Genomic DNA, 112,684 nt, shown 5'->3' with positions numbered 1-112,684 from the left:
AGGAGGCTCCGTGGGCGGAGTACCGCAACACCGGCCTGACCCCGCGCTACCTGGGGATCCTCCTGAAGGACTTCGGCATCCAGGCGGCCGTCCTCCGCTTCGAGGGCGGACGGCAGGCCCGGGGATTCACCCGCACGCAGTTCACCGACGCCTGGGTCCGCTACTGCCCTGAGGAGCAGCCTCCCGACGGCAGCGGTGAGACCACCCGTCACGAGTCGGCTGTACTCCCGTAAACACCCGTCGCACACGTCGCACCGCAGGTCAGCCCCGTGACGGGTCCGGTGCCTGTGACGGGTCCTCCCGTATCACGCCAGGCTCCCGTACCTGCCCTGACCAGGCATGCGACGGGTGTGACGAGTCCGCCCCCTCCCCACCGGCAGCCCTGCCCTGTGGCTATGGCAGCCGTCTCTCCCTGGAGTACCACGCTTGCCTTCACGCACCACCCAAGCTCCCGTGGCGGCGCTGACTGCCGCGATCCGCCTCGGGGTCGCCCTGGTCGGCGCGATCGGCTTCGCCCTGTCCTATGACGCCCTGCGGCAGATGGCCGTCGCCATCCACGTCCGCGGAGTCCTCACATACGCGTTCCCGCTGGTGATCGACGGGTTCATCGCCATCGGCGTCGCCGCCCTGCTCATCCTGCGCACCGCACCCTGGCGCTCACGCCTGTACGTCTGGGCACGCGTCGGGCTCGCCACGGTCACGAGCATCTGGGCCAACGCCCTGCACGCCATCCGCCTCAACCAGCAGGCACGCACCGCCGGACTGCACCTGGACGACATCACCGTCGGCGCCCTGTCCGCCATCGCCCCTCTCGCGCTCGCCGGCGCGGTCCACCTCGACCTCGTCATCCGCCGCCACCCCACACCCCGCGCCCATGAGGCTGCCGCCACAACGACCCAAACGGTCGGCGACAGCCACAACGGCAGACACAGTGCCGAGCCGCCTGCCCGTTCGGCCGATGAGACCTCCCTGCCGAAGAAGGTGCGGTGCTCGCCCGATGTGGCCGAGCGCGCGAACGTAGCGGAGGCAGCAGTCAAGGTGCCCCAGGCCCCGAAGCCGCTCGCCAAAGAAGGCGGCCACGAACGCGACGCCACCTTCGACGAGCTGCTCGCTATCGCCCGCACCGCACCACTGGGACGCGGGGACCGCGCTTCACGCCGCAACATCGAGGCGGCCATCCGCGCCGCTGGGTACCGCATCGGCAAGGACCGCCTGACCCAGATCAAGGACCACGTGCAGGCCGAACTCGACCAGGCCGCCCGCCGGCGGCAGCCCGAGCCCGACAAGGAACCCGTCGGCGCCCACTGAGTCCGCAGGCACGTCCGTCCCCCTCGCGCTCGACTCCTCCCGCTCGTCCCCGCACAGCCCGCCGCGGGACGAGCGGTCTTGGAGCCATGACCTCTTTCTCACCACGCACGGAGAATCGCCCGATGCACGACCCGCACCACGAAGTGCCAAGCCTGCCGCAGCAGATGACCACTACCGCCACCAGCGCAGCAAGGTATGACGTTGGACCGTCCAAGGGCCGGTCCAACGCGGACACCTCCGCCCCGGGCGTGGCGGAGGACCTCGGGCACCGGGGGGTGCCCGAGGAGGAAACGCCCGCCGGCGCGGCCGAGCAGTCCCCCGCCGCGCTCGCCGACGAAGTCACCCTGCGTCGTATCGCTGGCCGGCGTACCCGCGAGAGCGTCCAGCGCAAAAAGCGTGTCGACGTCCGCTACAGCATCGACGAGAAGACCCGGATCCTCACCCGTGCCCGCAAGATGGGCATCGCCGGCGCCCACCTCGTCGGCGCCGTCATCATGGCCTATCTCGACGGCGATCTCACCGTGGGCCTGGCCGGACAGCGCACCCAGCTCGACGACTGCCTCGACAAGCTCGACGCCCTGCGGGCCCAGGTCGCCAGCATCGGCAACAACGTCAACCAGATCGCCCACCGCCTCAACGCCGGAGGCGATCCGCACCCTGTGGACACCGCTATCCTCGCCCAGACCGAGCGCACCCTGGACGCCGTCCGCGCCGCCATCGGCGACATCGCGCAGACCATGAACCACGCCGTCTCCGCGAAGGCGGCCCGGTGATCGCCAAGATCGGCAGCGGCAAGAGCACCGCCGGCCTGATCCGGTACCTGTTCAACACGAAGAAGGCCAAGGACCACACCGACCCGCACCTGGTCGCCTCCTGGGACGGCTTCGCGCCCGATCCCGGCCGCGCCGACGACTTCGACGCCACAAAGATGCGGCTCGTGGCCGACCTCGACCTGCGGGTCAAGCAAGCCCGCCGACTGGGCAGGGCGCGAGCGGCACGTGTGGCACTGCTCGGTACGTGCGGCGCCCGGCGACCGGTACCTCACCGACGCCGAGTGGGCCGACATCGCCCACCGGATTGTGGCGGCCACCGGCATCGCGCCACAAGGCGATCCCGATGGGTGCCGGTGGGTCGCCGTACGCCACGCAGACGACCACATCCACATCGCCGCCACCAAGGTCCGAGGCGACCTGCGCACCGCCCGCCACTGGAACGACTACCTCACCGCGGACAAGGAACTCGCGGCCATCGAGAAGGAATACGGCCTGAAGCGGGTGGTGCGCGGCGACCGCACCGCCGCCCAGCGCCCCACCCGCGCCGAGACGGAGAAGGCCCGCCGCGCCGGCAAGACCAAGACCTCCCGCGAACGCCTGCGCACCACCGCCCGCCAACTGGTCTCCATCGCCACCAGCCCCGAAGACTTCCTCCACCTGCTCGACGGCGTCGAGGACATCCTCGTCAACGTCCAGCACTTCCCCTCCGGCGACGTGCGCGGCTACAAGGTCGCCGCGGAAGGCGACACCAACACCGCCGGCGAGCCGATCTGGTTCTCCGGCGCCAAACTCGCCCCCGACCTGTCCTTCCCCAAGATCGCGGAACGCCTCACCGCCGTCGAGGCCCCGTCCGTCTCGCAGGCGGGCAGCCGGCGCAGGCCCAACCCCTGGCACCAGGCCGCCGCCGCAACCGAGCGCATCCGCCACCACCTCGACCACGGCGACGACGCAGCCGCCCAGGCCCACATCGCGGCCTTCGGCGAAGCCATAGACGTCCTGCCGCTGCTCGCCCCCAGCCACCTGCGGCCACACCTGCAGCAGGCCGCCATCGTCTTCGAACGCGCCACCCGCTCCCGCATCCGCGCTCAGCAGGACCAGGCCCGCGCCCTGCGGAGCGCAGTCCGCGCCCTGCGCACCGCACCGGTCACCGGCGACGGCTCCGGGCTGGCCATGTTCCTCGACATCGCCGTCCTCGTCGTCATCGCCACAGCCCGCTGGCACCAAGGCCGCCGGCACGACCAGCAGGTCGCCGCCGCCCACCACGCCCTGGTCCATCTCCAAGCCGCCTACCAACAGGCTGCTGCCGAGCCGCTGGCCGCCCTGGCCCAGCGCCAGCCACCCGCCCGCACCATGGAACGCCACGCCCAGCGCATCATCGCGATCCTGCCCGACCACGCCCAACAGGTCCTCGACGACCCCGCCTGGCCCGCACTGGCCACCGCCCTGACCGAAGCCGAGACCACCGGCCACCACCCCGAACAGCTCCTCCAGCACGCCGCACGGCAGCGCACCCTGGACGACGCCCGGTCCACCGCCAGAACCCTCACCTGGCGCATCCAACGCCTCGCTGCCCGGCAGGCCCCCAGCGATCGAGCACGAGCCGCCCAAGCTCGTACGTGGGCGACACCACGACCGGCACACTCCGGCCAAACGCGGCCGAGCCCGTCACAGCCTGGGCCTGCGGCCCCCACGCGACACCGGTAATTCCGGCACTAACGGCCTCGCGTCTCGAGGCCGTCAGCCATCGGGATACACCTTCTTGCCAAGTGACGGACGGAGTCACCGCGCCGTGCTGACCATAGGCTCCAGCAAGTCCAGTGCTTCCTCCCAGCTAAAGCGCTCCGCCGCGCCGCCGGCCCTCGGCCGGTGCGGTTCGCAGGAACCGATCAGGACACCCATCGCCCGCAGCCGGTCCAGGCTCTGCTGGTAGGCGGGGTGGGCGGCCTGGGCGGAGTTCAGGTAGGGCAAAGCCACGGTCGGGATCCGCATCCCGTACGCCTCGCACAGAATGCCCAGGGCGAGGGTGTCGGAGATCCCGGCGGCCCACTTGTTGATCGTGTTGAACGTGGCGGGAGCCACGGCGATCGCGTCCGCCGGGGGCAGGGGGCGCGGGTCTCCCGGTGAACGCCAGGCGGAGCGGATCGGGTAACCGGTCTGTGCCTCGATCGCCGTGGCGTCGATGAAGCCAAATCCCTGCGGTGTGGCGATGACGCCGACATCCCAGTTCGCCTCCTGGGCGGCTGTGATCAGCTTGCCGACGTCACGGGCCACGCCCGCCGCGCACACGACGACGTACAGGAAGGGCTTCTTGTCCGGGGCGGTCGGTTCGGTCACGCGGGGACTCCCAGTTGGCGGCTGAAGCGGTGCAGTTCCGGCAGGGTACGTCGGCGGTCGCGGGCGGCCATGTCGGCGACCAGGTTGCGGACGTCGGGGCGGCGGATGTCCTGGGCGGCGCAGGTCTCGGCGATCCTCAGGGCTTGGTAGCCGTCGGCGAGGCGGCCCTGCTGGCTGTAGGCGCGGGCCGCTTCGACCCACAGTGCGGCCCGGCGTTCGGGGACCGGGATGTGCCGGCGCATGAGGGGCCGGGCCGCCTGGAGGGCGAGGCCGGCGTCGCCGAAGGCCACCAGAGCGCTCAGCTCGTGGAGGGCGACGTTGGTCGGGCTGAAGGTGGCCCAGACGTCGGGCCGGTCAAGAGTGACGTACCGCGAGACTTCTTTCGCCTCGGTGAGGAAGTCCTTCGTGGCCGCGCGATCACCACGACTGCTGGCCGCGGTCACACCGCGCAGGAGCAGCAGTCCGACGGCGGCGAGGTACTTCGGTGAACGCCGGTCGTAGGAGCCGGTGAGCTGGTCCGCGGTGTGCCGGACCAGGGTGACGGCCTCTGTGGCGTGCTTCTCGCGGACCAGGACGTGGGCTTGGACACGGACGCTGGAGGCGAGAACGACCGGGTCGCCTGAGCGTTCGGCTTCTGCCATCGCCCGGCCGACGGCGAGCCATGCGTTGCCCTGGTCGTGCTGCTTGAGCAGCAGGCTCGTCGCCGTCTGGTACGCCGTGGCCAGGAGCCGGGACACGGTATCCCTGTCCGTCGCATCACCGGCCCCCAGTCGCAGGTCGGCGATCAGGCTCGGGAGGGTGCGTTCCAGCTCTGTGTAGTGGCAGGTGTGGAAAAGCCTGAGTGCTGATCCGACGCGTTCGTACAGGACGACCGTGTCCTGGGGGCTACCGGTGCCTGCAGGGCCGGGACCGGGCAGGAGGGCATGGACGAGGGGGGTGTGCGAGGCCGAAGAGCCGGCCGGGGCCGCGAGCGCTGCGATGCTCGCGGCGAGGAAGGTGCGACGGTGCATGTCGTCAGCTTCTTGATCAGCGGCGGAGACGTCCTGAGATGGGGCGAGGCCCAACTCATGAGATGGGATGTTCAGTTCCTGCGCGATGGCGCGTAGTACGCGGATGTCCTCCGTGCCGCGGCCGCTCTCCAGACGGCTCACCTTGGACTGGTGATACCCGAGCGCTGCGGCCACGTCGTGCTGTGAACGCCGCTGTAACACCCGTGCCCGACGGATCCGTTCTCCGATCCGTCTCGCTTCCCCATGTGCATCGGACATCTGCCACGGCTCCCTCCGCCGTCGCTGATCCTGCCTGCTCAATCGAGCATAGATCAGCCGTAGTTGGCGGTGATGCAGCTCATGCATAAGTCATGCAGCGCCAGCGTCAGGGCTCACCACTCACGGCGACGGGCTGGTTGCTTGGTGTGGCCGCACCTACACCGGGAGGCCGCTCATGGAAGCGCACCAGCTCGCTCTCTCCCTACCCGCGACGCCCGCCACAGCAAGCGAGGCCCGGCACCAGGCCGTGGACGCAATAGCGGGCTGGGGCTCGGGACTGGGCACCGAGGTGGTGCACACAGCCGAACTGCTGGTCAGCGAGCTCGTCACCAACGCGGTCCAGTACGCCGGCACCGGTTCCGTCTCGCTCGTGGTCTGTCTCGACGAGGCCGTCCTGCGGATCGAGATCTGCGACACGAGCCCGGTGCTGCCGCAGCCGGCTCCGCCCGACGCGGACAGCGAGGGCGGCCGGGGCCTGTTCCTCGTCACCGCTCTCGCCGACCGGTACCACGCCGAACCGACCGAGACCGGCAAGCGCTGCTGGGCCGAAATCGACCTGCCCAGCAAACCCAGCCAGGAAATCGCCTGTTTCCTTCCCTTCCAGAGGAGTTGATGATGACGACCACCCACGCCCCCGGCGTGGCCGCCGAGGTGATCGCCGTACGCCCAGGGCCGCCCCTCGCCGGCACCGTGAGCGTCGACGGGTCCAAGAACGCCGCTCTGCCACTCCTGGCCACCGCGGCAGCCCTCGGTCGCCCGGTCCGGCTGAGCAACGTCCCGGACAGCACCGACGTCCAGATCATGCTCACTCTGCTGCAACGGGCAGGGTGGCATGTCGCGCAGCCCGTCGGAGAACTGACCACCTATGTGATCCTGCCGACGGAGTCATCTCGGGGACTGCCCGATCTGGCGCAGGCAGCCCACATCCGAGCCTCGTACTACCTCGTCCCCGCCCTGCTCGCGCGTTACGGACAGGCGCGGCTGCCCTGGCCGGGCGGCTGCCGGATCGGTGCGCGCGGGATGGATCTGCACTTCAAGGTGTACGAGGCGTTCGGCGACCGCAGCCGGCAGAACAGCTCCGGTTACGGCATCGAGGCACTCACCTCTCACACCGGCACCGTCTCCATCACACTGCCGTTCCGCTCTCGCGGTGCGACCGTGGCCGCGACACTGCGCGCCCTCACAACCGGCCGCCCCTTACGGCTGGGCCAGCCCAACCTCTCGCCCGAAGTCCTGAGCGTGCTCGACGCCCTGAGTTCCGTGGGCTGGGAGACGCGCGCCAGCGAGCATGTACTCACTCTCTCACCGCCCTCCTCGTCGCCGACTGCTCCCGCTGCCTGGACAGTGCCCGGAGACAAGATCGAGGCAGCCACGCTGGCCTGCGCGATCGCCGCGACGCGCGGTACTGCCCGTATCAATGGCGTGCAGGGCAAGGACGTAGGCCCGTTCATGGCTGCCCTTCATCAGCTCGGCATCCCCGTGGACGCGGAGCCGGACCGCCTTACCGTCCGCGCCCAGGAGGCAGTCCCCACTGGTCGTCCCCTGCGGGCCATCGCCTCCCTGAGCCCGGCCGGCTTGGACGCCGACTTCGAACCACCGCTCATGGCACTCGCCCTCGGACTGCCCGGTACACATCTGTTCGCCGACGCCATCAATCCCGGCCGCCACGGCAACCTGCTGCCACAGCTGACCCGTCTGGGCGCCGAGATCGAGGAGATCTCCCCCACCGAATGCCGCCTGACGGGGCCCCAACTACTCACGGGCGCGGGCGTTGAAGCCACCGACATCCGCACCGGGTCCGCCCTCATGGTCGTCGGCCTCACGGCCCGAGGCGTCACCACCATCGGCGGCCTCGACCAGTTGCGCCGCGGCCACGCCGACTTGTCCGGCAAGCTGCGCGCCCTGGGTGCCGACATCTGCGAGGTCACCCCATGACCACCGACGGCCGGAACTTGCGCCAGATCGTTGCCACGACGGACGTCCACTCCGCCTTCGGCAACGCCGCACCGTTTCTAACCCACCTCCACGCGCTGCGCCCGACCTCGCTCATCGTGGACTGCGGCGACTTCTTCGAAGGCAGCGGGTATTACCGCCTCGCTCGCGGCACGATCGAGCGGGAGATCCTGCTCGGGCTGTACGACGTGCTGGCCCCTGGCAACCACGGCTGGCCCCACCACTTCGAACCCGACCTTCACCGGCGCACTGTCTGCGCCAACGCCGTCGATGCCAACACCGGCGACGCTCTGTTCCGCCGCCTGTACATCGCCGACATCGATGGACGGCGCGTCGGCGTAACCGCTGTGATCGGTCGGCAAGCCTTCCACTCGATCCCGGCCGCCGAGCGAACCGGCCACTGCGTCACCGATCCCCTCCAGGCCCTGCGCGAGGTGATTCTCGCCCACCACCACGAGGTGGACAGCTGGGTCCTGCTCAGCCACTCCGGCTTCGAAGAGGACCGGGAACTCGCGGCGGCCTGTCCCTTCCTCGACGTGGTCTTCGCAGGGCACTGCCACAGCGATCAGTACGGGCCGGTCCGAGTCGACGGCACCCTGGTCGTCAAGGGCCAGGAACTCGCCGGCGGCTATGCGATCGCCATGCCCGTGGGTACGGGATGGGGTGCGGGCACCACATCCTTCCCCGATCGGGCCCCGAGCATCATTCCGACGGAGCTTGCGGATCTGCGCTCCCGCATCGAAGACGTCAAGCAGCAGCTGGCCGACGTCCTCGGCCCGATCAGTCCGGCCTACCGCCACCAGGCCCTCGATCGGCGCAGCCTGCTCCTGGACCTCACCGCCCGGCTGCGTACGGGGCTCGGCGCAGACGCGGTCATCCTCAACGAGACGGCGCTACGCGCCGTACCCCTCGGCGGCAACCTCACCCAGGGCGACCTGCTCTCCATCGAGCCGTTCGGTAACCAGCTGGTGCACGCCCACGTGCCGGATCCGGCCCGTGGGGACCTCCCCGGCCTGATTTCAGCTCTGACCCCCCAGACCGGCCCGCTCGTCACCGCACCCGATCCCTTGCCGGACGCCGTCACCACCGTGCTGACCACCGACTACCTCGCCGACACCTACCTCGGCGAGCGCACGCACGAGGCCGGCCTGCGTCTGGACCAGGCCGTCCAACACGTCCTCACCGCTCCCGACACCGCCGAAGGAGGTAGGTAATGATCCTCACCGGCCCGGAGATCACCGCTGCCGCTCACGACGGCCGCCTCCACATCACCCCGTTCGCCGCCGATCAGGTCAACCCCAACAGCTACAACGTGCGTCTGGGGCCCACCCTGATCACCTACACAGGCCCCGTCTTGGACGCCCACCGGCCCAACCCCACCCGCGAAACCACCATCGGCCCGGACGGGCACATCCTCCAGCCGGGCGAGCTCTACCTCGGCCACACCCTCGAAGAGGTCGGCTCCGACACCTTCGTGCCGCTGCTGTTCGGCCGCTCCTCCGTCGGACGTCTCGGCCTGTTCGTCGAGATCACCGCCCCCATCGGCGACATCGGCTTCCACGGCCAGTGGACGCTCATGCTCACCCCGATCCGACCTCTGCGCGTGTACGCCGGCATGAAGATCGGGCAGATCATGTTCTTCGTATCCACCGGCGCCGTGGACCTCTACCGCGGCAAATACCAAGCCGCCACAGGACCGCAGCCCTCCGCCTACTGGCGAGACCTCGCCCGACTCCAGGTGGTGGCATCGTGATCCTCACCGGTCCCGCCATCGCCGCCGCCGTCCAGGCCGGCGAGATCACCATCGAGCCGTACGAGCCCAGCCGCGTCTCCCCCAACGCCTACGACTGGCGGCTGGGCGCCACCATCCGCGTCTGCGACGGCGACCTCGACGCCGCAACGCCAGAACGGCCACACCGTCACCGCGGAACTCTTCACCGACACCCGACCGGGAGCCCACCCGTGCTGATGGACAAGCCCGCCCGCGGCTACTGGTGCGAGTGCTGGACGGAACGCCTCGGGGAGACGACAGAGGGGCCGGCCCTTCACGCCTCCTTCGACGCATACTCGGCACCCCAGGCAGACAGATGGGTAGTGGTCGCCCTCCGCACGATCTCACCGGCACTCGACTCCGACGCCTCGGACGAAGCATGGGCATGGCTCCACGACGGCCGCACCGAAACGAGGCGTGCCCTACTGCGTCAGGAGCCCTGCACGGTGTCCATCACCCACGCCGACACCCGCATCACCTGGACCATCCGGCCAGTGCTCTTCCTACCGCTCGCTCACCGTCGGGGCGTCGAACTCCCAGCTTGTGCGCACGACTTCAAGCCCCACGCCACAGACTGAGTTACAACTTTCTCTACTGGTTCAAGGCCCGCGCACGGCGCGGGCGCGCGCCGCCTCTGCGGCGCGGCCTGCCTCCTGTCTTCGCCCCGGCTGGCCGCGCCCGGCGGCGCGCTGCGTGCAAGCGGGCAAGCGCGGGACGTCATCCGCAGGCACAAGATGATGCCTCCGGCGGGGGATCGGCCGGCACCGGGATGGAGGGGGCGCCGTTCCCGACTGCGGGCCCATCGTGGCGTGTGTGAGGGGCTCCCATCCCGTCCACCGTCGACCCAGGCAGAGCCGAGCAGACGCGGTCCATGGCATCCAGGTCGTTCGTACAGTGGCGCGCTCCACCTGGACGCCATGAACCACGCCCGCTCCACGGTGTGTGGGTCGACGGCAGACGGGATGGAGCTGGGGTGAGTGGTGGGTTGGGGGCGGGAGGTATGGGGCAAGTCAGTGCAGGTCAGCGGCAGGCGCAGTCAGGGCGGCATCCGCACGCGTCCGATGACGGATCGACCTGTGTCATCCTCGCGGGCGGCGTTGCACAACAGCCCTTGCCCTGCCAGGCGTCGCGGCCTTCCTTGACGGCGACGGCGGCGATGACAAGGGCGGCGATGGGGTCCGCCCAAGACCAGCCGAGGGTGGCGCTCAGGACCAGGCCGACCAGGAGCACGGCCAAAAGATAGGTGCACAACAAGGTCTGCTTGGAGTCGGCGACGGCGGAGGCCGAGCCGAGCGCGCGTCCGGCCTTGCGCTGGGCCGCGGAAAGGAACGGCATGATCGCCAGGGATAGGGCCGCGAGCACGACGATCGCGTCCATCTTGATCTGGGTCCGGTGCTGAGCAGGTCGCTGGACCCTGACCTTCGGATCGTCAGTTGCTGAGTGCCAGCCTGATACCGAAGATGCCGATGACGGTGCCGGTGATCCGGTCGAGCAGACGGCGAGCCTGGGGCTTGCGGAGCCACCCCTGCAGGACACGAGCGAAGCCGATGAGGACGGCAGACCAGAGCAGACCGATCAGGATATGCACCATGGTGAGCAGGAGCCCCATGGTGAAGTGGCCAGTGCCTGGAGGGATGAACTGAGGCAGGACGGCGACGTAGAAGGCGCCCATCTTCGGGTTCAGGAGGTTGGTGAGCGTCCCCTGCCGCCAGCCGCCGCTGACCGAGTCCGCGCTGGCGGCCAGAACAGAGTCGTCTGTGTCTGCCGCAGGCAGCCCCCGGAAGGTGTCCCGGAGCATGCGGAACCCCATCCAGATCAGGTAAGCGGCGCCGATCCAGCGCAACGCGGTGTAAGCGAGATGAGAGGCCGTGAGAAGCGCGGTCACTCCGATGGAGGTGAACGCACCCCACACCAGGGTGCCGGTCTGGATTCCGAGGACGACACCCCAGGCTCTCCTGCGCCGGCCAAGGGCCGACGTGCGCAAGATCAGCGCCGTATCGAGTCCGGGAGTCAGAGTGAGAAGCCCTACAACTAGGGCGAAGGACCACAGAGCGGAGCTTATTGCCATGGAATGCCAGCTTACCCCGCCGGATCGTCTGCTTCGCCAGCAGGTCCGGCGGATCTTCCAGAGAGATAGGCCCAGGCCGTGTACCGCAAATGAACCTTGAGCGTTAGGTGATCGCGGTTCATGGCGCGGGGAGATCTCACGGATGAACAACGGGCGGTACTGGAGCCGTTGTTGCCGAAGGGGACGAGGGCGGGACGGCCACCCGTCTGGCCCCGGCGGCAACTGGTCGACGGCATACAGATCGTCGGCACTCCTGACTTTGCTTCAAGGCCCCGCCGAGCGACCAAACGACTAGGAGACGCGTATCCGACTGTCGCCGAGGACGTCCGCAGCCGCTACGCGGAGACCTTTCACCGCCTGGTACAGCAGGTGCTCCCGCTCAGCGGCGAGTGCGGAGTCCGCGGCCTTGCGGGATGTGTCACCCGCATGGGCATCACGCACCATTCGCCGCATGACCTCGGCCAGGGCGTCGGCCGCATGCACCGCGCGATAGAGCGCCTCCACCACGGACTGCGGACCTTCGAGGATGACGAACTCGGCAGCCCGGTGAACGCCGCGGACCTGGGCGTAGAAACGCTCCATCTTCTCGTCAACTTCCCGCATGTCCGGTCGGTCTGCCCGCAGGGCGTCGCGCACCACATCCAGGGCGACATCGCGGTCGTACACCGCGGCCAGGTAGTTCGCGTAGGCGTCCCGGCGGTGCTGCCGGCGCCATTGAGCGAACTGCGAGCGCGCAGCCGCGCGCCCGGTGACCATCGCGGAGCCGAGGGTGGCGAGTGAGCCCACGGCGGCGCCGAGCAGTGCAGCCAGTCCAGCGTCCATGGTCCCATTCTGCCGATGGCCAGGCCCTGGTTGGCAGGCAGCTTCAGCGGCTGTCGTATCAGGCTGACATCCACGGATGACATCAACGACGCGGGACACCAGCACACTTGCGTGCCCCTGGGCGGACTACGCCACCGCAGAACTCTGCGGGCGGAGCGAACGCGGATCGAACTCCTAAAGCGGGTGTCGCAGGTTCGAATCTTGCCGGGGGCACAACGCGTTACCGCTCTGACCTGCATCGGAGCATCAGAAAGGCCCCTCGGGAGTAATCTCCGGGGGGCCTTTTGACCTGCATGGGAACGCGCCGTCGGGCAGCGTCCTCCGTGGGGACGTCGCCGCCGTCTTCCGTGGGAACGCCAGGCGTCTCCCCCGGTTTCGTCCCCCTCCCTCACGGCCACCGCTGGCACACCCCCGTCCACATCGGCGCCCTCGAACCCGACAAGGACACCGGCGTCGTCCTCTATAACGCCAACAGCGACCGCCTGCTACCCGTCTTCGACACCAAGCCCCTCTCCGTCGGCCACCGGCCGTGGGAAGAGACCTTCGACAGCGCACTGTCCGAGGTGATGGCCGAGTCGACGCCGGCGACAGGCAACCCACTGCCGACTGCGGCCCGGAAGCGCACACCCAGCCGCAGGACACCGGTGAGGACAGGGAACACACGGCCTGTACCGAGCCTGCGCACGTCCCCGAGACCACGCCCGAACCCGAGCCGCAGGCCCCGGCCGAGCCCACCGCCAAGGCCGACCCCCCCGGCCGCCGACGACGAGCCCAAGCCGCGCCCGGCCCGTAAGCGCAGCGCCGCCGAGCCCGCCACCTCCTGACCCACCAAACCAGCCCCATGTATCTGGTGACCTACGGGCTCGGCGCCCTCGTCGTCGCGCCAGAGTGCGCCGCTGACCTCGACGACGAGACCCGAGCCCTCAGCGAGACCGTCTCAATGGCTAGGCCGCCACCGTTGGACCGTGGAGCGTACGGTGGCATGGCTGTCCGGGTGCCGCCGCCTGCACCGCCGCTACGAGCGCAAAGCCGATCATTTCCTGGCCTTCGCCGACATCCCTGCAGCCCTCATCTGCTACCGCCGATTCGCTCACCAGCGAACATACTCGTCAAAAGAGAGCCCGACCTGATCGTGCGACACCACGGGCCGGGCGATGAGTTTCGCGGATGTCGGAAGTCCATACACATGGGTTGCAGCTATTCGGCCGCCCCTTGCTGGGGGCTACGTCCCTGGGGATGCGAGAGGAGGGAAGAGCAGCATGTCGGTGATCGTTGCCGGTAAGTTGTATGTGGATCCCAAGGACAGGGACCGCTTCGTCGAGGGGCACCGCCCCATCGTGGAGGCGGCCCGCAGTCACCCAGGCTGCCTCGACTTGTCCATCTCGCCCGACCCGATGGAGCCGGGCCGCGTGAACAACTTCGAGCACTGGGAGTCGCAGGAGGCCCTCGACGCCTTCCGGGCGGTGGCACCGCGTCCCTCGGTATCCGTCGACATCAAGGACGCCCAGGTACTCAAGCACGAGATCTCGCGTACCGGGCCGCCCTTCGACTGATGGATTCCGCCGGAGACGTCACCCTCGCCCGTAGTGCAATCGTCTGGCGAGGGCGTTGCGGTGATCCGAAAGGATGCTCTGGTCGCGCGCGACGCGGCCAAATGAGATCGGCTCTTGTCCGCCACTCCTCGGCCACACCTCGGGCCCACCGCCATGCCACTCGATGAGGGGCGACTCGACCACATCCAACTCGTCCCAGCCCTCCAACCCGGCCAGCTGAAGGAGCATCGCCAGATCGTGCAGGCTGTACGCCATGCCCAGGATCTCGCCGTCGGCCCGGACCCGCCGACCGCCGGTCTCGGAGGGCGGGGACACGATCACACGAGGCTCTGCCATGCCCCCAGCCTCACTCGAGGCTTCCAGGCCCGCATCCCACGGTCCCCCGGGCGGACCTGCCGCCACCTTCACCGGGGCCGCGGGCGTCGCCCGAGCCGTCCCGGACGTCGTGGGACACGTAGCTGCCAGGGTTCACCCAACGCCGCTGCGCCGCCGACGACCCGACCGCTTCCCGCGAGTCCCTGCGCGCCCCGGACGAGCGGTTCGCCCAGGCCGCCGAGGTCCTCCACCTCTGGGACCTTGAGGATCTCGACGCACGGTCATCGTTCCCATGCTCACGACGGTCGCGACACCGCCGTCCCCCCTCCCATTACATGATCGATCTATCACGTGCACCCCTGGCGAGTAAGCCGGAGACCCCGACACGCCCATCGCGCGGATCGGGACAGACGAGGCGAATCGAATACAGCTCCGTCACGCTGCGTGGATATCCGGTCTGACCTCCACGATGATGTCCGCGTCCGTCTCGTCGCCCTCCTCGTCGCGCCAGAGGAAGACCCGGACGTGCTTCGCCCGCGGAAAGCCGCGCATCTTCCACTCGGTCATCAGGTCGGCGACGACGAGGGCGACGGCAAACTGGGCGCCCTCGCTCGAATCGGCAGCTGTGATCGCGCCCCGCCACCGTTCGAAGTCGCTGCCTTAGGGGCGCCATCCCTTTGAGCCGTGCGGCTCGAATACCCGGTACACCCAGAGTATGAGAACTCATGTGAGCCAGGACGTCGGCTGGCAGGGTCCGCGATATGACGCGTGGCAGAGGGGCGCTGACGGGCCTGCATCTCTTCTTGTCTCTCCTTGCGATATGCGGCGCTACCGACGTGGTGCGAAGGCGGCGCTGCCGGAAGGCTGCTGCCCGCCGCCGAGCGGCTCGGCGAACTCCTGGGCGCCCCCGTGGCGTTCGCCCAGGACACCGTCGGCCCGGCCGCCCACGACGCCGCGACCACAAGAGGTGTCAGCTGAAGGTACGGCGGTAGGTGTTCGGGCTGACGCCGGTCATGCGTTTGAAGCGGTCACGGAAGGCGGTGGGCGACCCGAAGCCGACCTGGTCGGCGATGCGCTCGACGGAGTGGCTCGTGGTCTCCAGGAGGTGCTGGGCCTGGCGGATACGGGCGCGGTGCAGCCACTGGAGCGGGGTGGTGCCGGTCTGCTCGCGGAAGCGGCGGATCAGGGTCCGGGTGCTCATTCCGGCATGGGCCGCGATGTCGGCAAGGCTGAGGTCGCGGCCCAGGTTGTCCTGCAGCCAGGTCAGCAGGGGTTCGAGGGTGGAGCCCTGTGGCGTGGGCACGTAGTCGTGGACGATGAACTGCGCCTGCCCACCCTCGCGTTCGAGAGGCATGACGGAGAGGCGCGCCGCGTGGGCGGCCACGGCCGATCCGTAGTCGCTGCGGATCATGTGCAGGCACAGGTCCAAGCCCGCGGCGGCGCCGGCAGAGGTGAGGATCTGCCCATTGTCGACGTACAGGACGTCCGGGTCCACCGTGACGGCCGGGTAGGCGTTGGCCAGGGGGCTGGCCGCGATCCAGTGGGTGGTGGCCCGCAGGCCGTCGAGGAGCCCGGTGGCAGCCAGGGGAAAGGTGCCCGAGCAGATGGAGGCGATCCGCGTGCCCTCCGCGGCCGCCGCGCGCAACGCGTCCTGGACAGCAGGCGTGAGCGGGGCAGCGGGGGCCGCCGTACCGGGCACGATGACCGTGTCCGCGCCCTTGAGCCCCTCAAGACCCCACGGCGCGCGCAGGGTGAAGGCGCCCGCGTCGATCTCCGGCCGTTCGGCGCAGACGCGGATCTGATAGCCCGGGCGCCCGTCCGGGAGGCGGGTGCGGGTGAAGACCTCGATCGGGGTGGACAGGTCGAACGGGATCACCTGGTCCAGGGCGAGAACAGCGACGGTGTGCATGGCGAGAACATATCTGTCCGCCGAATGGGAGAACCCGGTTCTGGTCCCTGATATGTGTCGTCCGTCCAAGCTCAGAGGCCCTCGTGGGGGCCTTGGCAGTATCCCGTTGAAGAGTGTCACTCATGCCACTGGGGGACGGGAAGGCGACCACATACCTTCGGAGGCGTCCCCGGCACCGGACCGGTTTGCCCTCACGCGAAGGAACTCTCCATGCACGCCCAGATGGTCCTGTTCGACGGTTTCGATCCGCTCGACGTCGTCGCCCCCTACGAAGTGCTGTACGCCGGCGGTACCGCATCCGCGGGCGCGGTGAGCGTGGAACTGGTCTCCGCGGAAGGGGCGCGCGAGGTGGTCAGCGGAACCGGGGGCCTGACGCTGCGCGCCACGGCCACTCTCGACCCCTCGCGCGCGGGCCTTGCCGTGGTCGATCTCCAGCGGGAGGCCGGGGTCCTGACCGGCGTCGCCCACAGGACGGGCGAGGAGGTCCCGCTCGGCGATGTCGTCCTCCACGGCGACCGGCTGACATGGAATCAGGCCATCACCAAGCCCCTGCGGCTGAACCTGGCCTTCGACATGACGGTCGAGGGCGACACCTTGAAGGGGACCTCCAAGGCCGGGTGCCTTCCGGCCTCGAAGGTCACCGACGAGCGGCGCACGGTTCGAACGGCGACGGAACGCTGACCGTGGCGAAGTTCTTCCTCTCCCTGCACGTCCTGGCCGCCGTGGTGGCCATCGGCCCGGTGACCGTCGCCGCCAGCATGTTCCCCAAGGCGCTGCGCCGCGCGCAGAGCGAACCGGGTGCCCCGGAGCCGCTCACGACCCTGCGGATGCTGCACCGCATCTGCCGCGTCTACGCGGTCTTCGGCCTCGCGGTGCCCGTCTTCGGGTTCGCCACCGCAAGCAGCCTCGGCGTCCTCGGCAGTGCGTGGCTCATCACCTCGATCACCCTGACCGCTGTGGCCGCCGCCGTTCTGGCACTGCTGATCCTGCCGACCCAGGAAGATGCCCTGGCCACAGCGGAGGCGTCCGGCACCGACTCCCCGGTACAGAGCGACGGCTTCCCCATACGGGACGCCGGCTCCCCCGAACCGGGCTCCGGCGCCGGCTCCCGCATACCGGGCCGCCTGGCCATGCTCACCGGCATCTTCAACCTGCTGTGGGCCACGGTCACCGTCCTGATGATCATCCGCCCCGGCTCCACCACAGGAGTATGACCGTGCACCTGCGGCCCCTGCGCATCGCGGCACACATAGAGCTCATCTCACTGGTCATCATGCTGGCCAACATCGCCACCGCCCACCTCAAACCCATCTCCTCCCTGATGGGCCCCACCCACGGCTGCGCCTACCTGTTCGTCGTGATCGCGACCTGGCGCCTCAAGCAGGCCACGACCACCGCCAAGGCCGTCGCCGTCATCCCCGGCGTCGGCGGTCTCCTCACCCTGCGACTGCTCGACCGCTCCAGCCCCACCCGTCCGGATCTCGAAAAGGCCACCCAGTCATGATTTACGTCATGCCGATCCTGATCGGCCTCCTGTACGCACTGCTGATGTCACTGATCCGCGAACCACACCGACGCCGCTTCAACGCGATCATGGTGGCAGGAGCGGGCGCCGCCTACCTCAGCGGCGGCGGCTTCGGCGGCTGGGAGTTCCTCTTCACCGCCGTCGCCACGTATGTCGCCTACCGTGGGCTGGAGTCCTGGACGTTCATCGGCATCGCCTGGCTGATGCACACCGCCTGGGACCTGCTCCACCACCTCAAGGGCAACCCGATCGTGCCCTTCGCCCACACCTCCTCCCTCGGCTGCGCGATCTGCGATCCCGTCATCGCCCTGTGGTGTCTGCGGGGCGGGCCCTCGCTGATCGACCTCATCCACGGCTGGTTCACACGCTCCCGCACCGCGGAGGGCCCGCCGCCCGAGCAGACGGTGGAAGTGTCCGCGTCCGACCAACCGCACGGCGACACCGCGGAGCCCGTGGTCAGCGGCGGAACCCGCCCTCGGAGTCAACGACCTGACCGGTGATCCACTCGTTCCCGTCGGTCGCCAGCCAGGCGGCTGCCGCACCTCACCCTGGCCGACCGCGCGATCGCCCTGCGCCAGACCAACCTGATGGGCCTGCTGATCTCGGCAGACTCCCCCACCCTCGTTCCCACAGGCTCGTCGGAGCCCTCATGGCAACGTCATGGGAACGGAAGGCCGTGTAAAGGCGGGGAACGATCAGACAGGAAAGGAAGACTGCACCTCGCTGACCAGCAGGAACGGTGAACCTAGGGGAAGATCACGACAGGCGGGGAAGGCTGTAGGGCCTCTCCTAAAGCGGGTGTCGCAGGTTCGAATCCTGCCGGGGGCACAATGCATTATGCCACTGACCTGGGGTTTCTCCCCCAGGGAGACGCCCTATTCGGCCTCGGACTCCTCGTCCGGGGCCGTTTGCGTGAGCGGTGCGTGAGCGGACGGAGAGTTGATCTCCGAAGCCTTCCTGCGCTCACTGATCGCCCGCGGCCTGTCCGGCGTCCAGCTGGTCGTCTCCGACGCCCACGCCGGCCTGGTCGACGCCATCCGCGCGGTGCTGCCCGGCGCCTCCTGGCAGCGCTGCCGCACCCACGCCAGGTGCCGAAATCGGCCCAGCCGTGGGTGGCCACCCTGCTGCGGACCGTCTTCGAACAGCCCGACACCGACGCGGTGAAGGCCCAGATGCGGCATGTCCTGGACGCACTGGAGGCCAAGTTCCCCAAAGCCGCCGTCCACTTGGACGCCGCCCAGCATGACCTGCTGGCCTTCACCGCCTTCCCCCGCGAGATCTGGCGGCAGATCTGGTCGAACAATCCGCAGGAGCGGCTGAACAAGGAGATCCGGCGTCGCACCGACGTGGTCGGTATCTTCCCCGATCGCACCGCCGTGATCCGGCTCGTCGGCGCGGTCCTGGCCGAGCAGAACGACGTGTGGACCGAAGCCCGCCGCTACATGGGCCGCGAACTCCTCGCCAAAGCCCGCCTCCACCCGATCGAGTCAGAAACCGACGAGACCGTCCTGTCCACCGAACTCACCGCATAGCCTCAAAGACGAGATCACCGAGTGGCCGTCGATACACCACTCCAGCGGACGTGACCGCCGCCGCGGTACCTGCTACCGGCGACTGTGGACGGCAGCGAGTGTCGGGCCGTGCTCCAGCTTGCGTCCCCCGAGTCGAATTCGCCCCGCCTCATCAGGGTTTCCACGGTTTCCGGGTTGGCAAGGAGATGTCGTTGGCCAGAGCCGGGGCTGATGCGGGCCGACGACGGTGACCGGACGGCTGTGGTCGCCCTGCGCGGCCAGACGCCGCTCATGGGCGAGAGTGGCCAGCCATCCGCAGGGCTGGACCGAGGTGGTTCTGATGGCTCCGGACCTGGTCGAGTTGGCCGCGGACCTGACGAGTGGCGTGGCGGCGGCCAGAGATGTGGGCGCTGACGCGGTGCTCACGATGCGACTTGGCCTACTTGCCGATCCCTCGCCCGTACGCCGTCGCGGCGCCGTCCGCGGCCTGCCCCGCCCGGCCTGGGTGGGCTGCGCCGCTTGCGGGAGCGGGGCGCGGATGATGGCGCACTGGCTGGCATCCGGGATCAGGCCGTCCCGAGGGCGGCTTCCATCTCGGCAGCAGGTCCGTTCGTTGTCTGTTTGTGCTTGACCCATCGTCAGATGGCGCTGGACGCTTAGCAGACCCCTCCACATCTTCCCATTCGCATCTCGAAGGTTGACCTGCCCCATGCGTACTCTCATCCGCGCCGGCGCGCTGACCGCCGGCGTTACGGCCGTGCTGCTCCTCGCACCGGCCGCTCACGCCACCGCTCCCGGTGACAACGGGACGGTGAAGATCCACGACGCCAGGACAGGCGAGGAGCTGCGCCGCAACGAGCCGCACGTCTGCACGTTCTACCTCGACGCCTTCGGCTTCGACGCGGTCCAGCAGGCCGACTGGCACATCGAGGCCTGGGCCCCGACCGCCGCCACCAAGGGCGAGACCGTGAAGTCCGGGGCCATCACCCTGGATGCCGAGGGCCACGGTCGTACGGCGGACCTGTCCCTGCCCGACGGGCACTACAAGCTGTTCTGGAACTTCGACGGCGAGAACGGGGCCGCCAAGCACAAGGTGTTCTGGACAGACTGCAAGGGCTCCGAAGGTGGTGGTGGCGGTACGGCACCCTCCGCCTCGGTGCCGCCCTCCTCGTCGGAGTCGTCCTCGCCTTCGGCCCCGGCCAGTACGACGGAAGCGCCGAGCTCCTCCTCTCCTTCGGGCCCCGCCGGTGCGACCGCGGCGCCGAGTGCCTCCTCCGGCGAGGGCGGGGCGGCCCCGTCGACTGCCGCCTCCCCGTCCGCGCAGGGCGGCGGCGATCTGGCCGAGACCGGTAGCAGCGCCCCGGTGGGCCTGCTGTCGGGCGTCGCGGCGGCGCTGGTGGCCGCAGGCGGTTACCTGGTGCTGCGGCGTCGCAGGGCCTCCCGGAGCTGACTTCCGCCGTGCACGAAGGGTGCCCCCGCACTCGTCCGGGTGACGAGTACGGGGGCACCGTCGTGTGCGGGGAGGCGTCAGCCGGTGTTGCGCAGGCCAGCGGCCACGCCGTTCACCGTGGACAAGTGCGCGGGACAGCAAGGAACCGTCTCTGCGTAGAGAGCAGCACGGTCGGTGCTGCTGGTTTGTCAGCCGAGTGCGGAGAGCTGGTTCAGCAGCTGCATGACCTGGGAATCGCCGCTCCATTCCCCCTGCTGCTGGGCGTCGATAAGGTGCTTGCCGAGGTCGCGGGCCTTGTCTGCGGCCTGATCGGTCTCGCCCTTCTCGACCTTTTTGTTGATCTTTTGTCTGCCTTCTTCTGGGCCTCGTGGTACAGGCCCGGCTTCATGGAGCCGGACCGGGCGGCGAGCACGGCAGAGAGCTGGCGGGCGAGGGTAGTCGGGTCCTGGGCGACCGCCTGTTGCACGCTCGGGGTAGGCGTCGGGCTCGGGCCGCGGGTGGGGACCGACGACGGGCTGGGGGAGGCCGACTCACTGCTGGTCGGAGGATCGGAGGAGACGGGCGGCAGCGAGAAGACCTGCGCCAGCGGCGACCAGGGCGCTGCGGCACCCGGTGGGCCCGGCCGCCGAGCGCGCCTACGAGTTCGACCCCACCACCGGCGACCCGATCGCCGGCAGCGGACGCCCCTACCCGCGCCCCGTCCTCCCACGAGAGATCGCCGCCCTCGCTCCATGCCGGGGACTGCACGCCCCGCGAAGTGACCCCGAGTGCTGCGGCAGGAGCGGTCCGACGTCCCTTCCGCTGTCTGCGCGGCAAAGACCACGATGGGTCCCGGATCAGGTGATCCGGGACCCATCGGTAGCTGGACGCCGCCCGTCAGTGAGCGGCGGTGTGGACGGCCGCGTCCGCCGCAACGCCCTCGGGGGTGGCGATGACCAGGTGGCCGGAGGCGACGTCCGCGATCGGAGTCTCGGCGTAGAGACCGCCGCCGACCGCGAGGCCGCCGGAGATGTTGTCCAGGTCAGCGTCGGAGATCTCGGCTGTCGCAACCTGGGGGGCGGGGTTCATCACGCGTGGTTCCCTTCGAATGAGCACTTCTGAATGGCAGCATTCGCTCGCTCGGCTCCCGGAACCGGAATGCGTTCTCGCGAGGTGGCGCTACCCGAAGGATCAAAGCAGGCCGACCAGGGGGCGGCCAGTCGCCCGAGCCCCGGACGGAACACAGATCGACATGTGCCTTCACCAGTGTGACCACGCAATGACCGAACACGCCGACTCCTTCACATGGCCTGCTGAGCAGGTGCAGACGTGACGGTTGCCACCGGCACCCAGAGCGGTGACTCCCGTGCCGAAGCGGGCGGCTCCTGACTTATTCATGACGGGTGCTCAGGTTCGGTATGACCTGGCGGTGAACGGTGTGAGGGTTTATCGGATTTTCGGCATCCCATCGAGTACGCGAGAGCCCGGCCCTCTGTAAAGAACGCCTCTGCCGACGTCGCTGCCAAGACACGAAGCGTGCATGCCCCAAGCGACGCGACCTGCCGACGATGGCTGCCAGGTCGCCCTCCCGAAGGATGCGCACCGGGCGTGGCGGTTCGCCGAGGCCGGCCGTGTGCTCAGGCAACCGGGGGGTGCGAGCTGTGGATGATGGTGCAGGCGCAGGTGCTCATCGTTCCTCATCCCGGCGGTGGCGCGGCCGTGCGGTTTCCCTCACGGGGCCCTCGTCGCGCGCCTGCTGGAAGGCATCGGAGATGGCCTCCGCAGCGCCGGACAGCGCCCCCTTCGTCTTGGCTCGACTGCCGGAACCGGTGAGCTGGCCGCCGACGATCTCCGGCAGTCCGACCGGCTTGCGCGGCCCTGCCTCCAGGTCCAGGCGGTTGCAAGCCTCGGCGAACCGCAGGTAGGTGTCCACGCTCGCCACAACGACCCGCACATCGATCTTCAGGATCTCGATTCCGACCAGGGAGACCCGCACGAACGCGTCGATCACCAACCCTCGGTCGAGAACCAGCTCCAGCACGTCGTACAGGCCACTGGAACCTCCCCCGCCCCCGCCTTGCGCTGCCACCACACTCACCCTGACCAGCTCCCTCGCCTATCCCTTGGCCCATCGCCCCAGCCCGGCGGCCGCATCCGCATGAGATCCACGGACGCGACTGCCATCAGCCGACACCACCGAGTGACCCCACCCGTCTGGATCAAACAAATGTGCGGTAATGAGAGCGCAGCGTTGGCCGACGGGGCGGCCGTGGCCGCGTTCGTCCGCGACCACGTCGAGCGCCCGGCCCCAGAGCCGGAGCCCCGCCGCATCTGCACCACCCGCGAGGAAAGGCCGTGTAGAGGCGAGGAACGATCAGACAGGGACGGAAGACCGCACCTCGCTGACCAGCAGGAACTGTAGACCTAGAGGAAGATCACCACAGGCAGGACGCGACCGTGAGCACCCGTCGCCCGGGCACGTCGTAACGGTCCGCGCCCCTTGATGCGGCATGGGTTGCGCCGGATCAGCGCGTCGTCCGCGGCCGTGTTCACCAGGGCACGCGGTGGTAGCCCTGCCATGTACGCAGGTGGCCGACTCGGGCACCTCAGCAGGGTTGTAAGGCGCCCTGCTCAGCCGGCTCACCAGACGCCTTCGCTTGCGGTGAGTGGAGGTCGTCAGCCAGTCGCCTTGGCGATGACGCGTTCCATCTCCTCTCGGCCGAAGGCCCGCAGAGTCGTGGAACGGATGTTGCCCACCCCGCCGAGATGCAGGAGTGCTGCGGTGACAGTTTCGTCGTCGGGTGCCTCGACGACGGCCACGAGGTCGTATGGACCGACGGTCCAGTAGGTGTTCAGGACCTTCGCCCCGATCTTCTGTGCCGCTGCTCCGAAGGTCTCGGCGCGCTTCGCGGTGTCCTTGTAGTTTCGGATCCCCTGATCGGTCCAGTTCAGCAGCGTGATGTACGTCGGCATGTTCTCCCACCTTCACGAGGAAACACATCGCGAGGCCAATCCTGGACATCGGTACTGAAACCTGCACGAGATACGCACCCGAACGAGCGATACGGGCACCCACAGGCGGTTGATCACGGTGGCCGGATCCAGGAGAGGCGCTCGCACAACAGCCATGCCGACCTGCGGTGTGACACTTGGCTGCTCAGACCCGAGCAGCCCAGGGTCCGGTTGGGGACTACTCGTTGACCAGCACCGGAATGGAGACGACCGCTGCGGCCGGAGTGCCGGCGAGGTGCTTGGCGGGGAGGGTGAAGTCGATGCCGTCACCGGCGGCACGCGGGCCGTCGTGGTGCTCGTTGCCCTGCGCGTCCTCACCTTCCTCCTGGTACTCGAAGGTGCCGGTGCCCAGCAGGCGGCCGCGGGAGTCGTAGTAGGCGGCGCGCAGTTCCAGCGCGAGGACATCACTGACGTCGGAGGTGATGGTCACGTGCCCGGTGACCGCGGGCTTGTTCGTGAGCGTCAGATCCGTGAGGCGTACCCGGTCGGTGAACGGCCCGTCCTCGATGCGGACTTCGCCCTTGTCCGGGGCCGGGGAGAGCGTGGGTGCCGGGGCCGGCGCGGAGCGCGGGGCGGGCAGGGCGGCCGCGGCGGCGGAGGCACGCGGCTTCGGGTCGCCCGGGTGGTCGGCCCCCGAGTGGCCGCTGCAGCCGGTGAGCGCCGCCAGGGCGGGGACGAGGAGGCCGAGTACAGCGGCCGTGGTGCGGGTGAGCGGTCTCATCGGGCGTACTCCCGGGGCATCTGGAACGGTCGGTACAGTCGCGGGGCCGAGGCGCGGAACGCGCACCCGGCCCCGTGGGGGGTCAGCTGGTGCGCGGAGCCGTACCGAACAGGGAGCGGTACATCTTGCCGTACAGCTCGGTGTTGTTCTGGCTGGTGGCGAACCGCTTGCCGTCGGGCCCGTACGCGTAGATCGGCACGTCGGCACCGGTGTGGTTGCCGGAGAGGTAGGACAGCCACAGGCTGGCCTCCGGGCTGCCGTCCTTGACGCCTGCCGGGTCGTCGGGCGTACGGAACGTGGCGGGGCCGAAGTTCTTCGGGTCGCCCGCGCCGGAGCCGTTGACGATGCCCGAGGAGCGGGCCGGGTCCTTGACGTTGGCCGAGGACGAGCGCGACGGCGTGGAGTCGTTGGCCCGGTTGCCCGCGTCGGTGTTGGCCGGCGGGGCGGCCGCCTCGGCGTTGGTGAAGGTGCCCTTCTCGATGATGTTGAAGCCGGCGCACTCGTGGTCCGCCGTCACGACCACCAGGGTGTGGCCGTCCTTCTTGGCGAAGTCGACCGCGGCCTTCACGGCGTCGTCGAACGCCTTGATCTCGGCGAGCGTCTGCGCGGCGTCGTTGGCGTGCGAGCGCTTGTCGATCTGGGCGCCCTCCACCTGGAGCAGGAAGCCCTTCTTGGAGCGGCCGTCGAGCAGGGAGATCGACTTCTTGGTCATCTCCGCCAGAGTCGGCTCCTGCTTCTGCGGGGCGTCGGCAGGCAGCTGGGCCTTGGCCTGCTCGACGGTCAGGTTGCCGCGGTTGAACAGGCCGACGACCTTGCCGCTCTTGACGTCCTCCAGGTCCGCCTTGGTGGCGGCCTTCTGGCTCGCGGCGGTCTGCGCGGGCAGCGCCGGGTCGCCGAAGCTGCCGAGCACCTGGTAGCCCTGCGCCTGCAGCGCCTTCTGGTCGTCCGGCTCGAAGCGGGACAGGCCGCCGCCGAGGATCACGTCGGCGGTGCCGTTGCGGGCGATCTGCTCGGCGATCGGCGTGATCAGGGTCTGGTCGGCGGGCTTGTTCTCGTAGGTCCCGTCGGCCTTCTTGGGCAGGCAGGAGGCATCCGAGTAGACCGGTCCCTGGCAGCCACGCAGCAGCGCGTGGCTGAACATGGCGGCCGGGGTCGCGTCGGTGATCTCTGCGGTGGAGACGTTGCCGGTGGCGAAGCCTGCCTCGTGGGCCTGCTCCATCAGTGTCGCCACCTTCTTCTCGTAGGCGTCGACACCGATGGCGGCGTTGTACGTCTTCACGCCCGACGACCAGGCGGTGGCCGAGCTGGCGGAGTCGGTCACCAGCGCCGGCTGGTCGCTGCCCATCTCGGCGGCGTACGTGGCGACAGCGCCGTAGTTCGGCAGCTGCTCCATGTTCAACTTGCCGCTTGCCCCGTAGTAACGCTCCCGGGCTGCGGTGACGTGGGTGCGGCCCATGCCGTCGCCGACCAGGTAGATGACGTTGCGTATCTTGTTGTCTTGACTCCCCTGCTGGGGCGTCGAGTTGGCCGCCACGGCCGTACCGGCGGCGAGCGCGCCGGTCGTGGCGACGACCGTCAGGATTCTGACGGATCTGCGCATGCGGATGCTCCTAGGACGCTGGGCGCTGCGACCCGACCCCTCCTGGGTGGCGGCCGCGAGCGCGCCCGGACGGAGCCGGGCGGCAGCGACGGTAAGAGCGGGGTATGAACACTCCGTGATGCCGAGGTGTGGCCGAGGAGAACACATCGGCGCTCAGCAGGACGCACCGGGCCGACCACACAGCGTGAGATGAGGTTGTCGGCAGAGCCAAGCCGGGGGTCGGCGGACCGGGCGCGGATCACGCGCCGATGAAGCGCTGCAGGGAGCAGAAGCTACAGACACCCTCCGGGTACTCGACGACAACGGCGTGCGCCACAAGCGCACCAGGTGGAGCCGGGAGCGCCAGGGAATCACGGTGAAGGCCGCCGCGGCCGCCGAGCCCACGGCGAAGGGGAGTGCGCCTTCACCCAATTGGGCGACAGGGTCCTTCGGTCCGCTCGAAGATCGCGGTGTGGGCAATGGCCCGGCTCGGCCGGGGACGAGTGCCGAACAGCTCCACTCAGGCGCCTTCATGTGTTGCCAACTCAGCGGGAACCAATGGACAGTTGGGACAGAACGAAATGTGCTGCACCTGGAGGGGGAAGAGATGAGAGTCACGCTGGCCGTTGACGCCGGGAACGCAGAAGCGGCCGGAGCCTCGGACGACCTGTATCAGTGGCTGCGCCAAGACCCCGATCTGCGTGGGTTCGTCCGCAGGGAGACTCCCGCCGCTCCGACGGACGGCGCCATGGGCGCGCTGGGGGAGCTGATCGCCCTGCTGCTGGCTCCCGGTGGTCCGACGACCGCACTGGGCGCGGCCGTCGTGATGTGGCTGCAGAACCGCCGGGGCAATCAGACCGTCACCATCACCCGGCCGGACGGTACGCAGGTCGTGGTCTCCTCGGAGAAGGTGCGCGGCCTGACCGCCGAGGGCACCAGTGAGCTGGCCGAGCGGGTCGCCGCAGCGCTTGGGCAGGAGCGCAACCCACAGGGGATACGGGATACAGCGGAGGACGGCGGTCGGGTCGGTCCGTCGCGGGAGGCGGGCTGACCATGCCGTCGCGGCGGGCGCGGGATCCGCGGGCGGGAGCGGATCTGACCGGAGCCGGTTGCCACGCGCTGGTGGTCGGGACGGCCATCCACCCAGGGCACCAGTTGCCCGGTCTGCCATCCGCTCTGCGGTCGGCGCAGGACGTGGCCGAGGCGCTGAGCACGGTGTGCGGTATGGGAGACCGGGTCAGGCTGCTCACCGACCCGACGTCACCGAGTGATGTCCTGGAGGCGCTGGCGGAGGCCATCGGCCGGGCCGAGCCCACGGAGGAGCGGTACGAGCGAGGAACCGTCCTCTTCTACTTCGTCGGGCACGGGTTGCGCGGACCCGGTCAGCAGCTGTACCTGGCCACGGCGACGACCAAGTCCCAGGCGGACACGGCACACTCCATCCCCTACACGGAGATCGAGCGCTACTTGAGCGATGCCGCCGCCGACCCGGTCGTGATCCTCGACTGCTGCTTCGCGGGGAACGCCCGGGAGCCGGGTCGGCCGACCGCCATGGACCCGTTCGCCGGTGCGCGGCCCGCCGGCAGTTACCTGCTCGCGTCCGCGATGCGCAACGCCTTGGCGTATGCCCCGCCGGACGCGGAGCACACCCTCTTCAGCGGTCAGTTGCTGAGCCTGCTGCGGGAGGGCGACGCGGGCGGCCCGAAGTGGCTGACGCTGGGCGAGGTCTACCGGCTGCTCGACCAGCGGCTCCAGGGCAGCGCTTCCCGCCCGTACGGCGGTGGCACCGCGCGCATGGGGGAGCTGTCCCTCGCCGTCAACCGCCGGTACGAGGCGCGGCCGTGCCCGGACACCGGGCTGCCGATGGTCGACGTCCCGGATCCGAACGCAGTCTGTCCCTACCCCGGCATCCTCCCCTTCCTCCCCGAGCAGCACCGTCTCTTCTTCGGCCGGGAGGAGCTGACCCGGGAGCTGCTGCGGCGCGTCGAGCGGGCGGCGCCCGGTGAGCCGGTGGTCCTGGTGGGGCCGTCGGGAGTCGGCAAGTCCTCCCTGCTGCGGGCAGGGCTGAGCGTGGCCGCGGAGCAGGCGGGGCTCAACCCTGTGTGGATGGTGTCCGCTCCGGGTCAGCGGCCTTTCCAAACGCTTGCCGAGGGGTGGGCGAGGGCGGTGGGCAGGGAGCCCTCCGAGGTCGTACGGGATCTGGAGCGGGGGCGCTTCAGCCGCCCCGCGGCCACGGGAACCACGGCCGGCCGGGCACCACGTGTCCTCGTCATCGACCAGCTCGAGGAGTACTTCACGCTCTGCTCGGACGCGGCCGAACGTGAGCGGTTCGCCGCCGCCCTCACCGCGGGAGCGGACGAAGAGCGGGGCGGGAACGGGGACGAGGGCGGCCCGCGTCTCGTCCTGGCTCTGCGCGCCGACTACTACGGCGACGCCCTGAGCGACCCCCGCCTGGCGCCCGTCGTACGGGCGGGCCACTTCGCCGTGCCCGCGCTGGGCGACGAGGAGGTCGAGGCGGCGGTCGTGGGCCCGGCGGAGTACGCGGGCCTGCGGTGGGAGGAGGGCGTACCGCAGCTCCTGGTGCGCGACGTGAACGAGGAGCGGCACACCGCGGGAGACGCCGCAGCACTGCCCTTCCTGGCCTACGCCCTGCCGGAGATCTGGCTGCGGCGGCAGGGGACGACGCTCACGTACGCCGGGTACGTCGGCGCCGGGGGTATTCGGGGCGCGGTGGCCAGGGCCGCCGACAGGATCTACGACACTCTCGACGACACCGGCCGCGCGGCTCTGCGGAGCCTTCTGCTGGCCATGGTCCATGTGGTCGACGGCGAGGGGCGGTTGGTACGCCGCAGGGTACGGCGGGAGGAACTGGCCGGCAGCGAGGACCTGCTGCGCCGGCTCGCGGACGCCCGCCTGGTCGTCGTGGACGAGGAGGGCGGGGCCCAGCTCGGCCACGACTCGCTGCTGCACGCGTGGGGGAGGCTGAGCGGCTGGATCGACGAGGTGCGGGACGACCTGCTGAGACTGCGGCGGCTGACCGCGGCGGCGGAGGGCTGGGCCGAGGCGGGACGGAAGCCGAGCGGCCTCTACCAGGGCGATGCCCTGGAGGAGGCGAAGAAGCTCACGGCGGACGATGCCCACGCGGTCCAGGGAGCCCGGCCGGTGGCCGCAGCCGACTCGCCCGTCGCAGCGGCATCGGCAGTCGTCCGCCTCCCCGTCCGCCAGGTGGTACGGGACTTCGTCGCCGCGAGCGGTCACGCGCAACAGCGCAGACGCCTCGTCACCCGTGCCTGGATCGCGGGCCTTTCGGCCCTGTCCCTGGTGGCCGCCTCACTCTTCGGTTGGGCGTTCTACGAGAACCGGCAGGCGGCCAGCCGGGAGGAGAGTCTGATCGCCAGGGAACTGGCCACCCAGGCCGACGCCATACGTGAAGGCGACCCGCAGACCGCGCTCCGCCTCAGCCTGGCCGCGTACCGCACCGCGGTGACCCCTGAGACCCGCTCCAGCCTGTACACGGCGGCGACGACCGTCACGCCGACCCGCCTCGTCCCGAAGGAGCCGTACCGCAAGCCGGTGCTCAACGTCGCCTACAGCCCGGACGGCAAGGTCCTGGCCGCGAGTCACCGGGGCGGCCGGATCCAGTTGTGGGACCTGTCCGAGCCCGCCGTGCCGGTGGAGGCGGGCCGTTTCACGCTGAGGAGCGGTGCGGCCATCGCCTACCACCCACGTTCGCGGCTCCTGGCCGCGCAGTCGGCGGACGAACTGACGCTGTGGGACACCAGGGACCCGGCGAAGCCACGGCGGCTCTCCCTGGTTCGGATCGACCACGGTGTGACGTACACGCTGGCGTTCAGCGCGGACGGCCGAACTGTCGCGGCGGGCAGTCAGAAGGGACAGCTGCGGCTGTGGGACGTGAGCGACCCCGCCCACCCCGCACTGCGTACCCAGCGGACGGTCGCCAAGGCGGAGTTGATCTCCCTGGCGTTCACCCGCGACCGACACCACTTGATCACGGGCAACGGCAGCGGAGAAGCGGGGAGCGGACAGCCCGCACAGGTGCGGCTGTGGGACGTGAGCGATCCGGACCGGCCCGTGCTGCGGGACACGGAGCGGGCCGACACGGTCATGGCGGTCGCGGCCGATCCCCAGCGCGACCTGGTGGTCGCCACCGGTGCGGCGGGGAAGATCGCCTGGTGGGAGGTGGCGGACGGACGGGACCTGCGGCGCGTGAAGGCGAAGAAGTACCTCGACTACTGGGGCTACAACCGGCACGGCATGCCGTCGCTCGCGTTCAGCGGGGACGGCGCGTACCTTGCGGGAGCGAACGGCGGGAGCGGCGTTGAGCGGGCCGATGTGAACAGGAAGGTATCGGATCTCGTGGACGGCATGCACGAGGTCACCCTGCCGACGGGCGAGCCGGCCCAGTCGGTCGCCTACAGCCCGGACAGCCGGTATCTGGCGGCCGGTGAGTGGGGTGGGGAAGTGCGGCTGTGGCCCGCCCGGCCCTGGGCGCCCGCGCTCGAGGGCAGCATCTACGCCATGCCCCAGGCGGGGACCAGCCCGTTCAGTCCCGACGGCGAGTTCGTCATCGCCTCGCAGGGGAACGCGGACTACACGACCACGACAAGGGTGTGGGACGTCGGCGCTCCTGGCACACCGAAGGTCCGGTACACCCTGCCGAGGGGATGGGAGGCGAAGTACTTCCTGACCCGGCACAAGACGCCCGTGTTCCTGGTGCATCACTGGACCAAGGGGCTGGACCACACCTTCCAGTTGTGGCAGTTCGACTCCGGCGGAGCCCTGAAGAAGGGCCGTGGCATCCGGCTCACCGCCGACTCGCCGAGCGTCGCCGTGAGTGCCGACAACCGTCTCCTCGCGGTGGGTTCGCAGGAGGAGCCCGACATCGCGGTGTGGGACATCGGGGATCCCGCGAAGCCCGTGCGCAGGGGCACGATCGAGGCGCGGGCGGGTGGGGGCCTCGGGGCCACGGGGAACCTGTGGTTCGCCGGGGCGCGGTCCCTGGCGACGGTGGAGAAAGGACGGCACATCAGGTTCTGGGACGTCTCCGACCCTGCCCGGCCTCGAAAGGGCGGGCGCATCGACGACGCGGCGACGGGGGAGGGCGCGATGTACGTCCCCTCGTCCCAGCTTCTCGTCACCGAGGACGTGGGAGACAATATTCGGCTCTGGGACCTCTCCCGGCCCGCGCACCCCGCCAGGGGCAGCCTGGTTCCGGCAGCCGCGGGAAACTACTTCCCCACGCACAAGGGGGAGTTGGCGGCGACACTCCACGATGGAACCGTCGAGTTCTGGGACGTCACCGATCCCGCTCGTCCCCGGAAGAAGCGCGACGACCTCTTGCTCGACCGCGAGGTCACGTCGATCACTATGACCCCGGACGACCGGTACGCGGTGACGAGCGAGCCCTATCGCATCTGGTCCCTCGGGAAGGACGGGCGGTGGAGCACGCCCGCGCTCGTCACGCTGAAGACCGCTGATGAGGTACACGTTCCCCCGGCAACCTCGCCGCAGGGCCCTCGTTGGCTCGCTGTCACCGACTTGGGCAGCTCCGGCCTGACAGACGCGAGGACCTACGTGCTCGACTTCGACACCGACCGCCTCTACGAAGCCCTGTGCAGGTCCCATCCCCTCAGCGTCCCCGAAGACCAGTGGGAACAACTGTTCCCGCACCTGACCTACCGCACGTCCTGCGACTGACGCCAAGCGGTGTTGGTCGGCTCAACTCCTGGTCGGCTGCGGCCAAGCGGGCACGAGCGGCGAGTGTGCCTGGCTCACTGAGCCGAGGGCGGGCGGCGCGTCTTCCAGACGACGCACGCGGTCACCTCTGCGCCGCCCACCGGTACGGCCCGGTGGAGTCGGGGGGCCGTACCGGTTCGGCCGGGGGACGGGGTCAGTTCGTGAAGGTGAAGTACTTCCAGGCGCCGTGGTTCGTGGAGTTGACGGTGTCGCCGGAGGCGCCGTTGATGTACGACGCGCGGGCCGGCCCTTCTCCACGTGACCGGGACTTTCGAGTGCATCGCCGCCGTCACCGGCCGGACACGGCGCCCGTCTCGGCCGCCCGCCGGCCATGACCGAGGAACAGGTGCGTCACGCCCGGGACCCGCTCACCTTCCCGGGGAACACCGTCACGTCGGTTGGGCGGTGTCGTTCGCGGTTGTTCCGGGTTTGGTGTGGAGGACCTCGCGGGCCTGTTCGGCGGCGCGGGTGATGCTTTCGCTGATGAAGTCGAGGAAGCGGGCGATGTTCTCCAGGCGGGTGGCGGCGGGGGTGTAGGGGCCGAGGACGGTGACGCCTTGGCGTGCGGTTTCGACGAGCCGGTCGTTGGATCGGGCGCTGGCGATCGTCGCCTGGTAGAAGAGTTCGTCGTCGACGACGTAGCGGTCGCGGCGGCGTTCGCCGCGTTCTCGGCGGACGAGGCTCTGACTCTCCAGGAAGGCGATCGCTTTGGAGACGGACGCCGGGCTGACCTGGAGGCGCTGGGCGAGCTCGGACGCGGTGAGGCTGCCCGCGTCGGTGGTGAAAAGGCAGGTCAGCACCCGGGCCGTCATTTTGGGCAGGCCCGAGGCCATGAGGACGGTGGTGAGCGTCTCCTCGTACTCGGCCACGGCCTCGGCGTCGCGTCCGTGTGGCTGGGGGACTGACTCCGGCCCGCGGGAGGAGGCAGGCCTGCGCCGGCGAGCGCGGCGTTCGGTGGCGCGGTGGGCGAGGTCGGCGCGGTAGGCGGTGGGGCCGCCGTTGCGCATCACCTCACGCGTGATCGTCGAGGTCGGACGGCCGAGGCGCCGGGCGATCTCGGCGTAGGGGAGGCTGTCGGCCAGCCCCAGCGCGATCTGCCGGCGTTCCTGCTGGGTGAGCCTGCCTCCCGGCATCGCGGTCTCCTCGGTGATCCTTCGCGGTGGTCCCTGATCCCCCACCATAGCGTTCACTTTTCACCCATTGCAATGATCGAGCAGCTTCCGTTGCGTTACAAGCAAGACCCTTGCAAGGATTTCTCGTACCTACCTGCATGGATGACAAATCTATGCAACGAACACGTTGAAGTGATCTGGAAAGCAACGTAGCGTTTCCAGCATCAGAAACAACGAGCGAGTACGGGAGAGCACGATGCAGAAGTTCGACACCCCCGCCCCGATCTCCGCCGTCCTGGCCATCCCCGCCGGACGCATTCAGTTCATCGCCGCCGACCGCGCCGACACCACCGTCGAGGTCCTGCCCGCCAATCCCTCCAAGAACCGCGACGTCCGGACCGCCGAGCAGACCACCGTCGCCTACGCCGACGGCGTCCTGCGGATCCACACCCCCGAGCCCAAGAACCAGCTCTCCGGCCCCTCCGGATCCCTGGAGGTCACCGTCCAGTTGCCCGCCGGCTCTCACGTCGAGGGCAAGGCCGCCGGCTCCGAGCTCCGCGGCGTCGGCCGCCTTGGCGACGTCACCTTCGAAGGCGCGTACCGCCAGATCAAGATCGACGAGGCCGCGAGCGTCCGCCTCACTGCCATCGACGGCAGCATCGAGGTCGGGCGGCTGGGCGGCCCCGCGGAGATCAGCACCGCAAGGGGCGGCATCCGGATCAACGAGGCCGTGCGCGGCACGGTCGTGCTCCGCACCCGGTCCGGCGACATTTCGGTCGCCGCCGCCGGCGGCGTCTCGGCCGCCCTGGACGCCGGCACCGGCTACGGCCGCATCAGCAACGCCCTCAAGAACGATGGCGCCGCCGAACTCGACATCCGCGCCACCACCTCCCACGGCGACATCACCGCCCGCAGCCTCTGAGAGAGGTGGGCAGGAATTGGTGAGCTGCCTGTCGTCAGGGCGCGGTCGTCCAAGCGTCTGGGCGGGGTGCCAGCACCGCGGAGACGACCGCGCCGGACGAGGCCATGATGTCGGCCACGAACCGCAGGCGTCCGATGCCGAGTCGTCGCAGCGCCGGACCGTGGTCGGCGGCGACGACGAGGGAGGCCGCGAGGAGAAGAAGTCGCCACAGGGCCATCACCGGGCGGCGCGTTGCGCCGGGCAGTTCCGCCAGGGAGGCGTGCAGTCGCTCGCAGTGGAACGGGACGTGGCGCTGCTCGTCGGACAGGATCCGCCCTGCCGCGTCCGAGGTGAGCGAGTCGTCGGTGCCGTCGCGCAGGGCCCGGTAATAACGCAGTGCCACCACTTCCGCGATCATCAGCACCAGCAGTTCCATGCGCAGACACATGAGACGCCGCAGCCGTACGAAGACCGTGTCGCTCCAGTGGCCGGTCAACGTCGGTACACCACCCGCAGCCAGCAGACGGGCGAGTAGACGGGCGTGGTTCTGCTCCTCGGCGACGAAGAGCCGGACCGCCCGCGCGTAGTCGGCGTCGCCGGCCTCATCCGCTTTGCCGACGAGGTTGGCGCCGTCACCGTCCTCGCCGACCTGGAAGCGCTGAATGCTGGCCCACACCGCCGGATGCAGCGTCGCGCTCTGCCCCCAGTCCGGGTCACCCTGGGCGCGCCTGCGCTCGCGCTCGTCCTCGAACCGCCTTGTCCACTTGGCGAAGCCGCCCGCGTGCACCCGGTCTCCCCTCCCCTGGGCACAGCCACCGTGCCCCGGAGAGGGACGACGCCGGCGGACGCCAAACCGTTCCCACGCTCACATCAACTGCTGCGGCGGCGGCAATCAGCGATGGGCGTGATACCGAGCGCAAGGATCGGGCCAACCGCGGTACATGAAAGGCGGTCGGTGGATGCGGCGGGGTCCGGCTCGCCCGTCTCCGGCTCTCAACGCGGCCTGCCCGTTCGGCGCGGGCGCCTCACTCATAGACAGTGGCGGCCTTGAGCGCTCGGGCCAGGAAGGCCCGGTCGCCGCCTTCCGGGAGCCCCGTGCCTCAGAGCGCTTGCCGCTGAACGGGCGGGAACTGACGATCGACGGGACGCGTCACGCGGGCAGGCCGGCGATCATCGGTGGGAACCCGTCCGAGGTCCCCCAACCCGGCGTCGTGAGCGCCGGGGTGGGGGTCCCGTCAGCCGTCAGTCGTTCCCGTTACGAGCCGGCGGTGACCGTGACGGTGCCGGTCAGGGTGAGTGGGGTGCCCGCGCCGTCCTCGGGGGCGGCTGTGAGCTCCCAGGTGTAGGTGCCGGTGGCGGCCGGCTCGCCGTCCGTGAGGGTGCCGTCCCAGCGGGCGGTCAGGGTGGTGCCGTGTGCCGTGGGGGTGAGCGTGCTCACGACCTTCTTCTTGCTCTTGATCACCAACTGGGCGCCGGTGGACGGCTTGGACAGCTGCCAGGCCGGGTTCCAGGTGGTGCCGGGCTTCGCGGCGTAGGCGATGTCGGCCCGGGTGGCGATCGCGGTGAGAGCCTGGGTGGGCACTCCGCTCGGTGCGACATGTGCCGCCCCGGCGGTGTCCAGCCAGGCGACGCCGCCGCCGTACTTGTCCACGTCGTAGTTCTTCCACCCGGACACGGTGGGCAGGCTGGTGAGCACCCGGGGCGCGGCAGCGGTTCCGGTGTGGAAGTCGGTGAGCAGCAGCTTGCCCGCGTTCGTGTCCTGGTTGACGACGAAGCCGTCGCCGAGCTTCCCGCGCTCGGGCAGGGTGATGTTCTCACCGGTTTGCAGGTCGTACACGCCGAACGGGGTGGACTTGTCGCCCGTGACGTCCCGCCCCAGGCAGTCCCAGTACACCCAGCGCCCGACGGTCTGGATGTCCCGGATCGCACAGGAGGCGCCGACCGAGTACGAGTTGACCGTGCCGGAGGCCAGGTCCCGCGCCTTGATCTCGCCGGCGGCGCCGCCCGCGGTCCACAACTGGGAGCCCCACAGCGCGGCCGACGCGTCCAGTTGCTCCACCACCGCCGCGCCCCCGGGCGCCTCGAAGTCGACGAGCACACCGCCGTCGTACAGCGCGTACCGTCCGGCGGCGTCGTACAGGCCGCGGCCGGAGGTCGCCGGAGTGGGGCGATCGAACGGTATGACCTCGGTGCGTTCGCCGGACGCGGTCGCGCGCACGAGGACGTCCCGCTGGGCGGCGTCGTCGTGCCGGACGTACACGACGGACCCGTCCCCGGCGCCCAGCGGCTGGCCGTAACTGTCGTCGAGGGGCGCAGTGGCGACCTCGGCGCGCTCCCCCGCCGACGGGGTGCCGGTGAGTGTCACCTTGCGCGACTGGTACGAGGGGAGCGGCGCGCTGTCGGTCTCCTTGGTGACCAACTGGCCGCCGGCCAGCGCGATGCCGCGCACCGTGGCAGGTCTCGCGGGCACCTTGGAGAGGGTACGCAGGGTCAGACCGCCGTCCGCCGCGACCTCGATCCGGCGCACGGCCCAGTCTCCGGCGTCCGCGCCGCCGACCGTGATCGCCCCGCCGCCGGGGATCTGCGTCAGGTCGGGCTGGGCGGCGTCCAGCAGGGTGACCGGCGATCCGCCGCCGAGCGGGATGGCCTTGAGGGGGCCGCCGCGGGTCAGTGGCGGGTTCTGCTCGTGGGAGGTCGCCGGCCGGAGGGATGTGAGCAGCCAGTCGCCCGCCAGTCCGACGACCGTGTCGCCGTCCGCCGAGGGCGACACGGCGACGGATGTCTGCGCCCCGGCCGGGTCGTCGCGGCGGACCACGAAGGCCTGGCGCATGCCCTGCTGGTACCAGGCGATGTGGGTGGGCGAGACGGCGGCCTGGATGGTCCACGGTTCGTCGAGGCCGACGGCATGGGTGGTCACGGGTGTGAGCGTGCCGGTGGTCAGGTCGAGGACACCGATCGCGTACGTGTGGATGAACTTCACGACGGCCAGCCGCCCGTCGCCCGCCGCGACCGGGTACCGGTCGAACCTCATCCCCGACGGCGGCTCGACCGGCGTGTCCGTGGTCACGCCGTCCTGGATGCGGAGGATGTGCAGCTTGTCCACCTGCCACACCTCGTTGTACGAGACCGTCAGCACGGTCTGCCCGAACGAGCCGACGGTGTACTGACCGTCCGGAACCGTGAGCGGCGTCGATTCCCCGGTCGCGGGGTCGCGCAGCTGCACGACTCCGCTCGAGTCGACGGGTACGGGCAGGACGTCCGTCCCCGCGCCGTAGTGGCCCTGCTGGCCCGGCAGTCTGCCGGTGAAGTCCTCGACCGTCCGCTCGCTGCCGTCGTAGCCGCGCCACTGGTACGGCGCGGTGGAGCCGTCGCTCGTCTCCCGGCGGTGCAGATAGCCGGTGTCTCCGGAGGCGTACAGCACGTCCTGCACCGGCGCGTATCTGTCCGGCGCGCTCAGCACCAGCTCCGCCGGTTCGGTGTCACCGGCCCGGGCGACCGTGGGGACGGCGACGACGGGGACCGCGGCGAGAGCGAGGACGAGGGTGAGACGGCGGGCAGTGTCGCTTAAACGTTCGATTTTCATGTCCATGGTTGTCACAGCGCAGGGTGGGACGGAAACGTCACACTGGCCCGCCACGCCCCATCAGTTCGGGGGTTCACTCAGCTCAGGGGCTCACTCAGCTCGATGGAGCACAGAGCTGCCGCCAGGGCCCGTTCGTCGCCTACGTCGAGAGCCGTGTCGGTCAGTTTGATGACGTGTTCGTCGCCGTGCTCCAGGGCCAGTTCGAGAACCTCTTCGGAGGTCAGGATGCCCGGCGGGGTGTACACGGCCGGGGCGTCCGGCGCGTACATCGCGGTCACGGCCGCGGAGGCCGTCCAGGCGGCCCGCAGGCTCGGTGCCCACAGGGACCGCGGGAGCGCGGGCAGGACGCGCAGGACGGCGTTGGGCGCCGTGGCCGCGTGGACCAGCATCGTCGCTTCGCCGTGGCCGTGGGTGGCGTACCGGTGGGTGGCCGCGCGCACCAGTTCGGTGAGGCGGCGGTGCGCCGCGTCGGGGTCCGTGACCGTGGCCGCCCAGGTCGGCAGACCCCTGACGCGCGCGAGCCGGGCGGGGAAACCCCGGTCCGTTCGGCGAGGGGCGTCACCGCGTCGAGGGCGGCGGCCGCGCTCTCGGCGCCGGGCAGCGGGACCAGGTCGGGGTCCGCGGCGTCTGGTGCGTGCGGACGACGCTACTTTCGAAACACGCCCCAGGACTGCCGGGGGACCTCGGCCGGAGCATGGGTGCGAGCCCCTGCCCGCGCCCAAGGACGGGGCGGTGCCGGACCGGGGCCAGTACGTCCCCACGCGGCAGCGAAGGGCGCCGCCTGCGACGCTCTCGCCACCACCCGGGTCCCGGCGGAGGGGCGCGAAGGGGTGGTCCGCATCGCCGTCGCCGATGACGGGATCGTCGGACGGAAGCGCCGCGGCGCACGGCGCTGTGAACGCCGGCGACGTCGTGGTGGCCGACGAGGAGGGCGTCGTGGTCGTCCCGGCCGCCCGCCGCGAGGAGATCCTCGCCGCCGCGCGGGCCGGGCTGGCCGAGGAGGCGGACGAGACCCTCGACGCGTGGGAGGAGGCCCACCGCACCCGCGTCAACGCGATCCTGCGCGACGAGGGCTTCGAGGAGTGACACCGCCCGGGCGGGCGGCGACCGTTCGAGGCAGGAGCGACGTCGTTCACCGGGGCCGTGCCCGCCGGATCACCGTGACCTCAACTGGGCGTAGATCCCGCCCTCGGTGTCGTAGACGGTGGCTTGGGTCCGGAAGCGGAAGGGGCCCTTTCCGGGTTTGACGTCGGTGATGGCGTACCAGACGCCCCATCCGGGGTCCCCGGGCAGCTCGATGAGCTTGCCGCGCACCGTCCCGGCCACCGTTTCGACCTCGACACTGGACGCGGTGCCCTTGCCGCCGTAGTACAGGCCGGAGAGGTAGACGCGGCCGTCCTCGGACTCCTCCTGAACGGAGACGCCGGGGGTGCTCCGGTCGATGTTGCCGTCGACCACGCTGCGGAACTGCGGCTCGGGCGAGGAGGGGGGCGACGTCCAGTGCTTGCCCTCCGCCGTGAGCCAGAGCTCGAAGCCGGGGGCGGCCGTCACGTGCTCACCGGGGGTGACGATACGGGGCGTCGGGGCCGGGACGGCCGAGGAGGCGGAGGGCGAGGGCGAGACGGACGCGGGCGCCGCCGGGGACGTGATGCGGGCGGCGCCGGATCCCGTGCCGCGCAGCAAGACGACTGCCAGGGGCACCAGCAGCAGCCCGCACCCCGCGCCGAGTACGGCCGTCCGCCGCCTGAGCCGGATCCGCCGCCCCCGGCGCTCCACGGCCGCCAGCGGCAGCGGGGAGGGCGTGATGTCGTACGCGACCTCGGCCAGTGCCTGGCGCAACCGTTCGGTCTCGGCGTGTCCCGGGCCTGTGTCTGCTTCGGTTCTGGGGTGATTCATCAGCGGGCTCCGGAGACGGGGTGGGAGCGGTCGGAGGCGACGAAGGCGGGATGAGAGCGCAGAGCCACGAGGCCGCGCCGCGCATGGGTCTTGACCGTTCCGAGCGAGCAGTCGAGCAGCTCGGCGATGTCGGTTTCGGAGAGGTCCTCCCAGTAGCGCAGCACCAGCACCGTCCGCTGCCGGGCGGAGAGCGTGGCGAGCGCCTGCGTGACCGTGGCGCGGCGCTCGACGGACTCGGCGTGGCCGCTGTCCGGCTGGTGCACCCGTTCGGGCAGGAACGGCATCAGCAGATGCGTGACACGTCTCCTGCGGATCCGGCTGAGGTTGTTGTTGACGAGTGAGCGCCGTACGTAGAAGTCGACGTCGTCGGGCGGGATGCGCCCCCAGCGCGCGTACACCTTGGCCAGGGTGGTCTGCACGAGGTCCTCGGCTTCGTGGTAGTCGCCGGTGAGCAGGAGGGCGGTCCGCAACAGACGGGGCCAGGCCGCACTGGCGTAGGCGGCGAAGTCGGTGCTCCCGGAGGAGGCTGCGAATCTCTCGTACTGCGGCACGGACGCGGTTCCCTGTGGGTCGGGTGCGGGGAGGAGGAGAGCCGGGGGGGCGGGGACCGCGCGGGTCCCCGCCCGGGAGATCAGCGCAGCGTCAACTGGGCGTAGATCTCGCCCTCGGTGTCGTGGACGGTGACCCGGGACACGTAGTCCCAGGAGCCGCTGCCGGGCTTGACGCGGGCGGTGGCGTACCAGGCGCCCCATCCGGGGTTGCCGGGCAGCTCGATGAGCTTGCCGTGCACCGTCCCGTCCACCGTTTCGACCTCGACGCTGGACGCGGTGCCCTTGCCGCCGTAGTACAGGCCGGAGAAGTACACGCGGCTGTCCGTGCCCTCGGACTGCACCGAGACTCCGGGGGTGTTCCGGTCGATGTTGCCGTCGACCACGCTGCGGAACTGGGGGTCGGGCGAGGAGGGCGTCGTCCAGTGCTTGCCCTCGGGCGTGAGCCAGAGCTCGAAGCCGGGGAAGGCCGTCACGTGCTCACCGGGGGCGACGATACGGGGCGTCGGGGCGGTCTTCTCCGCCGTCGGCTGCGTCGCCGTGGCGGCCCGGGCCTTCGAGGCCGAAGCGGTCTGGGTCTGCGCCGCCTCCGCCTTCGCGACCGTGCCGTGCGGTGCCGTCGCGGGTACGGCGTACGACACCGTGGCCATCCCCGCCACAGCGGCGGTGACGGCCGCGCAGGTCAGGTACTTCAGCGTCCGTTTCATGAACGGGCAACTCCTCGCGGAACACGGACCCTTGCGGGATCCAGGCTGACTGATGAAGGGAGGGCGCCTCTCCACCCGTTCAAACCCCGCCGGGCCCCCACCCGGATGACACCCCCGCGGGATTTCTTCGCGGAGCGGCGACATCGGCCGACGCGACCGGGCGCTGGTCCCGGTCCGCTCGGTGCTCGGTGGTGATAATCGTCGGGTGAACGGCGGTGAGGTGCGGCGGCGGTTGGTGGGGGATCTGCTGGCGGTGGGGGCGCCGTACGGGCTGGCGCTCGCCGGTGGGGACGCGGTGCGGGCACACGGACTCGTGGACCGGCCCGGACGGGACGTCGACGTGGCCACCGAGAGCCCGGTCGAGACGGGGGACATCGTCGCGGCGGTGCGCGCCGGCCTGGAGGAACGCGGCTGGCGGGTGCGGACCTCGGGGACGGAGCCGCTGGCGGCCCGGCTGGTGGCCGGTGACCCGGCGGCCGGGGCCGGGGAGGAGTACGCCGTGCAGGTGCTCAAGGAGGTGCTGTGGCGGCCGTTGGAGGCGGGCGAGTCGGGCCCGGTCCTCTCCCTCGAGGACCTCGTCGGCACCAGGGTGCGCGCACTGGCCGGCCAGGGCCTCGCCCCCGACCTCGTCGACGTCCACGCCGCCGCCGACCGGTGGAGCCACCCGGAGTTGGAGGAACTCGGCCGCCGCCACGCCGGTGACGTCTTCGACCTCGCCGATCTTCAGACCCGTCTCGTCGGCGCCGAGTGGATCGACGACCGCGAGTTCACCGCCTGCGGGCTCGACGACCGGGCCATCGCCGAGCTCCGCCGCTGGGCCCAGGAATGGGCGGACGACATCGGCGAACGGCTCGCGGAGTCCTCGGCGCCGCCCGAGGACGAGTGACACCGGCTCCTACGACCGGCGGCGGCTCCCACGACCGACTGTGTGCCGCCGCCCGTACCCTTCCCGGCCCGTAGCCCTCCCGCGCTCCCCGCCCCCGCCCCCGCCCCCGCGCAGCCCACGGCCGGTCCCTCGTCGGGGTCAGCCGGTGATCACTGTCAGGCCCTCCGGCGCAGACACCTCCGCCGATCCGTCGGCCCCCACCGTGATGTCCAGACGGTTTCCGCCGATCTGGAGCCCGGTGACCGTCAGCGGGCCGTACGCGCGGGCGAAGGCCGGGGTCACCGTGAGGGTGCCGGCGGGGACGTCCGCGCTCAGGCCGAGGGCCGACTGGAGGACGAGGACCGAGGACGCGGCCGCCCACGCCTGGGGCCTGCAGGACGCCGGATAGGGCGCGGGGCGCGGGCCGGCCTCGGCTCCGTGACCCGCGAAGAGTTCGGGCAGCCGGGCGTCGAACGCCGCCGACGCCGTCAGCAGGCCGTCCGCCAGCGACGCCGCGGCGTCCGGGAAACCGGACCGGACCAGTCCGTCCACGGCGATCGCCGTGTCGTGCGGCCAGATCGAACCGATGTGGTAGCCGTACGGGTTGAAGCCCACCGCCTCGCTGCTCAGCGTGCGCAGACCGTGGCCCGCGTCCAGGTCGCCGCCGGAGAGCCGGGCGGCCAGGAGCGCGCTCTCCTCGTGGTTGAGCAGACCCGTGCCCAGGAGGTGGCCGAAGCCCGAGGTGACCGAGTCCACCGGCCTGCCGTCGCCGTCCAGCGCGACCGCCGGGTACGGGCCCCGCTCGTCCTCCACCCAGAAGCGCTCGCGGAAGCGCGCGGCGAGCCGGTCCGCCCACTCCTCCCACTCGTCGGCCCCCGGGCGGCCGAAGGACCGCAGCAGCGCCGCTCCGCCGCGCGCGGCCTCATGGGCGTACGCCTGCACCTCGCACAGCGCGATCGGCGGCTGGGCGAGGCGGCCGTCACGGTGGCGGATGGAGTCGCCGGAGTCCTTCCAGCCCTGGTTGGCCAGGCCCCGGCCCGACTGGTCGACGTACTTGAGGAAGCCGTCGCCGCCGGCGTCCCCGTGGTCGCGCATCCACGCCAGCGCCGACTCGGCGTGCGGCAGCATCCGCTCGACCTCCTCCGGCGCCAGGCCCCAGCGCCAGGCGTCGTGGAGCAGGGTGATCCACAGGGGGGTGGCGTCCACCGTGCCGTAGTACACCGGCGGGAGCGAGAACGTGTCGCTGAACGCCGAGGTGCCGCGCCGCACTTCGTGCAGGATCTTGCCCGGCTGCTCCTCGGTTGCCGGGTCGGTGACGCCGCCCTGGCGGCGGGCGAGGGTGCGCAGGGTGCCCGCCGCGAGATCGGTGCCGAGCGGGAGCAGCATGCGGGCGGCCCAGAGCGAGTCGCGGCCGAAGAGGGTCAGGAACCAGGGTGCGCCGGCGGCCAGGAACTGGTCCGGCCGGGCCCCGGGCGACCGCGGGTCCGTCAGCCGCAGGCGGTCCAGGTCGGCGAGCGACTGCTCCAGCCACCGGTCGAGGCCTCGGTCCGCGCTGCGCAGGACGGGGGTGCCCCACGGTACGGCGTCGGCGGGGGCCGCCGGGAACTGGTCGCCGTCCGCGTAGGCCGCGGTGCAGCGCAGGGTCGCCGCCCACGAGGCACCCGGGGCCAGGGCGATGTCGTACGACAGCCGGCCCGCCGGCACGTCCAGCGCCTGGGGCGCGGGCTCACTGGTCAGGCGCACGGCGAACCCGTCGCTCGCCCAGGACAGTTCACTCCCCCCGGAGTTCGCGGCCTGCGGGGCTGCCGTCTCCACCGGGCACCCGGACTTGACCTGTTCCATGGTGGCGAGGTCCGTGCCGGCCGTGACCGTCAGCCGGAAACGGACCGACCGAGTGCCCGCGTTGGTGACCTCCAGGACTTCCTCGAACCCGCCGGCCGCCGTGGTCCGGCGGCGGTGCAGGGCGACCGCGGGGTCGGCCGTCGCCTCTCCGAGCCCCCGCAGGATCGACCGGAAGTCCGCCCGGTCCGCCCCGCGCAGCCCCTGCCCGACCGGCGCCAGCGGGATGCCGTCGGCCGCGACGGTCAGCCTGGAGAGCGCCCGGCGGTCGCCGTGGAAGAAGCCGTCCGCGCCCCCGTCGAAGGCCCCGTCGGCGCGCGAGATCACGAAGCTGGGCGCGTACAGCGTGACGACCGCGTCGTGCAGAAACGGCTGAAGGCCCTCGGTCACCGCGGGGGGCGGCGCGACCGAGCCGTTGGTGTCCGGGGTCTTGACAGTCGAGTCCAAGGGAGTAGAACCTCTCAGCGTTTGATCGTTCCAAAGACACTAAGTGACTCGTCAGAGCGCTGACAATGCTTTTGGAACGCTAAAACCCTCTCCTCGTTCCCTCTGCACGCCGGAGGCCCGCAATGCCCCGCTCCAGCAACGACCCGCCCGCCAGGGGCGGCCCGGTGACGCTCGCCATGGTCGCCCGCCGGGCCGGGGTCTCCCCGCAGACCGTGTCGAACGCGATCAACTCGCCCGACCTGCTGCGCTCCGAGACCCTGGAGCGGGTCCGCCGGGTGATCGACGAGATGGGCTACCGCCCCAGCCGTGCCGCGCAGACGCTGCGCACTCGCTCCAGCAAGCTGATCGGCTACGGCATCCTGCCCGCCCCGGCCAGCAGCCCCGTCCTCGACCGGTTCCTGCACGCCCTGTCACAGGCCGCCGACGAGGCCGGCTACCGGATCCTGCTGTTCGCCTGCCAGCCCGGCTCGCCGACCCTGGACGGCTACGAGGAACTCCTCGACCAGCACGAGGTCGACGGCTTCGTGCTCAGCGGCACCGAGCACAACGACCCGCGCCAGGCATGGCTCGCCAAGCGGGGCGTGCCGTTCGTCGCCTTCGGCCGGATGTGGTCGCGGCGGCAGATCGGCGACTGGATCGACGTCGACGGCGCCTCGGGCACGGACGCCGCCGTGGAGCACCTGATCGGCCTGGGGCATCGCAGGATCGCCTTCCTCGGCTGGGGGCGCGGCTCCTCCGGCGCCGGTGACGACCGCGCCGAGGGCTGGCAGCGGGCCATGAAACGGCACGGGCTGCCGACCCGCGGGCGGCGCGCGCAGAGCGTGAACGACATCGACGCGGCCCGCGCCGCCGTGAAGCCGCTGCTGGACGCGGGGGCGACCGCGGTGGTCGCGGCCAGCGACATGCTGGCGCTCGGTTGCTACCAGACGCTGCGCGAGCGCGGCGCCGTGCCCGGCCGCGACGTCGCCGTGGTCGGCTTCGACGACTCGCCGACCGCAGAGCTCCTGTCGCCCGCGCTGACCTCCATCGCCCAGCCGCTGGAGGAGGTCGGCCGGGAGTGCGTACGGCTGCTGCTGGCGCGGATGGCCGCTCCCGGCGCGCCGCCCGAACGCATCCTGCTGCCGCCGTCCCTGGTCGTCCGTGACAGCACCCGCGCACCCGGTGCGGACCCGGCCGCGCCCACTGTCTGACGACGGCCCGGCAGGCGCCGATCAGCACGGGCCGGCACCGTCCCGGCCGGCACCGTCCCCGAGTTCCCTCCTCCTCCACCCCCGGCCGTGTCCCGCGCCGCCGGGCGGAGCCGCCACTCGTATCCCGAACCCCGGAGGAATCCATGTCCCACCGTACGGCCGCCGCGACCCTCGCCACCTGCGCGGCACTACTGGCCACCGCGGGCTGCTCCTCGAACTTCGGCAGCGACAAGAAGACGGAGCAGGACACCGGCTCCCGCCAGCATCTGACGGTGCTGATAGCCAGCTCGGGCGACGCCGAGACCAAGGCCGTCAAGGATGCGGCGGCCGCGTACGCCAAGCAGTCCGGCAACACGGTGACCGTCGACGTCGCCAAGGACATGAACCAGCAGCTCGCCCAGGCCTTCGCCGGGCACAAGCCGCCGGACGCCTTCTACGTCAACTCCGACCAGTTCGCGAACTACACCAGAGGCGGCTCCCTGTACGCCTACGGCGACCAGATCAAGGACGCCGACGACTTCTCCGAGCAGCTGCGGGCCTCCTTCACCCACGACGGCAAGCTGGTGTGCCTGCCCAAGGACACCTCCACGCTCGCGCTGGCGGTCAACACCGACCTGTGGAAGAAGGCGGGGCTGACCGAGAAGGACTACCCGACGACCTGGGACCAGCTGAGGAAGGTCGCGGGCAAGCTGACCGGGCACGGTGTGACCGGACTGGTCACCAGCGCCGAACACGCGCGGCTCGGCGTCTTCATGAAGGAGGCCGGCGGCTGGATCACCAACGCCGACCAGACGAAGATGACCGCCGACAGCCCGCAGAACGTGCAGGCGCTCCGCTTCGTGCAGTCCCTGCTGAAGTCCGGCTCCATGAAGTACGCCAACCAGGTCGACACCAACTGGGGCGGTGAGGCCTTCGGCAAGGGCAAGGCCGCCATGACCATCGAGGGCAACTGGCTCAGCGGCGCCATGAAGGCCGACTACCCCGACGTCGAGTACAAGGTGGTCCCGCTGCCCGCCGGTCCGGCCGGCCAGGGCACGCTCGCCTTCAGCCAGTGCTGGGGCGTGGCTGCCGAGAGCGCCCACCGGGCGGCGGCCGTCGACCTGGTGACGTACCTGAACTCCAGCACGCAGCAGCTGAAGAACGCCGACGCTTTCGGCGTGATGCCCTCCCGCACCAGCGCCCTGGCCGAGTACGCGAAGCAGAACCCCGACGCGAAGGCGTGGGTCGACGCCAGCGCCTACGCACAGGGCCCGGTGACCCTCGCCGGATTCGACAAGGTGCTCGGCCAGTTCAACACCGACCTCGCGGCGCTGGACACCACGGATCCGAAGAAGATCCTCGCCGGCCTCCAGCGCAACGGCGAAGCGGCGCTCACGAAGGGCAACTGACCACCGTGTCCGCGCGTACGCCACACCACCCCCGTCCGGAACCGCGCTCCCGCGCCGGCGAGGGGTCCCGTACGGCCGGCCCGCCGGGCGAACCTGACACGCCCGGCGGGCCCGGCCCGAGCTCGGCGGCGCCCGCCCGGCGGGTGGGGCGCCGCGCGGAGGGCGCCTGGGGCTGGCTGTTCGTCAGCCCCATGGTGCTCGTCCTCGGCCTGTTCCTGGTACTGCCGACCCTGATGGCGCTGTGGGTGAGCCTGCTGCACTGGGACGGACAGTCCAACCCCTTCAGCGCGCAGGCGGATTTCGTCGGCCTGGACAACTACCGGGCGCTGCTCGCCGAGGACGGCCTCGACCGCACCCTGTTCGCGACCTCGCTGCGCAACACCGTCTATTACGTGCTGCTGACCGTGCCGCTGCAGACCCTCCTCGCGCTGAGCCTGGCGCTCGTCGTCAACCAGCGGCTGCTGCGCGCCCGGGGCGCCCTGCGCACCGCGTTCTTCTTTCCTTCGGTCACCAGCTCGATCGCGGTCTCCACGGTCTTCCTCTTCCTGTTCCAGGGCAGCGGCGCCGTCAACACCGCGCTGTCCTGGATCGGGGTGAACGGCCCGAACTGGTTCAACGACCCGCGTGGAGTGCTCTCCCTCCTGCTCGGCGGCCTGGGCGTCGTCGACACCGGCCACCCCTCGGACGCTCTGACCGACCACTCCTTCATGGGACTGTCCTGGTTCGAGTGGCTGTCCGGGCCGTCCGTCGCGATGTGCACGATCATCCTGCTCGCCGTGTGGACGACCGCCGGCACCTTCATGCTGATCTTCCTCGCCGCCCTCCAGGACGTCCCGCGCGAGCTGGAGGAAGCAGCCGCCATCGAAGGCGTCAACCGCTTGCAGATGCTGCGGTACGTGACACTGCCCGCGCTGCGGCCCGTGCTGTTCCTCGTCCTCACCCTCGGCGTGATCGCCACCTGGCAGGTCTTCGACCAGGTGTACGTCATGAGCCAGGGCGCCCCCGGCAACACCACGCTCACGCCGGCCTTCCTGTCCTACTCCACCGCCTTCGGCGACGCCGACTTCGGCCAGGGCGCGGCCATCGCCTTCATCCTGCTCGTACTGATCCTGACCATGACGGCCGTGCAACGCTTCCTGCTGCGCGAGCGCGCCGCCCGTCCCCGGAGGAACCGATGAGCGCTTCTTCCACGGCCGCCCGGGCGCAGGGCCGTCCGGTGCTCGGACGCTTCCCCCGGCCCTTGCGGATCCTCGGGTACGCGCTGGTGGCGGCGCTCGGACTGCTGTACCTCCTGCCGTTCGCCATCCAGTTGGCCACCGGGTTCAAGACGGACCCGGAGGCGGCGGCGCATCCCCTCGGACTGTTCCCGGTCACCCCGACGACCGCCGCCTACCAGCGTCTGTTCGGAATCAGCGAGGCCGGAGACGGGGTGCCGTTCCTGCGCTGGCTGGGCAACTCGGTGTTCGTCGCGGCCGTCGTCACCGCCGGGCGGGTGCTGTTCGCCTCGATGGCCGGGTACGCGCTGGCCCGGCTGCGCTTCCCCGGCCGCACCCTGCTGTTCGGGTTCCTCCTCACCGTGATCGCGGTGCCCCCCGTGGTGCTGCTGATCCCGAGGTTCCTGGTGCTGAACACCTTCGGGCTGTTCGACACCTACACCGGCATGATCCTTCCGCTGCTGGTGGACGCGACGCAGGTCTTCATCATGAAGCAGTTCTTCGAGTCGATCCCCCGGGAGGTGGAGGAAGCCGCCCGGGTCGACGGCGCCGGTGTCTTCCGCACCTTCTGGTCGGTCGTCCTGCCGATGGCGCGGCCCGCCCTGATCACCGTGACGATCCTGGCGTTCCAGGGCTCCTGGAACGAGTTCACCCACTACCTCGTGGCCACCCAGTCCAGCCAGTACGAAACCCTGACCACCGGCCTCGCCCGCATGGTCTCGGGCAGCCTGGGCGGCGGCACCCAGTACCCCCTGAAACTGGCCGCGGCCCTGCTGTCCACCCTGCCCGTCGCGATCTTCTTCGGCTTCCAACGCCACTTCGTCCAGGGCGCCAACGCGGGAGCGGTCAAGGACTAGCACCGAACCCTTCCCGGACGCTGCCTCGTTATGGCAAGGCGGGCACCCAGCTCCACGTCAACGGCGTGCGGTGGGTGAGTCGGTGTCGTCGTGTCACGGAGTGGGTCGTGCATGGGTGAGCAGTGGGAGTGGCGGCGGTGGGCCGGTGGGGGCGGGTTCATCGCCGGGTTCGTGGTGGCGATCGGGTTCTTCGCCTACTTTCCCGGGTTGCCGCATGTCATCGACTGGGGTGCTCTTCTTGTGGCTCTGGGTGTGGGGTTGCTCGGTCGATGGGGGTGCCGGGTCTGGGTGGAGAAGGTTTGTGCTTCTCGGGGTTAGGGCGGCGGGACGCTGTGGCCAGGGTCAGGGTCACCGCTGTCGAGGCCGCGGCCGTCGCCGTCATCGCCGTTTCGGGTGAGGTGAGTTGGGCGATCGTGCCGGCCAGGGCGGCGCTGGCGCCCTGGAGGGTGAGCATGCCCGCGGAGTGCAGGCCCAGGGCGTGGCCGGCGAGTTCGTCGGGGGTCGAGGCCATCAGGTGCTCCTGCTGGACCAGGCTCGCGCCGAAGCCGACGGAGGCGAGGGTGACCAGGCAGGCGGCCACCGGTACGGGCGGGTGGAGGGCGAAGAGCAGGTACGGGGCGGCCAGGAGCAGCAGCAGCGGCGTGGCCGCCCGGCGGCGTACCGCCGGGGGCAGCAGACGGCCCACCGTCACGTCGCCGGCCAGCATGCCGAGCGCCGCGCACGCGAACAGCGTGCCCGCCGCGGCGGGGGCGTAGGAGACGTAGAGGGACTCGCAGCCGACCACCAGGCCGTTGGGGAGCCAAAGGCCCAGGTAGGTCAGGCGGCGCGGGCGGGACGACCACAGCAGGGCGTTGGTGCGCCAGGTCGCCGGGACCGAGGGGCGGCCGGAGGCACGGGGCCGCCGGTGGGTCAGACCGAGGCGGAGCACCGCGGCCGCCACGGCGTACAGCGCGGCGGACAGCAGCAGCGAGACCCGCGGTGACAGGGCCGCCACCAGCACCCCGCCCGTCGCGTACCCGGTGATCTGCATGATGCCGCTCATCATGTTGAACACCGAACGCCCCAGCAGATAGCCGCCCTTGGACAGGATCTCGTTCAGCAGACCCCAGCGGACTCCCCCGCCCAGGGAGGCGACCAGCCCCTGTACGAGGACCACGGCGAAGACCGCCCACAGCGCCAGGCCGGGCAGCGCCAGCAGCGCCGTGCCGGCCGCGAAGGACAGGCAGACGGCCACCAGCGCACGGCGCGGCGGCAGCCGGTCCGCGCCGGACAGGAAGAGGGTGGCGCCGAGCACCTGGGCCAGCGAGGGGCCGAACATGCTCACCGCGGAGAGCAGGGGCGAGTCCGTCGCCCGGTACACCAGGGTGCCGAGCGCGAGTCCGCTCGCCGTCTGGGCCACCGTCTGCGCACAGGACGCGAGGAAGAGCGGGGTGAACTCCGGGGATCGGAAGAGCTGCTGGTAGCTGCGCATGCGCCGGAGTCTCGGGCGGGCACAGGGCGGGTGGTTATTGTTTCGCACGGGTGCGAAAGGTCCCGGGGGAGGGTCCATGGGCTGGTGGCAGGTCAACGCGGACACGCTCGCCGGGAGCCGGTTCCTGTTCTCGCCGCTCGCCGAGACCTTCGCGAGCCTGAAGCTGCTGCACGCGGGCACCGGCGGGCATCCCGGCGAGCAGGCGTGGCTGCGTGCCCACCTGCCCGCCTACCGGCGGCTCCTCGCCGACGACCCCGTCACCGCGCTCCTCGTCCGCGCCGGACTCGGCCGGGACTGGATCGCCGACTTCCTCACCCCCACGCCACGGGACGAGGAGTCCTTCGAGAAGGGCGTCGAGCGGGTGCGCGCCACCGACCCGGCGGCAGCCCGCGCGCACCTGCGGACCTCGCTCGCCGGACCGCTGCCGGCCGCGCTGGAGCGGGACGACCTGCCCGAGCGCGCGGCCCGGCTCCTGGAGTACGTCTGGGCGGACGCCGTACGGCCCTTCTGGGCCCGGCGGCGGCGCGTCCTCGAAGCCGATGTGGTGGCACGGACCGCGCAGGTCAGCCGGGGCGGCTGGGCGGCGGTACTGGACACCCTGCGGCCGGGCACACGCTGGCTCGGCCAGAACCGCTTCCAGGTCAACCCGCACGAGTATCCGCCGCGCGAGATCTCCGGCGCCCAGCTCGTCTTCGTCCCGGTCACCCCGCAGGCCGGCTGGGTGTCGTGGGACGAGACGCAGCGTCGCTACGCCGTCGTCTATCCCTGCGCCGGCGCCCTCGCCGACACCGACGCGCGCCGGGCCGCCGTCCCCACGGGCCTCGGCGCGCTGCTGGGCCGGGCACGCGCCCAGGTGCTGATCCTGCTCGACTCGCCGCTCAGCACCACCCAGCTGACCGCCGTGACCGGGCAGAAGCTGGGCTCCGTGGGCCGCCATCTGCGCGTGCTGCTGGACGCGGGGCTGGTGGAGCGCCGGCGGGCCGGGCGGTCGGTGCTCTACTCACGGACCGGGGCGGGGCAGGTCCTCGTCGAGGCGGCCTCGGGGGCGGGCGCGGGGACGGACGCGGGCAAGGGGACCGACGCTCGGCACCGCCGGCTCCGCCCGACTAGCATCCGCTCATGACCACTTCAGACAGCAACGGCGCCACTGCCCCGGACTCCCCCCTGTCCGTGGAGATCGGCGCTCTCCAGGGCGGGCCGGCCGGCCTCGGGCAGTACGCGGGGCGGGTCGTGCTCATCGTGAACGTGGCGTCCAAGTGCGGGCTCACCCCGCAGTACGCCGGGCTCGAACAGCTGCACGAGCGGTACGCCGGGCAGGGCTTCACCGTGCTCGGGGTGCCGTGCAACCAGTTCATGGGGCAGGAGCCGGGCAGCGCCGAGGAGATCGCCGAGTTCTGTTCCGCCACGTACGGCGTCACCTTCCCCATGACCGAGAAGGTCGAGGTGAACGGGGAGGGACGGCACGCGCTCTACGAGCGTCTGACCGGCTTCGCCGACTCCGACGGGTACAGCGGGGACATCCGCTGGAACTTCGAGAAGTTCCTGGTCGGGCGGGACGGCAAGGTCGTCGCCCGGTTCTCCCCGCAGACCGGTCCCGAGGCCGCCGAGCTGGTCGCGGCCGTCGAGGAGCAGCTCGCCTGAAGGGCCTGCCCCACGCGTCTCGCTCGAAGGGCCTGCCCCAGGGGTGTTGACCTTGCCCCTGGGGCAGGGCGGAGCGTCCTTGCCGCCGGGCGGAACAGGCCGCCCGGTGACGGAGGATGAGGGCGTGGACGAGGAGCCGCTCACCATCGGCACGTTCGCCGCGCGGGCCCGGCTGTCGGCCAAGGCCCTGCGGCTGTACGACCGTCTCGGCCTGCTGGTCCCGGCGCACGTCGACGCCTCGAGAGACCCCCCGCACCCGGCAGCGGTCACTTCAACTCGTCCGGGCACGGAGTGCCCCGCGGCAGCTGGTACGGCGCCGCCAGGCGGTACGTGCCCGCCTTCGGCGCGACCAGCACGGTCCACTTGTCGCCCTCGGCGTCCTGCTCCGTCTCCATGAGGCAGCCGTTGACGTTGTCGTACGTCTTCGGCTCGCCTTCGGCGCGGTGCTTGGAGGCGTCGGTCTCCTGGGGCGGCTTGAGGCTCTTGCCCTGGTCGTCGACGAGGCTCAGCCAGGGCGAGTACGGGATGCGGATGAGGACCCGGCCCGCCTTGCGCACCTGGAGGGTCATCTCGCCCTGCTCGGCGCGCTCGACGATCGCGTCCGGCTCGGCGAGCGGCGCCGGGTCGGTGACCTTGAACAGCTGCCAGTTGGCGTCGCCCCAGACCTGCTTGAGGTACGGCATGCCCTCCTGCACCAGTGCGCGTTCGCGCTCGCCGCCGTTGCCGTCGACGTCGCCCTTGGGCAGCACCACGTAGTGCACCGCCCACCGCTGCAACCAGTCGTGGTAGTTCGCCGAGTTGAGCGTGTCGTCGTAGAAGAGCGGGTTGCGCTGCATGTCGGCCTGGCGGTTCCAGCCGCGGGCCAGGTTGACGTACGGCGCCAGCGCGGAGGCCTCGCGGTGGGAGCGGGCGGGGACCACCTCGACGCGGCCCTTCTCCGCGCCGACCCGCTGCAACTGGTTGACCAGGGGGGCCAGCTCGCGCGCCCAGGAGGCGGCCGGGGTGGTGTTGACGATGTCGTCGACCGACTTGAACCCTATCCAGCCGACGAAGCCGACGACGGCCAGCACGATGGTGAACCAGGTGCGCGAGCGCGGCACCGCGAACGGCAGCGCCGCCACCAGGACCACCCCGGCGAACAGCATGGCCAGCCTGGTGATGTTGGAGCCGATCTGGGAGCTGATCAGCCAGACCAGGACGACCGACAGGCCGTACACCGCGGACGTGATCCGGACCGTCTTCCACTCCCGGGGGACGAGGACGACGGCGAGCACGGCGTAGATCAGGGGCAGGATCACCGAGGCGAACGTCATCGGCTGGGTGCCGGAGAACGGGAACAGCCAGGCCGACGCGGCCACCACCGCGGCCGGGGCCAGGCCCAGCGCCCAGGCGCCCGGGCGGCGCTTCTGCAGGAACAGCGCGACCGCGACCAGGCCCACGAACAGGCCCGCCACCGGCGAGGACATGGTGGCGAGCGCGGCCAGCGGGGCCGCGATCAGCGCCTTCGCCCAGCGTTTGAAGCGCCAGCGGTGCGGCCAGCAGAACACGGCCGCGACCGCGCCCAGCGCGAACATCGTGCCCAGCCCGAAGGTCACCCGGCCCGACAGCGCGTTGCACAGCAGCCCGAAGACACCGGTCAGCGCGGCCCACAGGGGGTTCCTGACCGCGCGGCTGCGGATGAGGACGAGCGTCAGCAGGCCCGCGGAGACCGTGCCGGCGATCATCATCGTCGTACGGACGCCGAGGACGGACATCAGATACGGCGACACCATGCTGTACGACACCGGGTGCATGCCGCCGTACCAGGCGAGGTTGTACGCGGAGTCGGGGTGCCGGCCGACGAACTCGGCCCACGCGTCCTGCGCCGCGAGGTCGCCGCCGCTGTTGGCGAACGTGAAGAACCAGACGACGTGCAGCAGACCGGCCAGGGCGGTGACGGACAGGACGGGATGCCGCAGCATCCGCTCCCGGACCGCCATGACCGCGCCCCCGGCGCGGGGCCGTTCGCCGTCCCGGTCGCCCACCGGGTCGCCCGGCCGCCCGTGGTCACCGTCGGTGTCGGTCGTGGACGCTCCTGTTCGCGGACCGTTCCCCGGGCCCGGATCGGCGTCGTCGGCGCGTGTCGGATCCGCTGTGGCCACCTGACGGCACTCCCCGTGTCCTGTTCTCTGTTCGCGGCCGCGTCCCGCGACCGGCGACGTGCCCGATTCGTGACGCTAGCACGCACCCCGCCGGGTCAGCTCCCGGATGGGGCTGCCCGACGGGGTGCGCGGGGGCGGCGACGGACGCCGGGTGACGCGGGGGTCAGCCGAGGCGCGTCAGCTTGGCCGGGAAGCCCGGCTCGGCGAGGTCCTCCTGGAGGGCGACGGGCACCTCTACGGCGCCGTCCGCGCCGTCACCGACGGTGAGCATGCCCACTTCCGTGCCGGCCTTCGCGGTGTGCGGCAGGACGTCCTTGGTGGTGAGGGACAGCTTCACCCGCAGGCCGGCCCAGCCGACCGCGGTGACGTCCTTGGTGACGACGACCGGCGTGTGGCCGCCGAGCCGGTCGTCGACGTACCCGACGACGTCACCCTTCTTCAGGATCTTCGCCGAGGTCGGCACGCCCTTCGCGGCGACCAGCGCGGTCTTGCTGACCGCGTTGACCGTGTCGAGGATCGACTGTCCCTTGTGCTGGCCGAGGATCGCGCCGACGATGGTCACCGTCCGGCCGCCGACCTGCTTGTGGGCGGCGAACAGCAGGTTGCCGCCGGCCGCGGTGGTGGAGCCGGTCTTGATGCCGATCGCCCCGATGGCGTAGGGCAGCTCGTTGTAGTTGTTCCAGTACTTCCCGGTCGGGTCCGTCCAGCTGGCCGCGCTGGTGATGGCCACCATGGCCGGGATCTTCATGGCCGCGTTGCCGAGCTTCACCTGGTCCTCGGCGGTGGAGACGGTGGTCTCCTTCAGACCCGAGGGGTCGGTGTACGTCGTGTTCGCCATCCCGAGTTCCTTGGCGGTGGCGTTCATCTTCTTGACGAACTCCACCTCGGAGCCGGCGTCCCAGCGGGCCAGCAGGCGCGCGATGTTGTTCGCGGAGGGGATCATGACCGCGGACAGGGCCTGCTTCTCGGTGAGGGAGTCGCCGGCCTTGATGGTGTTGAGCGTGGACTCGCCGGCCTTGTCGTAGCCGCCCTCCTTCTCCGCCGTCGCGTCGATCTCGATCTTCGGGCCTTCCTCGCCGGCCTTCAGCGGGTGGTCGCGCAGGATGATGTACGCGGTCATGGTCTTGGCGACCGAGCCGATGGCGACCGGCTTCTGTTCGCCGAAGTGGTCCATCGTGCCGACGCCGTCCACGTCCATCCACCCCTGGCCCTCGTCGGGCCACGGCAGCTTCACCTGGTCGCCGTCGAAGGTGTAGGTGTCCTTGGCGGTCAGCGCGAAGGTGGGCTCCGGCAGCGGGCGCACCGCCTGCACGACCGCAAAGACGATCAGCAGGAGGATGACCAGGGGGGTCCAGATCTTGACGCGGCGCAGCACGGTGCGCAGCGGGGTCTCCGGGGGCGGCGGAGTGTTCGTCAGCTCGGCCAGCAGGTCCAGCGGCGGCTTGGGAGGCAGCGGCTGCTGGGTGGTGCGCTCGGGACCGACCTGCGGGACGGCCGCCGTGGCGTCCGCGGGCACGGGCTTGGGCGTGGGCGTGGCCGGCTGCGCGGGTTGCGGCTTGCGCGTCTGACGGGCGTCGAGCGGCTTGAGCGCGACGAACTTGCTGGTCCGCTCGGCATCGGACTCGGGTGCCCGCCTCTTGTCGCCGCCCAGCTTGAGCATGGTGGTGGGCTGGTCGACCTGCGGCTTGGCGGCGCCGCCGAGCTTCAGCACGGTGGTGGGCTGGTCCACGGGCGGCTTCTCGTCCGGGGCCGCTCCCTCCGAGCCGTCGTCACCGGCTTCGGGGGCGTCGCCGTCCGCGGCTTCGTCGGTCTCGGCACGCTTGCCGTCGCCGTCATCGCCGTCATCGCCGTCATCGTCGGCCTCGGGGGCGGCTTCCGCCTTGGCACGCTCGGCGGCACCGTCGTCCTCGGCGTCCTCGGTGTCGTCGGCGCCCTCGACGTCAGCCTCGGGCTCGACCACGTCCTTCGCACGCTCGGCGTCGTCGGCGTCCTCCGCCTCCTCCGCGTCGGAAGCGTCCTCCGCAGCCTCGTCGGCGACTCGGGACTCAGCCCCGTCCTTCCCCCGCGCGGCGTCCTCGGGCCTCTCGGCATCGTCCTCCGGCGCGCCCCCGGCTTTCGCACGCTCGGCGTCGTCGGCGTCCTCCGCCTCCTCCGCGTCGGAAGCGCCCACCGCAGCCTCGTCGGCGCCCCGGGGCTCAGCCCCGTCCTTCCCCCGCGCGGCGTCCTCGGGCCTCTCGGCGTCGGCCTCCGGCGCGCCTCCGGCTTTCGCACGCTCGGCGTCGTCGGCGTCCTCCGCCTCCTCCGCGTCGGAAGCGTCCTCCGCAGCCTCGTCGGCGGCTCGGGACGCAGCCCCCGCCTTCCCGCGCGCGTCCGCCTCCCCGCCGGAGACGTCCTCCGGAGCCTCAGCCTCAGCTTCGGTGTGGGTTCCGGACGCGGCCTCCGTCTCCGCGCCGTCAGCCTCGGAGGTGCCGGCCTTCGCGCCCGTTCCCTCGCCGGAGGCGGTCCCGCCCTCCGTGTCCCGCGCGTTCCCGGTGTCCGCGGACTTCGGGCCCTTGCCCGCCTCCGCGCGCTTCCCGTCGTCCCCGGAGTCCACCCGCGCGGCCACCGCCGTACGCAGGCGCGCGTCACCCGCCGCGCCGGCCTCGTCACCGTCGGCGGCGGACTCCGCGGCAGCGCCCTCGGTGTCGTCGGCGTGGTCGGTGTCGTCGGCGTGGTCGGTGTCGTCGGTCCCCGCCGTCGTCCTCACATCCCGTACCGAAAGCACCCGAGTGGCCGTGTCGATCCCGCCGCGCCCCCCGGAGCCGCCGGACGCGCCGGACGACCCGGCCTCGCCCGACTCCCCGGTCAACGCGAGGCGCGGGTCGCCGGCCTCGCTCCTGGACTCGGGAACCGAACCCGCGCTCCCCGACGTCCTCCGTGCCGACGACTCGCGCTGCTTCGACCTGTCGGGGGACTCGCCCGCCACCGATGCCTCCTCATGTGCCGCACGCCCAACGTGCCGCTACCGAACCGTGAATCACGATCTGAACCGCCACCCGGACGACGCGGCCGATCCCTTGGCCGTACCGCTGTCCGAACCATGTACCAGTGTCCTGTGTACGGGCCAAACCCATGCGATAGACGAGAACGACATACCTACCGGTTCCCTTACGAACCGGTCACGCACCCTCGACAGACCAATGTGAGAGGGGTCACCCTGTCATTCATCCACGCGGGGAGGCATGGATGGGCAGGAGCCGCAGAACACTTCCGGAGGAGCTTCTGCTGCTGGCACTGGACCCGGCCACGGGTACCACTGCGCAGCCGCAGTCGCTCGACCTCGGTCTGGCCGGAGCACAGCTAGTGGAGCTGGCGCTGGCCGGACGGATAGCCCCAGACGGGGATCGTATCGCCGTGGTGGTGCCACGGCCGACAGGAGATCCAACTCTGGACTGCGCGTTGGAGTTGCTGCGAAGGCGCGGCGCTCCGGTACGGGCCGTCCACTGGATCGGCGGGCCGCGTCTCGGGCTCCGCCAGACCTACCTCTCGCATCTGGAGCGGTGCGGCATGGTGCACGCCGTGGCCGGCCAGATGTGCGGGGTGCTGCCGACGACTCGTTACCAGGCGACGGACACCGCCATCAGCCGGGAGATCAGGGCCCGGTTGGACTCCGCGATCCGCACCGGCGTACCGCCGGACCCGCGGACCGCGGCGCTCGCCGCTCTGGCGCACGCGGTCGGCCTCGGCAAGCACCTGTACCCCGGCAACGAGGGACGGTCGTCACGGTCCCGGCTCAGGGACCTGATCCGGCACGACCCCATGGGCGGCCTCGTGGCGCATGCCGTGCTGGACGTCCAGAACGGCGTGGCGGCGCAGCCACGCCGCAGCGCGGCCTCGGCAGGGCGCCAGAGCGGGGCGGGCCCCAGGCCCGCGGCGGAACCCGCTCGTGGCGTTCCGATGCAGCCACGCCGCGGCTCCATGGCCCGTGCCGTGGCCCACTGAGCCGCACCGCACAGCACAACGCCGCACCGCAGTCCCCAGCCCCGGAGCGACGGTTCGGGAGCCGCAGGATCGACAGGGGCGGCGGGCTCGTACACCTCGTACGCGTCCCGCCGCCCGCTCGGCCGGGTCCGAGTGCGGAATGCGGGCCCGAACTCACCTGTACCCGCTGCATATCCGGCGTTTCCCAGCGGTAGAAAGCACCTTGGTGGCAGTCTGCTCAGCAGCAGATACGCAAAGTAGAGGCATGCGGCCGGAGGTGCACGTCCCGTGGCGTCCAATGTCAATCCCACTGTCAGGCGGCGTCGGCTGGGCCAGGAGCTGCGCAGGCTGCGCGAACTCAAGGGCATGACGGCCGAGGAGGTGGCCGAGCGGCTGCTGGTGTCGCAGTCGAAGATCAGCCGCCTGGAGAACGGCCGGCGCAGCATCAGCCAGCGTGACGTCCGCGATCTGTGCGGGGTCTACGAGGTGGAGGACCACCGGATCGTCGACTCGCTGATGCAGATGGCCAAGGACTCGCGCCAGCAGGGCTGGTGGCACTCCTTCGGCGACATCCCCTACAGCGTCTACATCGGTCTGGAGACGGACGCGGCGAGCCTGCGGATCTACGACCCGCAGGTCGTTCCCGGGCTGCTTCAGACCCGTCAGTACGCGGAGGCGCTCATCGCCGGCGCCCTGCCGGAGACGGCACCCGCGGACATCGAGAAGCGGGTGCAGGTCAGGATGCGCCGGCAGGAACGAATCTCCGCCGCCGAGAACCCGCTGCGGCTGTGGACGGTCCTGGACGAGGCCGCCCTGCGCCGGGTCGTCGGCAGCCCCTCCCTGATGCGGGAGCAGTTGGAGCACCTGGTCGAGCAGACCCAACTGCCGCACGTGACCGTGCAGGTCATCCCCTTCGAGATGGGCGCGCACCCGGGCCTCAACGGGCAGTACGCGATCCTGGAGTTCCCGGACACGGCGGACTCCAGCGTCGTCTACATCGAGGGCGTCACCAGCGACCTGTATCTGGAGAAGGCGAACGACGTCCAGAAGTACAGCGTGATGTACGAGCACCTGCGGGCGCAGGCCCTGAACGTGGAACAGTCACGGCAGTTCATCGCGGATATCGCCAAGGAGCACGCGCGTTGAGCGCTGCGGCTTGAAGGTGCCGCACCGTACACCTCCACCAGGCCAAGGCGGAAGACTCCATTGGAATATGCCATCCGTAAGGATGAATAGTCGCTTCGGACATGGAGTGCGGCGGGTAGCGTCGATCACGCCATCGAGCACAGCGTTGGCGCAAACCACTCCACTCGCAATCCGGAGCAGAAATGGCAATTCGTCAGGGCGTCACGGAGACGTGGACCAAGTCCTCGTACTCCACGGGCAACGGCGCGTGCGTCGAAGTCAAGTCACCGGTGGTCGCGGCCATGGCGGTCCGGGACTCCAAGGTCCCCACGGGCCCGGTGCTCGGCTTCCGCGCCGACGCGTGGAACACCTTCGTGGCGTCGCTCAAGGCTTGAGGTGGAGGGTCTTTCCGATCCTCCACCGATGCCACGGTCACCACTGCAGGACCACTGCAGGACAACCGCGACAAGCACCACTTGATGAGCCCTCTCGACGAGCTCGCCGTCCTTGCCGAGGGGGCTCCGCTTGTGCCCGGCCCCTGACCCCGGGCGGTCTACCGGGCCCCGCGCGGATAGCGTGCCAGCCACCCCGGGGAGGACCCGGTGGGCCCGTGCAGTGCGGGTCCCTGGGTCATCTCCATCGCGAAGTCGTCCGCCAGGACCAGCAGAGTGGGACGGCCCTCCAGCTCGGCCAGCCAGGCCGGCGGGAGGGCCGTCTCTCCGTGCAGGGCTCCGAGCAGTCCGCCGGTGAGGGCACCGGCCGCGCCGGAGGACCCGCTGTGGTTCACCGCCAGGCACAGCCCGTGGCGTACGTCCTCGCTCACCAGCGCGCAGTACACGGACACGGCGAGCAGCCCCGCCGCCGTCCCCTGCCCCGCCAGCTCCTCCACCCGGTCCGGGGTCGGCATGCCCTGCCGTACCGCGCCCAGCGCGTGCTGGAGGGCGTCCGACACCGGCTGGTGGCCGGGGCGCGCGGCGAGCAGCGCCAGCGACTTCTGCACGGCGCCGTCGAGACCGTCGCCGCGGGCGAGGGCGTGCACGATCACGGCGTAGGCGCCGGCGGCGAGACAGGCGGTGGGGTGCCCGTGGGTCTGCGCCGCGCACTCGACGGCGAGCTGCGCGACGAGCTGCGGCTCCCAGCCGACGAGAAGCCCGAACGGCGCCGACCGGGCGACCGCCTCCGGACCGGCCTCGGCGGGGTTCTTGGGCGCCTCCGGGGTGCCCATGGTGTCGTCACCGAACCCGATCAGCAGCGGCCGGCTCGGGCTCCGTCGGGCGTACAGCCACTCCTCGCGGGCCAGCCACCCGTCGTCCTTGCGCCGCTCGTCGGGCCCCCAGTCCCGCTGGGTGGCGGCCCACCGCAGGTACGCGCGGTGCAGATCGGTGGGCGGATGCCAGGCCCCGGTGTCGCGGCGGACCTGCGCCCGGATGAGCCCGTCGACGGAGAACAGGGTGAGCTGCGTGAAGTGCGTGACGGCACCGCGGCGCCCGTGGGCGGGCTCGAGATCGCGGATGCCCTCGGGCCCGTGGGCCTCTCTGATCGCTCCGAGGTCCAGGAAGTCCACCGGCGCACCGAGGGCGTCCCCCACGGCCACCCCGAGCAACGTCCCCCGCACCCGGCTCCGGAAGTCCTGCTGCTCGCCACGCCCCCAGACGACCCCGGCGGTCGCATCCACGCTCAGACCTCCCCGGCAGTTACCCGTCCGTACGCCCAACAGTTCAGCACAGTAATCGAACAGGGACGGTCAGTCGGGAAGACGGAAAGGTAGGGAAATTGTGAGGGGCGCGATCCAGAAAGATCGTTTTCAGCCGTACCAGGTCACGTTGCAGACGTAGACGCACTCGTGAAAGCTGACGAACCCGCGGCCACCGAGGATGTCGAATTCGCGCAGCCCGCCTTCGCGGTCGAAGGGCCTGCCGATCTTCACCGAGTCATGGCCGAGAGCCGCCAGTTCGGCGGCGATCCGCTCCACCTCGGCGACCACGCCCGGCGGTAGTCCATCCGTGACGTACTCGGCATTGGGGTTGTAGTCCCACGCCCAGTCCGTCACAGCCCGGCCTCCGCCTCGGCCGCCTCCCGGATGGTACGGATCTCGGCGATGGCCCGAGCCGGGTCCTGTTCTCCCGCGTCCACAATCCGTTCCAGCTCACGCAGCCGGGCGGCCCGTTCCGGGTGCCGTTCGATCGCCACGAACACCGCCCAGGAGTGCACGAAGGCCCTCAGCGGCGCGAGGCTCTGCGTCTGCTGCGCGTTCGTCGTGGCTTCGAACAGGTGCTGCGTGAGGACGGGAACCCTGCTCGGAGCGATGCGCGCGACCGCCGCCCGCAGTGCGTCCGGTGTGAGCTCGGGCATGGGGATCAGCGGTCCGTACGGGCCATCGGTCTGAGCGCTCACGGTGACCTCCGGTACTGGTGCGTCGGTCCTCGTACGGTACCGGTGTGGCCGGTGGCGCGACGCGGGGACAGTGCTTGGCATCCGGCTCATCTCCGGGTCTTCCTAGGCGGCCGCAGCGGATGGACGGCAGTCCCTGCAGCGGCCAGGCTCTGGGGCCCTGAACGCCCTCTCGCAGCCGTCGCAGGTCTGGAGCGGGGCCGGGCGGAGGGGCGTCGCGGGGGCCGGTGGGGCAGCGGGCAGGGGCGGCGGCAGGAGGGAAGCGAGGCGGTGGGCCAGGAACGCCGCCGGATGCCTGATCGGGTCCTCGGGCAGGCCCGCCGTGAGCGTTCGCGTCACGGCCGTGGGCGGTACGCCCCGCTCCAGCCACTCGGAGACCGCCGGCGCCAGCCGGTGCACGTCCCGTTCGGTGAGGAGCAGGCGGGGGTCGTGGGCGCGGAGGCCGGCCAGCAGGTGGTTCGCCGTGCGGGGTGCGGGCGGGGCCGAGGCGGCGGGAGGCCCGGGCGGGGCCGAGGCGGCGGGAGGCCCGGGCGGGGCCGAGGCGGCGGGAGGCCCGGGCGGGGCAGCCGGGCGAGCGGGCTCGGCGGTCCGGGCGGCTTCGGCGCGCGACGGCTTGTTGTACGAGGTCGTCCGGGTCGTCATTCGGCCCGATTGAAGACGCTCCTTGGTGCGCGAGAGGTAGCCGTGTTCCTCCAGCTCCCGCAGGGCCGCGGCGATCCGGATCTCCCCCTCGGGGAACTTCCCGGCCAGCGTCTTGATGCCGATCGGGGAGCCCTTCGGCAGCGACTGGATGTGCACCGCCAGGCCGATCGCCGTCAGGGACAACTCGGCGTGCTGGGCCAGATGGTTGCCGACCACCGTGAAGTTCTCGTGGTGGGGCTCATTCACATGGATGACACCGCTGGAATGGCCGGACTTGGCGCGTGCGGGCGCGTTAGGGTGCTTGCTAGTCATCGGGAAGGGCTTTCTTCCTTGGTGATCAGGCCCTCGCACTGGGATGGCAGTCCCGGCGAGGGCCGATGCATGTGTGCGGTTGGTGGAACAGACGCTGCACCACGATCACCTCGCCACGCCAGCCGAGCGGGGCATATTCACTCCGCCGGGTGATCGACGGGGGCGGTGGGGGTGGGTTCGGTTCTTTCCCCGGTCCTTTGGTCTTTGGCATCGGGCGCCACCGGGTCACCGGTCTCCGCGACGCGGTGCGAGTTCGGCCCAGACCGTCTTGCCGTGGGCAGGTGCCTCGGCGACGCCCCAGCGGTCGGCGAGCGCGGTCACGAGCAGCAGGCCCCGTCCCGATTCCGCGCCCGTGGGCACCGGGTCCGCGATCCTCGGGAGCCGGTCGCCACGCGCGTCGGTCACCTCGATACGCAGGCCGCCGTCCCCGTGCAGCTTCAGCGCGAGCCGGAAGTCCCGTCCCCTGACGCGCCCGTGGAACGCCGCGTTCGCGGCCAGCTCCGCCACGATCTGCACCGCGTCCGCCATGTCCACTCCCCAGTCGTCCAGTTGGCGTTCGGCCAGCAGGCGGGCCAGCCGCGCACCTCTGCGCGTCGCCGAGAGCTGCACGGCGAAGTGGGCTGACGGAGCGGCGATCGGGAGGGGGAATTTCTGACTCATGTCACCCAGAGTCGTCATCCGTCCCTACGCTGAACAGCCATCACCACGGTACGCAGCGTGACTGTACGAACGCACGGCGGAGTCGTCCGGCTCGTACGTCGGGAGGGGATGACATGGAGGACGAAGAGGCCGAGGCCGTACTCAGGACCGTCGGTCGGCAGATCAAGATGTGGCGGGAGGCCGCCGGGCTCAAGCAGGCCGAACTCGGCGCCGCCATCGGGTACGGCGACGAGATGGTCTCGTCGGTCGAACGCGGACGCCGCATCCCCAAGGCCGACTTCCTCGACAAGGCCGACGAGGTGCTCGGCGCGGGCGGGAAGCTGTCCGTGATGAAGGCGGATGTGGAGCGGGCCCGGTATCCGAAGAAGGTACGGGATCTGGCGAAGTTGGAGGGGGAGGCCGTCGAGCTCGGCGCCTACGACAATCAACAGATCCACGGTCTGTTGCAGACTCCGGCGTACGCCCAGGCGCTGTATGCGATGCGTCGTCCCGCGTACACCGAGGACGAGATCGAGCGCCATGTTGCCGCGCGTATGGCCCGCAAGGCCGTATTCGAGCGAGTGCCCCGGACGCTCATCACCTTCGTCCAGGAGGAGGTGACGCTGCGGCGGCCGATCGGCGGCAGAATGGTTCTGCGGGAGCAACTCGAACGCCTACTGGACATCAGCCAGTTGCGGCACGTCTCGGTCCAGGTGATGCCCACGGACCGTGAGGACCACGCGGGCATGGCAGGACCGCTGCGACTCCTGAAGCTCCGGGACGGCAAGACACTGGGGCACTGGGAGGCCCAGCTGCACAGCCGGGTGATCAGCGACCCGAGAGAGGCCCAGATCCTGGACATGCGCTATGGAATGATCCGTGCGCAGGCCCTCTCACCTCGGGAGTCGCTGTCCTTCATCGAGAAGATTCTGGGAGAAGAGACATGACCACCACGCTCAACTGGTTCACGAGCAGCTACAGCAGCAACGACGGCCCCGATTGTGTCGAGGTGGCCATAGCCGCCCCCGTCGCCCCCTCCCCCACCACCGTCCACGTCCGTGACTCCAAGGACCGGGACGGTGCTCGGCTCGCGTTCGGGGGCGCGTCCTGGAACGCGTTCCTCGACGGTGTCGCTAGTTGACGACCTCGACCCTCGTGCCCTTCGCCGCGAAGGTCCACAGGGCCGAGCCGTCGGGCTTGCCCATGCGGATGCCGCCCGTCTTGGTGTCGGGGGCGGCCGGCGGAGGTGAGGCGCCGTCCACGGCGTTGCTGAAGGCGATGAAGACGCCGGACTTGCCCGCGAAGTACATGATGTGCTCGATCTGCACGCCGTCCGAGCCGGTCGTCGCGGGCACGCGCTGGGAGATCACGTAGGCGCCCGGGTCGGGGCTCACCGTGCCCGGCCAGACCGGGAAGGTGCGGGTGGGTTTGTCGCTCTCGTCGACCAGCCACACCCGCTTCTGGGCGAGGGCGTAGACGATCCGGCGGCCCACGCCCGAGTCGGCCGGAACGGCCGGCGGGGCCGGGGGCTTGGGTTCGGCTGAGGGGCTGGCGCTCGCCGAGGGGGCAGGTCGTTGGTGGCCCGCCGCGGCCGTGGGGTGGGGAGCCTGGTCGGCCTTCACCGCCAGTACGGCCACTGCCGCGACCGCTCCCACGGTCAGGCCGCTGACCCAGGCCCACGAAGGTATTCGGGCCGCCATGGGCACGCATCTCCTCGGCTGCTACTCAACCCCTCCAGCGGGGGTCGGATCATCGTACTGTGAGCTGCGTCTGCCTCGGTTCAGTCCAGGACCGGCAGCAGGTCCGGCAGGTGGCCGTCCGACGCGGCCGCCGCCCGCCGCCGTTCCTCCGGGACGTCGCCGTAGAGCGTGGTCCTCGGCTTCGCCGGGCGTCCGGCCGCCGCCGCCACCGCGATCAGGTCCTGGACGGACTTGTACGAGCCGTAGGAGGAGCCGGCCATGCGGGAGATCGTCTCCTCCATCAGCGTGCCGCCGAGGTCGTTCGCGCCGGAGCGGAGCATTTCGGCGGCGCCCGCCTCTCCCAGCTTCACCCAACTCGTCTGGATGTTGGGGATCCAGGGGTGCAGCAGGAGGCGCGCCATCGCCGTGACCGCCCGGTTGTCCCGTACGGAAGGGCCCGGCCGGGCGATGCCCGCCAGGTACACCGGGGCGTTGGTGTGGATGAAGGGGAGCGTCACGAACTCCGTGAAGCCGCCCGTCTGCTGCTGGATACGGGCCAGGGTGCGCAGGTGGCCCAGCCAGTGGCGGGGTTGGTCCACGTGGCCGTACATCATCGTCGACGACGAGCGGATGCCCAGTTCGTGGGCCGTCGTCACGACCTCGATCCAAGTGGCCGTGGGCAGTTTGCCCTTGGTCAGGATCCAGCGGACCTCGTCGTCGAGGATCTCCGCCGCCGTCCCGGGGATGCTGTCCAGGCCCGCCGCCCTGGCCTCGGTCAGCCACTCGCGGATGGACATGCCGGTGCGGGTGGCGCCGTTGACCACCTCCATCGGGGAGAAGGCGTGCACGTGCATGCCGGGGACGCGTTCCTTGACCGCCCGCGCGATGTCGAAGTACGCCGTGCCCGGCAGGTCGGGGTGGATGCCGCCCTGCATGCAGACCTCCACCGCGCCCACGTCCCAGGCCTGCTGGGCCCGGTCGGCGACCTGGTCCAGGGACAGGGTGTAGGCGTCCGCGTCCGTACGGCGCTGGGCGAACGCGCAGAAACGGCAGCCGGTGTAGCAGACGTTGGTGAAGTTGATGTTCCGCGTCACGATGTACGTGACGTCGTCGCCCACCGCCGACCTGCGGACGTCGTCCGCGATCCGGCACAGCGCGTCCAGGGCCGGGCCGTCCGCGTGCAGCAGCGCCAGGGCCTCGTCGTCGGTCAGCTTCACCGGGTCGTCGGCGGCCGTGCGCAGGGCCTGCCGTACGTCCGTGTCGACGCGCTCCGGCGCCATGCCGGGGGCGGCCGCTTCGCGCAGGGCGCCCCAGTCGCCGTACACCTCGTCGAAGTCGCCGCGGCGGTCGGCGGTGCGGCCGTCGGTGTCGATGGTGCGGTGCAGGTCGGTGCGGCCGGTGGCGGTGAAGGCCTCGTCCGGCTCCTGCCAGGGGCAGCCCTCGGCCACCGCGTCCGGGCGGGCCAGGCCCGTCGCGGGGTCGGCCAGGGCGCGGACGTGCGGCAGCAGCCGCGGGTCGAGCCAGGGCTCGCCGCGGGTGACGAACTCCGGGTAGACACAGAGCCGTTCGCGCAGTTCGAAGCCCGCCGCGGCCGACTTCTCGGCGAGCTGCTCGATCCGGGGCCAGGGGCGCTCGGGGTTGACGTGGTCGATGGTGAGCGGGGAGACGCCGCCCCAGTCGTCGATACCGGCGCCGATGAGCCGTTCGTACTCCGCGTCCACCAGGTTGGGCGGGGCCTGGAGGCAGGCGGACGGGCCCATGATGTGCCGGGCGACGGCCACCGTGGCGACCAGTTCGTCGAGTTCGGCGTCGGGCATGCCGCGCATGGCCGTGTCCGGCTTGGCGCGGAAGTTCTGGATGATCAGTTCCTGGATGCCGTGGTGGGCGCGGGCGATCCTGCGCAGCGCGAACAGGGACTCCGCGCGCTCCTCGTACGTCTCGCCGATGCCGATCAGGATCCCGGAGGTGAAGGGGACGGAGGAGCGGCCGGCGTCCTCCAGCACCCGCAGCCGCACGGCCGGTTCCTTGTCCGGGGAGCCGTGGTGCGGGCCGCCCGGCTCGGACCACAGCCGCCGCGCGGTCGTCTCCAGCATCATGCCCATCGAGGGGGCGACGGGCTTGAGGCGCTGGAAGTCCGTCCAGGTCATGACGCCCGGGTTGAGGTGCGGCAGCAGGCCGGTCTCCTCCAGGATGCGGATGGAGACGGCCCGTACGTAGGCGATGGTGTCGTCGTAGCCGTGCGCGTCGAGCCACTCGCGCGCTTCCGGCCAGCGGTCCTCCGGCTTGTCGCCGAGGGTGATCAGGGCTTCCTTGCAGCCGAGTTCGGCGCCCCGGCGGGCGATGTCGAGGACCTCGTCGGGGGACATGAACATCCCGTGCCCGGCGCGGCGCAGCTTGCCGGGCACGGTGACGAACGTGCAGTAGTGGCACTTGTCCCGGCACAGCCGGGTCAGCGGGATGAAGACGCTCTTGGAGTAGGTGATGACGCCGGGACGGCCGGCGGCCTCGAGACCGGCGTCCCGCACCCGGGCCGCGGAGGCGGCGAGGTCCTGGAGGTGCTCACCCCGGGCCTGGAGCAGCACCGCCGCCTCGGCGACGTCGAGCGCGACCCCGTCCCGGGCACGTTTGAGGGCGCGACGCAGGGAGTTCTCGGTGGGGCCGGTTCCGGAGGTCGCGGAAGTCGTCATCCTTCGAGCATACGGTCGCGGTCACCAGGGCCGATCAAGGAAAGACCGGCCGGCAGCGCCGGTGGTCCGGCCGCGGCCCGGACGGCGCACTCCGGTCGTGACGGCCGCCGCCGTGGCGCCTACGTTGGGAGGCGTGACCTTCGCGAGCGGCATCGGGGCCGCGGACGGCGGGCAGGAGATCCGGACGACCCGGGGCACGCTGCCGCCGGGCGCCCCCGACTACGTGTACGTCCCCGTCGACGTGCCGGCCGGGGTGCGGGAGATCAAGGTGTCGTACTCCTACGACGAGCCGGCCGTTCCCGCCGGCACCCCCGGCAACGCGCTGGACATCGGCGTCTTCGACCAGCACGGCACCGAACCGGGCGGCCGGGGTTTTCGCGGCTGGTCGGGCGGGGCGCGTTCGGAGTTCCTCATCCGCGCGGACGACGCGACTCCGGGCTACATCGCGGGGCCGGTCGACGCCGGTGTCTGGCACATCGTGCTCGGGCCCTACACGGTCGCCCCGCAGGGCCTGTCGTACGAGCTCGACGTCACCCTGACGTACGGCACCCCGGGCACGGCCGTACGCCCGGCCTACCCGCCGCAGTGGGCCAGGGGGCGGGGGCGGGACTGGTACCGGGGGGACTGCCACCTGCACTCGTGGTATTCCGACGGCCGCCGCACGCCCGCCGAGATCGCGGCGCGGGCCAGGGCGGCCGGGCTGGACTTCATCAACAGCTCGGACCACAACACCCACGCCTCCCATCCGCACTGGGCGGACCACGCGGGCGACGACCTGCTGATCATGCTGGGCGAGGAGGTGACGACGCGGAACGGCCACGTCCTGGCCCTCGGCACCGACCCCGGCACCTTCGTCGACTGGCGCTACCGGGCGCGGGACGACCGCTTCGGCCGCGTCGCCCGCGAGATCCGCCGCGCGGGCGGCCTGGTGGTGCCCGCCCACCCGCACGCCACCTGCGTCGGCTGCGCCTGGAAGTTCGGCTTCGGCGAGGCGGACGCGGTGGAGGTGTGGAACGGCCCCTTCACGCCGGACGACGAGACAGCGGTGGCCGCGTGGGACGCCACGCTCGGGGCGGCGGCGCGCGGGGAGCGGCGCTGGCTGCCCGCGATGGGCGGCAGCGACGCCCACCGGCCGCCGGACGCCGTGGGCCTGCCGCAGACGGTCGTCCTGGCCGACGATCTCACCCGCGAGGCCGTCCAGGACGGTATCCGCGCGGGCCACTCGTACGTCGCCGAGTCCAAGGACGTGTCGCTCGCCTTCACCGCGACGGCGGCCGGGGGCGAGCGGGCGGGCATCGGGGAGCGGCTGCGGGTGGCCGGGGACACCCCGGTGACGGTCCGCCTGGAGGCCTCCGGTGTGCCGCGCTGCTCGGTCCGCCTCGTGACCGACCAGGGGGTGCTGCTCACCAGCGACCCGTTCCCGGTGTCGGGTTCGGGGGTCGTCGAGTGGCGTACCACCCCGGCGTACGCGGCCTACGTGCGCGCGGAGGTGCGTCACGAGACGGCGGTGGGCCCGCTGCCGGGCATGATGGCGGCGCTCACCAATCCGGTTTTCCTGGGGCGTGAGTGACAGACTTGTCCGTATGTCCCGCTACGCCGACATCAAGCGCCGGGCCGTCACGACGTTCCAGCGGCGCGTCGCCAACCCGGTCCTGCGACGACTGCCGCTCCAGACGGTTCTGGAGACCACGGGCCGCACCTCCGGCCTCCCCCGCCGTACACCGGTCGGCGGCCGCCGCGTCGGCGACTCCTTCTGGCTGGTCTCGGAATTCGGGGAGCGCTCCCAGTACGTCCGCAACATTCGTGCCGACCCCGAGGTCCGGGTACGCATCCGTGGCCGTTGGTACGAGGGCACCGCGTATCCCCTTCCCGACGACGACCCCGTCGCCCGCCTGCGCGGCCTGCCCCGGCTGAACAGTACGGCGGTATGGGCGCTGGGGACGGATCTGCTGACGGTGCGGGTGGACCTGAGGGAACGCTGAGGCGGTCGGTCGGGCCGGTGTGGCGAGCACCCTTCGGTGCGCGCAGAGAACGTGCGGAGAGGATGTGTGGGGCTTGTGTCGCGGGATGCGCTTGCCTGTGATCACGGTCTCCGGGAGCTGACGCATCTGCCGTGAACAAGGCAAACTGGCTCTGGTTGTTGACGGTTCGACAGGGGGCCAGGGGGCAGCGATGGAAGGTGTACCGCGAGTGCCTGAGCAGCGGGGTCCCGAGCGATCGGCGACGCTGCGCTTCAGCGTGCTCGGTCCGGTGCGCGCCTGGCGCGGTGAGCAGCCCCTGCCCACCGGCTCACCGCAGCAACGGGCCCTGCTGGCCGCGCTGCTGCTGCGCGAGGGCCGCACCGCGACCGCGGCCGAGCTGATCGACGCGCTGTGGGGCGAGGAACCGCCCTCGCAGGCGCTGGCGGCGGTGCGGACGTACGCCTCCCGGCTGCGCAAGGCGCTGGACCCGGGGGTGCTGGTCAGCGAGTCGGGCGGGTACGCCGTGCGCGGGGCGGGCGAGGGCGCGCTGGACCTGGCCGAGGCGCAGGAGCACGCGGCCCGCGCCGACAAGGCCCGGTCGGCCGGGGACCTGTGCCGGGCGCGCGAGCTGCTGCGGCGGGCGCTCGCCCTGTGGGACGGGGAGCCGCTGGCCGGCGTACCCGGGCCGTACGCGGAGGCGCAGCGGGTGCGACTGGAGGAATGGCGCCTGCAACTCCTCGAGTCCTGCCTGGACATGGACCTCGAACAGGGCTGCCACGCGGAGGCCGTCTCGGAGCTGACGGCGCTCACCGCGGCGCACCCGCTGCGGGAACGCCTGCGCGAGCTGCTGATGCTGGCGCTGTACCGCAGCGGCCGGCAGGCGGAGGCGCTGGCGGTGTACGCCGACACCAGGCGCCTGCTGGCGGACGAGCTGGGCGTGGACCCCCGCCCCGAACTGCGCGAACTGCAACAGCGCATCCTCCAGGCCGACCCGGCCCTCGCCGAGCCGTCCTCCCCGATGGCCGAACCGGCGCTGGTCGCGGTGCGTCCCGCCCAACTCCCTGCGACGGTACCGGACTTCACGGGCCGCAGCTCCTTCGTGGCCGAGCTGAGCGAGGTGCTGGCCTCGGCCGAGGGACGCGTGATGGCCGTATCGGCGCTGGCCGGGATCGGCGGCGTGGGCAAGACGACGCTGGCCGTCCACGTGGCCCACCAGGCGCGGGCCGCCTTCCCGGACGGCCAGTTGTACGTGGACCTCCAGGGCGCCGGTCCGAGGGCGGCCGAACCGGAGACAGTGCTGGGGTCCTTCCTGCGCGCCCTCGGCACGGCGGACTCTGCGATCCCGGACTCCCTGGAGGAACGCGCGGCCCTGTACCGGTCGGTGCTGGACGGCCGCCGGGTCCTGGTCCTGCTGGACAACGCGCGCGACGCGGCCCAGGTCAGGCCGTTGCTGCCGGGGACGGAGGGCTGCGCGGCCCTGGTCACGTCCCGGGTGCGGATGGTGGACCTGGCGGGCGCGCACCTGGTGGACCTGGACGTGATGAGCCCCGACGAGGCGCTGTCCCTGTTCACGAGGATCGTGGGCGGGGAGCGGGTGGCGGGCGAACGCGAGGCGGCCCTCGACGTGGTCGCCGCGTGCGGCTTCCTGCCGCTGGCCATCCGTATCGCGGCGTCCCGGCTGGCGGCGCGGCGGACCTGGACGGTGTCGGTCCTGGCGGCGAAACTCGCGGACGAGCGGCGGCGGCTGGACGAGCTCCAGGCGGGCGACCTGGCGGTCAAGGCGACGTTCGAGCTGGGCTACGGCCAGTTGGAGCCGGCCCAGGCCCGGGCCTTCCGCCTGCTGGGCCTGGCCGACGGCCCGGACATGTCCCTGGAGGCGGCGGCCGCCGTACTGGACCTGCCGGTGGACGCCACCGAGGACCTGCTGGAGTCCCTGGTCGACACCTCGCTCCTGGAGTCGGCGGCCCCCGGCCGCTACCGCTTCCACGACCTGGTCCGCCTCTACGCCCGCGCCTGCGCGGAACGCGACGAACACCCGCCGAGCGAACGCGAGGCGGCGATGTCGCGCCTGCTGGACTTCTACCTGGCGACGGCGGCGGCCGTCTACGCGATCGAACGGCCGGGGGACCGCCTGGTGGATCACCTGGAGGCCACGCGCTACCCGGGGCTCGCGTTCCAGGACCGGCATCAGGCCCAGGACTGGCTGTACTCGGAGGCACACGCTGTGCTGGCGTTCATCCAGCAATGCGCGAGAGGCCCCATGCTCCGCCGTGCGGTGGATCTGCTCTGGGCGGCCAAGGATCTCGCCGAATCGGGCGCCAACTCCAAGCAGTACGAAGCGGCCGCCCTGACCCTCCAGGACGCAGCCGTCCGAGGGGATGACACGAAGGTCCGGAGCCGTGCCCTCACAACGCTCACCAACGTCCATCTGGTGGCCGGGCGCTTCGGCCAGGCGGACGAAGAAGCACGCCTGGCTATGGAACTCGCTCAAGTCGCAGGCGACTTGGCACCCAGTTGCTGGGCCGCCAACGACCGGGGCATCATCGCGCTCTACCAGAGCCGTCACGCGGATGGCGAGGCCTATCTGCGGCAGGCCATCGAGAGCTTCCGCCTGGACAGGAACCTCGCGGGAGAGGCCAGCGCGCTCTGCAACCTCTCCCGGATCCACCTGGCCATGGGCCAAGTCGGCAGCGCGGTGGAACTGGCCCAGCAGGGCATCGTCATCTATGACCGGCTGGGCCACACCCTGCGCGGAGCGAACGGCCGCTACGCGCTGGGACTGGCACTCACCGGGCAGGGAGCACTGGACGCCGCCGTCGATCGACTGACCGAAGCCCTGGAGGTGTTCCGCGACAGCAGGCAACGGCTCTGGGAAGGGATGACGCTCTTCCGGCTCGCGGAGGCTCACCTCGCCGGGCAACAGCCCGCTCAAGCCGCCGCCCTGGCCGAGCAGGCGCTCTCGGTCCTGCGCGGAATAGGAGGCGAGTGGCGGCGCGGAAACGTCCTGACCGTCCTCGGCCGCGCACTCAGCGGGCTGGGACAGACCGGTCGAGCGCAGGCATGCTGGCAGGAAGCCCTCGGTATATACGAGCAACTCGGCTCCGTCGAGGCCGCCGACCTGCGGCTCCTCCTCACGCCCGCCGCTGCCGCATAACTCCCGGCGGTTCGTTCATCGTTCGTTTATCGCGGCAAGGCACTCTCAAGTGGTCGATCCGTTGCGTCGGGGGGCAGGCGGGTCAGCGGTGATCAACACCGCTAGGGTGAACGGCCCTGATAGGCCCGTCCGGCGGCCCTCGGGGGAGCCGCCGGACGGGCATCGCCCATCAATGAACGGGAGTTGCAAGTCAATGAGCGATGCCAAGAAGGACTCCGTGGTGAAGCCGCTCGACAACCACGCGACGGACCTGGAGAACGTCACCACGCTGGACAACCACGCCACGGGCGGCACGGTGGCTCCGACGGACAACCACGCCACGGGCGGCACCATGACCCCGCTGGACAACCACGCCACGGGCGAGAAGGCCTGACCGGAGACATCTCGACACGGGGGAACGGCCGCGGTGGCATCGAGGGGGTGCCGCCGCGGCCGAGGCATTCCTGCAGCCGCTTCACGCCGATCCGTGGCATGAACCGTTCGATCCACTCGAACAGTTGCCCCCTGGAGCGTCACTCGGTGTTCAGGTAACCCTCCCTCCGCAGAGGAGTTGGAATGAGCCAGGCCACCAGGATCCTCGTCACCATCGCCATCGCGGCGGCGACCGCTGGCGGTGCCTCGGCACCGGCCTTCGCCGACACCCACATCACCGCGACGCCGAACGACACCCACATCACCGCGACGCCGTAGGACAAGCACGACCCCTGATCCAGCCCAATGCGATCATCCCGGTGGGGCCTAGCACAGGCTCAGCCCACCGCCGCATGGGGCAACGCCTCAGGCGCCCCCGTCCCATGACGCACTTGAACAACCCCGGCAGAGTCACCTCGCCGGGACACTCGCCTCACTCGGCGAGCTCGCTCCCAGTGGTCGCCCAAACCCTCCACCTGTCTCTGGACGTGGCCGGCGGCGGGTGCTCAGTTCCTGGGCGAGGCCGTGGGGTCCGCATCGCAGTGGTCGACCGTTGACAGGAGGCTCTCGCCCAGCTTCACCTCGGTGGTCGCCTTTCCCTTCGCGGGTACCGAGACCACCCGGGACGAGTTCTTCAGGAGCAGGGTTCCCTCGGTGTCGTAGAAGGTGACCCAGCCCTGGAACTCGGCCTTGCTGTCGTTGGGGTTGGCGATCTCGACGGTCGCGAACGGCCTCTTCTCCGTCGCGCAGCTGATCAGCCTCACTGTGGCGTCCCGCAGGCCGCGGCTCCTGCCGGTGCCGCTGGGGGAGGTGGGCGTCGAGCGATAGCCGGGGCGGCGGTTGTACGTCCCGCCGGTGCCGCTGGTCCCGCCGTCGTCGTCCGAGTCGCCGTACGAGCCGCCGTAAGAACCGCTGGACGAGCCGCCGTACGAGCCGTTCGACGTCGAACTGTCGTGGTCCTGACGCGAGTTGCTGCACCCGCCCCCGCCCCCGCCCCCGCTCCCGCCGCCGTGCCGGCCGCGCCCGTGCCCGTGGCCCTGGGAGAAGCCCGTCAGCGCGAGCACCACCACCGCCAGTACCGCCGTGAACCTGATCCTGCGCCCCCGTGTCTGCATGCGATCACCCTATCGGCGCAACGGCGGCTCAACGAGTCTCGCGTGGCGACGGATCCGCACGCGGAGTAGCGTCGTATGCGTGAGTGGTGACGAAAGCACCGCTGACCAGTACCGACGGCCGTCGTCGGAGGCCCTTTCCGTGCATCCCGTACGACGGCCGTCACCACACCGCCGCGGCGCGGGATCAGGTGGTGCGGGCGGTTCCCGTCCCCTTCTCGGCGTCCAGGGCGTACACGCAGCGGTCCTTGCTGCACGCGTACACGACCCCGTCCCTGACCACCGGGGAGCCGGTGATCTCGCCGCCGGTGGCGAGCTTCCAGCGCAGCCGGCCGTCGTCGGCCTTGAGCGTGTACAGCAGGTGGTCGGTGGAGCCGAAGTGGATACGGCCCTCGGCGACCGCCGGGGAGCCGACGATCTCTCCGCCCGCCTGGAAGCGCCACTTGGGCGTGCCGGTGACCGCGTCCAGGGTGTACAGGCCCCTGCCGCTGCCGACATGGACGTGCCCGGCGGCGACCAGGACGGGGGCGACGGAGGCGCGGGACTCGGTGGCGATGCGCCAGCGGTCGCGGCCGTCGGTGGCGTCGAGGGCGTAGACGGTGCCGAGATAGTCGGCGAGGTAGATGCCGCCGCCGCTCACCGCCGGGCCCGGCGCGAAGGCCGGCGGGCTGAGGAAGACCGCGGGGGCCTCGAAGTGCCAGCGGACGTGGCCGCTCGCCACGTCCACGGCGAGCACACGGGTGCCGGCGCAGACGTAGACGTAGCCGTCCGGGGCCGGGGTGACGCGCACCGGCACGCCGCCGCAGGAGGCCGCGTCGCCGATCGGGTAGGACCAGCGCTCCTCGCCCGTGCGGGCCTCCAGGGCGCGCAGGCGGGCGTCCTGCCAGACGTACACCGTGCCGTCGTGGACGACGGGGCCGGCCTCGGGGGACTCGAAGTCGGTCTGGCAGCCGGCGATCTCCCACAGCTTCTGGCCGCCGGCGGCCTCCCAGGCTTGGACGCCCCCGCCGCGGGTGCCGGTGACGACCGTGCCCCGGTCGGCCTTGAGGGAGTACACCCAGGAGTCGGTCTGCAACCGCCACAGGTCGGCGCCCTCACGAGCGTCCAGGGCGAACAGGGTGGGCCCGTCGGAGGCGTGCACCCGGCCGTCGGCGACCGCCATGGACCAGGCCACGTCGCGGGTCTTGAAGCGGCGGCGGCCGGTGGCCACGTCCAGGGCGTGCACCTCGAAGGAGGTGACGTAGACGAGGTCGTCCGCGACGGACGGGGTGCCCCAGACGTCGTTGGACATGCGGAAGCGCCACGGCCGCCAGCCGGCCGGGGTCTCCGGCGGCGCGGCCGGTACGGCGGGGTCGGCGCCGTTGACGCCGGGGTGCGGCCTGGACCAGGTGGCGGCCAGGCCCGCCTCGGGCGGGGGCGCCTTGACGGCGGCGGCACGGGCGTCGGCGACGCGCGGCCCGGGACCGATCGGCACCTGGGCGCCGGCCAGCCGCACGGGACCGGAGTCGGGGACGCCCGTCGGCACGGGCCCGGGCGCCGCCGGGACGGCCGGGCTGTGCGAGGGCGGGGGCGGTACGGGGGCCCGGCCGCCGCCGCGGGGACCGGGCGCGGCGGGCTGCACGGCCAGGCGGCCGCCGCGGCGGGACTCGATGAGGCCGACCGCCTGTTCGGGCAGCCAGGCGGAGGCCGTACCGCTGTCGTCGGAGCCGGAGCCGAACAGATGGGGGGCGAGCTGGGCCTGGAGGTCGGCCGGCTTGGGCCGGGCGGTGGCCTCCATCTGCATGCAGGACTCGATCAGCGGACGCAGCTCGTCCGGGAGCCCTTCCAGGTCGGGGCCCTCGCGCAGCAGCATGAAGACGGTCTCGACCGGGTTGGCGCCGTGGAAGGGCGGATGCCCGGTGGCGGCGAAGACCAGCATCGAGCCGAGCGAGAAGACGTCGCTGGCGCCGGTGACGCTGCGCGAGTCCTTGGCCTGCTCCGGGGACATGTACGCGGGGGTGCCGACGGCGACGTTCGTCATGGTCAGCCGGGTGTTCGAGACACCGGAGGCGATCCCGAAGTCGATCACCCGCGGCCCGTCCTCGACGACGAGGACGTTGGACGGCTTCAGGTCGCGGTGGACGAGCCCGGCGCCGTGGATCGACTGGAGCGCCTCGGCGACGCCCGCCGCCAGCCAGCGCACCGCCTGGGCCGGGAGCGGACCGCACTCGGTCACTATCTCCTCGAGGGAGGGCGCGGGGACGTAGGCGGTGGCCAGCCACGGCACGGCGGCGCGCGGGTCGGCGTCGACGACCGCGGCCGTGTAGAAGCCGGAGACCGCCCGCGCGGCCTCCACCTCACGCGTGAAGCGGACCCGGAACAGCTGGTCCTCGGCCAGCTCGGTCCGGACGGTCTTGATCGCCACGCGCCGGCCGGACGCCGAGCGCGCGAGATAGACCAGCCCCATGCCGCCGGCACCCAGCCGTCCCAGCACCTCGAACGGCCCGATCCGCCGCGGGTCGTGCTGCGTCAGCTGATCCACCACTTGCCTGCCACCTCCCCGTACGAGCCGCGCCACCCACATATGTACGCGACCGAAGTGCAGCGTCTCACCACCGCACCGCCGTGGCGGCACGCACCCTGATTCTTCCTGTCCGGCGCACAGGTTGCGAACCCGGCGACACATCGGGATGTCACGCCGCAAAGCCCCCTCTTCCTGGCCGGGGGGCGGATTTCACCTCTCCGTTCACCTCTCCAGTACGGCGAAGGACGCCCCCTGATTGTCGGCGACGACGGCGACGGTTCCGTACGACGTCCCGAAGGGCGGCACCTGCACCCGCCCGCCTAGCCGGACGACCGCGCCGAGGGCGGCCTCCGTCTCCGCGACCCGGAAGTGGACGAGGAAGTGCGGCGGCATCTCGGGCGGGAAGACGTCGGAGACGGCGGCCCGGCCGAAGTCGGGCTCGGCACCCGGCCCGAACAGGGCGTCGTGGAACAGTCCGCCGTAGAAGACGTTGGCGGCCTCGGTGTCGCGGGCGTACAGCTGGGCCCAGACGAAGGTGCCCGGCTCGTGGCGTCTGCCGAAGCCCTGGTGGCTGTCCGGCTGCCACAGCCCGAAGACCGCGCCCTCGGGATCGGCGGCGAGGGCGGCCGTGCCCAGGCCGTCGACCCGGGCGGGCGGGGTCACGACCTGCCCGCCGCCGGCCCGGATCCGCTCGGCCAGCGCCCGGACGTCCGGGGTGGCGAAGTACACGGTCCAGACGGTGGGCATACGGCCGTCCGTCTTCGGCGAGAGCGCGGCGACGGGCTCCCCCTCCAGCCGGGCCGGTACGGACCGGCCGTACGTCTCCTCCGCGAAGCTCCACCCGAAGAGCTCACCGTAGAACCGCTTTCCCGCCTCGACGTCGGGAAGCTGCGCGTCCACCCAGCAAGGGACGCCCTCTGTGCTCGCGGATGCCCTGTTTTCGGCCATGTCGCCAAACTAGCCGGGTCCCGCGCGGCCCGCAGACCAGGCACACCAGCCTCTTTGAGCCCACGCACCCCATTTGCAGTCGGCCGAATCGCGCTCCGATCACTGCTCGGTAAGCTGACGACATGACAGGACAAGTGCGTACCGTCGACGGCCGCGTGGCCGGTCGACGTGGGCAGGCGACCCGGCAGAAGCTGCTCGACTGCCTCAGCGAGATGCTCAGCTCCTCCCCCTACCGGGACGTCAAGGTCATCGATGTCGCCAGGAAGGCGGGCACTTCGCCCGCGACCTTCTATCAATACTTCCCCGACGTCGAGGGCGCCGTTCTGGAGATCGCCGAGCAAATGACCGCCGAGGGCGCCGGATTGGCCGAGCTGCTCGAGGGCCGGTCGTGGACCGGCAAGGCCGGCTGGCAGACGGCGCAGGAACTCGTGGACGGGTTTCTCGAGTTCTGGCGCCGCAACGACGCCATTCTGCGCGTGATCGATCTCGGCGCCGCCGAGGGCGACAAGCGCTTTTACAAGATCCGTATGAAGATCCTCAACTCCGTGAACAACTCCCTGGCGGACTCGGTCACCGAACTCCAGTCCAAGGGCCGGGTCGACAAGGACGTGAATCCGGCCGCGATCGCCGGTTCGCTGGTCGCGATGCTCGCGGCGGTCGCCTCGCACCAGAAGGGCTTCGTCTCGGGGGTGAAGCAGGCCGAGCTGAGGCCGAACCTGGCGCTCCTGGTGCACCTGGGCATCACCGGCAAGAAGCCGACGCGGTAGCCCGCACCCCGGCCTCGGACTCCCTCCAGGCCCCAAGTCCTGTCAGGCAGGCGGCGGTCCACCCGAGTGGACCGCCGCCTGCTGCGTTGTGGGGTGCCCGTGCACGCGTGACGCCCGGCGTCAGCCCGACCGCGGCCGCCGCCCTCACTCGCCTGTTCACCGACGCCTCGGGCTCCACCACCTCGCTCGATCCGGTCCGGGCCACCGCGCACGGCTGGGCCGTCCCGTGGACGCTGCTGCTCCTCCTCGTCCTGCTGATCTCCGTCACCGTCGGTGCGGTCGTCCGCGCCCGCCGGGGCCGCGCCCGGCACAGGCTGCGCGAGGACGCCCGCGTGCGGGACGCGGCCGAACAGGCGCCGCGCGAGAAGCAGGCGACCGAAGAGGCCCAGGATGTCCAAGAGGCCCCGGAGGCTCAGATGAGCTGAGCCGCGACGCCGGGCGGGGGGATACTCGGGGCATGGAACCGGATCTTCACGAGTTGCTCACGTCACTTCGCGTATGGGACCCGGAGTTCACCGAACTGCCCGCTCTCGACCCCGCGGCGGCACCCGCCACGCCCCTGCCCCTCTTCGCGCGGTGGCTGGCGGAGGCGGCGGCGGCCGGGCAGCCCGAGCCGCACACGATGTCGCTGGCGACCACGGACGAGGAGGGCCGGCCGGACGTCCGCATCGTGATGCTGCACGGCGCGGACGCCGCGGGCTGGTCCTTCGCCACCCACGCCGGCAGCTGCAAGGGCCGCCACCTGGCCGCCCGTCCGCACGCCGCCCTCGCCTTCTACTGGCCGGTCCGGGGCCGCCAGGTCCGCGTCCGGGGCCCGGTCACGGCCGCCACGCCGGAAGAGGCCCACTCGGACCTGCACGCCCGCTCGACAGGCGCCCTGGCCGCCGCCCTCACCGGCCACCAGAGCGAGGTCCTGGACTCCCTGGACGAGCTGACCCGGGCCTCGGAGTCGGCCTGGGAGCGGGCCCGGAGCGCCCCGGACATCGAGGTCCCCTCCTGGACCCTCTACCGACTCCAGCCCACCGAGGCCGAGTTCTTCCAGGGCGACGCCCGGCGCCGCCACGTACGGCTCCGCTACCGCCGTACGCCGGACGGCTGGGCCCGCGAACTGCTGTGGCCCTGACCCGGCTCACCCGAAGTCGTACACCGCGAAGTCGGACACCGGCCGGTAGCCGATCCGCTGGTAGAGGCCGTTGCTGGTCGAATTGGCGAGGTCGGTGAACAGCAGCACCTCCTCGGCGCCCGACTCCAGCGCGGCCCGGCTGACCTCGACCGTGACGGCGCCCCCGTACCCGCGCCCGCGCAGGTGCGCCGGTGTGTAGACGCCGACCACCCGCACCTGCCCGGCGACCTTCGGAGCCGTCCCGGCCATGGCGACGGGCGTCCCGTCCGGGTCCTGCCAGAACATGACGTCACCACGTCGGACGCGCTCGTCCGCCCAGGGCTCCGCTTCCTGGACGGCCGGTTCGCCGACGGCGGCGCAGAACTCCCGGTACCACCGGGCCAGTCGCTCGCGGTCCGGCTCGCCCGCCACCCTCGCCCGCCCCGGCGGGACCGGCCGCGGCACGGTCAACTCGCCCAGCCGGTACAGCCGCATCCGCTGCCGCAGCATGACCTCGGCGCCGGTGAGTCGACGCCAGACGCCGGCGAACGCCGCGGCGGTGTCGCGATCCGCCGACACACCGGACACCTCGCGTCCCGGACCCGCCAGCCGCGCCGCCAGCACGGCGGCCTCCTCCTCGGTCAGAGCGGTGAGGACGACCGGATGAGGCGGCGTGCGGAGGAAGGCGGCCCGCACGCCCGCCCCGCCGTCTCCGGCCAGCAGGCCGAACTCCGGGTCGGCGTCCCCGTAGAGCCGCTTGCCGCGTGAGCGCAGGTTCTCCGTCACCGTCAGGTGCACGGTGTGCGGTGCGGGCCGTGAGCGGAGGAACTCCCCTGCGCGCGCCAGGAATTCCTCGACGTCGTCGGTCAGGTACCAGTCGTCGGAAGGCATGCCCCATGGTCCTGCCCACGGCCGTCCGGCGCCTGCGAACTCACGGGGTGCCCGGCTCCGTATCCGTGACGAGACGCGCGTGCAGGTGCGCGTCCCGGAAGGCGTCGCGGCGCTCCGCCTCGAAGATCGCGCCGCGCATCGTGCCCTCGTACCGGAAGCCGCAGCGCTCGGCAACGCGGCAGGACGCCCCGTGTCCGGCGGCATGGTCCAGTTCCAGTCGGTGCAGGCGCAGTTCGCCGAACGCCCAGCCCGCCACCAGCTTCAGCGCCCGGGTGGCGACCCCGCGTCCGCGGGCCTCGGGCAGGACCCAGTAACCGGTCCTCGCGACGCCGAGCAGCGGGCGGATGTCGTTCACGCTGATCCGTCCGAGCGTCGTGGCGCTCTCGGCGTCCGCGATCAGGAAGGACACGCTCGAGCCCTCCCGCGCACGCGCGGCCCGGGCCCGCAGGGAGTCGCGGGCGCCGGTGAGGTCCGTGACGGGGACGAGCGGCGTGTTCCAGCGGCGGAACTCCGGGTCGGTGATGCCGCGCAGCCACGCCCGCACGTCGGCGTCGGACTCCGGCTCCCACGGGCGCAGCAGCAGCCCGTGCCCCGATGTCCGTACGGTCGCGAGGTTCCCTGGGTCACGGAGGTCGGCGGTCACCGGCCCATTGGACAACGCCGTGCGCCCGGATCGCACACTCGTTCAGTTGTGAACGTACGGTCGTTCAGTTGTGATCAACCTGCAATCGATTCCGGCGTTGACCGAGACCCATCAACCAGACGGGCGATTACTCTCGCGCTCATGACCGACTCGACCACCGTCTCCGCGGCGTGGCACGCCGACCGTCCCGTCTACGTCATCGGCGGCGGTCCGGGCGGCCTGGCCGCGGCGCAGGCGCTGCGCTCGCGGGGGATGCGCGCGGTCGTCCTGGAGAGGTCCGACCGGGTCGGGGCGTCCTGGCGGCGGCACTACGACCGGCTGCACCTGCACACCACCCGGCGCCTGTCCACGCTGCCCGGGCTGCCGATGCCGCGCCGGTTCGGCAGATGGGTCGCGCGCGACGACGTGGTGCGGTACCTGGAGAAGTACGCCGAGCACCACCAATTGGAGATCGTGACCGGCGTCGAGGTCTCCCGCGTCGAGCCCGCGCCGGACGGCACCGGCTGGCTGCTGCGCGCCTCCGGCGGACGGGAGCTGACCGGCGGCGCGGTGGTCGTCGCCACCGGCCACAACCACACGCCCCGCGTACCCGACTGGCCCGGCCGGGAGACGTACCAGGACGGGCCGGGCGAGCTCGTGCACGCCTCCGAGTACCGCAACGCCGAGCCGTACGCCGGGCGTGACGTGCTGGTCGTCGGCGTCGGCAACACCGGCGCGGAGATAGCCGTGGACCTGGTGGAGGGCGGGGCCGCGCGCGTACGGCTGTCGGTGCGCACCGCCCCGCACATCGTGCGCCGCTCGACCGCCGGATGGGCCGCCCAGTACACGGGGGTGCTCGTGCGGCGGCTGCCGGTCCGGCTCGTCGACGTGCTCGCGAGACCGGTGGCGAGGCTGAGCGTGCCGGACTTGTCGGCGCACGGCCTGCCCCGTCCCCGCACCGGCCTGTACGCGCGGGTCGAGGAGGGCTCGATCCCGGTCCAGGACGTCGGTCTCGTCGACGCGGTCCGCGAGGGCAGGGTCGAGGTCGTGGCCGCCGTGGAGGGCTTCGAGAGCGGCAAGGTGCTCCTCGCCGACGGCACCCGCATCCAGCCGGACGCCGTCGTCGCCGCCACCGGCTACGTCCGCGCCCTGGAAGGGCTGGTCGGCCATCTGGACGTGCTCGACTCCCGTGGCAGGCCGGTCGTCCGCGGCCACCGTACGCCCGAGAACGCGCCCGGCCTGTACTTCACCGGCTTCACCAACCCCATCAGCGGCATGCTCCGCGAACTGGCCCTCGACGCCGAGCGGATCGCCGGGGCCATCGCGAAGGAGAACGCCCGCAAGGGCGGCCGCCGGGTCTCCCGGCTGCCGGCCTGACCGGCACGCTGTTCCTGACGTACCGTCAGACTGCTTGCCGCCGGGGGCTTCACACGACCGCGGGGCTCAGGGCCGACGGCCGCCGCCGGATCACCAGCGCCATCAGGGCCGCCGCGGCGCACAGCGCGCCCGAGGCGTACCAGACCACGTCGTAGGAACCGAAGACGTCCCGCGCGAGGCCGCCGAGGTACGCGACCAGCGCCGCGCCGACCTGGTGGGAGGCGAGCACCCAGCCGAAGACGATCGCGCTGTCCTCGCCGTAGTGCTCTCGGCACAGGGCGAGGGTGGGCGGCACGGTGGCGACCCAGTCGAGGCCGTAGAAGACGATGAAGAAGACCATCGGCGGGTGCACGCTCGGCGCCAGAAGCATCGGCAGGAACAGCAGCGAGACACCGCGCAGCGCGTAGTACACGGCGAGCAGGCGGCGCGGTTCGAAGCGGTCGGTGAACCAGCCGGAGGCGATCGTGCCCGCGACGTCGAACACGCCGATGACCGCGAGCAGCGAGGCGGCCGCCGTGATGGGCATGCCGTGGTCGTGGGCGGCGGGCACGAAGTGGGTCTGGATCAGGCCGTTGGTGGAGGCGCCGCAGATGGCGAAGGTGCCGGCCAGCAGCCAGAAGGGGCCGGTACGCACCGCCGAGGACAGGACGGTCAGGGCGCGGCGGGCGGCCCCGCGCACGGGCGCCGGCTTCGGTACGAACTCCTCGGCGCCGTACGGCTTGACGCCCACGTCCGCCGGGTGGTCGCGCAGCAGCAGCCAGACGAAGGGGACGACGGCGAGGGCCGCGAGCGACACCGTGACGGCGGCCGGGCGCCAACCGTGCGACTGGACGGTCCAGGACAGGACCGGCAGGAAGATCAGCTGGCCGGAGGCGGAGGCGGCGGTGAGGATGCCGGTGACCAGGCCGCGCCGTTCGGTGAACCAGCGGTTGGTGACCGTCGCCGCGAAGGCCAGCGCCATCGAGCCGGTGCCGAGACCGACCAGCAGGCCCCAGCACAGCCACAGTTGCCAGGCCGCGGTCATCCACACGGTCAGGCCCGAGCCGGCGGCGATCACCGTGAGCGCGGCGGCGACCACCCGGCGGACGCCGAAGCGGTCCATGAGCGCGGCGGCGAAGGGCGCGGTGAGCCCGTACAGCGCGAGGTTGATCGAGACCGCGGCGCCGATCGTGCCCCGCGACCAGCCGAACTCCTGGTGCAGCGGGTCGATGAGCAGTCCGGGCAGCGAGCGGAAGGCCGCGGCACCGGTGATCGTGACGAAGGTGACGGCGGCGACGAACCACGCTCGGTGGACGCGGGCCGCGCCGCGGGCGGACGGCGTTCGGGCCGCGGTGGCGGACGCGGGTTCGGTTGTCTGGGTCACGCCATAGAGCTTCCGGCACCCGGCCAAGCCTCTTCCAGTGGCCCGACGGACAGCATTCGCTAGGATCGGGCCATGGACAGGACCACGGACTTCCGCCCGCACCGCGTCGTCGTCCTCGCCCTCGACGGGCTGCTGCCCTTCGAGCTGGGCATCCCGCACCGGATCTTCGGGCGGCCCGTGGACGCCGCCGGACGGCATCTGTACGAGGTCGTCACCTGCTCGGTCCGGCCGCCCGGGCCGGTGGAGACGGACGCCGACTTCTCGATCCACGTGCCGCACGGGCCGGAGGTCCTGGCCACCGCCGACACCGTGATCGTCCCGGCCTCGTACGAGCTCGGCCCGGTCTACGAGAAGGGCGTGCTGACCGAGGAACTGGCCGCCGCCCTGGCGCACATCCGGCCCGGCACCCGGCTCGCCTCCATCTGCACGGGCGTGTACGTGCTGGCCGCGGCGGGCCGTCTGGACGGGCGGCGCGCCACGACGCACTGGGCCGACGCCGACCGCTTCCAGCGGGTCTTCCCGCGGGTCGAGGTGGACGCGGACGTGCTGTTCGTCGACGACGGCGACGTGCTGACCTCGGCGGGCGTCGCGGCCGGGATCGACCTGTGCCTGCACATGGTGCGCCGCGACCACGGCACCGCGGTCGCCAACGAGGTGGCCCGGCGGACCGTCGTACCGCCGCACCGCGACGGCGGTCAGGCGCAGTACGTCCACCGGCCGGTGCCCGACCCGCAGCTCGCCACCACGACCACCGCGCGCGCGTGGGCGCTGGGCCGCCTGCACGAGCCCATCCGGTTGCAGGACATGGCCGCGCGGGAGGCGATGTCGGTACGGACCTTCACCCGGCGCTTCCGTGAGGAGGCCGGGGTCAGTCCGGGGCAGTGGCTCACCCGGCAGCGCGTCGAACGGGCCCGGCACCTGCTGGAGTCCACGGACCTGTCCGTGGACCAGGTGGCCCGGGACGCCGGCTTCGGCACGGCACAGTCGATGCGGCAGCACCTCCAGACGGCGCTCGGGGTCACACCGACGGCCTATCGGCGGACCTTCCGGGTGAGCGGCTCCCCCCGGACCGGAGCGGAGGTCTGAGGCCCGGGCGCTTGTCCACAGCCTGTGGACAAGCGCCGGGGCGCTCCGACCGGCAGGGCCGACCCGGCTGGCGGCGCGCCCCTGCCCGCCCCGAGCACGGCAGCGCGCGCCGCCATCCGATCCCGGCGCTCCGGTCCCACCCCCTCGGACCCTGAAGGGACCGGTCGGCGCCGACATCACGACCCACACTCGTCGAGGGCTTCCGGTGCCCCAGCCCTCGTCGTCCCCTCGCGGCGAATCGCTGACCACAAGCGTGATCAAGCGGACACGATGCGTCAACACCGCCCTGACGATTTACCCGTTATGCCCCATCGCAACGGGGCGCGCACAGAAGCATCTCCCGGCGCACGACCCCGCCACCGGGGACACCGGGACGCCAGGACACCGAGACCGCGGGGAACGCGGGGACGATTCGGGGAACGCGGGGACGATTCGGGGAACGCGGGGACGATTCGGGGAACGCGGGGACGATTCGGGGAACGCGGGGACGATTCGGGGAACGCCGGCCATCGCCGGCTCCCCCGCACCGCGCCGGCCCTACACCGCCCCGTACGCCAGACCCCCGTAGGCCCCACAAGTCCCGTAGGCCAGACCCTCGTACGCAGGGGCCGAACGCCCGCGGCTCGTCGCCGTCTCCGCCGCGTCCACGGTCGTGGCGCAGCGGTCGAGTTCGCACCAGATGCGCTTGCCCACGCCCTCCGGGCACCACCCCCACCGGTCGGCGAGGCCGTCGACGAGGGCGAGGCCGCGGCCGCCGGTCGACTCGTCGCCCGGGCAGCGCGGCACGGGAGCCCGGGTGCTGGCGTCGGCCACCTCCAGGCGCACGGTGGCCGCCCCGGCCGGCCCCCCGGACAGGAACAGCCGCAGCACGGCCGGACAACCGGTGTGCACCACGGCGTTGGTGACCAGTTCGGAGACGAGCAGGACCAGGGTCTCGGCGAGCGGCTCGTCCGCCGCTATCCCCGACCCGGCGAGCCGGGAGCGGGCCCACCGCCGGGCTCGCCCCACCTCCGCGGGGTCGGGCCGGATCTCCAGCTGCACTTGAAGCACCTGCACCGCTCACACCATCCGAACCGGCGGACACACAGCCTCGCGCCTCACGAGGCCACGATCGTAGCCATTTTCTGCATGGCCAGAACAACAGCCAGAGCAAGGGTCACGGAACGTGACTCCCTTGAAAGACAGCATGGTTGACGTATCGTCACCGCAACAAGCGCTTCGGGCATATTCCCGCGCGAAGGAGTACCCGTGCGGCATACTGTGCGACGCTCGTCATGGGCTGGCTCGGGCTCGGAAGCACTCGCATCTGACACAAGGTACCCGAGCACGACGGCGACTCCGGGACGTGACGAGTCGCGCGCGGGACACAACCCGGCATCAACGGTCCGTGATGGCGCAGTGCCACGATCGGTGACATTCGCGTCCGGCGGCCTGTGCCGCGGCGTACCGCGCGGCCCGGAAGGCACCGATCGGCGCTCCGAACTGCTCATGCGCCCGGGCGTGTTGCGTGACTCGGCGCCCGCACGCGCGTGGCGGCCTCCTCCGCGGGGCGAGGCGCTGCGGAGGGGTCTCAAGTACTGGCTGCGCGAAGGTGGTTGGACGGTTGCTACTCGGGGACGGTGAAGTAGCGGGCGACGGCGGGCACGATCTCCTGCTCGCCCACCCTGCCGTCGCCGTCGGTGTCGAGCGCGGCGGCGATGGGCCGGGCGGCCTCCTCGGGCACGCCGAGGACCCGGAGGACGCGCACGGTGTCCTCTACGGTGGCGGCGCCGTCGCCGTCGGCGTCCGCGACGGCCAGGGCGGCATGCAGGAAGGGACGGGCGATCTCGGCGAACCGATCGGGATTGTCGCGCAGGCGCTTGACGGCGCCGGTCACGAACTCCTCCCGGGTGATGCGCTGGTCACCGTCGCGGTCGGCGATTCCGGCCATGCCCTGCCAGAAGGCCTCCGCGCCGGCGTACAGGGCCTGGCCCTTGTCGGAACGGGCGGTGGTGGCGAACTCGGCGAGCAGCGAGCGGGCCGCCACGCCGAAGTCCTCGCGGTCGATGTAGCCGTTGCCGTCCTGGTCGAAGGTGGCGAACCGCGCCGCGATCCTGCGCTCGTACTCGCTGCTGACCATGTCTTACGGGCCGCCTTACGTGTGGGGTTGCGTCTGGCAGGGAGCGTACGACGCGAAGAGCGGTCCTGGGCACAAAACCACGGTTGTGCCAGGACCGGGGGAATTCCGGGACAACGGCGGCCCGACTCGTGACGACCGGACGGCGGTGACCGCCGGGGCGGCCTGCCGCTCAGGCGGACAGCGGCTCGTCGTCCACCGCCGCCGCCAGGTCCGGGTAGACGTCGAACAGGCGCCGGACACCGAGCGCGCCGAGGACGCGGTTGACGTGGGAGCCGTCGACCGCGCCGCGGGCCGGGAGGATCAGGCGCAGCCGGCCCTGGCAGGAGCGGATCAGCCGGCGGGCGGCGATGAGCACGCCGACGCCGCTGGAGTCGCAGAAGAAGACCTCGGAGAGGTCCAGGACGAGGTCGTGATGCCCCTGGGCCACCACCTCGTGCACTCTCTGGCGCAGTACCGGCGAGGTCATCAGGTCCAGTTCGCCGGCGACCCGGAGCACGCTCCACTCGCCCTGTTCGTCGTCGGTCACCTTGAACGCCACGGCCCGCCCTCCGTCAGCCGGAACTTCCCCGGAACCGCTCGGAAACGGAACCAGTCCTTACGCTTCTTTCCGCGCGGCTGCCCAGCGGCCGTTCCCCCAAACGCCGTACAGCAAACCGGGTCCGTTCCGCCAGGGGCTTGTTTCGGTCATCTTCGGTCGTGTTCGATCCAAGTTGACCTGAAAGCGAAAGACCAGGTGGGACAGAAGGGCCACCCCCGGCACGCCCTCCGGCTACGGAGGCGCGGACCGCGCACCCCCCGCCGACCCGTTCGGTGCGGACGCCGTGGCGGGAGCAGACGCACGCCCTGGTACGGACGGTCTCCTTCGCCGCGAGCGGCGCGAAGAAGCCGTCGGTGCCGTACGGCGCCTTCGACCTGCCGCTGCCCGACGCGATGCTGGACCGCGCCTTCGAGTGCTGGGTGCACGCCGAGGACATCGCGGAGGCGGTGGACTACCCGCACGACCCGCCGGCCCCGCGCCACCTGCACCGGATGATCGACCTCGCCGCCCGGATGCTGCCGGGTGTGCTGGCCGCCCGGCGGCAGGCCGGGTTCGCCTCCCCCGCCCATGCCCGGCACGTGGTGGCCGCGGGAGAACCCGGACGCAGTCTGCGGCTGGAGATCGAGGGGCTGGGCGGCGGCCAGTGGCTGATCCCGCTCGACTCGCCCGGAGCGGTGGGCTCCGCGGACCACGAGGTGGCCCATGTGGCGCTGGACGGCGTGGAGTTCTGCCGGCTGGCGGCCGGGCACGTGGCCCCGCGGGAGGCGGCGGCCGGTCAGGTCGGCGACCGTGAGGCGATCCAGGACGTGCTGTGCGCGGCGGCGTCGCTCAGCCGTATGTGAGCCCGCCGGCGGCCGGCTCCACGGACCGCGCTACGCGAAGACCACCGTCCGGCGCCCGTTCAGCAGGATCCGGCGCTCCGCGTGCCACTTGACCGCGCGCGCCAGCGCCTGGCACTCCACGTCCCGGCCGATCGCGACCAGCTGGTCCGGGGTGACGTCGTGGCCCACCCGCTCGACCTCCTGCTCGATGATCGGGCCCTCGTCGAGGTCGGCGGTCACATAGTGCGCCGTCGCGCCGATCAGCTTCACGCCCCGGGCGTGCGCCTGGTGGTACGGCTTGGCGCCCTTGAAGCTCGGCAGGAAGGAGTGGTGGATGTTGATGATCCGGCCGCTGAGCTGCTTGCACAGGTCGTCGGAGAGGACCTGCATGTAACGGGCCAGGACGACCAGTTCGGCCTTCTCCTCGCGCACGATCTCGAGCAGCCGCTCCTCGGCCTCGGACTTGGTGTCCTTGGTCACCGCGATGTGATGGAAGGGGATGTTGTACGACCCCACCAACTCGGCGAAGTCGGTGTGATTGGACACCACCGCCGCGATCTCCACCGGCAGCGCGCCGATCCGGGCCCGGAAGAGCAGGTCGTTCAGACAGTGCCCGAACCTGCTGACCATCAGCACGACGCGCATCTTCTCGTCGGCCCGGTGGATCTGCCAGTCCATCCCGAAGGAGTCGCCGATCGCCGCGAAGCCGGCGCGCAGCTTGTCCACCGTCACCGGGGGTACCTCCCGCGCGTCGAGCAGCGGGGGAGCCTCGGCCGAGAAGTGGACCCGCATGAAGAACAGTCCCGTGTCGTGGTCGCCGAACTGCTGGCTGTCCTCGATGTTGCAGCCCGTCATGAACAGATAGCTGGACACCGCGTGCACGATGCCCTGCTTGTCCGGGCACGAGAGGATGAGGACGTACTGATCGGCCTGCGCCGCGGCGGCTCGGGGGGACTGCTCGCTCATGCGGGACAGGGTCTCACGTCCGGGCCCGTCCGCGGTCCGGCGTCCGCTAAGCGGACCGGGTCAGGATCCGCAGCACCTCGAGGCTGCGGGGCGGCGCCTCCGGGTCCTCGCCGTCGCTCGCCGCGAGACGCACGTGCGCGTCACGGGCCGCCCGCACCGCCTCCGGCCAGCCATGATGGTCGAGGTAGGCGGACACCGGCGCGTCCGGGCCGACCTGGTGCATGATGCGCAGCACCCGCAGAACCGCGGTGTCGACGAGCGCCGCCTCCTGGGAGTCCCGGAAGATCGTGCCGACGTACTTCTCGGCGGACCAGTTGTCCAGCCAGGTGTCCTCGACCAGGCGGTAGACGGCGTCGGTCACGTCGCCGTACCCTTCGACGCCTGCCAGCCAGACGTCCCGCTGGAACACCGGGTCGGAGAGCATGTGCAGCGCGGAGCGCACATTGCTGCGCCAGCGCCACCACGGCATGTCGTTGAGTGGCATGCCGCCCATGGTGGAGGAGCGACGGCCGCGACGGGAAGAGTTCTCCGAACCTTGCACGGTCATCGATCGTACGTTCTCCGCCCCAGGGGCCCCGCCTGCCCCCGCAATTCACCCATGCGCCACCGCCTGTCTACCGAGAGTCATCAACGGGTTGGCGATGTGACGGAATCGTGCGTGAGCATGACCGGCAGGCGAAGCTCCCGTGGCACATTCCTCCCCACCCTCACCCGGTCCGTGAGAAGAACCCTGCTGCCGGCGGGGACTCTGCTGGCCTGTGCCTCGCTCGCCGCCGGCTGCGGAATCGTCCCCGGTGCCACGGGGGGCTCCGGGGACGGCTCCGTCACCGTGATGACGTGGGCCCCGGAGAACACCCGGGCGACCAACAAACCCGGCATGCCCGCCATGGCCCGCGCCTACGCCCGCTGGGTGAACTCCCACGGCGGCATCGCCGGCCGCAAGCTCAACGTCCTGACCTGCAACGAAGGCAACGACGGCGTGGCCGCGGCGAAGTGCGCCCGGCGCGCCGTCAAGGAGAACGCGGTCGCCGTCGTGGGCTCCTACAGCCAGTACAGCGACTCCTTCTTCCCGCCCTTGGAGGGGGCCGGCATCCCGTACATCGGCGGCTACGGCGTCACCACCACCGAGTTCACCCGCGCCCTGTCCTACCCCGTCAACGGCGGCCAGCCCGCCCTGCTGGCCGGTCTGGGCAAGGAGCTCGCCGGGCAGTGCGGCCCGGTCACCCTGGTACGGCCCGACACCATCGCGGGCGACGAGCTGCCCGGGCTGCTCAACGCGGGACTGCGGGCCGGCGGCCACGAACCGGCCCACGACCAGCGGGCCGCCGAGGACGCCACCGAATACTCCGGCCAGGCCGATCTGGCGCTGCGGCAGGCGAGCGCGGACCCAGCGCGGACGGGCTGCGTGATCCCGGCTCTCGGAGAGCGCACGAACATCTTCATGGACTCCTTCCGCCGCGCGCGCGACACCTATCCGGAGGTGCGCACCGCCGCCGTGCTCGGCAGCGTCGACCAGACCGTGATCGACGCCAGTGGCGGGCGGTCCGGCCCGTACGAGGGGGCGTACCTCACCGGCTGGTACCCGGTGGCGAGCGACTCGCGCTGGGACGGGATGAAGAAGGTGATCAACGAGGCGGCCTTCGGCGACAACCGCGTCGACCCCGAGGACGCCGGGGTGCAGACCACGTGGATCGCCTACACGGTCCTCCGGGCCGTCCTCGAGCAGATCGGCGACGGGGAGGTGAGCGCCTCCACCGTGCGTCGCACCCTCGACGGCGGGCTCGAGGTCCGCACCGGCGGGCTGACCCCGCCGCTGCGCTGGCGCCTGTCCGACCTGCTCGCCTCCACCGGCTTCGCCCGCCTCACCAACGCCGACGTGTCCGTTCAGACGGTGCGGCAGGGCCGGCTGGTGCCGGCCGCGAAGGTCTTCGTCAACATGGCGAAGACGCTGGAGGACGCCGACTGAGTCCCCCAGCGCCGGCCGGGCCTCACAGCTGGGTCGGCTGGCGCTGGGTGAGGCCGTACGTCTTCGCGATCGCGTTCCACAGCTGGGCGGCCTTGGCCTTCTCCGAGCTGGCGACGCCGCTCTCGCGGTTGCCGGCCCTGGTCTCGCCCGTGTCCCGGGCGTGGCCCTTCTTGCACACCTTCTTGCCGCGGGCCTGGTCGGCCCAGGCCGCGTAGTGCCGGTCCGCGGACTCCGAGGCCTTCCAGGCCTTGTTGAGGGCCGCCGTCAGCTGGGCGTTACCGGGGAGCTTGTCGACGGACAGCTCTCCGAGGCGGGTGACCAGGCCCTTGCGCTGCTCGGCCGCGCTGCGCAGGTCGGAGGCCGCCTGGTCGAGGTTGGCGCAGTTCCTGACGTCGGCCACCGCCTTGATCACGGAGGCGCGGCTGCTGCCGCTGTCGGCCAGCAGCTTGTCCAGCTCGACCGCCTGCTCCCGGGCCGGGTCGGCGGCGGGCGAGGGAGAGGCGTCGCCGGTGGCGGGCGCGGTGGCCGCGACGGTGGTGTTCTTGTCGCCGCTGTCGCCGTCCCCGTCGCCGCCGCTGAGCAGGGCCCCGGCGCCGATGCCGAGGACGGCGATCCCGACGCCCACGGCCGCGATCAGCGGCAGGCGCGAGCCGGTGCGCCGGCCTCCCCGGCCGCCGTCGCCGTCGTACCCGCCGGGCGCGGCGGACGCGGGCCGGGCGTGGGGCTGGTCGGGCGGGCCCTGCTGGAAACGGGGCAGTTGCTGGGTCGCCGGGGCCGCGCCGCCGGAGTCGCTGCGGAAGAGGTTGTCGAACTCGGCGGGCGTCTGCCGCCCGCCGCCCTGGGCGTCCACGGGCGCGATGAACTGCGTCGCCTCGGCGTCGGGGTGACCGGGCGCGGCGCCCTGGGGTATCTGGCCCGGGTACGGGGCCGGCCCGCCGCCGGACGCCTCCGGCGGCAGGGCGCCCGGCCCCACCGGCGGGATGTACTGCGTCGCCCCCTCGTCCACCGCCGCGCCTCCCATGGGCGGCAGGAACTGGGTGGCCCCTTCGTCCGCGGGCCCACCGGGGACCGGCGGCAGGAACTGCGTCGCTCCCTCGTCGGCGCCCGGCATCCCGTGCGCGGGGGCGCCGTGCCCGGCCACGTGCGGGGCGGGCTGACCGGCGGGGGCGCCGTACGGGGCGGCGCCGGCGGGCGGCAGCCCGTGCCCGGGAGCGCCCGGCGGTACGGAGTGGCCGGGGGCGCCATAGGGGTCGGCGCCGGCGGGCGGCAGCCCGTGCCCGGGAGCGCCCGGCGGTACGGAGTGGCCGGGGGCGCCATAGGGGCCGGCGCCGGCGGGCGGCAGCCCGTGCCCGGGATGCGCGGGGGCGCCGTGGGGGCCGGTGCCGGGCTGCTGGTACGGCGGGGCGCCGTGGGACGGGGCGTTCTCCGGGGGCAGGGGGCCCGCGCCCGGATGCTGGGGAGCCTGCCCCCGCGCGTCCCACTGGTGCTGCTGGTACGGCTCCGGGGAGCCCCACGGCTGCTGCCAGCCCTGGTCCTGCTGCGGCGGCTGCTGCTGGTCGGGACCCCACGGCTGGCCCCAGGACTGACCGCCTGCCGGGGCCGCCGCCGGGGCCTGACCGCCCGGCCTCGCTGCGCTCGGATGGCCACCCGGCCTGCCGGCCATGCCCGGCAGCAAGGGCTCACCACCGTCGGAGGGCAGCACGATGCCTTCGTGCGCGGGCCGCGCCGAGGGCTCCTCGCCCTGTCCACTCTGCGTCACCGGGACTCCTACGAATGGGGGACCTTCGGAATCGTCGGCTCACGCTACCGGGTCTCCCAAGCCCCGTGCCACGCAGCACAGGACGAGACCTCCTTCCCTGTGACGGCAGTAACAAAACCCGCCCGCCGCACGCTGCTCATGGCCGTGTCCCGCCTCGTGGTGTAGGCAACCTTGCTCGACGCGTTCCGGTAAGCCGCGCGCCGGCCATGCCGCGGGGACACGCCTCCCGCGTCGCGCCCGGCTGACCTGCTGTCAGCGCCACGGGCGACCCGGAGCCGCATCGATGCGGCGGTGACCTGCGCATTCCGGGCAGTTGATCGGCTACACCACCTGGCGGGGCGCCATCTGCTCATGTCCCAGGTCTCACGAGGAACACGAGCGACCCGAGGAACCCGGGAACACGGTCACGCCGCCACCCGCGTCTCCAGCCGTGCCCCGAACTCCCGCACCACCGGCTCGTCCCGGAACGGCTCCAGGCGCTGCCGGAAGTCCTCCAGGTACTCCGCGCCCCGGTCGGACCGCAGCGTCCGCAGCAGCTCCACCGCCTTCAGCCCGGTGCTGCATGCCTGTTCGACCTCCCGCTGCTGCACCTGCGCGGTGGCGAGCAGCACATAGCCGATGGCCCGCCGCCGCGCCCGCGACGCGGGATGTCCGGCCAGCGACTCCCGCGCCGCCCGCGCCGCCGCCTCCGACTGCCCCAGGTCCCGGTGGCAGTGCGCCAACTCGTCGGCGAGATAGGCCTCGTCGAAGTGCGCGATCCACGCAGGGTCGTCCCCGGAGTGCGGCTCGGCGGCCTCCAGCGCGCTCACCGCCCGCCCGGCGGACAGCTGGGCCGCCCGCGCGTCGCCCACGAGGGCGTGCCCGCGCGCCTCGGCCGCGTGGAACATCGCCTCCGCGCGCGGTGTCACGCGACCGCGCGCGCCCTCCTGCGCCGCGCGCGCCAACTGCGCGATCTCCCGCGGGTTTCCCAGCTGCGCGGCGAGATGGCTCATGGAGGCGGCCAGCACATAGCCGCCGTAGCCGCGGTCCCCGGCCGCCTGGGCGAGCCGCAGCGCCTGGATGTAGTACCGCTGGGCCAGGCCCGGTTGGCCGGTGTCGACGGCCATGTACCCGGCGAGCTCGGTGAGTCGGGCGACCTCGGCGAACAGATCGCGGCCCACCGCCTCCCGGTAGGAGCCGGCGAGCAGCCCGGAGACGACACTGTTGAGGTAGTGCACGACCACCGGGCGCACATGCCCGCTGCCGTGACTGTGGTCCAGGTCGACCAGCGCCTGCGTCATGGCCCGTACGGCGGCCACGTCGGACTGGCCCACCCGCGACCCCGCCGCCCGCGCCACCTGCGGGTCCGGCGCGGAGATCAGCCAGTCCCGGCTCGGCTCGACCAGCGCGGAGGCGGCGACGGCGGAGCCGGACAGGAAGTCCCGGCGGCCCACGTCGCTGCGCCACAACTCGCAGACCTGCTCGATGGCTCCCAGCACCGTCGGCGAGAACTGAAGGCCCACCCCCGAGGCGAGGTTCTTGCCGTTGGCCATGCCGATCTCGTCGATGGTGACCGTACGGCCGAGCTTGCGGCCGAGCGCCTCGGCGATGATCGCCGGGGCCCGCCCGCGCGGCTGCTGCCCACGCAGCCAGCGCGCCACCGACGTCTTGTCGTAGCGCAGGTCGAGACCGTGCTCGGCGCCGCACATGTTGACCCTGCGGGCCAGCCCGGCGTTCGAGCAGCCCGCTTCCTGGATGAGCGCCTGCAGCCGTTCGTTCGGCTGCCGCGCGACGAGAGGCCTGGCGGCCATGGCGTTAACCCCCTGAAGCTGCGGTGCCCTGCGCACGCACCGAGTTGACGGCTCTTGCGCGGCCGGACGCGATCCGCGCCCCGGCGAAAAATTCCGGCCGTAAGATCGATGCCCCATGGACATACCGAAAATGCAGGACATGTGAGGATTGCCGGGGTGAAGGCGAATGCCGCCCCCCTACGGATCTACCCAGCGCCCGTCGGCGATCCTCCTGCGCGCCCCCGCACATGCACCCATGCGCCCCGGGCACCGAGGGGGTGCTCCTCCCCGGCGCGTCCGACCACGCGACCCGCCCGTAACTCCAGGTGGGCGCGGCAGTTGAGTGGGGCGTGGAAGAGACGACCGCGGGCGCGGAAGCCGCACAGAGCGCCGACCGGGTGGCCGGTCACATTCCCCAGCAGCGCGGGGAATCGCTGCTGGAGACAGCCGTTCGCTACACCGAGGAACGCCACTGGGACGTGTTCCCCGGCACCTGGCTGGCAGCGGTCGGCGGGGCGCAGCGCTGCTCCTGCGGGGACCCCGGGTGCGCGGCACCCGGCGCGCACCCGGCGCGCGAGGGCTGGGCGTCCCTGGCGACCGGCAGCGCGAGCACGGTGCGCCGGATGTGGCAGCAGCAGCCGACGGCGTCGATCCTGCTGCCCACGGGCCGTACGTTCGACGCGATCTCCGTGCCGGAGACGGCCGGGTTCCTCGCGCTGGCCCGGCTGGAGCGGATGCGGTCGGCGCTGGGGCCGGTGATCCTGACCCCCGAGCGGCGGATGCAGTTCTTCGTGCTGCCGGGCACGACCGTGAAACTGCCGGACCTCGTACGGAAGCTGGGCTGGTCGCCGGCCTCCCTCGACCTGGTCGCGCTCGGAGAGGGCGCGTACGTGGCCGCGCCGCCCACGCGGTGCGGGTCGCGGGCGGTGCAGTGGGCCTGCCGGCCGACGCCGGCCAATCGATGGCTGCCGGACGTGGAGGAGCTGGACCCGCCGCTGGCGTACGCGTGCGGAAGGGACCGGTAGCCACCCGCCCTGTTCGTGCTGCCCGGCGCCCGCCAGTCCCTCGTCGTCGCCCACCCTGACTCGGCGGAACCGCAGATCAGCACGGTCTCGCACCCCTCGGGCAGGGTCTTCCCCCGTAGGGTTCGTGCTGACGGAGGGAGTGGTCGTGGTGGGTACAAGCGCCGTACGCGTGCAAGGGCTCTGGAAGCGGTTCGGGCAGCAGGTCGCCGTCGCCGGGATCGATCTCGAGCTGCCCGCCGGGAAGTTCATCGGGCTGGTCGGGCCCAACGGGGCCGGCAAGACCACCACGCTCTCCATGGTGACCGGGCTGCTGCGGCCCGACCAGGGCACCGTCGAGGTCGTCGGGCACGACGTGTGGCGGGACCCGGTGGCGGTGAAGGCGCGGATCGGCGTGCTGCCCGAGGGACTGCGGCTCTTCGAGCGGCTGTCGGGGCGGGAACTGCTCTCGTACTCCGGGCGGTTGCGCGGGCTGCCCGGGGACGAGGTGGACCGGCGGGCCACGCAGTTGCTGGACGTACTGGACCTCGCCGGCGCCCAGCACAAGCTCGTCGTCGACTACTCGACCGGCATGCGCAAGAAGACCGGGCTCGCGTGCGCTCTCCTGCACAATCCTGAAGTCCTCTTCCTCGACGAGCCGTTCGAGGGTGTCGACCCGGTATCCGCGCAGACCATCCGCGGCGTCCTGGAGCGGTGCACCGCCTCCGGCGCCACCGTCGTGTTCTCCTCGCACGTCATGGAACTGGTCGAGTCCCTGTGCGACTGGGTGGCCGTGATGGCCGCCGGCCGCATCCGCGCCCAGGGCACCCTCGCCGAGGTGCGCGGCGGCGCCCCCACCCTTCAGCGGGCGTTCCTCGAACTCGTCGGCGCGCAGGGCCGGGACGCCGCTTCCGACCTGGACTGGCTGGGGGGCGGTTCCCGGTGAGCGCCGGCACCCGGGCCCCCTCGATCACGCCCGTCGTCGTACGGCTGAAGCTGTCGCTGCTGCGCAACGGGCTCAGGCAGTCCGGCGGGCGGCGTGCCGCGTTCATCACTTCGGCCGTCGTCGCGCTGCTGTTCGCGGCGCTGCAGATGGTGGGCCTGATCGCGCTGCGCGGTCACGCGCACATCGCCTCCGTGGCCGTCCTGGGCGTGGCCGTGCTGGCACTGGGCTGGGCCGTGATGCCGCTGTTCTTCCCCAGCGGCGACGAGACCCTCGACCCGACCCGCCTGGTGATGCTGCCGCTGCGGCCGCGACCGCTGGTCGGCGCCCTGCTGGCGGCGTCCCTGGTCGGCATCGGGCCGCTGTTCACGATGCTGCTGCTGGTGGGCTGCGTGATCTCGGTGGCGCGCGGGACGGCCGCGGCCGTCGTCGCGGTCCTCGCCCTCGTCCTCACGCTGCTGGTGTGCGTGGCCCTCGCGCGGGCCGTGGCCGCCGCCAACATCCGGCTGCTGACCAGCCGCAAGGGACGGGACCTGGCGGTGCTCAGCGGACTGGTCATCGCGATCGGGGCGCAGGTCGTCAACTTCGGAATGCAGCGCCTGGGTTCCGCGGGCGTGGGCCGGCTCGACCCGGTGGCGGACGTGCTGCGGTGGCTGCCGCCCGCGTCGGCGGTGGGCGCGGTGGACTCGGCGAGCAGCGGCTCCTACGGCGTCGCGGTGGCCCAGCTCGCGCTGACCGCGGCCGCCCTGGCCGCCCTGCTGGCGGTGTGGGCGCGCAGCCTGACCCGGCTGATGACCTCGCCCGACTCCTCGACCCTCCAGCCCGTCGACGCTCCCGCGCGCGATCGGGCCCGCGAGGGCGGCGGCCTGGCGCGGTGGCTGCCGGCCGGCCGCACCGGCACCGTCATGGAGCGCAGCCTGCGCTACGTCTGGCGCGACCCGAAGACCAGGGCGGCCTGGGTGACCTCGCTCGCCATCGGACTGATCGTCCCGGTGTTCAACGCGGTCCAGGGCACCGGCTCGCCCTACTTCGCCTGCTTCGCCGCCGGCATGCTCGGCATCCAGATGTACAACCAGTTCGGCCAGGACACCTCCGCGTTCTGGCTGGTCGCGCTGACGATCTCCGCCCCGCGGGACGCCTACGTCGAGCTGCGCGCGCGGGCGCTGGCCCTGCTGCTGATCACCCTGCCGTACGCCACCCTGGTCACGGTGCTGACGGCGGGCCTGCTCGGCGAGTGGCGCCGGCTGCCGGAGGTGCTCGGCCTGTCGTTCGCCCTGCTCGGCGCCATGCTGGCGACCGGGGCGTGGACGTCGGCCCGCTTCCCGTACTCCATCCCGCAGGAAGGCCACAAGAACGTGGCCCCCGGTCAGGCCGGTCTCGCCTTCGTCTCCATCTTCGGCGGCATGGTCGCGGCGGCCCTGCTGTGCTCGCCGTTCATCGCGCTCGTCATCTGGTCGAACGTCAGCGCCACCGGCGACGGCTGGAGCCGGCTGCTGCTGCCGGTGGGCGCGGCGTACGGGGCGGCGATCACCCTGCTGGGCCTGCGGCTGGCGGCTCCGCGCACGGCGGCCCGGCTGCCGGAGATCCTCACGGCGGTGAGCAAGGGCTGAGGCTGCGGCAAGGCCGCTCAGCGCAGGCGCGCGGTGACCACGTGGACGGTGTCATCCGGTGAGCACCGCGTCCAGGAACGGTTCGATGGCCATGCGCCAGGCCTCCGGCTGGTCGTAGTGGACGAGGTGACCGGCGTCGGCCACCTCCGCGTACTCTCCGCGCGGCAGGACGCGGACCATCTCCTGGGCCTCGGCCCGGCCGAGTTCGCCGTCCAGGCCGCGGACCACGAGGGCCGGGCAGCGGACCTGGGCCAGCTCCTCCCAGTGGGCGTCGTACACCCAGGCCTCGCGAGAGGTGAGCATCTGCTGCGGTTCGAAGACGGGGCGCCAGCCGTCCGCGCTCTCGTGCATGACCTCGGCGTAGAACTCGCCGCGTGCCGGGTTGGGGCGCTCCACCCAGGGGTCGTCCTCACCGAACCACTTCCGTACGTCGGCGAGGGCGGCGAAGGGCACCGGCCAGGCCCGGAACCAGTCCTCCCACTCCCGCTGGGAGGCGGCGCCGAGCGCGGAGGCCCGCATGTCGCAGATGACCACGGCGCGCACCAGGTCGGGGCGGCGGGCGGCGAGCTGCCAGGCGGTCAGCGCGCCCATCGCGTGCCCGACGACGACGGCCGGGCCGAGGCCGAGCTGTTCGAGGGCGGCCTCGGCGTCCTCCACATAGGCCTCACGGGTGTAGGCGGCCTGCGGCGGCTTCTCGCTCTGGCCGTGCCCGCGCTGGTCGAGGGCGACGGCGCGGTGCCGTCCGGAGAGCCAGCGTGCGGTGGCGGCCCAGTGCGAGGCGCGGCCCATGAGGCCGTGCAGTAACAGCACGCCGTCGGTCCGGTCGGGTCCGGCGTCGGACCGGCCCGGTGTACGCTCCCTCACCTGCCCCGGCACGGCCTTCGGGGGCTCGGCGAACTCCCAGGCAGCGAGCCGTACACCGCCCGACCCGGTCACGTCGATGCGCCGCACCATTGGTCCTGGCACCCCCCTGGAACCGTGTTCAGCTTCCGTATGCCGTCGTGCACATTCCTGTGGCGCGGGCCGCGGGGCCTCTCACGCGCAGACACTCAGGCTATCGAATACTTATTCGAAAATGCTGGCTGCGTCATCAACACCCCTCGTTCGAGTGACGCCTGGCCAGGATTGATCGCCGCCCCCCTGGGGAGATCTTCAACGGGAGGCGGACCACTCGGGGAAAAGGGGTCCGAGGGGGACGACCCTGAGAGCTCGGGGCTCCGGGTCGCTGAGGGGGAGGACAGGCCCCGGCGCCGCAAGGCGCCGGGGCCCTCCCCATGTCTGCGGCACATCTCCCCCACCCCTTCGAGCCCCATGCCTCTCGCGACAGCCTCGCACGCCCGGCGCCCGCGCGCTGCGCTTCGACGCACTGAGCCACGGACGGAGGAAAGGACGAGCCGGACCGGCGGCCCCTCAGCGCTTGGCGACGAAGACGTGAGAGGCGACCTCTGTGTGCAGCTCCGCCGCCTCGCCGCCGCTGCCGACCAGCACACCGCCCGCCGACTCCGTCACACTGACCACCGAGCCGGGCTGCACGCCCGCGCGGCGCAGCGTGTACATCAGCTGCGCGTCCGTCTGGATCGGCTCGCCGATCCGGCGGACGACCACCGTCTTGCCCTCGGCCCCCGGGTCCAGGTCGGCCAGCGACACCATCCCCTCGTCCAGGAACGGGTCGGCGCCGTCCTTCTCGCCCAGCTCCTCCAGACCCGGGATCGGGTTGCCGTACGGCGACTCGGTCGGGTGCCGCAGCAGCTCCAGCACCCTGCGCTCCACGGCCTCGCTCATCACGTGCTCCCAGCGGCAGGCCTCGGCGTGCACCTGCTCCCACTCCAGGCCGATCACGTCGACCAGCAGGCACTCGGCGAGCCGGTGCTTGCGCATCACGCGCGTGGCCAGCCGGCGGCCCTCGTACGTGAGCTCCAGGTGCCGGTCCGGGGCCACCGAGACCAGGCCGTCGCGCTCCATCCGCGCGACCGTCTGGCTCACCGTCGGCCCACTCTGGTCCAGGCGCTCCGCGATCCGGGCGCGCATGGGGACGACGCCTTCCTCCTCCAGCTCGAGGATGGTGCGGAGATACATCTCCGTGGTGTCGATCAGTCCGGACATACGTGCCCCTCGATTACCTCGGCCGGGGACCCGGCGGCTCCCCGGCGCGTGCGCTGGCCCTGAAGTCAATTCTGACGCATCCCACTGACAACCGGGCGGCCCGCGCGAAACGCGGACGACCCGCGAGCTGGGTCCCTCCGCCTCGGCGGAGGAGCCGGCCGGACGTACCGGCAGCTCGCGGGTCGGGTGACTGCTTGGGATTGGGCCGGCCGCACGTATCTGTCACGCGCTGGTCCGGCACCGCACAGGGTGGGGTGACGGGCCGCTAGCCCGCAGCCACCTCACGCGTCCGGGTCTCACTCATCTACCGGATCACCTCCCTTCGTGTGTGCCAACACCCTAGGAAGCGGACCGGCGATACTCAAGAGGTTTTTTCGCGCGGCGGATGTGCTGTCGCGGCGGGTGCTGTCGCGGCGGGGGCGCCCTCGCGCGGTCAGGCGCCGCCGTCCTTGGCCAGGAGAGCCAGGTCCAGGACCGCCGCGATGCGTGCGGCCACGTCCTCGGCGTAGGCCGCGTCGGCCCGCTCGAAGGGGCTGCGGCCGGAGCCGCGCAGGAAGGTCACGACGCCCAGGGTGCGGCCACGGCTGCGCAGCACCGCGCACAGGGCGTGCACGGCGCCGGCCGGCCACTGCCGGGCCTCGGCCCACTCGCGCGCCCGGTCGGCCGGCACGGCCCCGGCGGAGGCCCGCACGGAGCCCATGCGGTCGACGCACTGGAGGGCGGGGTGTCCCGTTCCGTAGCGGACGGGCAGCCCGGCCTGCCCGGTGAGCAGGCTGGGCCCGGGGCCGCCGGAGGGGGTGGCCGCGACGCGGACCAGCCGGACCGGGGCCGCCGTCTCCTGGTCGGCCGGGGCGGTGCCGCCGGCCACGCGGTCGATCAGGGCGTGGTCGGCGAAGCCGGCGAGGGCGAAGTCGAGGTGGACGGTGGCGGCCTCGGCCGGGTCCTCGCACTCGGCGGCGGCTCGGGCGGCCCGGTGCAGCTGGTTGGTGCGGAACCGCAGCTGCGCGGCCTCCTGCTCACCCTGCTTGGCCTCGGTGACGTCGGCGAAGAGCCAGGCGACGCCGAGCGGTACCGGTTCCTCGGCGAGCGGCGAGGCGAGCCGGACGAATCCGCTGCGCCAGCAGCGCCGCCGGTCGCCCTCCGGGGTGCGCACGCCCACCCAGAACTCGGCGGGGGCGGGCGGGGCGCCCTCGGCCAGGACGTGGGTGAGCGCGCTCTCCAGCTCCTCCAGGCCCTGGGTGAGCAGTTCGCCGAGCGGCCGGCCCAGTGCCGCCGTGCGGCCGGTGCCGAGGGCCTGGGCGGCGTAGGCGTTGACGACGGCGGGCCGCAGGTCGGCGTCGACGAGGACGACCCCCCAGAAGGCGTCCTCGAACAGGGCCTCGCTGAGCGCGATGGACCGCTCCAGGTCGATCTGCGCGTGCACCTCGCTGAAGGCGCAGTACAGGCCGGCGGGCTTGCCGTCGGGCCCGTGCACGGCCGCGGACTGGGTCCGCACCAGGACGCGGCCGCCGTCCTTGGTGAGCAGCGCGAACTCGTGCACCTGGCGTCCGGGGGCGTGCATGGCGGACATCAGCCGCCCCTGGACCTCCTCGGCGTCCGCGCTGCGCACGGCCCAGCCGGCGAAACCGTGCCGTCCGACGGCCTCGGCGGCGGTCCAGCCCAGGATGCGCTCGGCCTCGCGGTTCCAGTGGGTGACGACGCCGTCGGCGTCGAAGGCGCACAGGGCCGCGTCCATGCCGTCGAGGAGGGCGGCCAGCAGGTCGGAGCCGTCGTGGGTGTCGGAACCGTCCCGCTCGGGCTCGGGCTCGTCCGGCCCCATCTCGTCGGTGGCCCCACTACGCCGGGAAGCACTCACCTGGACCCCCTGCAGGCTGCGTCCGCACGTACGGCGCGTCGTTTCGCTCACTGCCCATCATTCAACTGGAACGTGACCCAGCACACACCGGGTTCCCAGAACATTGAAGGAATTGCGGTCCGCGGAAATTCCCGTGCGCCGGGGGTTCCCGCCGCGGACGTGCGCGAGCGGTACGGGGCAATCGGTCTGGGTCGGTCGATACGGGGCAATCGGTTCCGGGTCAGTCGGTCCGGGGCAATCGGTCCGGGGCAATCGGTCCGGGGCAATCGGTCCGGGGCAATCGGTCCGGGGCAATCGGTTCCGGGTCAGTCGATACGGGTCAGTCGGTCCGGGGCAATCGGTCCGGGTCAGTGCCGGTAGAAGATCCGGTCGGCGTACCGGTCGAAGATCCGGCCGTTCCACTCGTGGCCGCCGTCGACGTTGCCGGAGCGCAGCAGCGGGGGTTCGATGCCGCGGTCGGCGAGAACGCCGGCGGTGGTGGCCATGACCGCCTGGAGGAGGGCGGCGGTGACGACGGTGGAGGCGGGGGCGAAGGGGGCCGCGACGGTGTCGAGGGTGAGTTCGGCGTCGCCGACCGCGATCTTGGAGTCGAGGACGATGTCGCACTGGTCCTTCAGGAACGTCCCCGAGGCGTGCCGGGAGGTGGTCCCGGTCGCGTAGGCCACCGACGTCACGCCGATGACCCGCACGCCGAGGGTGCGGGCGTGCACGGCCATCTCCACGGGCAGGGCGTTGCGCCCGGACAGCGAGATGACGACCAGGGCGTCGCCGGAGCGGAGGGGGGAGCTGTCCAGAACCGCGGTGGCGAGGCCGTCGACGCGTTCCAGGGCGGAGCCGAGGGTGGCCGGCACGACGTCGACGCCGACGGTGCCGGGAACGGCCAGCAGGTTCATCAGGGCCAGGCCGCCGGCGCGGTAGACGAGGTCCTGGGCCGCGAGGGAGGAGTGGCCGGCGCCGAAGGCGAACAGGCGGCCGCCGGCGGCCACGGTGTCGGCGAGCAGTGTCCCGGCGGCCGCGATCTGCTCGGCCTCCTCGTCCCGGACCCGCTGGAGCAGGCCGATGGCGGCGTCGAGGAACTGGCCGGCCGGCGTGCGGTCGCTCATGCGAGGTCCGTCCCTTCGGGGCGACTGTGTGTCGCGGATCACGGTGAGGTCTGGACCAGAGCCGTGTCAATACGGCGCCCGCGACAGGGTCGCGTCAGGGGCTCAGCCGCTCCACGCGCCAGCCGCCGTCCGCCTCGGCGACGTACCGCAGGCGGTCGTGCAGGCGGTTCTCGCGGCCCTGCCAGAACTCCACCGACTGCGGGGCGACCCGGAAGCCACCCCAGTGCGGCGGTACGGGCACCTGCTCGCCCTCGGGGTAGCGGGCGGCCAGGTCGGCGTAGGAGGCGTCGAGTTCCGCGCGGCCGGCGATCACCGTGGACTGGGCGCTGGCCCAGGCGCCGAGCTGGGAGCCGTGCGGGCGGGTGCGGAAGTAGGCGGCGGTCTCGTCGCGGCCGGTGCGGCGGGCCACGCCCTGGACGATGACCTGGCGGGCCATGGGGTGCCACGGGAACAGCAGGGAGACGTACGGGTTCCCGGCCAGGTCGCGGCCCTTGCGGGAGTCGTAGTTGGTGTAGAAGACGAAGCCCTGCTCGTCGAAGGACTTCAGCAGCACCGTGCGGGAGCTGGGCCGGCCGTCGGCGTCCGCGGTGGAGACGACCATGGCGTTGGGCTCGAACAGCCGGCCCTCTGTCGCGGCCTGCTGGAACCAGCGGGCGAACTGGGCGACGGGGGTGGCGGCCAGGTCGGCCTCCGCCAGCCCCTCGGCCCGGTAGTGCATGCGCATGGAGGCGAGGTCGAAGGGGGCGGTTTCCCGGGCTTCTCGGTCGGTCACGCGGTCATCTTGCCGTATCCACCGGGGGCCTCCGCGGGGTACCCTCACCCTCCGCCGCGGACCCTGGATGGCACTGAGTGCCGCTCCACTCCCCTTTTGTGGCACTCGGGGTTATGGTGCTGCTGTCGTTCCGGTTGGGTGACAGCCGGCCGGACGGGGCATCACAGAGATGCCCGCCATGGACCGCGAGTCACGGGACGCGACCGTGGATCCGCCGGCGGACGGCCCGCTCTCCGGCGTCCCGCACCTGGTCGTCGTCCCAGTTCCCCAATCGCCCAGTCGCCCAGTCACTCCAGCAGTCCCCGTCGCACCCTCTGTCGCACAGACCACAAGGAGCCGCCTGATGTCCGACTTCGTACCCGGTCTCGAAGGAGTCGTCGCGTTCGAGACGGAGATCGCCGAACCGGACAAGGAGGGCGGCGCCCTTCGGTACCGGGGTGTCGACATCGAGGAACTCGTCGGTCAGATCTCCTTCGGCAACGTCTGGGGGCTGCTGGTCGACGGCGCCTTCGATCCGGGCCTGCCGCCCGCCGAGCCGTTCCCGATCCCCGTGCACTCCGGGGACATCCGCGTGGACGTCCAGTCGGCGCTGGCGATGCTCGCCCCGGTGTGGGGCCTGAAACCGCTGCTGGACATCGACGTGGAGCAGGCGCGCGACGATCTGGCGCGGGCCGCCGTCATGGCGCTGTCGTACGTCGCCCAGTCGGCGCGCGGGCAGGGCGTGCCGATGGTGCCGCAGCGGGAGATCGACAAGGCCCGCTCCATCACCGAGCGGTTCATGATCCGCTGGCGGGGCGAGCCGGACCCCAAGCACGTGGCGGCCGTCGACGCGTACTGGACGTCCGCCGCCGAGCACGGCATGAACGCCTCCACGTTCACCGCCCGCGTCATCGCCTCCACCGGCGCCGACGTGGCGGCCGCGCTGTCGGGCGCGGTGGGCGCCATGTCCGGCCCGCTGCACGGCGGCGCGCCCTCCCGGGTCCTGGGCATGATCGAGGAGATCGAGCGGACCGGGGACGCGGAGGGCTACGTCAGGCGCGCCCTGGACCGCGGTGAGCGGCTGATGGGGTTCGGGCACCGGGTGTACCGGGCCGAGGACCCACGCGCGCGCGTGCTGCGCCGTACCGCCCGGGAGCTCGGCGCCCCGCGGTACGAGGTCGCCGAGGCCCTGGAGAAGGCCGCCCTGGAGGAGCTGCACAACCGTCGGCCGGACCGGGTGCTGGCCACGAACGTCGAGTTCTGGGCGGCGATCATGCTGGACTTCGCCGAGGTGCCGGCGCACATGTTCACGTCGATGTTCACGTGCGCGCGTACGGCGGGCTGGTCGGCGCACATCCTGGAGCAGAAGCGCACCGGCCGGCTGGTGCGCCCCTCAGCCCGCTACGTCGGTCCCGGTCCGCGCAGCCCGCGGGAGATCGCGGGCTACGACCACATCGCGCGCTGAGCGCGCGCCGACCGCACCCGGTCGGCGCACCCGGCGTCACGCGGGGGTCAGCAGCTCCGCGTGATGCCGTCGGGCGGCCGACGGGTGGGCGCGCAGCTTGCCCTTGAGCTCGTTGTACCCGTACTCGGCGAACAGCGGGTTGCCCGGGTCGTCGGTGACACCGGGCGCGGTGGAGGCGTGCGGGAAGGGCAGCGGGGCGACGCGGGCGTCCAGGCGCGGGTTGTAGAAGAAGGGCACCGAGAACCGCTCGGTGGCGCCGGGCGGGGAGACGACCCGGTGGTTGGTGGCCACCAGGTAGCCGTTGGTGGCGACCTCCAGCAGCTCTCCGAGGTTGACGACGAACGCGCCCTCGATCGGCGGCACGTCGTGGAAGAGCCCGTCCGCGCGCTGCACCTGGAGGCCGCCGATCCCGTCCTGGAGCAGCAGGGTGAGGAAGCCGTAGTCCTTGTGGGCGCCGACGCCCTGGTCGGTGCCGTCGCCGGCGCTGCCCGGGTAGCGGACGAGCTTGAGATGCGGGTGGGCGTGCTCACCGAAGACCGGGTCGTAGAAGCCGGCGGGCGCGCCGATGGCGGTGAGCAGCTCGTGCAGCAGCCTGCGGGCGACGGCGCTGAGCCGGTCGATCCAGCCGAGCGCGGCGGTGCGCAGCTCGGGCAGGGCGGCCGGCCACTGGTTGGGGCCCTGGAGCCACCAGTACGCGGGCTCGCCCGGCCCCGGGACACGGGCGGGCCGCTCGGCGCCTATGTCGAGCTGGTCGCGCCAGTCGCGGACACCGCCGGTGCGCTCGTCGCCGGTGCGCGTGTAGCCGCGGAAGTGGGGCGAGTTGACGTTGTCCAGGGCGAGGCGGTCGGCCTCGGGGAGCCGGAAGAAGGCGTGCATGGCGTCGAGCAGCGCGTCGGTCTCGGCCCGGGTGACGCTGTGCCCGACGAGCTGGAAGAAGCCCACGTCGTGGGCGGCGGCGTGCAACTGCTCGTGCAGCAGCGCCCGTCGCCGGGGGCCGCGGTCGGCCGCGGCGAGGTCGATGAGGGGGAGCTGGTCGTACGACGGGGGCGTCGCCGTGTTCGTCATGGGTCACGTCCGCAGGGTGTACGGGTCCCGGGCAGCCGCCATGGGTGGGCGCGCGGCACGGGTGCCGGATGAGAGGAACCGGGTGAGAGATGCGGGCGATCGGGTCGCCGCGGAAGGGGCCGGGTCAGGCGGAACGCCGACAGCCCGTGCTCGTGACGCGCACGTAGTCCACGTGGCGGCGTCGCACGAGCAGCAGAAGCATGCGCACAGGGTACTGCGGGGCGTGCGATACGGGTGTGGCCCGGTTCACGCGGTCGCCGGGCCGCGGCCCAGCGCCTCCTCCAGCAGGGCCGCCCACTGCGCGACCACGCCTTCGCGGCGGGCGGCGTCGTCGGTGAGGAGGTTGGCGAGACCGAGGCCGCGGGCCATGTCGAGGAAGCCCTGGACGGTTTCGCGGGTGCCGGGGCGGGACTCGTCCGCGCCCAGCAGCTCGACCGCTATGCGGTGGGTCTCGCGGCCCACGCGGGCCTCCAACTCGGTGACGCGGGGACGCAGTTGGTCCTCGTTGGAGGCGGCCACCCACAGGTGGAGGGCGGCGCGGAAGAGGGGCCCGGTGTAGAGGTCGACGAGGGCGGCGACCACGGCCCGCCGGTCGCCGGCCGCGCCTTGCGGGAACAGGGCGCGCAGGGCGGTGGAGCGTTCCTCGGCCACGTACTCGACGGCGGCGGTGAACAGGTCCTCGCGGGTGGGGAAGTGGTGCTGGGCGGCGCCACGGGAGACGCCGGCGCGTTCGGCGACCACCGAGACCGTGGAGCCGGCCCAGCCGTGTTCGGCGAGGCAGGCCACGGCGGCCTGGAGGAGCCGCTGCCGGGTGGCCCGGCTGCGGTCCTGCTTGGGGGCGCGTTCCGCGCGGTCGTGTGTGGTCACACCGCCCATTCCGGATCCCGTCGTTCGAGGAAGGCCGTCATGCCCTCGCGCGCCTGCGCGGAGGAGAACAGCCGGGCCGAGAGTGCGGTCAGGCCGGCCGCGTCCCGGTCGAAGGCTTCCAGCACCCTAGCCGTGAGCAGCCGTTTCGTCTCGGCCAGAGCCTGGGGGGAGGAGCGGCGCAGACCGTCGAGGATCGGCTCCAGTACGGCGTCGGCGTCATCCCCGGCCGCCGTGAGCAGGCCGGTCCGGGCCGCCTCGGCCGCGTCGAACCGTTCCCCGGTGAGGCAGTGGCGGGCCAGCGCGCGCGGGTCGGTGCGGGGCAGCAGCGGCAGCGAGATGAGCGCGGGGGCCACCCCGATGCGCACCTCGGTGAACGCGAAGGTGGCCCGGTGCGAGGCGACGGCGATGTCGCAGGCCGCGAGCAGGCCGAGGCCGCCCGCGCGGACGTGTCCGGTGACCCGGGCGACGACCGGCTTGGGCAGTTCGACGATCTGCCGCAGCAGGGCCACCAGCGCCTCGGGCCGTGGAGGGTCGCGCAGGTCGGCGCCCGCGCTGAAGGTGTTGCCGGTGTGGGTGAGGACGACGGCGCGCACGGCCGCGTCCTCGGCGCAGTCGGTGAGCGCGGCGGCGAGTTCCCCGACGAGCGTCGCAGACAGGGCGTTGCGGCTGTCCGGCGAGTCGAGGCTGAGGGTTTCCACGGCACGCGCGCGCGTGTGTCCGATCGCCGTCACGGCCGCTCCCCTGCTTCCCGCGGCTGCTCGGGCCGCTGGTCCCGCAGCCGCCGCCGCAGGATCTTCCCGGAGGCGGCGCGGGGCACCGCGTCGAGGAAGGTGCCGCGGCGGACGCGCTTGTAGGGGGCGACGCGTTCGGCGACGTACGGCATCACCTCCGCCTCCGACAGGCCCGTCGGCGGACGGCCGGCGCACCAGGCAGGCGTGCGGCACCTCGTTGCCGTCACGGCCGCTCCCCTGCTTCCCGCGGCTGCTCGGGCCGCCGGTCCCGCAGCCGCCGCCGCAGGATCTTCCCGGAGGCGGCGCGGGGCACCGCGTCGAGGAAGGTGCCGCGGCGGACGCGCTTGTAGGGGGCGACGCGTTCGGCGACGTACGGCATCACCTCCGCCTCCGACAGGCCCGTCGGCGGACGGCCGGCGCACCAGGCAGGCGTGCGGCACCTCGTTGCCGTCGGCGCCGTGCCCGCCGATGACGGCGGCGTCGGCTGAGGACGTCGCCCTTGCGCACACCGGCCTCGGCGAACGCGGCGGCGATACGCCGGTGGAAGCGGTCCACCTGCTCGTAGGTGAGGGTGGTGCCGTCCGTGCCGTCGATCAGCGCGGGAGCCCCGCCGAACCGGGCGGCGCGGCCCGGGACGGCCTCGTGGATGGGCAGTTCTACGGCCGGGACGTCTGCGTACTCGCTGCGAAACACGGTTCCTCCTCACACACGGCGGGCGGGTCAGTACGACTTGGGCAGGCCCAGGGTCTGGTGGGAGACGTAGTTGAGGATCATCTCCCGGCTCACCGGCGCGATACGAGCCACGCGTGCGGCCGTTATCAGCGAGGCGAGCCCGAACTCACGCGTGAGGCCGTTGCCGCCGAGGGTGTGCACGGCCTGGTCGACGGCCCGCACGCAGGCCTCACCGGCCGCGTACTTGGCCATGTTGGCGGCCTCTCCGGCGCCCACGTCGTCGCCCGCGTCGTACAGGTGGGCCGCCCTCCCCGTCATCAGGCGGGCGAGTTCGAGGTCGATGTGGGCCTGGGCGAGCGGGTGGGCGATGGCCTGGTGGGAGCCGATGGGGGCCTTCCAGACGGTGCGCTCGCGCGCGTACTCCACGGCCCGGCCGAGCGCGTAGCGCCCCATCCCGATCGCGAAGGCGGCCGTCATGATGCGCTCGGGGTTGAGTCCGGCGAACAGTTGCAGCAGGCCCGCGTCCTCTCCCCCACTGCCGAAAGCGTGGGAGGTGCCCCCGCCGACGAGCGCGTCGGCGGGCAGCCGCACATCGTCCAGGACCAGCTCGAACTGCTTCTCGGCGGCGTTGAGTTCCATGTCGATGGGACGCCGCTGGAAGCCGTCCGCGCCCGGCGGGACGATGAACAGGCAGGGCTTGAGGCGGCCGGTGCGCGCGTCCTCGGTGCGGCCGACGACCAGGACGGCGTCGGCGATGTCGACGCCGGAGATGAACACCTTCCGGCCGGTGAGTACCCAGTCGGCGCCGTCGCGGCGGGCGGTGGTGGTGATGCGGTGGGAGTTGGAGCCGGCGTCGGGTTCGGTGATGCCGAAGGCCATGGTGCGGGTGCCGTTCGCCAGCGAGGGCAGCCAGGCGCGCTTCTGCTGCTCGGTGCCGAACCGGGCGATGACGGTGCCGCAGATGGCGGGCGAGACGACCATCATCAGCAGGGGGCAGCCGGCCGCGCCCAACTCCTCCAGCACGATGGACAGTTCGGTGACACCACCACCTCCCCCGCCGTACACCTCCGGCAGGTTGACGCCGAGGTAGCCGAGTTGGCCTGCCTCGGACCAGAGTTCGGTGGGGTGGCGTCCCTCGGCGACGGTCCGGGTGAGGTAGTCGCGGCCGTAGCGCTTGCCGAGGGCCGCCACGGCGGCGCGCAGATCCTTGTGTTCATCGGTTTCCAGCGTGGCGCTCACAGATCCTCCCGGGTGGCCTCTACGACGGCGAGCAGGGCGCCGACCTCGACCTGGCGGCCGGGGGCGGCGTGCAGGGCGCTGAGCGTGCCCGTGACGGGCGCGGAGATCTTGTGCTCCATCTTCATCGCCTCCAGCCACAGCAGTGGCTCTCCGGCCCGTACGGCGGCGCCCACGCCCAGTCCTTCGGCGACGCGCACGACGGTGCCGGGCATGGGCGCCAGCAGCGAGCCGGGGGCGCGCTGGGCGACGGGGTCGGGGAAGCGGGGCAGGGCGGTGAGCGCGGTCGGTCCGGCGTACACCTGCTCGCCGTACCGGGCGATCTCGTACCTGCGCCGGACTCCGTGGACTTCGAGGACGACCAGGCACGCGTCCGCGTGCACCACCCGCACCCCTACGGCATCGGCGGCCAGGCCCGCCCGGGTGTGCCGGTAGCGCACCTCGTGCTCCTCGCCCGCCATGAGATACCGCTTGACCTGCGGCTGCGAGGGCACATTGCGCCAGCCGCCGAAGCGGGAGCGGCCCTGCGCGTCGGCGAGCGCGGCGGCCAGGGGCGCGTACGGGTCGGGGGCGGGCGCGGACAGTTCGGCGAGGTGGCGGTCGTAGAAGCCAGTGTCCGTACGGCCGCTCGTGAACTCCTCGTGCCGCAGGGACCGCACCAGCAGGTCCCGGTTGGTGACCGGGCCGTGGACGGCGGCCCGCTCCAGCGCGCCGGCGAGCTTGCGCAGCGCCTCCGCGCGCGTGGGGGCGTGGGCGACGGCCTTGGCGAGCAGCGGGTCGTAGTGGACGCCGATCGTGTCCCCGTCGCCGTAGCCGGTGTCCAGGCGGACGCCGGGGACGGACAGGCGGTGCAGGGTGCCGGTCTGCGGGGCCCAGTCGCGGGCGGGGTCCTCGGCGTACAGGCGGGCCTCGACCGCGTGCCCGCGCGCGGGGGGCGGGTCGGCGTCCAGGGCGTGGCCCTCGGCGACACGGATCTGCAGGGCGACCAGGTCCACGCCGAACACGGCCTCCGTGACCGGGTGTTCCACCTGGAGGCGGGTGTTCATCTCCAGGAAGTGCGCACGGCCGTCGGCCACCAGGAACTCGACGGTCCCCGCACCGGTGTAGTCGACGGCCCGCGCGGCCCGTACGGCCAGCTCGTGCAACTCCCGCTCGGTGTCCGCGGGGAGTCCGGGTGCCGGGGCCTCCTCGACGACCTTCTGGTGGCGCCGCTGGAGGGAGCAGTCACGCGTGCCCAGCGTCCACACGGTGCCGTGGGTGTCGGCGAGGACCTGCACCTCCACGTGCCGCCCGCCCGCCTCGCCCCCGAGGTACGGCTCGACGAACACCTCGCCGTCGCCGAAGGCGCTCAACGCCTCGGCGCGCGCAGCGGCCAGTTCGGCGTCCAGGTCCTGGAGCCGCCGTACGATCCGCATCCCGCGCCCGCCGCCGCCCGCGGCGGCCTTCACCAGGACCGGCAGGTCGGCCTCGGTGACCTCGCGCAGGGGCCGTACACCCATCAGCTCCTTGGCGCGGGTCTTGGACGCCATCGTCTCGACGGCCCGCGGGGGCGGTCCGATCCAGACCAGGCCCGCGTCCAGGACGGCCCGCGCGAAGCCGGCGTTCTCGGCGAGGAAGCCGTAGCCCGGGTGCACGGCGTCCGCGCCGGCCGCCACCGCCGCCGCCACGATCAGGTCGCCGCGCAGATACGTCTCGGCGGGCGTCACGCCCGGCAGGCGCACCGCGGTGTCGGCCACGCGCGTGTGCAGCGCGTCCTCATCGGCGTCCGAGTGCACGGCGACCGTCCGGATGCCCAGCTCACCGCAGGTGCGGAAGATACGGCAGGTGATCTCGCCCCGGTCGGCGACGAGCAGAGAAGAAATCAAGGGATCCCTCACATCCGGAAGACGCCGAAGCCGCCGCGCGCGCCCTCGAAGGGCGCGGTGTGGACGGCCGACAGACACAGGCCGAGGACGGTGCGGGTGTCGCGCGGGTCGATGACGCCGTCGTCGTACAGCCGCCCGGACAGGAACGCCGGCAGCGACTCCGACTCGATCTGCTGCTCCACCATCGCCCGCAGCGCGGCGTCCGCCTCCTCGTCGTACGGCTGCCCCTTGGCGGCCGCCGACTGGCGGGCCACGATCGACAGCACACCCGCGAGCTGCTGCGGCCCCATGACGGCGGACTTGGCGCTGGGCCAGGCGAAAAGGAAGCGGGGGTCGTAGGCCCGTCCGCACATGCCGTAGTGCCCGGCTCCGTAGGAGGCCCCCATGAGGACGGACAGGTGCGGGACGCGCGAGTTGGACACCGCGTTGATCATCATCGCGCCGTGCTTGATGATGCCGCCCTGCTCGTACTCCCGGCCGACCATGTAGCCGGTGGTGTTGTGCAGGAACAGCAGCGGGACGTCCCGCTGGTTGGCGAGCTGGATGAACTGGGCCGCCTTCTGCGACTCCTCGCTGAACAGCACGCCTCGGGCGTTGGCGAGGACGCCGACGGGATAGCCGTGCAGGGTGGCCCAGCCGGTGGTCAGGCTCGTCCCGTACAGCGGCTTGAACTCGTCGAAGTCGGAGGCGTCGACGATCCGGGCGATGACCTCGCGCGGATCGAAGGGGATCCGCAGATCGCCGGGAACGATCCCCAGAAGCTCCTCCTCGTCGTACTCGGGTGGCGCCGCGGCGGGCGGATCGGGGTGGGCCTTGCGGTGGTTGAGCCGGACGACGACCCGGCGGGCCTGCCGGAGGGCGTCCGGCTCGTCGACGGCTAAGCCTCGATCCACCGGTCAATTGCCGGTCCAAGACCTGGACATGAAGACGCGGATGCCCTCTGACCTGGGATGATGGGACTTCCTAGGGTTCCACATCCACAGAACAAGAGAACATCCGCGAGATGCAATCTTCCCATGCCACTGCGGTGGTCTCCGCCGTGTTCGACGAGCCGAACCTGGTGGCGGATGCCGGGCTGGTACCGGTCGTCCGGCTGGCGGAGCGTGCGGGTCTGCCGCGGCTGGTCGGTGAGGCGGTCCGGATCAGGGGTGCAGGCAACAGTGGCGGGGCGAACCCGTCGGCGAAGGTGATGTCGCTGGTAGCGGCGATGTGCGCGGGTGCGGACAGCATCGACGATGCCGACCGGCTGCGGCACGGAGCGATGCCGGTCGCGTTCGACGCGATACGGGCCCCGTCCACGCTGGGCACGTTCCTGCGCTCGTTCACCCACGGCCATGCC

At 71.8% G+C, this 112,684-nt stretch carries 101 protein-coding genes and 10 pseudogenes (1 of these 111 cut by a window edge); 53 read left to right on the top strand and 58 right to left on the bottom strand.

What is annotated here, in order from left to right; translation table 11 throughout:
* The 4 genes and pseudogenes from ACFY4A_RS19010 to ACFY4A_RS18995 all read left to right on the top strand — a co-directional run.
* On the top strand, positions 1–233 hold the 3' portion of the coding sequence (locus ACFY4A_RS19010; RefSeq protein WP_390830548.1) for a DUF3631 domain-containing protein. Its footprint begins 1,021 nt before the window's first position; the window shows 233 of its 1,254 coding nt (coding positions 1,022–1,254); its start codon lies beyond the left edge, outside the window; the stop codon is at positions 231–233.
* A 220-nt stretch (positions 234–453) separates the two neighbouring features.
* Positions 454–1,308 carry a DUF2637 domain-containing protein gene (locus ACFY4A_RS19005; RefSeq protein ID WP_390830547.1) on the top strand — a complete coding sequence of 285 codons (855 nt, stop codon included), beginning with the start codon at positions 454–456 and terminating at the stop codon, positions 1,306–1,308.
* 122 nt (positions 1,309–1,430) lie between these two features.
* On the top strand, positions 1,431–2,081 hold the full coding sequence (gene mobC, locus ACFY4A_RS19000; RefSeq protein WP_390830546.1) for a plasmid mobilization relaxosome protein MobC: 651 nt from the start codon (positions 1,431–1,433) through the stop codon (positions 2,079–2,081).
* A pseudogene (locus ACFY4A_RS18995) lies at positions 2,078–3,785 on the top strand (relaxase/mobilization nuclease domain-containing protein). Before mobC ends, ACFY4A_RS18995 begins: the two are co-directional and overlap by 4 nt.
* Positions 3,786–3,860: 75 nt before the next feature.
* Here ACFY4A_RS18995 and ACFY4A_RS18990 read toward each other — a convergent pair.
* Entirely contained in the window at positions 3,861–4,415 is a 555-nt protein-coding gene (locus ACFY4A_RS18990; RefSeq protein ID WP_390830545.1) for a flavoprotein, read from the bottom strand.
* Positions 4,412–5,683, bottom strand: a complete 1,272-nt coding sequence (locus ACFY4A_RS18985; protein WP_390830544.1) for a helix-turn-helix domain-containing protein — start codon at positions 5,681–5,683, stop codon at positions 4,412–4,414. Before ACFY4A_RS18985 ends, ACFY4A_RS18990 begins: the two co-directional genes overlap by 4 nt.
* A 175-nt stretch (positions 5,684–5,858) precedes the next feature.
* Between ACFY4A_RS18985 and ACFY4A_RS18980 the strand changes: the two genes are divergently transcribed.
* From ACFY4A_RS18980 to ACFY4A_RS18960, 5 genes are read left to right on the top strand one after another with little or no spacing between them, the layout of a single operon-like run.
* Positions 5,859–6,296 (top strand): ATP-binding protein, encoded by a 438-nt coding sequence (locus ACFY4A_RS18980; protein WP_390830543.1) that lies wholly within the window; start codon positions 5,859–5,861, stop codon positions 6,294–6,296.
* A gap of 2 nt (positions 6,297–6,298) precedes the next feature.
* Positions 6,299–7,618 carry a UDP-N-acetylglucosamine 1-carboxyvinyltransferase gene (locus tag ACFY4A_RS18975; protein WP_390830542.1) on the top strand — a complete coding sequence of 440 codons (1,320 nt, stop codon included), beginning with the start codon at positions 6,299–6,301 and terminating at the stop codon, positions 7,616–7,618.
* Entirely contained in the window at positions 7,615–8,850 is a 1,236-nt protein-coding gene (locus tag ACFY4A_RS18970; RefSeq protein WP_390830541.1) for a bifunctional metallophosphatase/5'-nucleotidase, read from the top strand. The genes ACFY4A_RS18975 and ACFY4A_RS18970 overlap by 4 nt, the downstream gene beginning before the upstream one ends.
* Positions 8,850–9,389 (top strand): dCTP deaminase, encoded by a 540-nt coding sequence (gene dcd / locus ACFY4A_RS18965; RefSeq protein ID WP_390830540.1) that lies wholly within the window; start codon positions 8,850–8,852, stop codon positions 9,387–9,389. Before ACFY4A_RS18970 ends, dcd begins: the two co-directional genes overlap by 1 nt.
* Entirely contained in the window at positions 9,386–9,985 is a 600-nt protein-coding gene (locus ACFY4A_RS18960) for a hypothetical protein (protein WP_390830539.1), read from the top strand. Before dcd ends, ACFY4A_RS18960 begins: the two co-directional genes overlap by 4 nt.
* A 442-nt stretch (positions 9,986–10,427) precedes the next feature.
* Here ACFY4A_RS18960 and ACFY4A_RS18955 read toward each other — a convergent pair whose 3' ends face one another.
* The 3 genes from ACFY4A_RS18955 to ACFY4A_RS18945 all read right to left on the bottom strand — a co-directional run bounded on the left by ACFY4A_RS18955 (position 10,428) and on the right by ACFY4A_RS18945 (position 12,297).
* A complete protein-coding gene (locus tag ACFY4A_RS18955; protein WP_390830538.1) occupies positions 10,428–10,784 on the bottom strand; it encodes a cation transporter in 357 nt (118 codons plus the stop codon).
* Positions 10,785–10,836: 52 nt separating this feature from the next.
* On the bottom strand, positions 10,837–11,475 hold the full coding sequence (locus ACFY4A_RS18950; protein WP_390830537.1) for a LysE family translocator: 639 nt from the start codon (positions 11,473–11,475) through the stop codon (positions 10,837–10,839).
* Positions 11,476–11,766: 291 nt separating this feature from the next.
* Positions 11,767–12,297: a proline dehydrogenase gene (locus ACFY4A_RS18945; protein ID WP_390830536.1), complete on the bottom strand. Its 531-nt coding sequence runs from the start codon at positions 12,295–12,297 to the stop codon at positions 11,767–11,769.
* Between the two features lie 935 nt (positions 12,298–13,232).
* Between ACFY4A_RS18945 and ACFY4A_RS18940 the strand changes: the two are divergent.
* A pseudogene (locus tag ACFY4A_RS18940) lies at positions 13,233–13,427 on the top strand (hypothetical protein); the annotation flags it as partial.
* 129 nt (positions 13,428–13,556) lie between these two features.
* Positions 13,557–13,850, top strand: coding sequence for a putative quinol monooxygenase (locus ACFY4A_RS18935; RefSeq protein WP_390830535.1), 294 nt, complete (start codon positions 13,557–13,559; stop codon positions 13,848–13,850).
* Between the two features lie 18 nt (positions 13,851–13,868).
* Here ACFY4A_RS18935 and ACFY4A_RS18930 read toward each other — a convergent pair whose 3' ends face one another.
* Positions 13,869–14,186: a hypothetical protein gene (locus tag ACFY4A_RS18930; RefSeq protein ID WP_390830534.1), complete on the bottom strand. Its 318-nt coding sequence runs from the start codon at positions 14,184–14,186 to the stop codon at positions 13,869–13,871.
* 414 nt (positions 14,187–14,600) lie between these two features.
* On the bottom strand, positions 14,601–14,732 hold the full coding sequence (locus ACFY4A_RS18925; protein ID WP_390830533.1) for a hypothetical protein: 132 nt from the start codon (positions 14,730–14,732) through the stop codon (positions 14,601–14,603).
* A gap of 246 nt (positions 14,733–14,978) precedes the next feature.
* Here ACFY4A_RS18925 and ACFY4A_RS18920 point away from each other — a divergent pair, with 246 nt between their 5' ends.
* Positions 14,979–15,143, top strand: a complete 165-nt coding sequence (locus ACFY4A_RS18920; protein WP_390830588.1) for a hypothetical protein — start codon at positions 14,979–14,981, stop codon at positions 15,141–15,143.
* On the opposite strand, the gene ACFY4A_RS18915 is transcribed toward ACFY4A_RS18920, so the two are convergent.
* Positions 15,136–16,074 carry a GlxA family transcriptional regulator gene (locus ACFY4A_RS18915; RefSeq protein WP_390830532.1) on the bottom strand — a complete coding sequence of 313 codons (939 nt, stop codon included), beginning with the start codon at positions 16,072–16,074 and terminating at the stop codon, positions 15,136–15,138. The two genes, ACFY4A_RS18920 and ACFY4A_RS18915, sit on opposite strands and share 8 nt — an antisense overlap.
* Before the next feature lie 210 nt (positions 16,075–16,284).
* On the opposite strand from ACFY4A_RS18915, the pseudogene ACFY4A_RS18910 reads away from it, so the two are divergent.
* The 7 genes and pseudogenes from ACFY4A_RS18910 to ACFY4A_RS18880 all read left to right on the top strand — a co-directional run.
* A pseudogene (locus ACFY4A_RS18910) lies at positions 16,285–16,500 on the top strand (DJ-1/PfpI family protein); the annotation flags it as partial.
* Positions 16,495–16,755 carry a hypothetical protein gene (locus ACFY4A_RS18905; RefSeq protein WP_390830585.1) on the top strand — a complete coding sequence of 87 codons (261 nt, stop codon included), beginning with the start codon at positions 16,495–16,497 and terminating at the stop codon, positions 16,753–16,755. The pseudogene ACFY4A_RS18910 and the gene ACFY4A_RS18905, both read left to right, overlap by 6 nt.
* A 2-nt stretch (positions 16,756–16,757) precedes the next feature.
* Positions 16,758–17,288 carry a hypothetical protein gene (locus ACFY4A_RS18900; RefSeq protein WP_390830531.1) on the top strand — a complete coding sequence of 177 codons (531 nt, stop codon included), beginning with the start codon at positions 16,758–16,760 and terminating at the stop codon, positions 17,286–17,288.
* Entirely contained in the window at positions 17,285–17,578 is a 294-nt protein-coding gene (locus ACFY4A_RS18895) for a DUF3817 domain-containing protein (RefSeq protein ID WP_390830530.1), read from the top strand. Before ACFY4A_RS18900 ends, ACFY4A_RS18895 begins: the two co-directional genes overlap by 4 nt.
* Positions 17,575–18,099, top strand: coding sequence for a DUF6010 family protein (locus ACFY4A_RS18890; protein ID WP_390830529.1), 525 nt, complete (start codon positions 17,575–17,577; stop codon positions 18,097–18,099). Before ACFY4A_RS18895 ends, ACFY4A_RS18890 begins: the two co-directional genes overlap by 4 nt.
* Before the next feature lie 451 nt (positions 18,100–18,550).
* A pseudogene (locus ACFY4A_RS18885) lies at positions 18,551–19,131 on the top strand (transposase); the annotation flags it as partial.
* Positions 19,132–19,819: 688 nt separating this feature from the next.
* Positions 19,820–20,560: an LPXTG cell wall anchor domain-containing protein gene (locus ACFY4A_RS18880; RefSeq protein WP_390830528.1), complete on the top strand. Its 741-nt coding sequence runs from the start codon at positions 19,820–19,822 to the stop codon at positions 20,558–20,560.
* A gap of 876 nt (positions 20,561–21,436) precedes the next feature.
* On the opposite strand, the gene ACFY4A_RS18875 is transcribed toward ACFY4A_RS18880, so the two are convergent.
* The 5 genes from ACFY4A_RS18875 to ACFY4A_RS18855 all read right to left on the bottom strand — a co-directional run bounded on the left by ACFY4A_RS18875 (position 21,437) and on the right by ACFY4A_RS18855 (position 25,872).
* Entirely contained in the window at positions 21,437–21,628 is a 192-nt protein-coding gene (locus tag ACFY4A_RS18875; RefSeq protein ID WP_390830527.1) for a type A2 lantipeptide, read from the bottom strand.
* Positions 21,629–22,226: 598 nt separating this feature from the next.
* Entirely contained in the window at positions 22,227–22,637 is a 411-nt protein-coding gene (gvpJ, locus tag ACFY4A_RS18870; RefSeq protein WP_390830526.1) for a gas vesicle protein GvpJ, read from the bottom strand.
* Between the two features lie 578 nt (positions 22,638–23,215).
* Positions 23,216–23,512, bottom strand: a complete 297-nt coding sequence (locus tag ACFY4A_RS18865) for a GYD domain-containing protein (RefSeq protein WP_390830525.1) — start codon at positions 23,510–23,512, stop codon at positions 23,216–23,218.
* A gap of 217 nt (positions 23,513–23,729) precedes the next feature.
* On the bottom strand, positions 23,730–24,272 hold the full coding sequence (locus ACFY4A_RS18860) for a hypothetical protein (RefSeq protein ID WP_390830524.1): 543 nt from the start codon (positions 24,270–24,272) through the stop codon (positions 23,730–23,732).
* A gap of 82 nt (positions 24,273–24,354) precedes the next feature.
* Entirely contained in the window at positions 24,355–25,872 is a 1,518-nt protein-coding gene (locus ACFY4A_RS18855) for an alkaline phosphatase (RefSeq protein ID WP_390830523.1), read from the bottom strand.
* A 586-nt stretch (positions 25,873–26,458) separates the two neighbouring features.
* Between ACFY4A_RS18855 and ACFY4A_RS18850 the strand changes: the two genes are divergently transcribed.
* Complete coding sequence (locus ACFY4A_RS18850) at positions 26,459–26,902, top strand: hypothetical protein (RefSeq protein WP_390830522.1); 444 nt, start codon at positions 26,459–26,461, stop codon at positions 26,900–26,902.
* A 2-nt stretch (positions 26,903–26,904) separates the two neighbouring features.
* On the top strand, positions 26,905–31,569 hold the full coding sequence (locus ACFY4A_RS18845) for an AAA family ATPase (RefSeq protein ID WP_390830521.1): 4,665 nt from the start codon (positions 26,905–26,907) through the stop codon (positions 31,567–31,569).
* 428 nt (positions 31,570–31,997) lie between these two features.
* On the opposite strand, the gene ACFY4A_RS18840 is transcribed toward ACFY4A_RS18845, so the two are convergent.
* The gene (locus ACFY4A_RS18840) at positions 31,998–32,741 is read right to left on the bottom strand and encodes a helix-turn-helix domain-containing protein (protein WP_390830520.1); all 744 of its coding nucleotides are present in this window, start codon (positions 32,739–32,741) and stop codon (positions 31,998–32,000) included.
* Positions 32,742–32,976: 235 nt separating this feature from the next.
* Here ACFY4A_RS18840 and ACFY4A_RS18835 point away from each other — a divergent pair, with 235 nt between their 5' ends.
* Positions 32,977–33,642 carry a DUF4097 family beta strand repeat-containing protein gene (locus ACFY4A_RS18835; protein ID WP_390830519.1) on the top strand — a complete coding sequence of 222 codons (666 nt, stop codon included), beginning with the start codon at positions 32,977–32,979 and terminating at the stop codon, positions 33,640–33,642.
* A gap of 34 nt (positions 33,643–33,676) precedes the next feature.
* On the opposite strand, the gene ACFY4A_RS18830 is transcribed toward ACFY4A_RS18835, so the two are convergent.
* The 3 genes and pseudogenes from ACFY4A_RS18830 to ACFY4A_RS18820 form a co-directional block, all read right to left on the bottom strand.
* The gene (locus ACFY4A_RS18830; RefSeq protein WP_390830518.1) at positions 33,677–34,408 is read right to left on the bottom strand and encodes a ferritin-like domain-containing protein; all 732 of its coding nucleotides are present in this window, start codon (positions 34,406–34,408) and stop codon (positions 33,677–33,679) included.
* 468 nt (positions 34,409–34,876) lie between these two features.
* Positions 34,877–37,210: a hypothetical protein gene (locus tag ACFY4A_RS18825; RefSeq protein ID WP_390830517.1), complete on the bottom strand. Its 2,334-nt coding sequence runs from the start codon at positions 37,208–37,210 to the stop codon at positions 34,877–34,879.
* Between the two features lie 71 nt (positions 37,211–37,281).
* Positions 37,282–37,817 (bottom strand): annotated as a pseudogene (locus ACFY4A_RS18820) (hypothetical protein); the annotation flags it as partial.
* 239 nt (positions 37,818–38,056) lie between these two features.
* On the opposite strand from ACFY4A_RS18820, the gene ACFY4A_RS18815 reads away from it, so the two are divergent.
* Positions 38,057–38,290: a hypothetical protein gene (locus tag ACFY4A_RS18815; RefSeq protein ID WP_390830516.1), complete on the top strand. Its 234-nt coding sequence runs from the start codon at positions 38,057–38,059 to the stop codon at positions 38,288–38,290.
* Between the two features lie 69 nt (positions 38,291–38,359).
* On the opposite strand, the gene ACFY4A_RS18810 is transcribed toward ACFY4A_RS18815, so the two are convergent.
* The 3 genes from ACFY4A_RS18810 to ACFY4A_RS18800 form a co-directional block, all read right to left on the bottom strand.
* Positions 38,360–39,100, bottom strand: coding sequence for a hypothetical protein (locus tag ACFY4A_RS18810; RefSeq protein ID WP_390830515.1), 741 nt, complete (start codon positions 39,098–39,100; stop codon positions 38,360–38,362).
* A complete protein-coding gene (locus ACFY4A_RS18805; protein ID WP_390830514.1) occupies positions 39,100–39,651 on the bottom strand; it encodes a SigE family RNA polymerase sigma factor in 552 nt (183 codons plus the stop codon). Before ACFY4A_RS18805 ends, ACFY4A_RS18810 begins: the two co-directional genes overlap by 1 nt.
* 80 nt (positions 39,652–39,731) lie before the next feature.
* Positions 39,732–40,355: a hypothetical protein gene (locus ACFY4A_RS18800; RefSeq protein ID WP_390830513.1), complete on the bottom strand. Its 624-nt coding sequence runs from the start codon at positions 40,353–40,355 to the stop codon at positions 39,732–39,734.
* Between the two features lie 205 nt (positions 40,356–40,560).
* On the opposite strand from ACFY4A_RS18800, the gene ACFY4A_RS18795 reads away from it, so the two are divergent.
* Entirely contained in the window at positions 40,561–41,241 is a 681-nt protein-coding gene (locus ACFY4A_RS18795; RefSeq protein ID WP_390830512.1) for a hypothetical protein, read from the top strand.
* Between the two features lie 138 nt (positions 41,242–41,379).
* Here ACFY4A_RS18795 and ACFY4A_RS18790 read toward each other — a convergent pair whose 3' ends face one another.
* On the bottom strand, positions 41,380–43,506 hold the full coding sequence (locus ACFY4A_RS18790; protein ID WP_390830511.1) for a glycogen debranching N-terminal domain-containing protein: 2,127 nt from the start codon (positions 43,504–43,506) through the stop codon (positions 41,380–41,382).
* A 122-nt stretch (positions 43,507–43,628) separates the two neighbouring features.
* On the opposite strand from ACFY4A_RS18790, the gene ACFY4A_RS18785 reads away from it, so the two are divergent.
* The 4 genes from ACFY4A_RS18785 (at position 43,629) to ACFY4A_RS18770 (ending at position 48,155) form a co-directional block, all read left to right on the top strand.
* Positions 43,629–44,696 (top strand): LacI family DNA-binding transcriptional regulator, encoded by a 1,068-nt coding sequence (locus ACFY4A_RS18785; RefSeq protein ID WP_390830510.1) that lies wholly within the window; start codon positions 43,629–43,631, stop codon positions 44,694–44,696.
* Positions 44,697–44,839: 143 nt separating this feature from the next.
* Positions 44,840–46,084 carry an extracellular solute-binding protein gene (locus ACFY4A_RS18780; protein WP_390830509.1) on the top strand — a complete coding sequence of 415 codons (1,245 nt, stop codon included), beginning with the start codon at positions 44,840–44,842 and terminating at the stop codon, positions 46,082–46,084.
* 191 nt (positions 46,085–46,275) lie between these two features.
* Complete coding sequence (locus tag ACFY4A_RS18775) at positions 46,276–47,262, top strand: carbohydrate ABC transporter permease (RefSeq protein WP_390830584.1); 987 nt, start codon at positions 46,276–46,278, stop codon at positions 47,260–47,262.
* Positions 47,259–48,155, top strand: a complete 897-nt coding sequence (locus tag ACFY4A_RS18770) for a carbohydrate ABC transporter permease (protein ID WP_390830508.1) — start codon at positions 47,259–47,261, stop codon at positions 48,153–48,155. The genes ACFY4A_RS18775 and ACFY4A_RS18770 overlap by 4 nt, the downstream gene beginning before the upstream one ends.
* Before the next feature lie 217 nt (positions 48,156–48,372).
* Here the strand turns inward: ACFY4A_RS18770 and ACFY4A_RS18765 are convergent, their stop codons facing one another.
* Complete coding sequence (locus tag ACFY4A_RS18765; RefSeq protein ID WP_390830507.1) at positions 48,373–49,626, bottom strand: MFS transporter; 1,254 nt, start codon at positions 49,624–49,626, stop codon at positions 48,373–48,375.
* Positions 49,627–49,702: 76 nt separating this feature from the next.
* Here ACFY4A_RS18765 and ACFY4A_RS18760 point away from each other — a divergent pair, with 76 nt between their 5' ends.
* The 3 genes and pseudogenes from ACFY4A_RS18760 to ACFY4A_RS18750 all read left to right on the top strand — a co-directional run.
* Entirely contained in the window at positions 49,703–50,749 is a 1,047-nt protein-coding gene (locus ACFY4A_RS18760; RefSeq protein ID WP_390830506.1) for a winged helix-turn-helix domain-containing protein, read from the top strand.
* Positions 50,746–51,267 (top strand): glutathione peroxidase, encoded by a 522-nt coding sequence (locus tag ACFY4A_RS18755; RefSeq protein WP_390830505.1) that lies wholly within the window; start codon positions 50,746–50,748, stop codon positions 51,265–51,267. Before ACFY4A_RS18760 ends, ACFY4A_RS18755 begins: the two co-directional genes overlap by 4 nt.
* Positions 51,268–51,373: 106 nt before the next feature.
* Positions 51,374–51,502: pseudogene (locus ACFY4A_RS18750) on the top strand (MerR family DNA-binding transcriptional regulator); the annotation flags it as partial.
* A gap of 31 nt (positions 51,503–51,533) precedes the next feature.
* Here ACFY4A_RS18750 and ACFY4A_RS18745 read toward each other — a convergent pair.
* Positions 51,534–53,408 carry an MFS transporter gene (locus ACFY4A_RS18745; protein WP_390830504.1) on the bottom strand — a complete coding sequence of 625 codons (1,875 nt, stop codon included), beginning with the start codon at positions 53,406–53,408 and terminating at the stop codon, positions 51,534–51,536.
* Positions 53,409–53,571: 163 nt separating this feature from the next.
* Positions 53,572–56,373, bottom strand: a complete 2,802-nt coding sequence (locus ACFY4A_RS18740) for a D-alanyl-D-alanine carboxypeptidase (RefSeq protein ID WP_390830503.1) — start codon at positions 56,371–56,373, stop codon at positions 53,572–53,574.
* Positions 56,374–56,633: 260 nt separating this feature from the next.
* Between ACFY4A_RS18740 and ACFY4A_RS18735 the strand changes: the two genes are divergently transcribed.
* The 3 genes from ACFY4A_RS18735 to ACFY4A_RS18725 all read left to right on the top strand — a co-directional run bounded on the left by ACFY4A_RS18735 (position 56,634) and on the right by ACFY4A_RS18725 (position 58,888).
* Positions 56,634–57,389 (top strand): GPP34 family phosphoprotein, encoded by a 756-nt coding sequence (locus ACFY4A_RS18735; protein ID WP_390830502.1) that lies wholly within the window; start codon positions 56,634–56,636, stop codon positions 57,387–57,389.
* A 267-nt stretch (positions 57,390–57,656) separates the two neighbouring features.
* Entirely contained in the window at positions 57,657–58,514 is an 858-nt protein-coding gene (locus ACFY4A_RS18730) for a helix-turn-helix domain-containing protein (protein WP_390830501.1), read from the top strand.
* A 182-nt stretch (positions 58,515–58,696) separates the two neighbouring features.
* Complete coding sequence (locus tag ACFY4A_RS18725; RefSeq protein WP_390830500.1) at positions 58,697–58,888, top strand: DUF397 domain-containing protein; 192 nt, start codon at positions 58,697–58,699, stop codon at positions 58,886–58,888.
* 158 nt (positions 58,889–59,046) lie between these two features.
* Here the strand turns inward: ACFY4A_RS18725 and ACFY4A_RS18720 are convergent, their stop codons facing one another.
* The 5 genes from ACFY4A_RS18720 to ACFY4A_RS18700 form a co-directional block, all read right to left on the bottom strand.
* Positions 59,047–60,168 (bottom strand): ADP-ribosylglycohydrolase family protein, encoded by a 1,122-nt coding sequence (locus ACFY4A_RS18720; RefSeq protein WP_390830499.1) that lies wholly within the window; start codon positions 60,166–60,168, stop codon positions 59,047–59,049.
* A 129-nt stretch (positions 60,169–60,297) separates the two neighbouring features.
* The gene (locus tag ACFY4A_RS18715; RefSeq protein WP_390830498.1) at positions 60,298–60,543 is read right to left on the bottom strand and encodes a hypothetical protein; all 246 of its coding nucleotides are present in this window, start codon (positions 60,541–60,543) and stop codon (positions 60,298–60,300) included.
* Complete coding sequence (locus ACFY4A_RS18710; RefSeq protein WP_390830497.1) at positions 60,540–60,887, bottom strand: DUF6247 family protein; 348 nt, start codon at positions 60,885–60,887, stop codon at positions 60,540–60,542. Before ACFY4A_RS18710 ends, ACFY4A_RS18715 begins: the two co-directional genes overlap by 4 nt.
* Before the next feature lie 102 nt (positions 60,888–60,989).
* Positions 60,990–61,838, bottom strand: coding sequence for a helix-turn-helix domain-containing protein (locus ACFY4A_RS18705; RefSeq protein ID WP_390830496.1), 849 nt, complete (start codon positions 61,836–61,838; stop codon positions 60,990–60,992).
* A 225-nt stretch (positions 61,839–62,063) separates the two neighbouring features.
* Positions 62,064–62,498 carry an ATP-binding protein gene (locus ACFY4A_RS18700; protein ID WP_390830495.1) on the bottom strand — a complete coding sequence of 145 codons (435 nt, stop codon included), beginning with the start codon at positions 62,496–62,498 and terminating at the stop codon, positions 62,064–62,066.
* Positions 62,499–62,611: 113 nt separating this feature from the next.
* On the opposite strand from ACFY4A_RS18700, the gene ACFY4A_RS18695 reads away from it, so the two are divergent.
* The gene (locus ACFY4A_RS18695) at positions 62,612–63,424 is read left to right on the top strand and encodes a helix-turn-helix domain-containing protein (protein ID WP_390830494.1); all 813 of its coding nucleotides are present in this window, start codon (positions 62,612–62,614) and stop codon (positions 63,422–63,424) included.
* Complete coding sequence (locus ACFY4A_RS18690; protein WP_390830493.1) at positions 63,421–63,618, top strand: DUF397 domain-containing protein; 198 nt, start codon at positions 63,421–63,423, stop codon at positions 63,616–63,618. Before ACFY4A_RS18695 ends, ACFY4A_RS18690 begins: the two co-directional genes overlap by 4 nt.
* Here the strand turns inward: ACFY4A_RS18690 and ACFY4A_RS18685 are convergent.
* Together ACFY4A_RS18685 and ACFY4A_RS18680 are read right to left on the bottom strand one after the other, a co-directional pair.
* Positions 63,611–64,177 carry a hypothetical protein gene (locus tag ACFY4A_RS18685; protein WP_390830492.1) on the bottom strand — a complete coding sequence of 189 codons (567 nt, stop codon included), beginning with the start codon at positions 64,175–64,177 and terminating at the stop codon, positions 63,611–63,613. The genes ACFY4A_RS18690 and ACFY4A_RS18685 overlap by 8 nt on opposite strands.
* 80 nt (positions 64,178–64,257) lie before the next feature.
* Positions 64,258–66,843: a bifunctional FO biosynthesis protein CofGH gene (locus ACFY4A_RS18680; protein WP_390830491.1), complete on the bottom strand. Its 2,586-nt coding sequence runs from the start codon at positions 66,841–66,843 to the stop codon at positions 64,258–64,260.
* Positions 66,844–66,904: 61 nt separating this feature from the next.
* Between ACFY4A_RS18680 and ACFY4A_RS18675 the strand changes: the two genes are divergently transcribed.
* From ACFY4A_RS18675 to ACFY4A_RS18655, 5 genes are all read left to right on the top strand, one after another.
* The gene (locus tag ACFY4A_RS18675; protein WP_390830490.1) at positions 66,905–68,413 is read left to right on the top strand and encodes a CehA/McbA family metallohydrolase; all 1,509 of its coding nucleotides are present in this window, start codon (positions 66,905–66,907) and stop codon (positions 68,411–68,413) included.
* 13 nt (positions 68,414–68,426) lie between these two features.
* Positions 68,427–68,825: a nitroreductase/quinone reductase family protein gene (locus ACFY4A_RS18670; protein WP_390830489.1), complete on the top strand. Its 399-nt coding sequence runs from the start codon at positions 68,427–68,429 to the stop codon at positions 68,823–68,825.
* Between the two features lie 190 nt (positions 68,826–69,015).
* Positions 69,016–71,958 carry a BTAD domain-containing putative transcriptional regulator gene (locus ACFY4A_RS18665; RefSeq protein ID WP_390830488.1) on the top strand — a complete coding sequence of 981 codons (2,943 nt, stop codon included), beginning with the start codon at positions 69,016–69,018 and terminating at the stop codon, positions 71,956–71,958.
* Between the two features lie 193 nt (positions 71,959–72,151).
* Entirely contained in the window at positions 72,152–72,331 is a 180-nt protein-coding gene (locus ACFY4A_RS18660; protein WP_390830487.1) for a hypothetical protein, read from the top strand.
* Positions 72,332–72,513: 182 nt separating this feature from the next.
* The gene (locus ACFY4A_RS18655) at positions 72,514–72,648 is read left to right on the top strand and encodes a hypothetical protein (RefSeq protein WP_390830486.1); all 135 of its coding nucleotides are present in this window, start codon (positions 72,514–72,516) and stop codon (positions 72,646–72,648) included.
* 227 nt (positions 72,649–72,875) lie between these two features.
* Here ACFY4A_RS18655 and ACFY4A_RS18650 read toward each other — a convergent pair whose 3' ends face one another.
* From ACFY4A_RS18650 to ACFY4A_RS18640, 3 genes are all read right to left on the bottom strand, one after another.
* Positions 72,876–73,484: a hypothetical protein gene (locus tag ACFY4A_RS18650; RefSeq protein ID WP_390830485.1), complete on the bottom strand. Its 609-nt coding sequence runs from the start codon at positions 73,482–73,484 to the stop codon at positions 72,876–72,878.
* A gap of 184 nt (positions 73,485–73,668) precedes the next feature.
* The gene (locus tag ACFY4A_RS18645; protein ID WP_390830484.1) at positions 73,669–76,005 is read right to left on the bottom strand and encodes a PQQ-binding-like beta-propeller repeat protein; all 2,337 of its coding nucleotides are present in this window, start codon (positions 76,003–76,005) and stop codon (positions 73,669–73,671) included.
* Positions 76,006–76,206: 201 nt separating this feature from the next.
* Positions 76,207–76,932 (bottom strand): VOC family protein, encoded by a 726-nt coding sequence (locus ACFY4A_RS18640; protein ID WP_390830483.1) that lies wholly within the window; start codon positions 76,930–76,932, stop codon positions 76,207–76,209.
* Between the two features lie 134 nt (positions 76,933–77,066).
* Between ACFY4A_RS18640 and ACFY4A_RS18635 the strand changes: the two genes are divergently transcribed.
* The 3 genes from ACFY4A_RS18635 (at position 77,067) to ACFY4A_RS18625 (ending at position 78,822) form a co-directional block, all read left to right on the top strand.
* Positions 77,067–77,699 (top strand): TetR family transcriptional regulator, encoded by a 633-nt coding sequence (locus tag ACFY4A_RS18635; protein ID WP_390830583.1) that lies wholly within the window; start codon positions 77,067–77,069, stop codon positions 77,697–77,699.
* Positions 77,700–77,806: 107 nt separating this feature from the next.
* On the top strand, positions 77,807–78,124 hold the full coding sequence (locus tag ACFY4A_RS18630) for a hypothetical protein (RefSeq protein WP_390830482.1): 318 nt from the start codon (positions 77,807–77,809) through the stop codon (positions 78,122–78,124).
* Positions 78,125–78,156: 32 nt separating this feature from the next.
* Positions 78,157–78,822: a pyridoxal 5'-phosphate synthase gene (locus tag ACFY4A_RS18625; protein WP_390830481.1), complete on the top strand. Its 666-nt coding sequence runs from the start codon at positions 78,157–78,159 to the stop codon at positions 78,820–78,822.
* A 6-nt stretch (positions 78,823–78,828) separates the two neighbouring features.
* Here ACFY4A_RS18625 and ACFY4A_RS18620 read toward each other — a convergent pair whose 3' ends face one another.
* Positions 78,829–79,692 (bottom strand): GNAT family N-acetyltransferase, encoded by an 864-nt coding sequence (locus ACFY4A_RS18620; protein ID WP_390830480.1) that lies wholly within the window; start codon positions 79,690–79,692, stop codon positions 78,829–78,831.
* A gap of 40 nt (positions 79,693–79,732) precedes the next feature.
* Positions 79,733–80,335 carry a GNAT family N-acetyltransferase gene (locus ACFY4A_RS18615; RefSeq protein ID WP_390830479.1) on the bottom strand — a complete coding sequence of 201 codons (603 nt, stop codon included), beginning with the start codon at positions 80,333–80,335 and terminating at the stop codon, positions 79,733–79,735.
* A gap of 141 nt (positions 80,336–80,476) precedes the next feature.
* On the opposite strand from ACFY4A_RS18615, the gene ACFY4A_RS18610 reads away from it, so the two are divergent.
* Positions 80,477–81,691, top strand: a complete 1,215-nt coding sequence (locus ACFY4A_RS18610; protein ID WP_390830478.1) for a flavin-containing monooxygenase — start codon at positions 80,477–80,479, stop codon at positions 81,689–81,691.
* A gap of 49 nt (positions 81,692–81,740) precedes the next feature.
* Here ACFY4A_RS18610 and ACFY4A_RS18605 read toward each other — a convergent pair whose 3' ends face one another.
* On the bottom strand, positions 81,741–83,054 hold the full coding sequence (locus tag ACFY4A_RS18605; RefSeq protein ID WP_390830477.1) for an MFS transporter: 1,314 nt from the start codon (positions 83,052–83,054) through the stop codon (positions 81,741–81,743).
* Between the two features lie 72 nt (positions 83,055–83,126).
* On the opposite strand from ACFY4A_RS18605, the gene ACFY4A_RS18600 reads away from it, so the two are divergent.
* Positions 83,127–84,140 carry a GlxA family transcriptional regulator gene (locus ACFY4A_RS18600; RefSeq protein ID WP_390830476.1) on the top strand — a complete coding sequence of 338 codons (1,014 nt, stop codon included), beginning with the start codon at positions 83,127–83,129 and terminating at the stop codon, positions 84,138–84,140.
* A gap of 537 nt (positions 84,141–84,677) precedes the next feature.
* On the opposite strand, the gene ACFY4A_RS18595 is transcribed toward ACFY4A_RS18600, so the two are convergent.
* From ACFY4A_RS18595 to ACFY4A_RS18585, 3 genes are all read right to left on the bottom strand, one after another.
* Entirely contained in the window at positions 84,678–85,181 is a 504-nt protein-coding gene (locus tag ACFY4A_RS18595; protein WP_390830582.1) for an ATP-binding protein, read from the bottom strand.
* A gap of 565 nt (positions 85,182–85,746) precedes the next feature.
* Complete coding sequence (locus ACFY4A_RS18590; RefSeq protein ID WP_390830475.1) at positions 85,747–86,259, bottom strand: EF-hand domain-containing protein; 513 nt, start codon at positions 86,257–86,259, stop codon at positions 85,747–85,749.
* A 169-nt stretch (positions 86,260–86,428) separates the two neighbouring features.
* A complete protein-coding gene (locus tag ACFY4A_RS18585; protein ID WP_390830474.1) occupies positions 86,429–86,797 on the bottom strand; it encodes an STAS domain-containing protein in 369 nt (122 codons plus the stop codon).
* 230 nt (positions 86,798–87,027) lie between these two features.
* Between ACFY4A_RS18585 and ACFY4A_RS18580 the strand changes: the two are divergent.
* Positions 87,028–87,639: pseudogene (locus ACFY4A_RS18580) on the top strand (MDMPI N domain containing protein); the annotation flags it as partial.
* A 30-nt stretch (positions 87,640–87,669) separates the two neighbouring features.
* Here the strand turns inward: ACFY4A_RS18580 and purU are convergent.
* Positions 87,670–88,584 (bottom strand): formyltetrahydrofolate deformylase, encoded by a 915-nt coding sequence (gene purU, locus ACFY4A_RS18575; RefSeq protein ID WP_390830473.1) that lies wholly within the window; start codon positions 88,582–88,584, stop codon positions 87,670–87,672.
* Positions 88,585–88,630: 46 nt separating this feature from the next.
* Positions 88,631–89,131, bottom strand: coding sequence for a hypothetical protein (locus ACFY4A_RS18570; RefSeq protein ID WP_390830472.1), 501 nt, complete (start codon positions 89,129–89,131; stop codon positions 88,631–88,633).
* Positions 89,132–89,248: 117 nt separating this feature from the next.
* On the opposite strand from ACFY4A_RS18570, the gene ACFY4A_RS18565 reads away from it, so the two are divergent.
* Positions 89,249–90,550, top strand: a complete 1,302-nt coding sequence (locus tag ACFY4A_RS18565) for an ABC transporter substrate-binding protein (RefSeq protein ID WP_390830470.1) — start codon at positions 89,249–89,251, stop codon at positions 90,548–90,550.
* 22 nt (positions 90,551–90,572) lie between these two features.
* On the opposite strand, the gene ACFY4A_RS18560 is transcribed toward ACFY4A_RS18565, so the two are convergent.
* Positions 90,573–92,309, bottom strand: a complete 1,737-nt coding sequence (locus tag ACFY4A_RS18560; RefSeq protein ID WP_390830469.1) for a hypothetical protein — start codon at positions 92,307–92,309, stop codon at positions 90,573–90,575.
* A gap of 404 nt (positions 92,310–92,713) precedes the next feature.
* The gene (locus ACFY4A_RS18555; protein ID WP_390830468.1) at positions 92,714–94,099 is read right to left on the bottom strand and encodes a transcriptional regulator; all 1,386 of its coding nucleotides are present in this window, start codon (positions 94,097–94,099) and stop codon (positions 92,714–92,716) included.
* 329 nt (positions 94,100–94,428) lie between these two features.
* On the opposite strand from ACFY4A_RS18555, the gene ACFY4A_RS18550 reads away from it, so the two are divergent.
* The 3 genes from ACFY4A_RS18550 to ACFY4A_RS18540 all read left to right on the top strand — a co-directional run bounded on the left by ACFY4A_RS18550 (position 94,429) and on the right by ACFY4A_RS18540 (position 97,632).
* Positions 94,429–95,103, top strand: a complete 675-nt coding sequence (locus ACFY4A_RS18550; RefSeq protein ID WP_390830467.1) for a bifunctional DNA primase/polymerase — start codon at positions 94,429–94,431, stop codon at positions 95,101–95,103.
* A 145-nt stretch (positions 95,104–95,248) separates the two neighbouring features.
* Complete coding sequence (locus tag ACFY4A_RS18545) at positions 95,249–96,025, top strand: ABC transporter ATP-binding protein (protein ID WP_390830466.1); 777 nt, start codon at positions 95,249–95,251, stop codon at positions 96,023–96,025.
* Positions 96,022–97,632, top strand: coding sequence for a transporter (locus tag ACFY4A_RS18540; RefSeq protein ID WP_390830465.1), 1,611 nt, complete (start codon positions 96,022–96,024; stop codon positions 97,630–97,632). The genes ACFY4A_RS18545 and ACFY4A_RS18540 overlap by 4 nt, the downstream gene beginning before the upstream one ends.
* 51 nt (positions 97,633–97,683) lie before the next feature.
* On the opposite strand, the gene ACFY4A_RS18535 is transcribed toward ACFY4A_RS18540, so the two are convergent.
* From ACFY4A_RS18535 to pdxH, 5 genes are all read right to left on the bottom strand, one after another.
* Positions 97,684–98,586 (bottom strand): alpha/beta fold hydrolase, encoded by a 903-nt coding sequence (locus tag ACFY4A_RS18535; protein ID WP_390830464.1) that lies wholly within the window; start codon positions 98,584–98,586, stop codon positions 97,684–97,686.
* Between the two features lie 456 nt (positions 98,587–99,042).
* Positions 99,043–99,735 carry a metal-dependent transcriptional regulator gene (locus ACFY4A_RS18530; protein WP_390830463.1) on the bottom strand — a complete coding sequence of 231 codons (693 nt, stop codon included), beginning with the start codon at positions 99,733–99,735 and terminating at the stop codon, positions 99,043–99,045.
* A 433-nt stretch (positions 99,736–100,168) separates the two neighbouring features.
* The gene (locus tag ACFY4A_RS18525) at positions 100,169–101,590 is read right to left on the bottom strand and encodes a PAS domain-containing protein (RefSeq protein WP_390830462.1); all 1,422 of its coding nucleotides are present in this window, start codon (positions 101,588–101,590) and stop codon (positions 100,169–100,171) included.
* Positions 101,591–101,937: 347 nt separating this feature from the next.
* Positions 101,938–102,693 carry an SIS domain-containing protein gene (locus tag ACFY4A_RS18520; RefSeq protein ID WP_390830461.1) on the bottom strand — a complete coding sequence of 252 codons (756 nt, stop codon included), beginning with the start codon at positions 102,691–102,693 and terminating at the stop codon, positions 101,938–101,940.
* A 94-nt stretch (positions 102,694–102,787) separates the two neighbouring features.
* On the bottom strand, positions 102,788–103,465 hold the full coding sequence (pdxH, locus tag ACFY4A_RS18515; RefSeq protein WP_390830460.1) for a pyridoxamine 5'-phosphate oxidase: 678 nt from the start codon (positions 103,463–103,465) through the stop codon (positions 102,788–102,790).
* A 343-nt stretch (positions 103,466–103,808) separates the two neighbouring features.
* Between pdxH and ACFY4A_RS18510 the strand changes: the two genes are divergently transcribed.
* The gene (locus ACFY4A_RS18510; protein ID WP_390830459.1) at positions 103,809–104,909 is read left to right on the top strand and encodes a citrate synthase 2; all 1,101 of its coding nucleotides are present in this window, start codon (positions 103,809–103,811) and stop codon (positions 104,907–104,909) included.
* A gap of 36 nt (positions 104,910–104,945) precedes the next feature.
* Here ACFY4A_RS18510 and ACFY4A_RS18505 read toward each other — a convergent pair whose 3' ends face one another.
* The 9 genes and pseudogenes from ACFY4A_RS18505 to ACFY4A_RS18465 form a co-directional block, all read right to left on the bottom strand.
* Positions 104,946–105,974, bottom strand: a complete 1,029-nt coding sequence (locus ACFY4A_RS18505; RefSeq protein WP_390830458.1) for an isopenicillin N synthase family dioxygenase — start codon at positions 105,972–105,974, stop codon at positions 104,946–104,948.
* A 246-nt stretch (positions 105,975–106,220) separates the two neighbouring features.
* Positions 106,221–106,850, bottom strand: a complete 630-nt coding sequence (locus tag ACFY4A_RS18500; RefSeq protein ID WP_390830457.1) for a TetR/AcrR family transcriptional regulator — start codon at positions 106,848–106,850, stop codon at positions 106,221–106,223.
* Positions 106,838–107,572, bottom strand: a complete 735-nt coding sequence (locus tag ACFY4A_RS18495; protein WP_390830456.1) for an enoyl-CoA hydratase family protein — start codon at positions 107,570–107,572, stop codon at positions 106,838–106,840. Before ACFY4A_RS18495 ends, ACFY4A_RS18500 begins: the two co-directional genes overlap by 13 nt.
* On the bottom strand, positions 107,569–107,799 hold the full coding sequence (locus ACFY4A_RS18490; RefSeq protein ID WP_390830455.1) for a hypothetical protein: 231 nt from the start codon (positions 107,797–107,799) through the stop codon (positions 107,569–107,571). The genes ACFY4A_RS18495 and ACFY4A_RS18490 overlap by 4 nt, the downstream gene beginning before the upstream one ends.
* Positions 107,796–107,951: a hypothetical protein gene (locus tag ACFY4A_RS18485; RefSeq protein WP_390830454.1), complete on the bottom strand. Its 156-nt coding sequence runs from the start codon at positions 107,949–107,951 to the stop codon at positions 107,796–107,798. Before ACFY4A_RS18485 ends, ACFY4A_RS18490 begins: the two co-directional genes overlap by 4 nt.
* A 104-nt stretch (positions 107,952–108,055) precedes the next feature.
* Positions 108,056–108,265, bottom strand: a pseudogene (locus tag ACFY4A_RS18480) (AMP-binding protein); the annotation flags it as partial.
* Between the two features lie 27 nt (positions 108,266–108,292).
* The gene (locus tag ACFY4A_RS18475; RefSeq protein WP_390830453.1) at positions 108,293–109,483 is read right to left on the bottom strand and encodes an acyl-CoA dehydrogenase family protein; all 1,191 of its coding nucleotides are present in this window, start codon (positions 109,481–109,483) and stop codon (positions 108,293–108,295) included.
* Positions 109,480–111,345 carry a biotin carboxylase N-terminal domain-containing protein gene (locus ACFY4A_RS18470; protein WP_390830452.1) on the bottom strand — a complete coding sequence of 622 codons (1,866 nt, stop codon included), beginning with the start codon at positions 111,343–111,345 and terminating at the stop codon, positions 109,480–109,482. The genes ACFY4A_RS18475 and ACFY4A_RS18470 overlap by 4 nt, the downstream gene beginning before the upstream one ends.
* Positions 111,346–111,353: 8 nt before the next feature.
* Positions 111,354–112,223: pseudogene (locus ACFY4A_RS18465) on the bottom strand (acyl-CoA carboxylase subunit beta); the annotation flags it as partial.
* 125 nt (positions 112,224–112,348) lie between these two features.
* Here ACFY4A_RS18465 and ACFY4A_RS18460 point away from each other — a divergent pair.
* Positions 112,349–112,684, top strand: a pseudogene (locus tag ACFY4A_RS18460) (IS1380 family transposase); the annotation flags it as partial.

Source organism: Streptomyces sp. NPDC001292, from assembly GCF_042896465.1.
GTDB lineage: Bacteria > Actinomycetota > Actinomycetes > Streptomycetales > Streptomycetaceae > Streptomyces.
This window is presented reverse-complemented; position numbering and strand designations above follow the sequence as displayed.

Bases quoted from the DNA above. Each gene is read 5' to 3' on its own strand.
- mobC (WP_390830546.1), top strand. From the start codon at position 1,431: ATGCACGACCCGCACCACGAAGTGCCAAGCCTGCCGCAGCAGATGACC.
- ACFY4A_RS18985 (WP_390830544.1), bottom strand. From the start codon at position 5,683: ATGTCCGATGCACATGGGGAAGCGAGACGGATCGGAGAACGGATCCGT.
- ACFY4A_RS18980 (WP_390830543.1), top strand. From the start codon at position 5,859: ATGGAAGCGCACCAGCTCGCTCTCTCCCTACCCGCGACGCCCGCCACA.
- ACFY4A_RS18975 (WP_390830542.1), top strand. From the start codon at position 6,299: ATGACGACCACCCACGCCCCCGGCGTGGCCGCCGAGGTGATCGCCGTA.
- ACFY4A_RS18970 (WP_390830541.1), top strand. From the start codon at position 7,615: ATGACCACCGACGGCCGGAACTTGCGCCAGATCGTTGCCACGACGGAC.
- dcd (WP_390830540.1), top strand. From the start codon at position 8,850: ATGATCCTCACCGGCCCGGAGATCACCGCTGCCGCTCACGACGGCCGC.
- ACFY4A_RS18955 (WP_390830538.1), bottom strand. From the start codon at position 10,784: ATGGACGCGATCGTCGTGCTCGCGGCCCTATCCCTGGCGATCATGCCG.
- ACFY4A_RS18950 (WP_390830537.1), bottom strand. From the start codon at position 11,475: ATGGCAATAAGCTCCGCTCTGTGGTCCTTCGCCCTAGTTGTAGGGCTT.
- ACFY4A_RS18945 (WP_390830536.1), bottom strand. From the start codon at position 12,297: ATGGACGCTGGACTGGCTGCACTGCTCGGCGCCGCCGTGGGCTCACTC.
- ACFY4A_RS18935 (WP_390830535.1), top strand. From the start codon at position 13,557: ATGTCGGTGATCGTTGCCGGTAAGTTGTATGTGGATCCCAAGGACAGG.
- ACFY4A_RS18930 (WP_390830534.1), bottom strand. From the start codon at position 14,186: ATGGCAGAGCCTCGTGTGATCGTGTCCCCGCCCTCCGAGACCGGCGGT.
- ACFY4A_RS18925 (WP_390830533.1), bottom strand. From the start codon at position 14,732: ATGACCGAGTGGAAGATGCGCGGCTTTCCGCGGGCGAAGCACGTCCGG.
- ACFY4A_RS18915 (WP_390830532.1), bottom strand. From the start codon at position 16,074: ATGCACACCGTCGCTGTTCTCGCCCTGGACCAGGTGATCCCGTTCGAC.
- ACFY4A_RS18895 (WP_390830530.1), top strand. From the start codon at position 17,285: ATGACCGTGCACCTGCGGCCCCTGCGCATCGCGGCACACATAGAGCTC.
- ACFY4A_RS18890 (WP_390830529.1), top strand. From the start codon at position 17,575: ATGATTTACGTCATGCCGATCCTGATCGGCCTCCTGTACGCACTGCTG.
- ACFY4A_RS18880 (WP_390830528.1), top strand. From the start codon at position 19,820: ATGCGTACTCTCATCCGCGCCGGCGCGCTGACCGCCGGCGTTACGGCC.
- ACFY4A_RS18875 (WP_390830527.1), bottom strand. From the start codon at position 21,628: ATGAACCCCGCCCCCCAGGTTGCGACAGCCGAGATCTCCGACGCTGAC.
- ACFY4A_RS18865 (WP_390830525.1), bottom strand. From the start codon at position 23,512: ATGCCGACGTACATCACGCTGCTGAACTGGACCGATCAGGGGATCCGA.
- ACFY4A_RS18860 (WP_390830524.1), bottom strand. From the start codon at position 24,272: ATGAGACCGCTCACCCGCACCACGGCCGCTGTACTCGGCCTCCTCGTC.
- ACFY4A_RS18855 (WP_390830523.1), bottom strand. From the start codon at position 25,872: ATGCGCAGATCCGTCAGAATCCTGACGGTCGTCGCCACGACCGGCGCG.
- ACFY4A_RS18850 (WP_390830522.1), top strand. From the start codon at position 26,459: ATGAGAGTCACGCTGGCCGTTGACGCCGGGAACGCAGAAGCGGCCGGA.
- ACFY4A_RS18845 (WP_390830521.1), top strand. From the start codon at position 26,905: ATGCCGTCGCGGCGGGCGCGGGATCCGCGGGCGGGAGCGGATCTGACC.
- ACFY4A_RS18840 (WP_390830520.1), bottom strand. From the start codon at position 32,741: ATGCCGGGAGGCAGGCTCACCCAGCAGGAACGCCGGCAGATCGCGCTG.
- ACFY4A_RS18835 (WP_390830519.1), top strand. From the start codon at position 32,977: ATGCAGAAGTTCGACACCCCCGCCCCGATCTCCGCCGTCCTGGCCATC.
- ACFY4A_RS18825 (WP_390830517.1), bottom strand. From the start codon at position 37,210: ATGGACATGAAAATCGAACGTTTAAGCGACACTGCCCGCCGTCTCACC.
- ACFY4A_RS18815 (WP_390830516.1), top strand. From the start codon at position 38,057: ATGACGGGATCGTCGGACGGAAGCGCCGCGGCGCACGGCGCTGTGAAC.
- ACFY4A_RS18810 (WP_390830515.1), bottom strand. From the start codon at position 39,100: ATGAATCACCCCAGAACCGAAGCAGACACAGGCCCGGGACACGCCGAG.
- ACFY4A_RS18800 (WP_390830513.1), bottom strand. From the start codon at position 40,355: ATGAAACGGACGCTGAAGTACCTGACCTGCGCGGCCGTCACCGCCGCT.
- ACFY4A_RS18785 (WP_390830510.1), top strand. From the start codon at position 43,629: ATGCCCCGCTCCAGCAACGACCCGCCCGCCAGGGGCGGCCCGGTGACG.
- ACFY4A_RS18780 (WP_390830509.1), top strand. From the start codon at position 44,840: ATGTCCCACCGTACGGCCGCCGCGACCCTCGCCACCTGCGCGGCACTA.
- ACFY4A_RS18775 (WP_390830584.1), top strand. From the start codon at position 46,276: ATGGTGCTCGTCCTCGGCCTGTTCCTGGTACTGCCGACCCTGATGGCG.
- ACFY4A_RS18770 (WP_390830508.1), top strand. From the start codon at position 47,259: ATGAGCGCTTCTTCCACGGCCGCCCGGGCGCAGGGCCGTCCGGTGCTC.
- ACFY4A_RS18765 (WP_390830507.1), bottom strand. From the start codon at position 49,626: ATGCGCAGCTACCAGCAGCTCTTCCGATCCCCGGAGTTCACCCCGCTC.
- ACFY4A_RS18760 (WP_390830506.1), top strand. From the start codon at position 49,703: ATGGGCTGGTGGCAGGTCAACGCGGACACGCTCGCCGGGAGCCGGTTC.
- ACFY4A_RS18755 (WP_390830505.1), top strand. From the start codon at position 50,746: ATGACCACTTCAGACAGCAACGGCGCCACTGCCCCGGACTCCCCCCTG.
- ACFY4A_RS18735 (WP_390830502.1), top strand. From the start codon at position 56,634: ATGGGCAGGAGCCGCAGAACACTTCCGGAGGAGCTTCTGCTGCTGGCA.
- ACFY4A_RS18725 (WP_390830500.1), top strand. From the start codon at position 58,697: ATGGCAATTCGTCAGGGCGTCACGGAGACGTGGACCAAGTCCTCGTAC.
- ACFY4A_RS18705 (WP_390830496.1), bottom strand. From the start codon at position 61,838: ATGACTAGCAAGCACCCTAACGCGCCCGCACGCGCCAAGTCCGGCCAT.
- ACFY4A_RS18700 (WP_390830495.1), bottom strand. From the start codon at position 62,498: ATGAGTCAGAAATTCCCCCTCCCGATCGCCGCTCCGTCAGCCCACTTC.
- ACFY4A_RS18695 (WP_390830494.1), top strand. From the start codon at position 62,612: ATGGAGGACGAAGAGGCCGAGGCCGTACTCAGGACCGTCGGTCGGCAG.
- ACFY4A_RS18690 (WP_390830493.1), top strand. From the start codon at position 63,421: ATGACCACCACGCTCAACTGGTTCACGAGCAGCTACAGCAGCAACGAC.
- ACFY4A_RS18685 (WP_390830492.1), bottom strand. From the start codon at position 64,177: ATGGCGGCCCGAATACCTTCGTGGGCCTGGGTCAGCGGCCTGACCGTG.
- ACFY4A_RS18680 (WP_390830491.1), bottom strand. From the start codon at position 66,843: ATGACGACTTCCGCGACCTCCGGAACCGGCCCCACCGAGAACTCCCTG.
- ACFY4A_RS18670 (WP_390830489.1), top strand. From the start codon at position 68,427: ATGTCCCGCTACGCCGACATCAAGCGCCGGGCCGTCACGACGTTCCAG.
- ACFY4A_RS18665 (WP_390830488.1), top strand. From the start codon at position 69,016: ATGGAAGGTGTACCGCGAGTGCCTGAGCAGCGGGGTCCCGAGCGATCG.
- ACFY4A_RS18660 (WP_390830487.1), top strand. From the start codon at position 72,152: ATGAGCGATGCCAAGAAGGACTCCGTGGTGAAGCCGCTCGACAACCAC.
- ACFY4A_RS18655 (WP_390830486.1), top strand. From the start codon at position 72,514: ATGAGCCAGGCCACCAGGATCCTCGTCACCATCGCCATCGCGGCGGCG.
- ACFY4A_RS18650 (WP_390830485.1), bottom strand. From the start codon at position 73,484: ATGCAGACACGGGGGCGCAGGATCAGGTTCACGGCGGTACTGGCGGTG.
- ACFY4A_RS18640 (WP_390830483.1), bottom strand. From the start codon at position 76,932: ATGGCCGAAAACAGGGCATCCGCGAGCACAGAGGGCGTCCCTTGCTGG.
- ACFY4A_RS18625 (WP_390830481.1), top strand. From the start codon at position 78,157: ATGGAACCGGATCTTCACGAGTTGCTCACGTCACTTCGCGTATGGGAC.
- ACFY4A_RS18620 (WP_390830480.1), bottom strand. From the start codon at position 79,692: ATGCCTTCCGACGACTGGTACCTGACCGACGACGTCGAGGAATTCCTG.
- ACFY4A_RS18610 (WP_390830478.1), top strand. From the start codon at position 80,477: ATGACCGACTCGACCACCGTCTCCGCGGCGTGGCACGCCGACCGTCCC.
- ACFY4A_RS18600 (WP_390830476.1), top strand. From the start codon at position 83,127: ATGGACAGGACCACGGACTTCCGCCCGCACCGCGTCGTCGTCCTCGCC.
- ACFY4A_RS18590 (WP_390830475.1), bottom strand. From the start codon at position 86,259: ATGGTCAGCAGCGAGTACGAGCGCAGGATCGCGGCGCGGTTCGCCACC.
- purU (WP_390830473.1), bottom strand. From the start codon at position 88,584: ATGAGCGAGCAGTCCCCCCGAGCCGCCGCGGCGCAGGCCGATCAGTAC.
- ACFY4A_RS18570 (WP_390830472.1), bottom strand. From the start codon at position 89,131: ATGACCGTGCAAGGTTCGGAGAACTCTTCCCGTCGCGGCCGTCGCTCC.
- ACFY4A_RS18565 (WP_390830470.1), top strand. From the start codon at position 89,249: ATGACCGGCAGGCGAAGCTCCCGTGGCACATTCCTCCCCACCCTCACC.
- ACFY4A_RS18555 (WP_390830468.1), bottom strand. From the start codon at position 94,099: ATGGCCGCCAGGCCTCTCGTCGCGCGGCAGCCGAACGAACGGCTGCAG.
- ACFY4A_RS18535 (WP_390830464.1), bottom strand. From the start codon at position 98,586: ATGGTGCGGCGCATCGACGTGACCGGGTCGGGCGGTGTACGGCTCGCT.
- ACFY4A_RS18530 (WP_390830463.1), bottom strand. From the start codon at position 99,735: ATGTCCGGACTGATCGACACCACGGAGATGTATCTCCGCACCATCCTC.
- ACFY4A_RS18520 (WP_390830461.1), bottom strand. From the start codon at position 102,693: ATGAGCGACCGCACGCCGGCCGGCCAGTTCCTCGACGCCGCCATCGGC.
- ACFY4A_RS18510 (WP_390830459.1), top strand. From the start codon at position 103,809: ATGTCCGACTTCGTACCCGGTCTCGAAGGAGTCGTCGCGTTCGAGACG.
- ACFY4A_RS18505 (WP_390830458.1), bottom strand. From the start codon at position 105,974: ATGACGAACACGGCGACGCCCCCGTCGTACGACCAGCTCCCCCTCATC.
- ACFY4A_RS18500 (WP_390830457.1), bottom strand. From the start codon at position 106,850: ATGGGCGGTGTGACCACACACGACCGCGCGGAACGCGCCCCCAAGCAG.
- ACFY4A_RS18485 (WP_390830454.1), bottom strand. From the start codon at position 107,951: ATGCCGTACGTCGCCGAACGCGTCGCCCCCTACAAGCGCGTCCGCCGC.